This window comes from Azospirillum lipoferum 4B (genome assembly GCF_000283655.1).
GTDB lineage: Bacteria > Pseudomonadota > Alphaproteobacteria > Azospirillales > Azospirillaceae > Azospirillum > Azospirillum lipoferum_C.
Window position 1 is genome coordinate 2,841,983 of record NC_016622.1, and the last position, 100,518, is coordinate 2,942,500.

The following is a 100,518-nucleotide window of genomic DNA, read 5'->3' on the forward strand; positions in this document are numbered from 1 at the left end:
CAGCACCGGCTTGCCGTGCGACGGCGCTTCGGAGACCTTGACGTTGCGCGGGATCACGGTGTCGTACACCTTCTCCCCGAAGAAACCACGAACGTCCGCCGCCACCATGTCCGACAGGTTGTTGCGCTTGTCGAACATGGTCAGTACGACGCCGTGGATGTCGAGGTTCGGGTTGAAGGCGCGCTTCACCCGCTCGATGGTGCGGACCAGATGGCTGAGACCCTCCAGCGCGTAGAACTCGCACTGCAGGGGAACCATCACGGCATGAGAGGCGACCAGCGCGTTCAGCGTCAGCAGACCCAGCGCCGGCGGGCAGTCGATCAGGACATAGTCGTATTCCAGCGCGCTGTTGGCGACCGCCTCGCGCAGGCGGAACTCACGCCGCTCGGCGCCGACCAGCTCGATCTCCGCACCCGACAGGTCGACCGACGAGGTGATGATCGACAGGTTCGGCACTGAGGAAGGGGTAGCGGCATCCTCCAGCGACACGTCGTCGAACAGCACGTCATAGATGCCGACGCGGCGGTCGGAGCGCGAAATGCCGAGCCCGGTGGACGCATTGCCCTGCGGGTCGAGATCGATCACCAGCACCCGCTTGCCGATGACGGCGAGCGCGGTGGCAAGGTTGATCGTCGTCGTGGTCTTGCCCACGCCGCCCTTCTGGTTGGCAATCGCAACCACACGGGCAAGGGGACGGGTGACGGCAGACATGGCAGCCTCTCGGGAGTCCGGTTGGCGGGAAGAAGGCGGGGGAACAACAGTGTCAGGCACGGTCTTCATGCACGCTCAAGGTGACTCACACGCAGGATGGTTCCGCTCGGATCGGTGCGGCTGTCAAATCGCTCAGAGTTCATTGTCCAATATTGCGTGGTGGCGGTCAATTCGTCGTCCAGTGCCGCGCCCTTGAGAAACAGGCACTTGCCGCGCGATCCGATGAAGGGATGGGCCCAGGCGAACAGGTCGGCCAGCGGCGCCAATGCACGGGCTGTGACGACATCGGCCTCGATCCCGGTGACGGTCTCGATCCGCTTGGTGTGAACGGTGACCGGCGCTTCGCAGACGCGGGCGACCTCGCGGAGGAAGGCGCATTTGCGCACATCGCTCTCGATCAGATGCACCTGCGGCACACCGAGAATGGCGAGCACCAGACCGGGAAAGCCGGCGCCGCTGCCGAGATCGACCAGAACCCGCGTGCCCTCCGGCAACAGCGGATAGAGCTGGGCGGAATCGAGGAAGTGACGCTTCCAGGCATCGGGCAGGGTGGAGGGGCCGACCAGATTGATCTTCGGCTGCCACTTGCGCAGCAGCCCCTCATAGGCAATCAGGCGGTCGAGTGTTTCACGTGAAACACCGGTGGCCTCCTGAAATGCGACGGCATCGAACCCGCTCATTCCGCGGCCACCTCAGAGGAAATCGCATCGCGACGTTTCACATGACGGAGCAGGGCGACCAGAGCGGCCGGGGTCATGCCGGGAATGCGGGCCGCCGCACCCAATGTCGCCGGACGCGACTGGCGCAGCTTCTGGCGGATTTCGGCGGACAGGCTGCCGATGCCGTCGACATCGAGATCGTCTGGCAAGGCGAGGGACTCGTCCTTGCGGAAGGCGCGAATATCGGCCTCCTGCCGACCGAGATAGCCGGCATATTTGCCGTCGATCTCCAACTGCTCGGCGATCTCCGGTGCGATCTCGCCCAGTTCCGGCCACAGGCGGGTCAGCGCAGCGAGGTCGATGTCGGGATAGCGCAGCAGGTCGGCGGCACTGCGTCGCACGCCGTCCTGGTTCACCGCGACACCCTGGCGAGCGAGTTCCGCCGGCGTCGCTTGCAGCGAGGCGACCAGCGCGCGACCGGCCGACAGTGCGGCACTCTTGGCGGCGAAGACGTCACGACGCTCGGAGCCGACGCAGCCGATAACAACGCCCTTGTCGGTCAGACGCTGGTCGGCGTTGTCGGCGCGCAGCAGCAGCCGATATTCGGCGCGCGAGGTGAACATGCGGTAGGGCTCGTTGGTGCCCCGGCCGATCAGATCGTCGATCAGCACGCCGATATAGGCGTCGGCACGGTCGAGCACGAAGCCGTCCCGGTTGCCGCCTGCAGCCAAAGCCGCGTTGATCCCGGCCATCAGGCCCTGGGCCGCCGCCTCTTCATAGCCGGTGGTTCCGTTGATCTGGCCGGCCAGGAACAGACGCGGTGCCCGGCGGGTCTCCAGCGTCGGCTTCAGTTCGCGCGGATCGACATAGTCGTATTCGATGGCATAGCCGGGGCGGATCATCACCACCTTCTCCAGCCCCGGCATGCTGGCGAGAATGCCGAGCTGCACGTCGCGGGGCAGGGAGGTGGAGATGCCGTTCGGATAGACGGTAGGATCGTCCAGACCTTCCGGCTCGAGGAAGATCTGGTGCTTCTCCTTTTCGGCGAAGCGGACGACCTTATCCTCGATGGACGGGCAATAGCGCGGACCGGTTCCGGTGATCTGGCCGGAATACATCGGCGCGCGATGCAGGTTGGCACGGATCAGCGCATGGGCCTCCGGCGTCGTCCAGGTGATCGCGCAATCGATCTGCGGCGTGTCGATCCGCTCGGTCATATAGGAGAAGGGCGGGGGCGGGGTGTCGCCTGGCTGCTTCTCCAGCGCATCCCAATCGATGGTGCGGCCGTCGAGCCGCGGCGGCGTGCCGGTCTTCAGTCGGCCGAGCGGAAATCCGAGCCGGGCCAGCGTGTCGGACAAGCCGATGGACGGCGCCTCGCCGACGCGGCCGGCAGGAGTGCGCTCCTCCCCAATGTGGATCAGGCCGCGCAGGAAGGTGCCGGTGGTCAGCACCACGGCGCCGGCGCGGATGGACTCGCCGGCCCCGGTGACGACGCCGGTGATGCGCTGCCCAGAAATACTGGAATCCGCATCGACGATCAGGTCCTCGGCACCGCCGGCTTCGATGAACAGGTTCTCCTGTTCGGCCATCAGCGACTGCATCGCCTGACGATAGAGCTTGCGGTCGGCCTGGGCGCGCGGTCCACGCACGGCGGGACCCTTGCTGCGGTTCAGGATGCGGAACTGGATGCCACCGCGGTCGATGGCTTTCGCCATCACCCCGTCCAGCGCATCGATCTCCCGCACCAGATGGCCCTTGGCCAAGCCGCCGATGGCGGGGTTGCAGGACATCTCGCCGATGGTTTCGACCTTGTGGGTCAGCAGGAGCGTGCGCGCACCCATGCGCGCTGCCGCCGCAGCCGCCTCACAGCCGGCGTGACCGCCGCCGACAACGATGACATCATAGCTTCGCATGCGCGGGACCATAGCGGAATGGACGCTGGGATCCAAGAGGCGGGGCAGGGATATCGTGGGGTGGGGGAGTTACGGAAAGGTTGGGGGCAATCGCCTCAACACCCCACCCGCTGTTTCACGTGAAACACGCCCTCACTTCCCGATGCAGAAGTCCCGGAAGATCACGTCCAGCAGATCCTCCACATCCACCCGTCCGGTGATGCGCCCAAGCGCCCGGCTGGCGAGACGCACATCCTCCGCTGCCAGTTCGGGAAGTGGCGCATCCAATGCCCGCAGCAGCGACTCACGACACTCGGTCAGCGCCGCACGGTGACGGGCGCGGGTCAGGGAGGGCGCGCTGCCGATCGCAAGGCGGTCGGCGCTGAACTCCGTCAGCTTCTCCTCCAGAGCCTTCAGCCCAGCCCCGGTCCGGGCAGAGACCAGGATCGGGGACAGATCCGGCCGCAGGTCGGTGGCGGTCGCAAGGTCGGTCTTGTTGAACACCACCACCGTGTCGCGGTCGATCAGGTCCAGCGTCGCCGGATCCAGGTCGGGCAGGGTCGTTGCGTCGAACACCGCCACCTTCACGTCGGCCCGCGCCGCCCGGTCGCGGGCGCGGCGGATGCCTTCCTCCTCCACCTCGTCGGCGGCCGCCTCGCGCAGGCCGGCGGTATCGGCCAGCACGACCGGATAGCCGCCAAGATCGAGATGCACCTCGATGATGTCGCGGGTGGTTCCGGCGCGGGCAGAGACGATGGCGGCGTCACGCCGGGCGAGCGCGTTCAACAGGCTCGACTTGCCGGCATTCGGCGCACCGACGATGGCGATGTGCAGCCCCTCGCGCAGACGCTCACCGCGGCCGCCGTCGTCGAGATGGGCGGCAATCTCCCCGGCCAGACCGGCGATCACCGGTCGGACGGCGTCGGCGACACCGCCGGGCAGGTCATCTTCGGCGAAGTCGATGTCGGCTTCGATGTGGGCCAGCGCGCGGGTCAGCCGCTCCCGCCAGCCATCATAGAGCCGGCCGAGCGCACCCCCCATCTGCCGCAGAGCCTGACGGCGCTGGGCGTTGGTCTCGGCATCGATCAGGTCGGCGACCGCTTCGGCCTCCGTCAGGTCGAGCTTGCCGTTCTCGAAAGCGCGGCGGGTGAACTCGCCGGGTTCGGCCAGCCGCAAGCCCGGCAGGGTGGCAAGCGCCTCGATCACGCCGCTGACGACGGCACGGCCGCCATGCAGGTGCAGCTCCACCACATCCTCGCCGGTGAAGCTGGCGGGGGCGGTGAAGCGCAGAACCAGCGCATCGTCCAGCGCGTCGCCGCTCCGCGGATCGCGCAACTTGGTCAGCACGGCACGGCGTGGTGCAGGCAGGGGACGGCCGGTCAAGGCGGCGAGGGCGGATCCCGCCTCCGGTCCCGAAATGCGAACCACCGCCACACCGGATCGGCCGGGGGCAGTGGCGAGCGCGTAGATGGTGGTGAACATCGCTGTCAGATCAGCCACGCTGCTCGGGCCGCAGCTCCCGCTGCTCCGTCGTCAGCAGCAGCCGCTCGACGCGGCGACCTTCGACCAGATGGGTCTGCAGGATTTCGTCCACGTCGCCGGTGCTGCGATAGGTGTACCAGACGCCTTCGGGATAGATCACCAGCGTCGGGCCCAGTTCGCAGCGGTCGAGACAGCCGGCTGAGTTGATCCGCACCTTGCCGTCGAAGCCGAGTTCGCGGGCGCGGGCCTTCATATAGTCGCGCAGCTTCTCCGACCCGTGGGCGGCGCAGGATCCGCGCTTGTGCCCATCGGGACGGCGGTTGGTGCAGCAAAATACGTGGGCTTCGAAATACGGCTTTTGCGCTTCAATAGTTTGGTCGGTCACTTTCTTCCTTCCTGCCCCAGGGCAGACGCCATCTGGGACCAAAACATCTTCTGCATCTGCTCCATGCCCTGGATACCGGCGGGAAGCCAGGTTTTCAGCATGGTCTCCGGGTCCATGGCCTGGAGGTTCGCACGCATCCGCTCCTGGATCTCGTGCATCATGGCATCCTGCATCGGCTTCACGTCGGGCAGGCCCAGGAAGTGCCGGGCTTCATCCGGGGTGCAGTCGATATCGACGGTGATTTTCATGTGACCCCCTCCAGAACCCGGGACCTGGCGCCAAAGGAGGCACCGGTCCAGGCATTGGCCGTGTTGATTTTGGGGTTGAGCGCCGCGGCGGCTCATGCCCCACTATACAGATAGGATGCACTGGCGCAACGCCACCCCGGCGCCACCTATTGAGTCTCGACACACCAACAGATCGGACACCGCCATGCCCGCCACTCCGTTGGGCGCGAACCTGCTAGGCCGGGAGACGAGCCCCTATCTGCTGCAGCACAAGGACAACCCGGTGCATTGGATGCCCTGGGGACATGATGCCTTCGCCCGTGCCAAGGCGGAGAACAAGCCCGTGCTGCTGTCGGTCGGCTATGCCGCCTGCCACTGGTGCCACGTGATGGCGCACGAAAGCTTCGAGAATCCGGAGATCGCCGGGCTGATGAACGAGCTGTTCGTCAACATCAAGGTGGACCGGGAGGAGCGGCCGGACCTCGACACCATCTATCAGTCGGCACTTGCGCTGCTGGGGCAGCAGGGCGGCTGGCCCCTGACCATGTTCCTGACCCCGGATGCGGAGCCCTTCTGGGGCGGCACCTATTTCCCACCGGCTCCGCGCTATGGCCGCGCCGGCTTCCCCGACGTGCTGCGCGGCATCGCCGGCACCTATGCCAATGAGCAGGACAAGGTCGGCAAGAATGTCGATGCGCTGAAATCGGCGCTCTCCGGTATGGGAGAGAACCGGTCGGCCGGCGCCGTCGATGCCGGGGTACTGGATCAGGTGGCGCAACGGCTGCTGCGGGAGGTCGATCCCATCCATGGCGGCATCGGCACGGCGCCGAAGTTCCCGCAGGTGCCGCTGTTCGAACTGCTGTGGCGGGCCTGGCAGCGCACCGGCCGCGAGCCCTTCCGCGAGGCGGTGACCCACACGCTGGCCAACATGGCGCAGGGCGGCATCTACGATCATCTCGGCGGCGGCTTCGCCCGCTATTCGGTCGATGAACGCTGGCTGGTCCCGCATTTCGAGAAGATGCTCTACGACAACGCGGAGCTGCTCGACCTGATGACGCTGGTCTGGCAGGAGACGCGCGACCCGCTGCTGGAGACCCGCATCCGCGAGACGGTCGGCTGGCTGCTGCGCGAGATGATCGCCGACGGTGGCGGCTTCGCCGCGACGCTGGACGCCGACAGCGAAGGCGAAGAGGGACTCTTCTACATATGGAACGAGGAGGAGGTCGACCGGCTGCTGACCCCCGCCCTGGGCGCCGACGGGCTGGCGACGTTTAAGCACGTTTACGAGGTGCTGCCCCAGGGCAATTGGGAAGGCGTCACCATCCTGAACCGGCTGGGCGGCCTCTCGCTGGCCGACGACGCCACCGAGGCGACGCTCGCCAAGGGTCGGGAGATTCTGCTGCGGGCACGGGCCAAGCGGGTTCGGCCGGGATGGGACGACAAGGTGCTGGCCGACTGGAACGGCCTGATGATCGCGGCACTGACCCACGCCGCCCTGGCGCTGGACGAGCCGGAGTGGCTGGACGCCGCCGGCCGCGCCTTCGCCTTCGTCCGCGACCGGATGGATAAGAACGGGCGGCTCTGCCACAGCTGGCGGCACGGGCAGGGCAAGCACACGGGCATGCTGGACGACTATGCCCACATGGCGCGCGCCGCCCTGGCGCTGCATGAGGCGACCGGGGATCCGGCGGCGCTCGATCAGGCCAAGCTTTGGGTGGCGACGCTCGACGCCCATTTCTGGGACGGCGCCAACGGTGGCTATTTCTTCACCGCCGACGATGCGGAAGGGCTGATCGTCCGCACCAAGACCGCCTTTGACAACGCCACCCCCAGCGGCAACGGCACCATGCTGGCGGTGCTGGCCACCCTGTTCCAGCGCACCGGCGAGGATGCCTATCGCGAGCGGGCGGACGCGCTCGCCGCCGCCTTCTCCGGCGAGTTGACCCGCAACTTCTTCCCCCTGACCACCTTCCTGAACTCCGTGGAGCTGATGACGGCGCCGCTGCAGATCGTCGTCGTCGGCCCACCCAAGGCGGCGGAGACGGAGGCGTTGCGCCGCACCGTGCTCGACCATTCGCTGCCCAACCGTATCCTGACCGTGCTCGCACCGGGGGCGGATCTGCCCGCCAATCATCCGGCACAGGGGAAGGGAATGCGTGACGGGGCGGCCACCGCCTATGTCTGCCGCGGCATGACCTGTTCGGCTCCGGTGACGGCGCCGGCGGATCTGGCCGCTCTTCTGTCAACGAAGACCTGAACTTTGCGGGAGGAAACCATGGCGCGTCTTTCCATCGACAGCCCGCTCGGCCCCCTGATGCTGACCGGGGACGGATCCGCTCTGACCTCGGTCGGCTGGGGTCGTTTCGACCATGACGAACCCGATGCGGTGCTGATCGAGACGGCGCGCCAGTTGGAGGCTTATTTCGCCGGCCGGCTCCATCGTTTCGACCTGCCGCTGAAACCGGCCGGCACCCCGTTCCGGCAGAGCGTTTGGGACGCGATGCTGGCAATCCCCTATGGCGGCACCGCGACCTATGGCGGAATGGCGAAGCTGCTGAGCAGCGCGCCGCGCGCGGTCGGCGGGGCCTGCGGGGCCAACCCGATCCCGATCATCATTCCCTGCCACCGGGTGCTGGCCAGCGGCGGAGCGCCCGGCGGCTATTCCGGCCATGGCGGGCTCGACACCAAGGCGTGGCTGCTGGCGCTGGAACGCCGGCATGCCGGCCCAGCGAATTCCAGCAGGGGGCAGGGCAACGGCGCGGCGGCGGAGCAGTTCGCGCTGCTGTAAGGCTCACGCCAAATCAACGATCAACGTTAAGGGATACCAAACCACCATGGTTCACGCGATCCGCATCCACGAACACGGCGGGCCGGAGGTTCTGCGCTGGGACGAGATCGAGGTGGGAGAGCCCGGCTCCGGTCAGGTGCGAATCCGCCAGACCGCGGTCGGGCTGAACTACATCGACACCTATCACCGCTCCGGCGCCTACAAGCTGCCGGATCTGCCGGCGGTGATCGGCATGGCCGGTACCGGCGTGGTCGAGGCGCTGGGTCCGGACGTCACCACGCTGAAGGTCGGCGACCGCGTCGGCTACGCCATGTCCATCGGCGCCTATGCCGAGAGCCGCCTGATCGCCGCCGACCGGCTGGTGCCGCTGCCGAGCTGGCTCGACGAGCAAGCGACCGCCGCCACGCTGCTGCAGGGGTTGACCGCACAGTATCTGCTGCGCAGCACCCATGTGGTGCAGCCCGGCGACACCATCCTGGTGCAGGCCGCAGCCGGCGGGGTGGGACTGCTGCTGTGTTCCTGGGCGCGGCATCTCGGCGCCACGGTGATCGGCACGGTCGGATCGGCGGAGAAGGCCGAGTTGGCGAAGGCCCATGGCTGCCACCACACCATCGACTATACCCGCGAGAACTTCGTCACCCGGGTGAAGGACCTGACGGACGGGCAGGGCGTGCCGGTCGTCTATGACGGCGTCGGCAAGACGACCTTCCTGGACGGGTTGGACTGCCTTCGGCCGCGCGGCCTGATGGTGCTGTTCGGTGCCGCATCCGGCGCGCCGGCACCGCTGGATCTGGGGCTGCTGGCGGCGAAGGGGTCGCTGTATGTGACCCGGCCGACGCTGGCGACCTACACCGCCAAGCGGGAGGATTTGATGGCGTCTGCCGCGGATCTGTTCGACGCGGTGAAGAATGGCGGGGTGACGTTCACGGTGAACCAGCGCTTTGCGCTGAAGGACACCGCGGAGGCGCATCGGGCGCTCGAGGCGCGGGCGACGACGGGGTCGACGGTGCTGGTGCCGTAAGGTTTCGGCCGGCGATTGCCCCCACCCCAACCCTCCCCCTCTTCGAGGGAGAGGGTGCCTTATGCGAGGCGGCGGCAGTCCCCTCTCCCGCGCCAGCGGGGGAGGGTTAGGGAGGGGGTCGCGGACGTGCGCTACTCCACCGCCCAAAGCGGGTTCTTCATCTTCTTCAGCATCTCCGCATGCGCTGCGGCCTCCTCCTCGCTGACGGCGAAGACGCGGGCTTCGCGGAAGGGGCGGTCGATGCGGACCGGGCCGGCGGATCCGCCCTTCGATGCCGGACCGCCGGCGAAGGACAGGCCGGTCTGCCGCCCGCCCAGCAGCTCCAGATAAACCTCGGCCAGCAGCTGGGCGTCGAGCAACGCGCCGTGCAGAGTGCGGTTGGAGTTGTCGACGCCGAAACGCTTGCACAGCGCATCCAGCGTGGCGGGCGAGCCGGGGAACTTCTGTCGGGCCATCAGCAGCGTGTCGATGGCCCGATCCTTCGGCATCACCGGGTAGCCGGCAATCTTCAGCTCCCAGTTCAGGAAGTGCATGTCGAAGGCGGCGTTGTGGATCACCAGCGGGGAATCGCCGATGAAGGCGACGAAGTCGGCGGCGACGTCGTTGAACAGCGGCTTGTCGGCCAGAAATTCCGTGCTCAGCCCATGGACGGCGAAGGCCTCCGGCGGCATGTCGCGTTCGGGGTTGAGGTAGACGTGGAAGCGTTCACCGGTGGCGAGGTGGTTGACCAGCTCGATGCAGCCGATCTCGACCAGCCGGTGACCCTCCTCCGGCTTGAAGCCCGTGGTTTCGGTGTCGAGAACGATTTCACGCATGATGGATTTGCCCTGGTTGATAGCCGCGCGGCGGCCAATGTCTGCCCGGCCGCCGCATCACGTTCCGCACAATGCCCTGAAGTGCCCGCCGCGTCACCAGCCGACCGGCGCCGGTCGGTACGACATAGTCGGCACGCCGCCGCTTCTCCGCATCCGGCATCTGGCGGGCGAGGATGCCGGCGAACTTCTCCGCCGTCATTCCCGGCCGGGCCAGCACGCGGGCGCGCTGCACGGCGAAGGGAGCGGAGACCACGACGGTGGCGTCGACCCGCCGCTCGCCATGGGTCTCGAACAGCAGCGGGATGTCCAGCACGGCGATCTTCACACCACGGCGTGCCGCACGGGCGAGGAAGTCGCGCTGCGCCGCCTGGACCATCGGATGCAGGATCGCCTCCAGCCGCTTCAGCGCATCCGGATCACGGAACACCGCGGCGCCAAGCGCCGGCCGGCTGACCGCCCCGTCGATCACCACGCCGGGGAAGGCGGCATCGATGACCGGCACCGCCCGGCCGCCGCGGCCGAGCAGCCCATGCACCACCGCATCGGAATCGCAGACCGGGGCGCCCATCGCCTGCAGCATGCGGGCGGCGGTGCTCTTGCCCATGCCGATGGAACCGGTCAGGCCCAGCACGATCATGGCCGTGCCTCAGTCTTCCGAAACGGACGGGGCCAGAACGAAGCGGGTCAGTTCCGCCGTCACCTGCGGCTCGACGCCGAACCAAGCCTTGAAGCCGGGACGCGCCTGGTGCAGCAGCATGCCGATGCCGCCCGCCACCGGATTGCCGCGCGTCCTGGCCTCGGCCAGCAGCGGGGTTTCCAGCGGCACATAGACGATGTCGTTGACGACCGCCGCGAGGGGCAGGGCACGCAGGGACAGGTCCAGCGCCGGCTGGCCCGCCATGCCCTGGGTGGTGGTGTTGACCAGCAGCGCGGCACCGTCGAGCGCCGTTTCACGTGAAACCCAATCGACCACCGTCACGCCGCCGTTCAGCCCGACCGCGGCCAGATCCGCCGCCAGCTCTTCGGCACGGGCACGGGTGCGGTTGACCAGACGGACCTCCGGCGCACCGGCGTCGAGCAGGGCGACCACCACGGCACGGGCAGCACCGCCGGCGCCGATCACCACGGCCGGACCGCTCTCGGCCGTCCAGCCAGGCTGTTCGGCGCGCAAATTCTCGATGAAGCCGAAGCCGTCGGTGTTGCCACCCTCCAGCGCGCCGTCCTCTGCCACCACGATGGTGTTGACAGCACCCATGCGCCGCGCGGTCTCATCAAGCCGGTCGACGGTGCGATAGGCGATCTCCTTCAGCGGGACGGTGACGTTGCAGCCGCGAAAGCCCAGCGCGGGCAGGGCACGGATGGCCTGCTCGGCGCGCTCCGGCGCCACCGCCAGAGGGACATAGGCGCCGTCGATCCCATACTGCCGCAGCCAGAATCCGTGAAGCCGGGGAGACCGCGAATGGCCGATCGGCCAGCCCATGACGCCGGCGATCTTCGCCTTGCCGCTGATAGCCCCACCGCTGTTTGAAGGAACCGCCGTCATTCCTTGCCAACCCCATGCACGCGCAGAAACCCGAGCAGCGGCAGCAGCGGCAGCCCGAGGATGGTGAAGAAATCGCCTTCGACCCGCTGGAACAGCTGCGCTCCCAACCCTTCCAGCTGATAGGCACCGACCGAGTGCAGCACCTCGTCGCCGACGCGGTCGAGATAATCGTCGAGGAAGGATTCGGAAAAGTTGCGCATGGTCAGCCGGGCGCTGTCGACCTTGTGCCACATCCGCTCGCCGTCACGCACCACCACGGCACAGCTGACCAACCGATGGGTCTTGCCACGCAGGTCGAGCAGCTGCGCACGCGCCGCCGCCCGGTCGGCCGGCTTGTCGAACCAGCGCCCCTCGCATTCCAGCATCTGGTCGGCGCCGACCACCAGCGCGCCGGGATGGCGGCGGGTGATGCGCTGGGCCTTCAGTTCGGCCAGGGCCTCGGCGACCGCATCGGCCGGCACGCCTTCCGCCCGGCCGGCGGCCTTAACCTCGTCCTCGTCGACCAGCGGCTTGTCGAGGATGGCGCTGACGCCGGCCTGCTCCAGCATCGCCGCCCGCGTGCGCGAGCCGGACGCCAGCACCAGAACGGGCGCGCTCACGTCTTCTTTCCTTCGGGGCTGAAGTTGGCGCTTTGGCGCCGGGCCAGCAGCATCATGATCTCGGCCGCCGTCTCCTCGATGGACCGGCGGGAGACGTCGATCACCGGCCAGCCGCGCCGGCTGAACAGGCGCCGCGCTTCCTGCACCTCGGAGCGCACCACTTCGGGATCGGCGTAGCTGGAGCCTTCGCCCTGGTTGAGCAGCTTCAGCCGGTTGCGGCGGATCTGCACCAGCCGGTCGGGGTCCTTGGTCAGCCCGACGATCAGCGGCCGGGTCAGGAGATCGACCTCGGCGGGCAGCGGACTGCCGGGCACCAGCGGGATGTTGGCCGCCTTGATGCCGCGGTTGGCCAGATAGATGCAGGTCGGCGTCTTGGAACTGCGCGACACCCCGATCAGCACCACATCGGCCTCGTGCAGGTCCCAGTTCGACTGGCCGTCGTCGTGCGACAGGGCGAAGTCGACCGCGTCGATCCGGCTGAAATACTCGGCGTCCAGGACATGCTGGCGGCCGGGCTGGCGCTGCGATTCCACCCCCAGGAAGGCGGCGAGCGCGTTGATCAACGGATCGAGCACGGGGATGCAGGGCACCTGCATCTCGCGGCAGAAATCCTGCAGGCGGCGGCGCAGCGTCTCGTCGACCAGCGTGAACATCACCAGCCCGTGATTGTCCCGGATCCCTTCCAGGACAAGGTCGAGCTGGCGGTCTGTCCGCACCAGATTCCAGAAATGCTCGATCGGCCGGACGTCGTCGAACTGGATGACGCAGGCGCGCGCCACGCTGTTGATGGTCTCGCCCGTCGCATCGGACACGAGATGTAGGTGGAACTCTTTCATCCGTCCCCAACATTCTGTGGAGAACCCGGCCCAGATCTGTGGACAACCGGATCCGCCTGCGTTTCATCCCGACCGGGGGACTCCTCCTCCCCGATACGGCCAAGGGGAGAACAACTCCGCCGACCGCTTCGGAAGCTGGGAAGATCCGGCCCCGCCCGCGCTGTTATCCACGGGACTCCCGTTCGTCCAGCTATAGCATTTCCGCCGTTTCCCGCGGTAGTGCTCCGAATCGTCCACAGATCCGCGCACATGTCCGCACAAGCCCCCGGATCTGTGGATAGATTCGCGTGCCTCGGGGATCACCGTTATCCACAGCCATCCACCTCATCCTCTTCCTTTCTCCCTTTAAAAAATATAGTGAAGAAGAGGGGATAAACCCGTCCGAGATTCCGGGACCGATTCCGTGTTGGAATCGCGGAATCGAGATTCGCATTCAGGGGAACGCACCGCCTTGTCCGATTCCAGCTCCGCCGTCCAGAATCCGAAGTCCCCGCTGAAGCCGATGCTCGCCGCCCTGGCGGGAGAGGTGCGGTCGCGTCCGCCCTTCTGGCTGATGCGTCAGGCCGGACGCTACCTGCCGGAGTACCGGGAATTGCGGGCGAAGGCGGGCAGCTTCCTGGACCTCTGCTACAACCCCGACTTCGCGGTCGAGGTCACCCTGCAGCCGCTGCGCCGCTACGGCATGGACGCGGCGATTCTGTTCTCCGACATCCTGGTGGTGCCGCATGCCCTGGGCCAGCCGCTGGCCTATCTGGAAGGGGAGGGGCCGAAGCTGGATCCGGTCCGCAACGTCGAGGACCTGAAGCGCCTGTCGCGCGACCGCTTCCACGAGACGCTGGCGCCGGTCTACGAGACGGTGCGCCGGCTCTCCACCGCGATCCCCGAGGGCACGACGCTGATCGGCTTTGCCGGGGCTCCCTGGACCATCGCCTGCTACATGGTCGAAGGGGCCGGGTCGAAGGAGTATGCCCACGTGAAGCGCTGGGCCTATGGCGACCCGGTGGGATTCGGCCAGCTGATCGATCTGATCGTGGATGTCACCGCCGACTATCTCTGCCGCCAGATTGAGGCGGGGGCGGAAACGGTGCAGCTGTTCGACAGCTGGGCCGGCGTCCTGCCGGTCGGCGAGTTCCGCCGCTGGGTGATCGAGCCGACGCGGCGGATTGTCGCACTGGTGAAGGCCAAGCACCCGAACACGCCGATCATCGGCTTCCCGCGCGGGGCCGGCCACGCCTATGAGGATTACGTCGCCGACGCTGGCGTCGATGCCGTCGGGCTCGACACCACCGTCTCGCCGGTCTGGGCTGCCCGTACGCTGCAGCCCCGCCTGCCGGTGCAGGGAAACCTCGATCCGATCATGCTGGCCACCGGCGGCAAGGCGCTGGAGACGGCGACCCGCGACATCCTGGAGGCGTTGGCAGACCGCCCCTTCGTGTTCAACCTGGGCCATGGCGTGATCCAGTCCACCCCGCCCGATCATGTGGCGGCGCTGACCCGGATCCTGCGGGAGTGGCCGGACCGCGGCTGACCGCTTTTCCGACGGCGGGCTCCAAAGGGTTGAAAAAGCGACGGCAGGGGTCTGGACAGAGGGACGGCGACGCTCCAGTTTAGCGGTCACCATGAGCCAGCACCCCCCCCAGACCTCCGCCCCGCACTCCGTTCCCGGCGGCCGGCCGCGCCGTGTGGCCGTCGTGCTGTTCAACCTCGGCGGTCCCGACGCGCCGGAGTCGGTACGGCCCTTCCTGTTCAACCTGTTCGCGGACCCGGCCATCATCCGGCTGCCGAACCCGTTCCGCTACCTGATCGCCAGCCTGATCAGCGGGCGGCGGGCGAAGCCGGCGGCCGAGATTTACGCCCAGATCGGCGGCAAGTCGCCGCTGTTGGAGAACACGGAGGCCCAGGCCGCGGCACTGGAGGCGGCGCTGGGGGCGGATCCGGGAGCAGATCCGGCAGCCGATGGCGCGGAGACCAAGGTCTTCATCGCCATGCGCTACTGGCATCCGATGAGCGCCGAGACGGCGGCACGGGTGAAGGCCTATGACCCGGATCTGGTGGTGCTTCTGCCGCTCTACCCGCAATTCTCCACCACCACCACGGCCTCCAGTGCCAAGGTCTGGCACGAGACGGCGAAGACCGTCGGGCTGACGGCGCCGACCAGGCTGCTTTGCTGCTACCCGACCCAGGCCGGCTTCATCGACGCGTCGGCCGACCTGATCCGCCCGCTGTACGAGGTCGCCAAGGCCCATGGCACGCCGCGCGTCCTGTTCTCCGCCCACGGGCTGCCGAAGAAGGTGGTGGCCGGTGGCGATCCCTATCAGTGGCAGTGCGAGCGTACGGCCGAATCCATCGCCGCGGCGCTGGGCATCGATCATCTGGATTGGGTGAACTGCTACCAGAGCCGCGTCGGCCCGATGGAGTGGATCGGCCCCAGCACCGACGCCGAGATCCGCCGGGCCGGGCAGGACGGGGTGCCGATCCTGGTCGTGCCGATGGCCTTCGTTTCGGAGCATTCCGAAACGCTGGTGGAGATCGAGATCGAATACCGCCACCTGGCCAAGGAAGCCGGGGTGCCGCACTTCACCCGCGTGCCGACCGTTGGGGTGCATCCCGGCTTCATCGACGGGCTGGCCCGGCTGGTGCGGCAAACGGTCGCGGGCAAGGCGCCGATCTGCGCCCAGAACGGCGACCGGATTTGCCCGTCCAACTTCCCCGGCTGCCCGCAGGCGCGGCGCTGAACCGCAAAGGCCGAACCGCAAAGTAAAGAGGGAACACGCCCGGTGCTGTACGAATGGATCAAGGCGCTGCACGTCATCAGCATCATCGCCTGGATGGCGGGGCTGCTCTACCTGCCGCGCCTGTTCGTCTACCATTGCGAGGTGCCGGCCGGATCCGACACGTCGGAACGCTTCAAGGTGATGGAACGCCGCCTGCTGCGCGCCATCATGAACCCGGCGATGATCTCGGCGTACGTGTTCGGCATCGCCATGATCGTGCTGACGCCGGAATGGATGAAGCAGGGCTGGCTGCACGCCAAGCTGCTGTTCGTCCTGCTGCTGACCGTCAGCCACATGATGATGGCCAAGTGGCGCCGGGAGTTCGCCGAGGACCGCAACACGCGGCCGCAGCGCTTCTACCGCATCGCGAACGAGGTGCCGACCCTGCTGATGATCGGCATCGTCATCTTCGTCATCGTCAAGCCCTTCTGACCGGCGGCACGTGAACCACCGGTCTTCCACACCCCGGAAAAAGCGGAATCCGCGACCGGCGCGGGTTTCGCTTTCGTTTGACTTGCGCCCGCCGATCCGATAACCATGTCAGGACCACGGGGTTTTCGCCCCGCGGCCTCCCACGCCCACATCTGCCGATCCGACGCTCTGTTCTTGAGCCGGGCCTGGTGGCTGGCGATCCGCTCCCGTGCGACCATCTTACCGGACGCCCTGGCGCGCATTCGCCAAAGCGCCACCCGCTGCCCACCCGACGCGACCGCGTTGCGGCTCCCGCCGCCTACAATCGCCGTCGGCCGGAATTCCAGGCACCTCCCATCCCCAAGGCCACTCCCCCGCATGACGATTTCACAGGCAATCCGATGCATCTCCAAGAGCTGAAGTGCAAAAGCCCCGCCGAACTTCTGGCGTTCGCGGAGGAGCTGCAGATCGAGAACGCGAGCACGCTGCGCAAGCAGGACATGATGTTCGCGATCCTGAAGCAGCTGGCCGAGAACGACATTCCGATCTTCGGCGACGGCGTTTTGGAGGTGCTGCAGGACGGGTTCGGTTTCCTGCGCTCGCCGGAGGCCAACTATCTGCCGGGTCCCGACGACATTTACGTCAGTCCCAGCCAGGTGCGCCGCTTCGGCCTGCGCACCGGCGACACGGTGGAAGGGCAGATCCGCTCGCCCAAGGACGGTGAGCGTTATTTCGCCCTGCTGAAGGTCAACACCATCAATTTCGACGCGCCCGACAAGGTCCGTCACCGCATCAACTTCGACAACCTGACGCCGCTCTATCCGGAAGAACGCATCCGGATGGAGGTCGAGGACCCCACCAAGAAGAACCTCACCGGCCGCATCGTCGACCTGGTGGCGCCGCTCGGCAAGGGGCAGCGCGGGCTGATCGTGGCGCCGCCGCGCACCGGCAAGACGGTGATGCTGCAGAACATCGCCCACTCGGTCGCCACCAACCACCCCGAAGCCTATCTGATCGTCCTGCTGATCGACGAGCGTCCGGAAGAAGTGACGGACATGGCCCGCTCGGTCCGCGGCGAGGTCATCAGCTCCACCTTCGACGAGCCGGCCACCCGCCACGTCCAGGTCGCGGAAATGGTGATCGAGAAGGCCAAGCGTCTGGTCGAGCACAAGCGCGACGTGGTCATCCTGCTGGACAGCATCACCCGTCTTGCCCGCGCCTACAACACGGTGGTGCCGAGCTCCGGCAAGGTGCTGACCGGCGGTGTCGACGCCAACGCCCTGCAGCGGCCCAAGCGCTTCTTCGGCGCCGCCCGCAACGTGGAAGAGGGCGGCTCGCTCACCATCATCGCCACCGCGCTGATCGACACCGGCAGCCGCATGGACGAGGTGATCTTCGAAGAGTTCAAGGGCACCGGCAACTCGGAAATCGTGCTGGACCGCAAGCTCTCCGACAAGCGCACCTTCCCGGCCATCGACATCTCCAAGTCGGGCACCCGCAAGGAGGAGCTGCTGGTCGACAAGGGCACCATGTCGAAGATGTGGATCCTGCGCCGCATCCTGATGCCGATGGGCGTGACCGACGCGGTCGACTTCCTGGTCGACAAGCTGAAGCACACCAAGTCGAACAACGAGTTCTTCGAAAGCATGAACCAGTAAGGTGCCATGCCGGATCCGCCCTCTCCTTCGGGGGAGGGCGGCACGGAAAAAGGGCGGGGGCCTTTCGGCCACCCGCCCTTTTTCATGGTCTCTCTGTCAGATCGGCCGGATCAGAACGGGGGCTGCTGCGGCTGTTCGGCCTGCTCGGCCGACTGGCGGTGGTACAGCTCGGCGAAGTCGATCGGGTTGATCATCAGCGGCGGGAAGCCGCCTTCGCGGGTCGCGCTGGAGACGATGGCGCGGGCGAACGGGAAGATCATCCGGGCGCCTTCGATCATCAGGACCGGGCGGTGATGCTCTTCCGGCAGGCCGGGGAACTGGAACAGGGCGGCATAGGCCAGCTCGACCAGGAAGGCCACAGCCTCGCCCTGGCGGGCTTCGCAGCGCAGGTTCAGCGTCAGCTCGTAGATGTCTTCGCCGACCTTCTGACCCTGGACGTCGACGCCGATGTTCACCTGCGGCTGCGGCTGGTTGGGCAGCAGGCTCTGCGGGGCGTTGGGGTTCTCGAACGAGAGGTCCTTCACATACTGCGCGAGGACATGCATCGGCAGCGAGGACGCCTGCTGCTGCTCGGCGCCGTTGCTCATCTGATCGGACATAACGGACTCCTAATCGCCGGCCTTCCTCCCGGCCCGGGTCCCGGCTTGGAACAGGGCAGGGGCGGCGGGCCGGCCCGGATGTGAGGTGACAGGGTTTGGTTCGCGACGGTTGTGCCTTCGCCCAATGGGCTGGCTATCACGGATCGGCCGTCCTGCCAACGGAAACCGCCGCCGATCCTGCGGCTCAGCGCCGCTCATCCGGGCGGTGCTTCCCCCATTGGGAATCGGTCAGCCGCGGCGTGTCGGCATCCGCCTTTCCGCCGCCCGTTCCGCCCTCACCGGGGGTGACGTCCTGGTAATCGGCGTCGATCACGCCGGGCGCAGCGCGGAAGGGATCGTCGGCGCGGCGGACATCGCCCGGCCCGAATCCCGGCTCACCGAAACCACGGCCCGCCGTGCCGCCGAAACCGCCGCTTCCGAAGCCCGGCCGCCCGCCGCCGGCGGTCCCGCCCATGGTGAAGACCGGTATGCCGGCGCCCATGCGGCCGAGCAGCCAGCGTCCGATGCCCCGGCGCAGCGGTCCGATCAGCAGGACCAGCCCCAGTATGTCGGACAGGAAGCCGGGAATGATCAGCAGGATGCCGGCCAGAACGGCGCAGAAGCCGTCCAGCACCGTGCCGATGGGCGCCTCGCCGCGGGCCGCGGCGGCCTGCGCGCGTGACAGCGACGACAGGCCCCGGTGGCGGACCAGCAGCACGCCCACCACCGCCGACAGGGCGAGCAGCCCGATGGTCGGCCCGGCGCCGATCCAGTCGCCGACCTGGATGAATCCGACGATCTCCAGGATCGGCAGAAGAAGGATCAACAGCAGGGGATTCATGGTGTCCTTGCTCTTCGGGCTCGCTGCCCCTATCTAGGTTTGGATAGGTCGTCCGGTCGAAAGGCCGGCGGCTCCATCCGGGATGGCGGATTCTGACGGGCAAGCAACACGTAATGCCGCCCGTCCGCAAGGTCCAGGGGTGGGGCAGGCGGTGACGCCGCGGCCACCGCCGGATATGCCGTTCCAAGGCCGCTTCCGCAGGTCGAATAGCTCAAATCGTTGGCTCAAGTCGTTGGAAGGAACAGATGATGGGAGATGGGTTCGTGTTCATCGAGATCGTGATCTTCGCGATGATCGCGGCCTTCCTCGTTTATCGGCTGCGCAGCGTCCTGGGCCGACGGACGGGGGAGGAGCGTCAGCGCCCCAACCCGTTCACCCCGGCGCCCAGCACCGCGAAACCCGACAATGTCGTGCCCCTGCCGGAGCGCAACCGGCCGCGGCCTGATGTCGCAGTCTCCCCGGACGAGCCGCTGTCGCTGGCCGCCTCCATCGAGCAGATCCGGGCCGCCGACCCGACCTTCGAGGAGAAGCATTTCCTGGAGGGTGCCAAGGCTGCCTTCTCGATGATCGTCGATGCCTTCGCCCGCGGCGACACCGCGACGCTGCGGCCGCTGCTGGCCGACGACGTCTATGAGAGCTTCGCCCGTGTCATCCGCGACCGTCAGGCCGCCGGCGAGCAGCACGAGGCCCGCATCGAATTCGTGCGCGAGGCCGAGGTGGTGGAAGCCAAGCTGGATGCCGGCCGCACCGCCCTGGTCACCGTCCGTCTGGTCACCGATCAGGTCAATGTGGTGCGCGACCGCGACGGCACCGTCATCGACGGCGATCCCAAGGCGCTGGTGGAGAACGTCGATGTCTGGACCTTTGCCCGCAACATCCGCTCGCGCGACCCGAACTGGTCGCTGGTCGAGGTGCGGCCGGTTCAGTAATGACCCTCCGTCATCGTACCGCATTCAGCGCCATCGCCCTCTTCGGGGCGGTGGCGTTGCTGTTTTCGGCCTGCACGCCGAAGGATGAAGCGAAACGGGAAGAGGCCAAGCCGCCGCCCGATGCCCTGACGCTGGCACCGCTGACCTTCGCCGAGCTTCCGGGCTGGCGGACCGATCCGGTTGCCCAGGCGATCCCGGCGCTCGCCCGTTCCTGCGCCCGTTTCAGGACCCAGCCGGCGGACCGGCCGGTCGGGCCGAACGGGGTGGCCGGCACCATCGGCGACTGGCAGGGCCCTTGCACCCGGCTGGCCGATCTGCCGCCCGGCGACGATGCCGCCCGCGCCTTCTTCGAAACCAACTTCACCCCCTATGCCGCCGGCAACAACGGCACGCGGGAGGGGCTGTTCACCGGCTATTACGAAGCCGAGCTGGAGGGCAGCCGTCGGCCGGATCCGGCCTATCCCGTGCCGCTCTATCGCCGGCCGGCCGATCTGGTGATGGTCGATCTCGGCGACTTCTCCGACCGCTGGCGGGGGGAGCGCACCGCCGGCCGGGTGGTCGACGGGCGGCTGAAACCCTACGAGGACCGCGCCGCCATTGTCGCCGGCTCGCTCAAGGGCAAGGGGCTGGAACTGGTCTGGGTGAAGGATCCTATCGGCGCCTTCTTCCTGCAAATCCAGGGATCGGGCCGGATCCGTATGGTCAATGAAGGCAATGGCGGCAGCGAGATGCGCGTCGGCTACGCCGCCCAGAACGGCCACAGATACGTCGCCATCGGCAAGGAGCTGATCGACCGCGGCGCGCTGAAGCGGGAGGAGGTGTCGCTCCAGACCATCCGCGCCTGGCTGCTCGCCAATCCCGATCAGGCGTCGGCAGTGATGAACGTCAACCCGTCCTACGTCTTCTTCCAGCCGCTGACCGGCGACGGTCCCAACGGTGCCCAGGGCGTTGCGCTGACGCCGGGGCGCAGTCTGGCGGTGGACTCCAAGTTCATGCCCTACGGCGCACCAGTCTGGCTGGATGCCGAGGACCCGCTCGACGGACGGCAGCGGCTGCAGCGGCTGCTGATCGCGCAGGACACCGGCGGCGCCATCCGCGGGCCGGTGCGCGGCGACGTCTTCTGGGGCCATGGGGCGGAGGCCGAGCAGAAGGCCGGGGTGATGAAAAGCCGCGGCACCTACGCGCTGCTGCTGCCGAAGAGCGTGAAGGTGGCGGCAGGCGGGTAGGGGAATGTTTCACGTGAAGCGGGGCGCCCGACGCGGGCGCCCTCCTCACCCCCTCACAGGATGAACTTCGACAGATCCGCGTTCTTCGCCAGACCGCCGACCCGCTCGCGCACCAGGGCGGCGTCGATGGTGATGGTCTCGCCGGCGCGGTCGCTGGCGGCGAAGCTGATTTCCTCCAGCAGGCGTTCCAGCACCGTGTGCAGGCGCCGCGCGCCGATGTTCTCGACCGAGCTGTTGATCTCCGCCGCCAGACGGGCCAGCTCGTCGATGCTGTCGTCGGTGAAGACCAGATCGACCTCCTCCGTCTTCATCAGCGCCTTGTACTGGCGGATCAGGCTGGCTTCCGGCTCGGTCAGGATGCGCTTGAAATCGTCCTGGCTCAGCGCCTTCAGCTCGACGCGGATCGGCAGGCGGCCCTGCAGTTCGGGCAGCAGGTCCGACGGCTTGGCGATGTGGAAGGCGCCCGACGCGATGAACAAAATGTGGTCGGTCTTCACCGGGCCATGCTTGGTCGACACCGTCGTGCCTTCGATCAGCGGCAGCAGGTCGCGCTGAACGCCCTCGCGGCTGACGTCGGCGCCGCGCGCGTCCGAGCGGGCGGAGATCTTGTCGATCTCGTCGAGGAAGACGATGCCGTTCTGCTCGACCGCGCGGATCGCCTCGGCCACCACCTTTTCCTGGTCCAGCAGCTTGTCGGACTCCTCGGCCATCAGCACGCCATGGCTTTCGGCGACCGACATGCGGCGGGTCTTGGTGCGGCCGCCCATCATCTTGCCGAACATGTCGTTCAGGTTCAGCATGCCCATCTGGGCGCCCGGCATGCCGGGGATGTCGAAGGTCGGCATGGAGCCCGTCCCGGTATCGGCCACCTGGACCTCGATCTCCTTGTCGTTCAGCGTGCCTTCGCGCAGCATCTTGCGGAACTTGGCGCGGGTATCGGCACTGGCGCTGTCACCGCACAGCGCGTCGAGAACGCGTTCCTCGGCGCGCAACTCGGCCTTGGCGGCGACCTCCTTGCGCAGGCGCTCGCGGGTCAGGCCGATGGCGGCCTCCACCAGATCGCGGACGATCTGTTCCACATCGCGGCCGACATAGCCGACTTCCGTGAACTTGGTCGCCTCCACCTTCAGGAAGGGGGCCTGGGCCAGCTTGGCGAGGCGGCGGGCGATCTCGGTCTTGCCGACGCCGGTCGGGCCGATCATCAGGATGTTCTTCGGCAGCACCTCTTCCCGCAGGCCTTCCGGCAGCTGCTGCCGGCGCCAGCGGTTGCGCAGCGCGATGGCGACCGCACGCTTGGCGTCGTTCTGGCCGACGATGTAGCGGTCGAGCTCTGAGACGATCTCGCGCGGGCTGAAGGCGGCGGTGTCGGCGGACACGGAAGCGGTCTGAATCGTCATGGCGCTCACAGCTTTTCCAGGGTGACGTTTTCATTGGTGTAGACGCAGATGCCGGCGGCGATCTTCATTGCCTTGCGCGCCACGGCTTCCGCATCCATCCCGTCGATGTCGATCAGCGCGCGCGCCGCCGACAGGGCATAGGACCCGCCGGAGCCGATGCCGATCAGCCCGTCCTCCGGCTCCAGCACGTCGCCGTTGCCGGTCAGCACCAGGCTGACGGACTTGTCGGCCACCGCCATCATCGCTTCCAGCCGGCGCAGGTAGCGATCGGTGCGCCAATCCTTGGCCATCTCCACGCAGGCGCGGGTCAACTGGCCTGGATACTGCTCTAGCTTGCCTTCCAGCCGTTCGAACAGGGTCAGCGCGTCGGCGGTGGCACCGGCGAAGCCCGCCATCACCGTGCCGCCAGCCAGCCAGCGGACCTTGCGCGCATTGGCCTTCATCACCGTCTGGCCGACCGAGACCTGCCCGTCGCCGGCGATCACCACCTGACCGTTCTTGCGCACGGACAGGATGGTGGTGCCGTGCCATTGGATGGGATCGTGTGGATTGGACGCTGGGTAGGTCATGCGCAAACCATGCTGGAAAAGGGGAGCCGCCCGCCGCCCCGGAAAGACGCACCATAATGTGGGGCGCAAATCTCCTTGAGCCGCGGCGGCAAGGCATCCGGTCTATGTGGGAGGGGCGCGGTCCCCGTCAAGAACATCGCCGTCAAGCTCCCCATCCTCCGCCAATGGATCGGCCCAGGGGTCGGCCCTGAGATCGGACCGATTGCCGCGGCTCAGCCGGTTCTGTTGCGCTTTCCAAGCGGTGTTGCGGCCCATTCGATCCCGCTTGGACGCCGGGGAAGATGCGCTTGGCGCGGCCGGATCCGGGCCTGCCAGATCCGGGCCTGTTGGATCCGCCCCCAGCCGGTCGAGCAGCGGACCGATCGCCAGGAACTCGACCAGCCCGGCCGGCGTGGCGACCGAGCGGCCGGCGGCAGGCGCCACGCCGACCAGCATGCCGTCGCCATCCAGCAGCGGGTCGCCGGCCTCCGTCACCGCCGTGAACAGGGCGGCGGAGCCCAGATCCGCCTGGATCAGCGCGGCACCGCGGTTCTCCGCAGAATGCAGGCTGCCGACGATCCCCTCGATCTCCTTGCCCCGTCCGCCAGGGATCGCCCGCACCGGCTGGCTGACGCGCAAGCTCCCGGTGCGGACGGGAAGGGCCGTCAACCGCGCCGGTACCCTCACCAATGCGAAACCGCTCGCCGTATCGCGCCCGACCACCCAGCCGGTCAACTCCACCCCGCGCGCCGGCCGGACGGTGACGGTGGGGTCGGATCCGGGGAGGGGAGCCAGCAGCACGGCCTGCACCTCGCCCGCCACATCGGTCTCGCCGATGACGAACCCGTGAGAAACGCCCGACGATCCTCCGACCGCCACCCGCGCCGATGCGACCCGGCCAGACCCGGATCCGGTCCGCAGCACAAGCCGCCCCGCTGCCGGGGAAGGGAAGGCCGGACCCGGCACGGGAGCACCTACTGCGGGAGCCAGCGATATGGGCCCGAATCCGGCCGCTGTTGCCGCAGAAATCGTCGCTGCCGGCGCCGCTGCCGGAATGGACAGGGTGCCGCCGGACAGCAGGTTGCGAAACCCTGCATCGGCGGCAAGTGCTTCCACCGCTGCGGCGAATGCCTCCTCCATCAACATGGTATCGCCCTGGGGCACGCCGCGCTCCTGGGTCGTCACGCCGGTGGTGACAATGCGCTGGACCAGGCCGCCGCTGCGCGTGTCGTAGACCGTCCATTCCACCTTGACGCTGCCGGTGCCGGAACTGCCCTTGCTGCTGCCGGTCAGCCAGTTGACGCGGTTGCACAGCTCCAGCTGCACGTCGCGCAGGTCGCCCTGCACGGTGAAGCGGGCGCGGCTGCGGTTGCCGTCGGGGTTGTCGGGACCGCCGGGCCGACCGACCACGTCGAAACCGGCGGCGGTCATCACCTCTGCAAACCGCTCCTCGAAGGTCGACCCCCGGCGCATGTTGACGCCGCTGGTCCAATAGACGTCGTCATAGGGTGGGGCACAATCGATGCCCCAGACATAGCGTCCGATCTGCATCCCGCGCCGCATCGATCCGATGGCAAGCTCGCCGAAGCGGAAGGGTGCGGTGGTCCCGGCAGCAACCGGAGGGGCGGCTTTGCCGGCCTGTGGCGGCGGGAACATGCCGCCGCAGCCGGCCGGCAGCAGGCCGAGAAGCAGCAACAATGCTGCGGCGAAAGGGCGCGGGAGGATCGTCATAAGCGGATATGCACGCAGGAAGTGTATAGAACTGTACCCCGCACACCATCGTAGGACAATCGTCGGAATGGACAGGCCGCGCATCGATCGTGCCGGATGCTGGCGCGCAGGGATGCTTCCTGCTACAAAACCGCCATGGACCAGACCCCCATCAACGGCGGCCGCCGCGCCTCGATCGAGCGGAACACAACCGAGACCCGGATCCGGGTCGCGCTGAACCTTGACGGCACCGGCGTCTACGACGTCAAGACGGGGGTCGGCTTCCTCGACCATATGCTGGAACAGCTGTCGCGCCACAGCCTGATGGACCTGACGGTCCTGGCCGACGGCGACCTGCACATCGATTACCACCACACGACCGAGGACACCGGCATCGCCATCGGCATGGCGGTGGCGAAGGCGCTGGGCGACCGCAAGGGCATCCAGCGCTACGGCCATTCCTATGTCCCGATGGACGAGACGCTGACGCGGGTGGCGCTGGACTTCTCCAACCGGCCCTACCTGATCTGGAAAGTGAACTTCACCCGCGACAAGATCGGCGATTTCGACACCGAGCTGTTCCGCGAGTGGTTCCAGGCCTTCGCCATGGCCGCCGGCGTGACGCTGCACGTCGAGAACCTGTATGGCGAGAACAACCACCATATCGTGGAAAGCTGCTACAAGGCGCTTGCCCGCGCGCTGCGCGCCGGGGTGGAGATCGACCCGCGCAAGCGCGATGCGGTGCCCTCCACCAAGGGCACGCTCGGCGGATCGCTCTGACGGCGGGGACCCCGGTCCAACCAACAGCCCCCTCCGCCGTCCTACCGGAAGGTTTGTCACGTCCATGGAAACGGTCGCGCTGATCGATTACGGCTCCGGCAACCTGCGCTCCGCCGCCAAGGCGATCGAGCGCGCGGCCGGTGAAGCCGAAGCCTCCTACACTGTTCTCGTCACCTCCGATGCCGACGCGGTCCGCCACGCCGACCGCGTCGTGTTGCCCGGCGTCGGTGCCTTCGCCGACTGCAAGCGCGGCCTGTCGGAAGTGCCGGGCATGCTCGAGGCGCTGGAGGAGGTGGTGCACCGCCGCGGCCGGCCCTTCCTGGGCATCTGCGTCGGCATGCAGCTGATGGCCGAACGCGGGCGCGAATATGGCGTGACCGAAGGGCTGGGCTGGATCCGGGGCGAGGTGGTGAAGCTGGAGCCGGCCGATCCGACCCTGAAAATCCCCCATATGGGCTGGAACGAGCTGAACATCCGCCATCCGCACCCGGTCCTGGCCGGTCTGCCGGAGGGCAGCCATGCCTATTTCGTCCATTCCTACCAGTTCAAGCTGGCCGATCCCGATACGCTGATCGCGTCGGCCGACTATGGCGGCCCCTTTGCCGCGGTGGTCGGGCGCGACAATCTGGTCGGCACCCAGTTCCATCCGGAAAAGAGCCAGGCGACCGGGCTGGCGCTGATCGCCAACTTCCTGCGCTGGAAGGTCTGACCCGATGGCCGAGATCGCCGTCGACAAGGTCGATGCGCTGAAGACCGCCGACCTGCACGACCTGTGCGATGCGGCCGACGACGCCATCCGCGCCGGCGGCGGCTTCGGCTGGGTCGAGCCGCCGCCGCGCGACGTGATGGAGCGGTTCTGGAAAGGCGTGCTGGTGGTGCCGGAACGGGTGCTGTTCGTCGCCCGCCTCGACGGGGTGGTGGCCGGATCCGCCCAGCTGGTCAAGCCGCCGCGCAACAACGAGGCGCAGGCCCACGCCGCCCAGCTGACCACCAGCTTCGTCGCCCCCTGGGCGCGCGGCCACGGCCTTGCCCGCCGGCTGACCATGGCGGTGGTGGACGAAGCCTGCGCCGCCGGTTTCCAGGTTTTGAACCTGGACGTCCGCGTGACGCAGGAGGCGGCCATCGCGCTCTACGAGTCGCTCGGCTTCAGGCGCTGGGGAACCCATCCCTTCTATGCGCTGGTGCAGGGCAAGCCGCTCGCCGGCCATTTCTACTGCAAAGACCTCCAGCCTGCCCACCAGCCGCCAGCCCTTTAACCGCCAGCAACGCCATAGGACGACGCCCGCGATGATCATCTACCCCGCCATCGACCTCAAGGACGGTGCCTGCGTCCGCCTGCTGCGCGGCGAGATGAGCCAGGCCACTGTCTTCAACACCGATCCCGGCGAACAGGCCCGCCTGTTCCAGAGCCAGGGCTTCGAATGGCTGCATCTGGTCGACCTCAACGGCGCCTTCGAAGGCAAGCCGGTGAATGGCGCCGCGGTCGAAAGCATCCTGAAATCCGTCACCATCCCGGTGCAGCTCGGCGGCGGCATCCGCGATCTGACCACCATCGGGATGTGGCTGGAAAAGGGCGTCAGCCGCGTCATCCTGGGCACGGTGGCGCTGCGCGACCCGGATCTGGTCAAGGCCGCCTGCCGTGAGTTTCCGGGCAAGGTCGCCGTCGGCATCGACGCCCGCGAAGGCTATGTCGCCGTGGCCGGCTGGGCCGAGACCTCCGACATCAAGGCGCTGGATCTGGCGCTGAAGTTTGAGGATTGCGGCGTCGCCGCCATCATCTACACCGACATCAACCGCGACGGCGCCATGGGCGGCGTCAATGTGGAGTCGACCTCCGACCTCGCCTTCCACCTGACCACGCCGGTCATCGCGTCGGGCGGCGTCTCCTCCATCGAGGATCTGAAGGCGCTGAAGCTGGAGGAGGACACCGGGATCGAGGGCGTGATCTGCGGCCGGGCGCTGTACGATGGCCGGATCGATCCTAGGGAAGCGCTGGCCCTGCTCTCCGCCACCGCCGTCGAGGACGCCGACTGATGCTGAAGATGCGTGTCATCCCCTGCCTGGACGTCAAGGACGGCCGGGTGGTGAAGGGGGTCAACTTCGTCGATCTGGTCGATGCCGGCGATCCGGTGGAACAGGCCCGCGTCTATGACCGCGAGGGCGCCGACGAACTGACCTTCCTCGACATCACCGCCAGCCACGAGAACCGCGACACCATCTTCGACGTGGTGCGGCGGACGGCGGAGCAGGTCTTCATGCCGCTGACCGTCGGTGGCGGCGTGCGCACGGTGGACGACATCCGCAAGCTGCTGCTGGCCGGTGCCGACAAGGTGTCGATCAACACCGCGGCGATCCACCGCCCCGACTTCGTGCGCGAGGGCGCGGAGAAGTTCGGTGCGCAATGCATCGTCGTCGCCATCGACGCCAAGAAGGTCGCCCCCGGCAAATGGGAGGTCTTCACCCATGGCGGCCGCAACGCCACCGGCATCGACGCGGTGGAATGGGCCAAGCGGATGGAATCGCTGGGGGCCGGCGAAATCCTGCTGACCTCGATGGACCGCGACGGCACCAAGAGCGGCTTCGATCTGGAGCTGACGCGCACGGTGGCGGATTCGATCCGCATCCCGGTGATCGCGTCGGGCGGCGTCGGCACGCTCGACCATCTGGTGGAGGGCATCCGCGAGGGGCACGCCACCGCGGTGCTTGCCGCCTCGATCTTCCATTTCGGCACCTACACCATCGGTCAGGCCAAGGCGGCGCTGAGCGCCGCCGGCATCCCGGTGCGCCCGGCCCGGGCGGTGAATGCAGCGGTGGAGACGGCACATGGGTGACAAGAAGTCTGCCGATAAGGCGCCGGCTCCGCTGGGCGCCGAGGTACTCGACCGGCTGTTCGTCACCGTCCAGGCCCGCAAGGGCGCCGATCCGGAGACCTCCTACACCGCGAAGCTCTACAGCCGCGGCACCGCCAAGATCGCCCAGAAGGTGGGCGAGGAGGCTGTGGAGGCGATCCTGGAGGCGGTGCGCGGCGACAAGGCGGCGCTGGCCGCGGAATCCGCCGACCTGCTCTATCACCTGCTGGTGCTGTGGGCCGACCTGGGGCTGGATCCGGCGGAGGTCTGGAGCAAGCTTGCCCAGCGCGAGGGCACCAGCGGCATCGACGAGAAGAAGTCCCGCAAAGCCTGAGCGGGATTCCCCAGCAAGAGGACGCACGCGATGGCCAAGATCTATGACGACAGCAACGTGTTCGCCCGCATCCTGCGCGGCGAAATCCCGTGCAAGAGGGTGTACGAAACCGAGCACGCGCTCGCCTTCCACGACATCGACCCGCAGACGCCGACCCATGTGCTGGTGATCCCGAAGGGCGCCTACATCGACATGGACGACTTCACCGCCAAGGCGTCGGAGGCCGAGATCGCCGGCCTGTTCCGCGCGGTGGGCGAGGTCGCCCGCATGGTCGGCGCCGATGGCCCCGGCTACCGCATCCTGTCCAACTGCGGCGAGGCCGCGCATCAGGAAGTGCCCCATCTGCACATCCACCTGTTCGCCGGGCGCGACCTGGGGCGGATGATCGGGAAGGCTTGAGGGCGGCTGCGCTTTTGCGGAGTTAGACCCCCACCCCAACCCTCCCCCGCTGGGCGGCGGAGGGGGCAAGTGCTTGTTTGGAAAGGCGGCGGCAGTCCCTCCCCTGCGAAGCGGGGGAGGTTAGGTGGGGGCATCCGGTAGCCGACACCTCCACAACGCCATCACCTCCGCCGCACCCCCACCCGCCGCCGCCCGGCCTTCTTCGGCGGCACCGCGTCCAAAATCGCCAGGATCGCATCAATCCGCTCCTCGTCCAGGTCGCCGATGCGTTCCGACAGAAGATTGGCCAACTCCGTCGCTTTCGCGCTCAAACCCGCGGTGTCGACCGTCACGCGGGGATGGGACAGATCCGCCAGCCGTTCCAGTTCCTCCGCGTCGTCCCAGATGATGCCGAAATAGGCGCAGATCTGCCGGACCAGCTGCGGCGAGGGCTGGCCGCGCTTGCCGTGTTCCAGCGCCGACAGATAGGCGGACGAAATGGACAGGTCCGTCGCCATCTGCTTCAGCGTCACGCCCTTGGCGTCGCGCAGCGACCGGACCCGTTCGCCGAACGGAGTCATGAGCAATCCCTGAATGGAAGTCCCTGATTGTTTGGGACTCAGTCCTTACGGTCGCGCCGCCGTTTGATCAAGACATACAGCGCGCCGTCGCCGCCATCCTTGGGCCGGGCCGGCTGGATCGCCAGCACCATCGGGCGCAGGGCCGGATCCGCCAGCCAGCGGGGCGTCGCCTGACGCAGGACGCCCAGCCCGCCGAAACTGCCCTTGCCGGTGATGACCAGGACGCAGCGCCGCCCCTCGTTCCAGGCGCGGTGGACGAAGGAGGCGAGCGCGGTATGCGCCTGCGCCTGGGTCATGCCGTGCAGGTCGATCCGGCCATCGATCTCCAACTCGCCGCGGCGGAAGCGGTCGCCGGTCCGGCGGTCGATGTTGGCGGTGGATCCGGGCGTCAGCGGCGGATGGGGTGCGCGGACCGGCCGGGGCGGGGAGGGGAATTGCTTGGCGGTCGGCGGTGGGGCGAGGCTGGTCGCCACCGGTTCCTCCACCAGCTCCGCCATCGTCGCTAGGGGCTCCGGCTCGGTCTCGATCTGGCGGCCCGGCATCGGTTCGGCGTCGCGCATGGCGATCCGCCACAAGCGCCGCTCGTCGGGCGTGGGCAGTCGTCTGCGGGTCATCGGCGCGGAACCTTCTGCGGAAAGGAAAAAGGGGCTGCGCCGTGGGATAAAGCCCGCCGACGCGCCCCTGTCAATGTGTGTCGCCGCAACGCAAAAGAAAAGGCGTCGGGAGAAATGGAAGGGTGCAGGCGGAAAGCCTCAGCCGCCCGCCTTCAACGCGTCCAAACGCCCCTTCAACAGGGTGTATTCCGGATCGTTCGGCTTGAACTGGGCGATCAGCTTGCCCCAATGGGCGGCGGCCTCGTCCTTGCGGCCCGACATCATGGCGTCGAGGCCCAGCAGCCACAGCGCGTCCTTGTTCTCCGGCTCCGCCTTCAGCGCCAGCCGCAGGGCGGAGGTCGCTTCCTCCGGCAGGGGCTTGGGCGTTTCGTTGCGCGGCTGGGTCTGCAGCACGGCGTTGGCGTAGACCACCTGCACGTCGGCACGGTCCGGTGCCCGCTCGCGCGCCTTGCGGGCCGCTTCCAGCGCCTTGGCCGGTTCACCCAGCACACCATAGGAGCGGGCGAGCTTCAGCCAGCCTTCGACGTCCGACGGGTCGGCGTCCAGCTTGGCGGCGAGGCTGGCGACCATGCCGCGGATCATCTCGTCCTGGCTTTGGCCCTCGGCCGCCTGCCCGTTCTGGCCGGGCTGGCCGCTCTGCCCCTGGCTTGCCACGGGACCGGCGGGTTTCTGCTGCGCGGGCAGCGGCTGCGGCGTCACCTTGGCGGGATCGAGGTCCAGCGCAATCGCGGCTTCGCGGATCTGGTCGCGCAGAACCGGGACCCACGGCGCGTCGGCCGGCGATTCCGCCATCAGCGCGCTCCAGCGGTCCAGTGCGTCCTTGCGGTCGCCGGCCTGATAGCGGGCGAGCGCCGCGAAGAAACGGGCGCGCGGGTCCTTCGGCTCCTTCGCCAGCACGGCGTCGAAGGCCTTCACCGCCTCTTCAGGAACCATGCCGTCGTTGGCCGATACCAGAGTCTCGCCGAACAGACCCTGCAGCTCGACATCGTCCCCGTTCAGGGCGACGGCGTGGCGCAGGGCGTCCGCCGCGTCGGCGTTGCGGCCCATCTTGGCATAGGCTTGGCCCAGGATCAGCCAGCCCTGCAGGTCGTTCGGATTCTCCGCCAGCTGCGTCTTCAGCTTGTCCATCGCCGCCAGCACGGTCTTGGGCGGGCCGCCGCGTTCCTGTTCCAGGTTGCGCGACGCCAACGGCTGCGCCGGCAGATCCGGGCGGCCATACAGGCCATAGACGCTGAGTGCGCCCAGCGGCAGCAGCAGCGCCAGCAGCACCGCCAGCACACGCGCGCTGCGCGGGGTCGCGGGGGTCGCGGCGGAACCGCTTTTCTCCACAGTCGCCAGCATGCGCCGCGCGATCTCCGCCTTGGCGGCCTCGGCCTGGGCGTCGTTGATCAGGCCGCGCGCCCGGTCGCGCTCCAGCTCGTCGAGCTGGTCGCGGTAGACCTCGCGGTCGAAGTCCTCGCGGTCAGGGGCGGCGGCACCGGACCGCAGCAGCGGCGGCACGATCAGCAGCAGCACGGCCGCGGTCAGGACGGCGGCGAGAATCCAGAACAGCATCAGTCGTCTTTCCGCAGCAGGGCATCCAGCCGCCGCCGCTCATCCGCGCTCAGGGGAGCGGTGTCGGCGCCGGCGGCCACACCCCGCCGCCCGCGCAGGAACAGGAAGGTGCCGATAGCCCCCAGCAGCAGCACGGCGAAGGGGCCGATCCACAGCACCAGCGTGGTCGCCTTGAAGGGCGGGCGCAGCAGCACATAGTCGCCGTAACGGTCGGTGACGTACTCCATCACCTTGGCGTCGCTGTCGCCGGCCTGCAGCCGGTCGCGCACCAGAACCCGCAGGTCGCGGGCCAGCGGCGCGTTGCTGTCGTCGATGGACTGGTTCTGACAGACGAGGCAGCGCAGCTCCTGGCTGATGGCGCGGGCGCGCGATTCCAGCGCCGGGTCCGGCAGAACCTCCTCCGGCTGGACGGCCAGGGCGGGGGTCAGCGCCGGCAGGGTCAGCGACAGAGCCAGCAGGGCGGAAAGAAGAGCGCGCTTCATCAGCCCTGCCTCAGATGCTTGACCATGGGGAGAAGCTGCTGCTCCACCACCTGCGGGGTCAGCGGGCCGACATGCTTGAAGCGGATCCGGCCCTGCCGGTCGATCAGGTAGCTTTCCGGCACGCCGTAGACGCCCCAGTCGATCGACACCCGGCCGTCCTGGTCGGCGCCGATGGCGGCATAGGGGTTGCCGTTGCGCGCCAGCCAGGTCAGCGCGTCTTCCGGCTTGTCCTTGTAGTTGATGCCGAAGACCGTCACCCCCTGCTCGCGCGACAGGCGGGTGATGACGGGATGCTCCGCCTTGCAGGGGATGCACCAGGAAGCGAAGACGTTCACCAGCGTCACGTCGCCGGTCAGCTTGGCCGAGGACAGGCCGCCCGTCGCCGGCTGGCCCGGAATGGCCGGCAGGTCGAAGGTCGGCGCCGGCTTGTCGATCAGGGCCGACGGGATGTCGCGCGGGTCGCGCTGGAACCCCAGGTAGAAGGCGACACCCACCCCGATGAACAGCAGGAAGGGCAGCAGGTACAAAAGGCGGCGCATGATGTCTTGGTCCTCATTCGGCCGGAAGCGGAGCCGACTTGCCGCCGGCCTTGCCAACTCCACGGCGGCGTTCCGGCGCGCCGATGCGGAAGCGGCGGTCGGTCAGGCTCACCAGTCCACCCAGCATCATTCCCGCGCCGCCGATCCAGATCCATGGCACCAGCGGGTGGTGGTAGATGCGGACGATCCAGGCGGTGCCGTTCTGCGTCGGGTCGCCCAGCGCCACATACAGGTCGGAGAAGACCGTGGTGTGGATGGCCGATTCCGTGGTCGTCATCCGGGTGGTGCTGTAGCTGCGGCGTTCCGGCGTCAGGGTGGCGATGGGCCGGCCGTCCTGGGTGACGGTGAAGACGCCGCGCTCCGCCTTGAAGTTCGGGCCGTCGACCAGCCCGATGCTATCGAAGCGGAACTCGTAGCCTGCAACGGTGGCCTGGTCGCCCGGCTTCATCGCCGTGATCGATTCCGTCTGCCAGGCCGAGGTGCCGGTCATGCCGAGGATCGACAGGCCGACGCAGGCATGCGCGATGGTCATGCCCCAGGCGCTGCGCGGCAGATGCACCGCACGGTGCCAGCTGTTGCGGAAGGAGGTGCGGAACAGGGCGATGCGGTCGGCGAACTCCACCAGCGAGCCGACGAAGGCCCAGGCGGCGAGCGCGATGCCCACCAGCGCCAGCAGCGGCCCGCCGCCCGCCTTGACATAGGCGGTGATGGCGACGGCGATCACCACGGCGACGCCGGCGATCCACAGCCGGCTCAGCGCTGCCCCCAGATCCGCCCGTTTCCAGGACAGGAAGGGGCCGACCACCATGGCGACGATCATCGGGATGGCGACCGGGATGAAGGTGGCGTTGAAGAAGGGGGCGCCGACCGACACCTTGCCCAGGTTCAGGATGTCGAGGAACAGCGGATAGAGCGTGCCGATGAACACCGTCGCCGTCGCGGTGGACAGCAGCAGGTTGTTCATCACCAGCGCGCCCTCGCGGCTGATCGGCGCGAACAGGCCGCCGGCCTTCAGCGACGGCGCACGCAGGCTGTAGAGCAGCAGCGAGCCGCCGGTGGCGATGGCCAGCAGCACCAGGATGAAGACGCCGCGCTTGGGATCGACCGCGAAGGCATGGACCGAGGTCAGGATGCCGGAGCGCACCAGGAAGGTGCCCATCAGCGACAGCGAGAAGGTGACGATGGACAGCAGGATGGTCCAGCTCTTCAGCGCGTCGCGCTTCTCCACCACGATGGCGGAGTGCAGCAGCGCGGTGCCGGCCAGCCAGGGCATGAAGGACGCGTTCTCCACCGGGTCCCAGTACCACCAGCCGCCCCAGCCAAGCTCGTAATAGGCCCACCAGGAGCCCATGGCGATGCCCATGGTCAGGGTCGACCACGCCGCCAGCGTCCAGGGCCGCACCCAGCGCGCCCAGGCGGGATCGACCCGCCCCTCGATCAGCGCGGCCACGGCGAAGGAGAAGGCCATGGAGAAGCCGACATAGCCGGCATAGAGGAAGGGCGGGTGGAAGGCGAGGCCGGGGTCCTGCAGCAGCGGGTTCAGGTCGTTGCCGTCGATCGGCGCCGGGACCACGCGGATGAAGGGGTTGGACGTCGCCAGGATGAACAGCAGGAAACCGACCCCGATCAGCCCCTGGACCGCCAGAACGCGCGCTTTCAAGGTCGGCGGCAGGTTGCGCCCGAACATGGCCACGGCGGCGCCGAAGACCGTCAGCATGACGATCCACAGCATCATCGAGCCCTCGTGGTTGCCCCAGACGCCCGACACCTTGTAGAGCATCGGCTTGGCCGAGTGGCTGTTCTGCACCACGTTCAGCACGCTGAAATCGGACACCACATGCGCCCAGGTCAGGGCGGCATAGGCGACCAGCACCAGCAGCATCTGGGCGATGGCCGCGGGCACCGCGACGCTCATCCAGGCACCGTTGCGGGTGGCGGCGCCGACCAGCGGCGGCACCGACTGCACCAACGCCACGAGCAGCGCCAGCACCAGCGCGTAATGGCCAAGTTCGGGGATCACGGTCCCGCTACTCCTTCTTCGCGGTCTTCGTCGCGGACTCCGCCGGGTTCTTGTAGACGCCGGCCTGCTTCAGCGCCTCCGACACCTCGGGCGGCATGTAGTTCTCGTCATGCTTGGCCAGCACCTCGCGCGCGACGAAGACGCCGCCGGTCAGCTTGCCCTCGGCCACCACGCCCTGGCCCTCGCGGAACAGGTCGGGCAGCTGGCCGCGGTAACGGACGTCGATGGTGTGGGCGGTGTCGGTGACGCGGAAGGAGGTGGTGAGGCCGTCCGGCGTCTTCTGCACGCTGCCTTCCTCGACCAGCCCGCCCAGGCGGAAATTGCGGTCGCCGACCTGCTGCGTCTGCAGCTGGGTCGGGCTGTAGAAGAAGACGATGTTGTCCTGGAAGGCGGTCAGCGCCAGGGCGGTCGCCGAGCCCAGCCCCAGGAGGGCGAGGCCCAGCATGTAGAGGCGGCGTTTCTTGCGGGTCATCCTTCGCTCGCTTCCGCCGGTGCTCCGGCGTTCTGATCGGCCGGCTTGCGGCCGGCGTTGCGGGTGCGGCGGCGGGCCGGGCGGGCGCTTTCCAGCGCCTTCAGCGTCGCCTCGGCGTTGCGCAGCCCCTTCCAGGTGGCAACCAGCAGGCCCAGCAGGACGAGGGTGGCGATGCCGTAGGCCGGCCAGACGTAGGCGGCGTACCCGCCCATGTGGAGAAATTCGTTCATCGTCTTTCCCTGCGTCCCTTATCCCTGCATTCCGTCCGTCACGGCGCCGTCGCCGGCAACCGAAAGGCGCAGCGTCTGTATTTTGCGCTGGGCGATCTCCGTGCGCACGCGCAGCAGGACCACCGACAGGAAATAGGCGGTGAAGGCGCCGGCCATCACCAGAAGCGGCGTCAGCATGCTGGGGTCGATGCTGGGACCGCCCATGCGCACGACGCTGGCGGGCTGGTGCAGCGTGTTCCACCAGTCGACGGAGAACTTGATGATCGGCACGTTGACGATGCCGACCAGCAGCAGGATGTTGCCGGCCTTCATGCCGCGCTGCGGATCGTCGAAGGCGTTCACCAGGGCCATGTAGCCGAGATACAGGAAGAACAGGATCAGCACGCTGGTCAGCCGGGCGTCCCACACCCACCAGGTGCCCCACATGGGCGCCCCCCACAGCGACCCGGTCACCAGGCACACGAAGGTGAAGCCGGCGCCGATGGGGGCGGCGGCCTTGGCGAACAGGTCGGCCAGCGGGTGCTTCCACACCAGACCCACCGCCGCGGCGATGGCCATGTTGGTGTAGACGAACATGCTCATCCAGGCGGCGGGCACATGGATGTACATGATCCGCACCGTCTCGCCCTGCTGATAGTCGGGCGGCGAGCCGAACAGGCTGAACCACAGCCCGAGGATCGTCAGGATCACGGTCGCCCCGGCGCACCACGGCAGAAGCACGGCCGACAGGCGCAGGAAGCGGGCGGGATTGGCGAAGCGATGCATAGAACGATGGCCCCGGTACAGGTGACCTTGGTCAGGCTTGCGGACGATATAAGCGCATGTATGGCGGACTGCGAGGAGTTTCGCCTTGATCTCGGTCAGGAGGAACAGCCATTCATTCGTACTCTGACACCAAGGTATGAGAGGTCCCAAGCCCCTGGAGGCACTCGCTTCATTGGCAATATAGACGCCGGGGGAGGGGCTTTTCATCCCGTCCCGCCGGCGGATATTTTTCGGTCAGGCGGCCAACTCCTCCCGCATATCCACCTGTATGGCCGCCCGCATCGTCCGGGCGATCAGGTCGAAACCGCCGGGGCAGATCGGCAGCAGCCCGAAGCGGAAGGGATAGCCCCAGTTCCGCACCCCGGCGGTCAACTCCAGCCGGTCCAGCAGAGGCTGGATCGGCGCCTCCTCCGCCGGCCACCAGGAAACGTCGCGCCGGAAGGGGATGAAGCCGCCGCCCATGTCGAATTGGTAGGGCTCTCCCGGCAGCACCCTGCCGATGGCGGTGAAGGACTTCAGCCCGTCCGCCGCGCCGAACCGGTCGGTGGGGGAGTAGTAGACGATACGGTCGCCCGGCCGGATCCGCCTCAGCGGCGCCGCCTTGCCGTGGCAGACCTGCATGAAGCCGCCGGCCCTGCCGCGCCGGACATGCTCGGCGCTGGCCACTGCGATCCAGATGCCCGTCCGCGCGCCGCCGCTCACGACCGCACCTCTTCCGACTGGGCTTCTTCCCGGTGGGGGGCGAACACGCGCAGCCGGTGGCCGTCCGGGTCCCGTGCAACGAAGGTATGACCGAAATCCATCGCGGTCGGCGGCTGCAGGATGGTCAGGCCGCGGGCACTCCAATCGGCGTGCAGGTCGCGCACCGCCGCCTCGTCGGCAACGGTGAAGGCGATCTCGCTGCCGCCCGGTACGGTCGGCGCCGGCTCCACCGTGTGGCGCGACCACAGGCCCAGCATCAGCCCGTCGCCCGCCTTGAACATGGCAAAGGTGGGGGAGGCCTCCACCGGCGGTCGGCCCAGCAGGTCGGCATAGAAGGCTGCGCTGGCGGCCGGGCTGTCGACATGGAGCAGGACGAAATCGAGGGCGAGCTTGGCGGCAGCGGTCTTGGTGGCGGTCATGGTCGGCTCCGGTCTTGTAGGATTGGGGTGGGGCGGTTCCATTCGCCGCCCTCACCGGCACAGCCAAGACTAGGCCGACATGCTGACAGTTTCCGTCAGCATGGTTTCACCGCTGCGGGATGCCCTCCGCCGTGCGCCACTCCTTCAGCATCGCTTGTCGGCGGCGGGGATAGCGGGTGTCGCTGGCGGTCAGCGCCAGGATGCGGTCGGTGCGGAAATGGCGGAAGGACTGGCGCAGTTCGCACCACGCCACCATCACCCGCACGCGGTCGAAGAAGCCGAGCGCGAAGGGCCAGACCATGCGCCGGCTTTCCGAGCCGTCGCGGTCGCGATAGACGATCTCCAGCTTGCGTTCGGTCCGGATGGCGCTGCGGATGGCCGCCAGTTCGGCATCTCCTGCAGCGATCGATTCACCCGGCCCGACCAGCAGGGCGGAGCCGTCCAGCCCCTCCCGCTTGTCTGGCGGCAGCACCGCGGCGATCTTGGCGAGCGCATTGCGTGCCGCCCCGCCCAGCCGGCTGTCGCCGCGGTCCACCACCCAGCGCGACCCCAGCACGAGCGCCTCCAGCTCCTCCTCGGTGAACATCAGCGGCGGCAGCAGGAACCCCGCCCGCAGCAGGTAGCCCACCCCCGGCTCCCCCTCGATCATCGCGCCCTGCGCCTGCAGCGTGGCGATGTCGCGATAGAGTGTGCGCAGGCTGACCCCCAGCTCATCGGCGAGCGAGCGGCCGCTGACCGGCTGCCGATACCGCCGCAGAACCTGCATCAGATCGAGGAGACGTTCGGCGCGCGACATGAAACCGGAAGGCAAGGAATGGGAGCAGTGATGGAAGGCAGCGCTGGTTAAGCCTGTTCACCCACTTCAGGCAAGCATACTGTCGCGGTGGTTGAGGCTCAATCCAGAGGGACTCATGAAAACCATTCTCATCACCGGCGGCGGGCGCGGGATCGGGAAGGCCACCGCTCTGTTGGCCGGCAGCCGCGGCTGGTCGGTCGGCATCAATTATGTCGGCAACGAAGCCGCCGCCCGTGAGACGGCCGATGTGGTGCGGGCGGCGGGCGGGCGGGCAGTGACTCTCCGGGGCGACGTGGCGGTCGAGGCGGATGTCGTCACCATGTTCGAGGCGGCGGAGCAGCAGCTCGGGCCGCTCGACGGCGTGGTGGTGAACGCCGGCATCGTCGCACCATCCTGCCCCTTGACCGAAATGAGCGCTGAGCGGATGCGCCGGGTGTTCGAGGTGAACGTCTTCGGGGCCTATCTGTGTGCGCGCGAGAGTGCACGCCGTCTGGCACCGCGGGGGGCCGGGTCGATCGTTCTGATGTCCTCCGCGGCGGCCCGGCTCGGTTCGCCCTTCGAGTATGTGGACTATGCCGGATCGAAGGCGGCGCTGGACACGTTGACGGTCGGGCTGTCGAAAGAGTTGGGACCGCAGGGTGTCCGCGTCAACGCGATCCGCCCCGGTTTGATCGACACGGAGATCCACGCCAGCGGAGGCCAGCCCGGCCGCGCACAGCGCCTGGGCGTCAACGCTCCGCTCGGGCGGGCGGGGCGGGCAGAGGAGGTGGCCGAGGCCGCAGTCTGGCTGCTGAGCGATGCCGCGTCTTACACGACCGGCGCGATCCTTGACGTATCCGGCGGGCGCTGACGGCACCGCAGAAAGAAAAAAGCCCCAGCTCCTGCGAGCCGGGGCTTTTTCGTTATCCGAACCCTATCGACGGATCACTCCGCCTTTTTGGTAAGGTCTTCGCCGGTGGCCTGATCGACCTGCTTCATCGACAGCTTGACCTTGCCGCGGTCGTCGAAGCCGATGACCTTGACCTTCACCGAGTCGCCCTGCGACACGACGTCCGACACCTTGCCGACGCGCTGCTGCGCCAGTTCGGAGATGTGGACGAGGCCGTCGCGCGAGCCCAGGAAGTTCACGAAGGCGCCGAAATCGACGACCTTCACCACCTTACCGGTGTAGACGACGCCCATCTCCGGCTCGGCGACGATGCCCTTGATCCACTCGATGGCGGCGTCCGACTTCTTCTGGTCGACCGCCGACACCTTGACGGTGCCGTCGTCGTCGATGTCGATCTTGGCGCCGGTCTGCTCCACGATCTCGCGGATCACCTTACCGCCGGAGCCGATCACGTCGCGGATCTTCTCCTTCGGGATGTTGATCACGGTGATGCGCGGGGCGTTCTCGTTGACGCCTTCGCGGGCGCCGGTCAGCGCCTTCGACATCTCGCCCAGGATGTGCAGGCGGCCGTCCTTGGCCTGACCCAGCGCGATCTTCATGATCTCCTCGGTGATCGAGGTGATCTTGATGTCCATCTGCAGGGCGGTGACGCCGACCTCGGTGCCGGCAACCTTGAAGTCCATGTCGCCCAGGTGGTCTTCGTCACCCAGGATATCCGACAGGACGGCGAAGCCGTGGTCTTCCTTGATCAGGCCCATGGCGATGCCGGCGACCGGACGGGCCAGCGGCGCGCCGGCGTCCATCAGCGACAGCGAGGTGCCGCAGACGGTGGCCATCGAGGAGGAGCCGTTGGACTCCGTGACTTCCGACACGACGCGCAGCGTGTAGGGGAAGTCTTCCTTCTTCGGCAGCAGCGGGTGGATGGCGCGCCACGCCAGCTTGCCGTGGCCGATCTCGCGGCGGCCCGGCGAACCCATGCGGCCGGCTTCACCCACCGAATACGGGGGGAAGTTGTAGTGCAGCATGAAGTGCTCGCGGTACTCGCCCTCGAGCGCGTCGATGATCTGCTCGTCCTGGCTGGTGCCCAGCGTGGTCACGACCAGCGCCTGGGTCTCGCCGCGGGTGAACAGGGCCGAACCGTGGGCGCGCGGCAGCACGCCGACTTCCGACACGATCGGGCGCACGGTCTTGGTGTCGCGACCGTCGATGCGGCGGCCGGTCTTCAGGACTGCGCCGCGCAGGATGTCGGCCTCCAGCTCCTTGAACTCGAACCCGATCGACTGTGCGTCGAATTCCTCGGCCAGCGTCTCGAGCGCCTTCGCCTTGGCGGCGCCGACCTTCTCGTAGCGGCTCTGCTTGACCATCTCGGTGTAGGCAGCCTCGACGTCCGACCCGACGGTCTCGCGCAGGCGGGCCTTCAGGGCCTTGCGGTCATAGGCCGGCTCCGGCAGGTCCCACGGCTCTTTGGCGGCTTCCTCGGCCAGATCGATGATCATCTCGATCACCGGCTGGAAGTTGGTGTGGCCGAACATGACGGCGCCCAACATGACCTCTTCGGTCAGCTCCTTGGCTTCCGATTCGACCATCAGAACGCCTTCGGTGGTGCCGGCGACGACCAGATCCAGGTCGCTGTCCTCGACCTCGTCCATGGTCGGGTTCAGAACATACTGGCCGTTCTTGTAACCGACGCGGGCGGCGCCGATCGGACCCAGGAACGGGATGCCGGAAATCGTCAGGGCGGCCGAGGCGCCGACCATCGCCACGATGTCCGGATCGTTCTCCAGATCATGGCTCAGAACGGTGCAGACGACCTGCGTCTCGTTGCGGAAGCCATCGGCGAACAGCGGACGGATCGGACGGTCGATCAGGCGGCTGACCAGCGTTTCCTTCTCGGTCGGACGGCCTTCGCGCTTGAAGAAGCCGCCGGGGATCTTGCCGGCCGCGAACGCCTTTTCCTGGTAATTGACGGTCAGCGGGAAGAAATCGACGCCCGGCTTCGGCGCCTTGGCGGCGACGGCGGTGCACAGGACGGTGGTGTCACCATAGGTGACCATGACCGCGCCGTTGGCCTGACGGGCGATCTTGCCCGTTTCCAGGACCAGCTTGCGCCCGCCCCATTCGATTTCCTTACGATGAACAGTAAACATGGATTCTTTCCTTCCATCCGACACCCTGAAACGGCCGGATTGCCGCCCAAGGCCGGGGCCATCGGTCGTAGGACCCCGCGAGAAAACCGGAGATATGGTGTTCGACAACAGCACTGAACGAATCAAGATAGAGGCGCTGCGGATGCAAAAAAGGCCGGTCCCCGAATGATCGGGCCGGCCTGTCCGTTACGAAACGCTCAAGATCGAGTTTCTATTGCCAATAACCAATGAGGTGTTCCGAAACGATACAGGTGGATGACGGCTGTTGTATTCCCGCTTTACTGCCGGGGAAGCCCCCGGCCGGTGGCCGGCCAGGGGAACCCGAACCCGTCAGCGGGACGGCGTGCCTTATTAGCGACGCAGGCCCAGACGCTCGATCAGAGCGGCGTAGCGCGACTGATCCTTCTTCTTCAGGTAGTCGAGCAGACGGCGGCGCTGACCGACCATCACCAGCAGACCACGGCGGGAGTGGAAGTCCTTCTTGTGGCCCTTCAGGTGCTCCGTCAGGTTGCTGATGCGCTCCGTCAGGATCGACACCTGGACCTCGGGCGAACCGGTGTCGTTGGTGCCGCGGGAAAATTCCTTGATCAGCTCTTGCTTGCGCTCGGGCGTAATCGACATCGGGGTCTCCTAAATCACGTGAGGTTGAGCACGCGCACCGGACGGACCTCCGCCCCCTCGACACGGGCCAACGCCACCGGCGTTCCGCCGAAAAGCGCAATGACGGTGCCATCCCCACCGTCAGCACCCTGAACCGCCATCAGGCGGTCACGATCCTGCCGGGTGAGGAGAGCCACCGTCTGGCCGTGCCTCAGTCGGTGCGCTTCCGCTTCCGTCAGGGCCAGCGCCGGGATGTCGTCCAGCGCGGTCTCGATCGGCAACAGAAGTCGTTCGACGGCCGCACCTTGCTCCATGGCGGCCAGTTCGTCCAGGGAAATCGCGCGGTCCAGCGTGAAGGAGCCGACGCGCAGGCGGCGCAGAAGCCCGACATGGCCGACCGTGCCCAGCGCCTCCGCCAGGTCGCGGGCCAGCGAGCGGACATAGGTGCCCTTTCCGCAATCCACTTCGAACACCGCATGGTCGGCATCCGGTTCCTCGACCAGTTCGAAGCGGTCGATGCGCACGGTGCGGGCGGCCAGATCGACCGCATCGCCTTCGCGCGCGATGTCGTAGGCGCGCTCGCCGTCGATCTTGATGGCGCAGAACTGCGGCGGCACCTGCTGGATCTCGCCCAGGAAGGCGGGCAGGGCGGCACGGATCGCGTCCGTGCTCGGCCGGTGGTCGGAGCGGTCGATCACCGCGCCCTCGCGGTCGTCCGTGGTCGTCCGCTCACCCCAGCGGATGGAGAAGCGGTAGGTCTTGGCGCCGTCCATGGCGTAGGAGACGGTCTTGGTCGCTTCGCCCAGCGCGATCGGCAGGATGCCGGTCGCCAGCGGGTCGAGCGTGCCGCCATGCCCGGCCTTCTCGGCGTTCAGCAGGCGGCGCACCTTCGACAATGCCTGGGTGGAGGTCATGCCCTCGGGTTTGTCCAGCACGACCCAGCCATGGATCGGCGTACCCTTGCGCTTACGAGCCACGACGGCCGCCCCGGCTCTCGTCGTCGCTTTCGCCCTTATCTTCGTCGTCGAGCATGGCCCGGTCGTCGTCGAGGTCGTCGTCCTCATCCGCCTCGTCGGGGCCGAGATCGTCATCCTCGTCCCAGGAATCATCCTCATCCTCGTCATGGTCGTCGTCGCCATTGACGCGGCTCAGGGGATGGCCGCTCAGGTCGCGGGCGACCTCCGGGCTGTGCAGGATGCTGTCGATGCGGTGGGCGTAGTCGAAGGAGGTATCGCCTTCGAAGCTCAGCGTCGGGGCGTGGCGCAGGTTGACCATGCGCGCAACCTGTCCGCGCAGGAAGGCGGCGGCCCGGCGCAGGGCGACCTGCGCCTCCTCCATCCGCTCGCCGCCCAGCGTCGAATAGAAGACGGTGGCGTTGGACAGGTCGGGGCTGATCCGCACCTCGGTGACCGTGACGTTCAGCGAGGCCAGCTCCGGATCGTGGAAATCCCCGCGGCGGAACAGATCGGCAAGCGCGTGGCGCAACTCCTCGCCGACGCGCAGTTGCCGTTGGGACGGGGGCTTGCCGGCGGTGAACGCGCCGCGCTTCTTGCTGGCCATGATACGTGTCTTTCGTCGATGTCTGCTACCCGTGCGGTCCGACGGCGGTCAGGACCAGAGAACGGGCACGTCGTAAAGTCTTATGGTTCGGTCGGCACTCACCAGCGTCAAGCCATCCGCCTGCGCCTGTGCGATCAGCATCCGGTCGAAGGGATCGCCATGGTGCCGGGGCAGGCGGTCCAACCTCTCGATGTGACGGACATCTATGGCAAGGATCGTCAGTCCGTTTTCGACCAGAAGGCGATGGAACCCGGTGGGCAACGTCAACTTTCCGAGACCAACCTTGATGGTGAGTTCCCAGAGCGATGCGATGCTCGCCAGAACGGTGCTGGAGCCGTCGGCGATCACCGTCCGGACGGCAGGGCCGAGCTTCGGGTCGTCGGTGGCCAGCCACAGCAGCACATGGCTGTCGAGCAGCAGCTTCACCCCGGCATTCCTTTCCACTGGTCCGGCCACTCCTCATCCGGAGCGAGACCGTAGAAACTCTTCAACAGGTCGTCCGGCAGCGGAGCGTCGAAATCATCGGCGATCCGGATCTGGCCCTTGGCGAAGCCGAACCGTATCGGTGGCTTTCCGGTCGGAACGCCTTCGGACTGCGCGTATTCGGCGATGGGCACCAGCTTCACCGCCGGCTTTCCGTCGCGAAGGATGACGATCTCTTCGCCATTCTCCACACGGTCGATCAGTTCGGCCATGTGCCCGTCGGCTTCGGATAGCGGAATGCGATCCATAGCGTCACCTCCAGGTAGGCTTCACCACCTTCGTCCGGAAAATGTCCGGAAAACGAACCGCCCGGCCCGCTCCGGTGATCCATCGTAAGATGGGCCGGAATGGGCCGGGCGGGCCGTCGGACTTACAGCTCGCGGGCGATTTCCTCGATCTCGAAGGCTTCGATCTGATCGCCGGCCTGGATGTTGTCGTAGTTCTCGAAGGCCATGCCGCACTCGTAACCCTCGCGCACTTCCTTGACTTCGTCCTTGAAGCGCTTGAGCGTCTTGAGCGTGCCTTCGTGAATGACGACGTTGTCGCGCAGCAGGCGGACGCCGGCGCCACGCTTGACGACACCCTGCGTGACCATACAACCGGCGACCTTGCCGACCTTCGTGATGTTGAACACCTCGCGGATGGTCGCGTAGCCGATGAAGCGTTCCCGCAGCGTCGGAGACAACAGACCGGTCAGCGCCGCCTTCACGTCGTCGATCACGTTGTAGATGATCGAGTAGTAGCGGATTTCGACGCCGTCGCGCTTGGCGAGGTCGCGGGCCTGCGGGTTGGCGCGGACGTTGAAGCCGATGATCATCGCGTTGGACGCATTGGCCAGCGTGATGTCGGACTCGTTGATCGCACCGACCGAGTTGTGCAGGACGCGGACCTTGACCTCGGTGTTCTCGGCCGTGAGCTTCTCCAGCGAGCTGGCAATGGCTTCGATCGAGCCCTGCACGTCGCCCTTGATGACGACCGGCAGTTCCTTGGCCTCGCCGGCCTGGATGCGGCTGAACATGTCCTGCAGCGAACCGCGGGCCGACGCCGCCACCACCGCTTCGCGCTTCTTGCGCTGGCGGAACTCGGCGATCTCACGTGCACGGGCTTCGGACTCGACGACGGTGAAGTCGTCTCCGGCCATCGGCGTGCCGTTCAGGCCCAGGACCTCGACCGGGACGGCCGGGGCCGCCTCGTTGACGTTCTGGCCGCGGTCGTTGATCAGCGCACGGACGCGGCCCCATTCGGCACCGGTCACGAACACGTCACCGACCTTCAGCGTACCGCGCTGGACCAGCACGGTGGCGACCGAACCGCGGCCACGCTCCAGCTTCGCCTCGATGACGACGCCTTCGGCGGCGCGCTCGGGGTTGGCCCGCAGCTCCAGGATTTCGGCCTGGAGGAGGATGGCCTCTTCCAGCTTGTTCAGGTTGCGCTTGGCCTTGGCCGATACTTCGACGTCGAGAACGTCGCCGCCCATCTCCTCGACCACCAGCTCGTGCTGGAGCAGTTCCTGGCGGACGCGCTCCGGCTTGGCATCGGGCAGGTCGCACTTGTTGATGGCGACGATGATCGGAACCTTGGCCGCCTTGGCGTGGCGGATGGCCTCGATCGTCTGCGGCATGACGCCGTCGTTGGCGGCGACCACCAGCACGACCACGTCGGTGACGTTGGCGCCGCGGGCACGCATCTCGGTGAAGGCAGCGTGGCCCGGCGTGTCGATGAAGGTGATCTTCGCACCCGACTCCAGCTGCACCTGATAGGCGCCGATGTGCTGGGTGATGCCGCCGGCCTCGCCGGACACCACGTCGGTCTGGCGCAGCGCGTCGAGCAGCGAGGTCTTGCCGTGGTCGACGTGGCCCATGATCGTGACGACCGGCGGACGTGGGACCAGGATGGCACCCTCTTCCTCGGTGGCACGCAGGCCGATTTCGACGTCGGACTCCGACACGCGGCGGACGCGGTGGCCGAACTCGGTGATGACCAGCTCGGCGGTATCGGCGTCGATGGTCTGGTTGATGGTCGCCATCACGCCCATGCGCATCAGCGACTTGATCACGTCGGCGCCGCGCTCGGCCATGCGGTTGGCCAGTTCCTGGACGGTGATGACCTCCGGCAGGACGACGTCGCGGGTGACCTTCGCGGTCTCCTGACGGCTCATCTGGCGCAGGCGTTCACGCTCGCGGGCACGGCGCACCGCGGCCAGCGACCGGGTGCGGTCGCCGCCATCGTCGCTGAGCGCCTGAGAGACGGTCAGCTTGGTGCCCTTGCGGCGGTCGGCGCCGGCGGGAGCCTTGGCGGCCGGACGGGCCGGAGCGGCCTTGGCCGGGGCGCCACCGCGGCCACCCTTGCGGCGGTTGTCCTCCTCCTCCTCGACGGCGCGGGCCGGCGGGGCGCCGGCGCCCGGCGGGGTACGGCCGGGAGCGGCGTCGCCGGCAGGACGCGCCGAGGCACCGCCGGGGCGCTGATCGCCAGCCGGACGGGCACCGGCGGGACGGGCACCGTCGCGGGCGGCGCCATCGCGGCCACCGTCGCGGCCACCGTCACGGCGGACCGCCGGCTCGGCGTCGCGGCGCTTGGCCTCCTCGGCTTCCTTGCGCTTGGCCTCTTCTTCCTTGCGGCGGCGTTCGGCCTCCTCGGCGATCTTGCGCTCCTCTTCCTGGATGGCGCGCATCTCGTCCAGCTCGCGCTGGCGCAAGGTTTCGGCGTCCAGGATGATCGGCGGCATTTCCGGCTGGGCCGCAGCCGGAGCATCGGCGGGGGCAGGGGCTGCGGCGGCCGTATCGGCCGGAGCGGCTGCCTCTTCGGCGGCGCGTGCGGCGGCCTCGGCGGCGCGCGCTTCGGCGCGGGCCGCTTCTTCCTCGGCCTCGATCCGGCGCTGCTCTTCGAACGCCGCGGCGCCACGAAGTGCACGCAGGCGCGATTCCAGCTCCTCACGGGTCAACTGGCGCCCGGCAGGGGCACCGCCGCCGCGTGGCCGCTGGCCCTGTGCGCCGCGGATGGGCAGGCCCTGGGCAGCTTGACGCGCGGCGGCGCCGCCGTCGGCAACGCCGGGCACGGCGCCCTTTTCAACATGACGCTTGCGCTTGACCTCTACGGTCACCGCTTTTGACCGGCCATGGGAGAAGCTCTGCCGGACCTGGGTCTCGACCGGCTTCTTCGACTCCAGCTTTCCTTTGCTGGCGCCGGTTAGGTGCAAGACTTTCTTCTGGTCCTGGTCGTTGCTGTCGGTCATCGGTTCCCGAATGGTCAGACGTTACATCGCAGGCCGGCCGGCCGTATCGCCGACTCCCAAGCCCTTATCAGAATCCTGGTGCGCATCCCGGTCCCCTTGGGGACCTTTCAGGTCCAGGTGCTCCCGGGGACCTTTCAGCCCCCTCAGTCGTGCCGCATCGCGGGCCAGCCCAGCGGCCAGCCTGCCCCGCGCCACCACGGCATGCACCGCGTGATCGCGCCCGAGCGCCGCGGCCAAGGCCGGGGACTGGAACAGATCGATCACCGGCAGCGACGGCGCAAGCGCCGTCACCTTGCCGCGCTGGTCCAGCGAGCCGTCCGCGGCTTCGACCAGCAGAGCCGGCGGGGGACCCGCACGGCCGACCTGGTTGGCCCTCAACGCCTCGCGCACCTTCTCGTATCCTGCCAGAACGTGGCCGGCACGGCGGGCAAGGCCCAACGCGTGCAGACAACGCCGCTCCAGCAGCCGTTCCAGCCTCTCGGCCAGATCGGGCGGCACTTTCACCGCTCGACGGGCCGCCTTGGCGAAAACGGATTTACCCATGGCCTTCGCCAGGGCATCCCGGTCGGCCGTGACCCAAAGGCCGCGGCCGGGCAGACGTTCCTCCAGGTCGGGAACCACCTCGCCGTCGGGGCCGATCACGAAGCGGATCATGCTCTCCTTCGGCCCGACCGTGCCCGACGCGATGCAGCGGCGCAGAGGCCCCTTCTCGTCGTCGGCCGGCAGGCGGTCCGTCCCGGCACCTTCGTCCTGTGCCAATTCCTGTTCCGGCACCGCATCCGCGGCGGCGGTCGGTGTCCGTTCGTCGTTCCGTTCGGTCATCCGATCGTCATCCGCTCGCGCGGTCCCGAATAATCGTTCCTGTCGGGCGCAGTTCCAACCGGCATTGCTGCCGGTCAGGCCTGCGCGCCCTGACCACCGGCGCTGCCATCCGCCGCAGCAGGGGCCGCGGCGGCGCCGTCCTGTCCCTCACCCTCGAACCAGTGGGCGCGCGCGGCCATGATGATCGCGTTCGCCTCCTCTTCCGAAGGGGCGTCCTTGGCGCCGTCCTTGCTCAGGATCTCGACCAGCTCGTCACCGGCCAGATCGGCCAGATCGTCCAGCGTCTTCACGCCGTTCTCGCCCAGCTTCACCAGCTGCGTGGCGGTGAAACCCGTCAGCTCGGCGACGATGTCCTCGACGCCCAGCTCCAGACGGCGTTCGTTCGCCTGCTCGTCCTGCACTTCGAGGAAGGCGAGGGCGCGCTGCTTCAGCTCGTCGGCGACCGACTCGTCGAAGCCTTCGATCTCGGCCAGTTCTTCGGTCTCGACGAAGGCGATCTCCTCGACCGAGGTGAAGCCTTCGGCGACCAGCAGGTGGGCAATCACATCGTCGACGTCCAGTGCCTGCATGAACAGGGCGGAACGGCTGTGGATTTCCTCCGACCGGCGCTCCGACTCCTCCTGCTCGGTGAGGATGTCGATGTCCCAGCCGGTCAGCATCGAGGCGAGGCGCACATTCTGGCCGCGGCGGCCGATGGCCAGCGACAGCTGGTCGTCGGGCACCACCACCTCGATGCGGCGGTTGTCGTCGTCGAGCACGACCTTGGCGACCTCGGCCGGAGCGAGCGCGTTGACGACGAAGGTCGCCGCCTCGCCCGACCACGGGATGATGTCGATCTTCTCGCCCTGCAGCTCGCCGACGACGGCCTGGACGCGGCTGCCGCGCATGCCGACGCAGGCGCCGACCGGGTCGATGGAGCTGTCGTTGCTGTGGACGGCGATCTTGGCACGGCTTCCCGGATCGCGGGCGACCGCCCGGATCTCGATGATGCCGTCGTAGATCTCCGGCACTTCCTGGGCGAACAGCTTCGCCATGAACATGGGATGCGTGCGCGACAGGAAGATCTGGGGTCCGCGCGGTTCCTCGCGGACATCGTAGATATAGGCGCGCACACGGTCGCCGTTCTTGAAATGCTCGCGCGGCAGCAGCTCGTCCCGGCGCAGGATCGCTTCGGCGCGGCCCAGGTCGACGGTGACGTTGCCGTATTCGACGCGCTTGACCAGACCGTTGACGATCTCGCCGTTGCGGTCCTTGTACTCGTTGAACTGGCGCTTGCGCTCGGCGTCGCGCACCTTCTGCACGATCACCTGCTTGGCGGTCTGGGCGGCGATGCGGCCGAAATCGATCGGCGGCAGCGGGTCGACCAGGAAATCGCCGATCTTGGCGCCGGGCTTTCGGCGCTGGGCGTAGGGCAGGGTGACCTGCGTGGCCTCGTTCTCCACCGTCTCGACCACCTCCAGGTGGCGCGTCAGATGGATGTCGCCGGTCTTGCGGTCGATCCGGGCGCGGATGTCGTGCTCGTGGCCGTACTTGGAGCGGCCGGCCTTCTGAATCGCCTGCTCCATCGCCTCCAGGACTTCGTCCCGGTCGATGTTCTTTTCGCGGGCGACCGCGTCAGCGACTTGCAGCAATTCCATCCGTTACACTTCCTGGCTCGGTCTTGTGTGATGCCGGTCTTGCGTGATGTCCGGTCGGTTCGGCGGGATGTCGGTTCGGCTTCAGGGGGCGGGCATCCTGTCGGCGAGTCCTTGGCGGACCCCGGCCGTCAGTTCTGCGGGCCCTCCTGCTGCTCCTGGCTGGCGCGGATCAACTCGTCCGTCAGCACCAGCTTGGCGCGCAGGATGTTGTCGAACTCCAGCCGGGCCGGTCCCTGTTCGGTGTCGACGCATACAAGGCCGTGCTCGACGCCCTTCAGCATGCCTTTGAAACGCTTGCGGCCATCGATGGCCATGCGGCTCTCCAGCCGGGCTTCGAAGCCGGCGAAGCGCTCGAAATCCTTGAGGCGGGTCAGCGGCCGGTCGATGCCGGGCGAACTGACCTCCAGCGTGTAGGCTTCGCGGATCGGGTCTTCCACGTCCAGCAGGGCGGAGACGGAACGGCTGATGTCGGCGCAATCCTCGACGGTCATGGGCGCGCCGTCGGCGCGCTCCGCCATGATCTGGAGAACCGACCGCTGGCCGCCTGAGATCTGAACGCGCACGACCTCATAGCCCATGGCTTCGACCGACGGCGTGATGATCTGTTCGATGCGACCTGTAGCGTCCATTCCACCTGACCCAAAGCCTGCGGCCGGGATCGAACCGGACGAGGTTTCCACAACAGAAGGTTCAACAAGCGCGCGCTTCCACACGCTCATAAAAAAATAAGTGGGCAAAAGCCCACCCGCAAAGCGTCTCGCCGGCCCGGTTGCCCGGGCCGCCGATCCGTATGGGTTCTCAGAGGGTGAATATAGCCATTCCAACCGATGCCGCAAGCCTTTTCGGGATCGATGCGTTCCTTTACAAGCGGAACTGGTGTCGGCGACGTGCGAGAGGGCCGGAAGAATGATCCTGGAAGCAGCGATTCTCAGTGTCCGGCCGGGCGAACAGGGGGCCTTCGAGCGTGCGATGGCCGAAGCCCGCCCGCTGATCGGAGCCTCGCCCGGCTTCCGGGGCATGGAGGTCCGGCCCTGCCTGGAGGATGGCCGCCGTTACCTGCTGCTGGTGTGGTGGGAGCGTCTGGAGGACCATACCCAGGTTTTCCGAGGCTCCGACCGCTATGCGGAGTGGAAGAAGCGTTTGCATCACTTCTACGACCCGTTCCCGGTGGTGGAGCATTTCGCCGCTCCGCTCGTCGTGCAGCCGGATCCGATGCGGCCGGTCACGCCCGATTGAGGGACTGGCCTGCGGATCGGCCCGGCATCACCGCGGGCGGCGGACGAAGCGCATGAAGACCGGCTTGCGCCCGGCAGCGATGGCCTTCTCCTCATAGCGGGTCGCCGGCCAGTCATCGGGGCGGATGCGCCAGTCCGACGGGCGGCGCGCCGTCCATTCGAAATCGGGATGCTTCACCGTGTGTTCGAGCATCCAGCGCACCAGTCCCATGTCGTCGCTGGCCAGACGCAACTCTGCCCCGTCCTTCAGCACGCGGGCCAGCCGCGGCAGATTCTCCGGCCCGATGAAGCGGCGGTCGGCATGGCGCTTCTTCGGCCACGGGTCGGCGAACAGAACGAAGGCGCGGCCGATGGAGGCGTCGGGCAGGGCATCCAGCAGCGGCCGGGCGTCGTCGGGCTGGATGCGGACGTTGTTCAAGCCCTCGTCCTCGACCATGCCCAGCAGGCCGGCGATGCCGTTGAGGAAGGGTTCGGCGCCGATGATGCCGACATCCGGATGGTGCCCGGCCTGCCAGGCGAGATGATGTCCCATGCCGAACCCGATCTCCAGCCAGACCTCCCGCTTCGGGCCGTCGAACAGGCCGGCCGGGTCCAGCCGGTCGCCGGGCTTCGGCAGCGCGATCTGAAGCTGCGGCAGCAGGGTGTCGATCAGCTCCGTCCGGCGTTTGCGCAGCGGCCGGCCCTTGCGGCGCCCGAACAGGCGGTTGGAGCTTTCGGAAAGGGATCCGGAGGTGCTGTCGTCGGTCATGTCGGAACGCTGCGTGAAAATGAGGAAAGCGCAAAAGAAAGCAGGGGCCGTTTCCAGCCCCTGCCGTCTTTTCCGCATCGGCTGCGGATATTATGCCGCGGAGGCGCCTTAGAGGAAGGCGTTCCGCAGGTCGCCGACCAGATCGGTCTTCTCCCACGAGAAGCCGCCGTCGACCTCCGGCTCGCGGCCGAAATGGCCGTAGGCGGCGGTGCGGGCGTAGATCGGCTTGTTCAGGCCCAGATGCGTGCGGATGCCGCGCGGCGACAGGTCCACCAGCTGCTGCAGCACATCGGACAGACGGTCCTCGTCGACGTTGCCGGTGCCGTGGGTGTCGACATAGACCGACAGAGGCTTCGACACGCCGATGGCGTAGGAGACCTGGATCGTGCACTTCTCCGCCAGTTCCGCCGCGACGACGTTCTTGGCGAGATAGCGGGCGGCGTAGGCGGCCGAGCGGTCGACCTTCGTCGGGTCCTTGCCGGAGAAGGCGCCGCCGCCATGCGGGGCCGCGCCGCCGTAGGTGTCGACGATGATCTTGCGGCCGGTCAGGCCGGCGTCACCGTCCGGTCCGCCGATGACGAAACGGCCGGTCGGGTTGACGTACAGGTTCTTATCGTCGCACATCCAGCCTTCCGGCAGGCAGTTGACGATGTGCGGCAGGACGATCTCGCGCACAGCGTCCTGCTCCAGCCCCTCGGCATGCTGGGTCGACAGCACGATCGCGGTGGCCCGCATCGGCTTGCCGTCGATGTACTGCAGTGTGACCTGGCTCTTGGCATCCGGACCCAGCTGCGGGGCGGCGCCGGAATGGCGCGCCTCGGCCAGCGACTTCAGGATGGCGTGGCTGTAGTAGATCGGCGCCGGCATCAGGGCCGGGGTCTCGCGGCAGGCATAGCCGAACATGATGCCCTGGTCGCCGGCACCCTCGTCCTTGTTGCCGGCGGCGTCGACGCCGACGGCGATGTCGGCGGACTGGGAGTGGACGAAGCACTTGACGTCCATCTTCTCCCAATGGAAGCCGTCCTGCTCGTAACCGATGTCCTTCACCGCGGCGCGGGCGACCTCGACCAGCTGGTCGGCCTTGATGCTGTCGGGGCCGCGGACTTCGCCGGCCAGAACGACCTGATTGGTGGTCGCGAGCGTCTCGACGGCCACACGGGCCTGCGGGTCGTGCGAAAGATAGAGATCGACGATGGCGTCGGAAATGCGGTCGCAGACCTTGTCGGGATGACCTTCCGACACGGACTCGCTGGTGAAGACGTAGTTGAGCTTTGCCACGGGAAACCTCGGCATTCGGCGGCACGCTATTTCATGAGCCGAAACGGCAGACCGGTACAGCGGCCGCAGACACCGGTCCAAAACCGGTTTTGACAAGGAATTCACCCGCGGTCAAGAAGACTACCAGCGGTAAAGCACCGGACCGATCAGCGCACACGCCACACGAAGGGGGAGCGCGGGCGTGCCGCACCATCCCCGTTCGGTGGGTATCGCATGCCGTGCGTCAACCGGCAGGAGTTACTCCGCGGCTTCCGCGACGGCGGCGCTGGCGACCGCTTTCGTCAACTCGAACAGGCGCTTGCGCACCGACGGGTCGCTGATCTTGTAATAGGCGCGAACCAGTTCCAGCGTCTCGCGCTTGGCCATCGGATCGGGCTCGTAGGCGCTGGCGGAGCGTTCGTCCGACGCGCCCGCCTCATCGTCATCCTCGACGCGGGCGGCGGCGGCATCGGCCGGCATGTCGTCGAAGAAGAAGGATACCGGCACGTCGAGCACGCGGCTGAGATCGAACAGACGCGACGCGCCGATGCGGTTGGCGCCGCGCTCGTACTTCTGCACCTGCTGGAAGGTCAGGCCGATGGCCTCGCCCAGCTTCTCCTGGCTCATGCCGAGAAGCGTGCGGCGGAGACGGACGCGGGAGCCGACATGGACGTCGATGGGATTCGGCTTTCCGGTCTTCGGACGGCCAGCACCCGCACGGCGCCCGCGCGGCGCCCCAGTTTCAGTCTGCATCTCGTTTATCCCTGTAACGGTTGTGCAACCTAGTTAAGACATATCCACGTATGCAGTCAAGCCCGCTCCGGTCAAGCCGGTTACACGAAATTGTTCTGCCTGTGGTGGGCTTCTTGCCCGTAATGCTGCGTTACCGGTGATATCGCGAGGCCAAGGCCGCAAGAAAACAGCCCAGAAGCCCTATGCCGAAAATCCAGTCGCCCATGCGGGCATAGGCTGTGACCCCATCCGGAGCTTTCGGCAACGTGGTATCGATGAAACCCCGCTCACCCAGTCCGAGCAAGTGTCTCACACGTCCGTAGGCGTCCACCACCCCGGATATTCCCGTATTCGCCACCCGGACCAGCGGCAGTCCTTCTTCCACGGCGCGGACCCGATTGATGGCGAAATGCTGGTGGGGGCCGGCGGTGCGGCCGTACCAGGCATCGTTGGTCAGGTTCAGCAGCCATTGCGGCCGGTCGGCCGTGTCGACCACCGCGGCGGGGAAGATGCTCTCGTAACAGATCAACGGGCTGAAGGGCGGCAGGCCGGCCGATTGGGCACCGAGATGGAGGGTGCGCGGCCCCGGCCCGGCGGAGAATTCCGCCCCGTTGCCGGCGATGGCGCCGACCGGCAGCCATTGCCGCAGCGGCATGTATTCGCCGAAGGGGACCAGGTGGAACTTGTCGTAGCTGGCGACCGCGGCACCGCTGCCGTCCACCGCGACCATGCCGTTGTAGTAGCGCCGCTCGCCGTCCTCGCCGACGGTGGTGCGCGGCGCACCGGTGATCAGCAGCCCGCCGGGCGGGGTGACGGAGGCCATCGCCTGCCGCACGCGGGCGTCGTCCTCGATGTAGAAGGGGACGGCGGTCTCCGGCCAGATGACGACGGTGGGCGGCGGAGTGGCGGGATCGGCGGGCGGGGCGGCCGACAGGGCGAGGTGACTCTGGAAATTCTGCACCCGCTCGCCGGGCGCCCATTTCAGCCGCTGGTCGATGGCCGCCTGGACCAGCCGCAGCCTGACGCCGGGCACCGGTTCGTCCACCGCGCCCGCCATCCTCCAGGCTCCCCAGCCGCCGAGCGCAGCCAGCAGCGCCAGACCGGCGGCGACTCCGGCCCAGGCGCGGCGCTGCGTGGTGTCGCGGTCGGGCAGGGCGGCGGGCAGCGAGGCCACCAGCACCGTCACCAGCGTCAGGCCATAGATGCCGAACAGCGACACGCTCTGCAGCACCGGCAGCATCCCGACCCAGCCATAGCCGATCAGGTTCCACGGAAAACCGGTGAAGACATGGCCGCGCAGCCACTCCCACAGGCACCAGCAGGCGGCGAACAGCAGCGCGCGCCCCAGCCCGGCGCCGAAGCCGCGGCGGCGCAGCAGGTGGAAGGACAGGGTGGCGCCGCCGCTGAACATCGCCAGCAGGATCGGCAGACCGGCCGCCGACAGCGGCAGGGCCCACCAGAAGCGCTCGATGTCGGTGAACAGCGCGGCGCTGATCCAGTAGAGCCCGAGCAGATGATGGCCGTAGCCGAAGAACCAGCCGACCGCGAAGGCGCCCTTCTTCGTTTCCACCCCGTCCAGCAGCCAGATCAGCCCGGGGAAGGCCAGCAGCAGCACCGGCAGCAGATCGACCGGCGGCAAGGCCAGCGTGGCGAGCCCGCCCAGCGCCATCGCGGCGGCTGCCCGGCGCCATCCGGTCAATGCGGACAGCCGTGCGGAGACACGGCCCAGCCGGGCCGGGACGGGCAGGGTGTCGGTGACGGTCAATGCGGAAACTCCGGCGGCGGCAAGGGCAAGCGGCGCCATAGGTAATATCGCCCGGCGGGAGCGCCAAGGTTCTTATGGGCGGGGCTGGGTTGTGGAAGAGGGGACAGTGCAGAGCGTCCCCTTTCCGTCTTTCAGGCCATCGACTTTCAGGCTGTCGTCTTTCAGGCCGTCGCCGCCAGTTTGGAGCTGTTGGCCGGAACGTTGTGGACGCGCAGGCGCTTCAGGCGGCGGGAGTCGGCATCCACGATCTCGAACTCCAGGCCCGAGGGGTGGACCAGCCGCTCGCCCAGGCCGGGCACGCGGCCGGCGATGGAGACGACCAGACCGCCGAGCGTGTCGATGTCCTCGCGCTCCTCCTCGGACAGGACCGGGCCGACGCGGTGCTCGAAATCCTCGATGGGCAGGCGGGCGTCGGCGATCAGGCTGCCGTCGGGACGCTCGACCAGCCGCGGCGCCGCGGTCTCGTCATGCTCGTCCTCGATCTCGCCGACGATCTCCTCCACCAGATCCTCGATGGTGACGAGGCCGTCGATGCCGCCGAACTCGTCCACCACCAGCGCCATGTGCTGGCGGGTCTGGCGCATCTGCACCAGCAGGTCGAGCACATGCATGGAGGGGGCGACGATCTTCGCCTCGCGGATGATGCCGGTCAGGTCCGGCCGGTGGGGCAGGCCCTCCGGCGAGATCGCCTGCTTCGCCAGCAGGGTCAGCACGTCCTTGATGTGGATGATGCCGACCACGTCGTCCAACGTCTCGCGGAACACCGGCAGGCGGGAATGGCCTTCCTCGGCGACGCGCTGGACCAGGGTGGGGAAGGGCGTTTCGATCTCGACCGCGATGATGTCGGCGCGCGGCACCATCACGTCGGCGACGGTGCGGTCGCGCAGCTTCAGGATGTTGGTCAGCAGCGCACGCTCGCCGGATCCCAGCGAATCTTCGCCGTCCTCGCCGGCGGGATCGTCCAGGCCTGCGATCAGTTCCTCGATCGTGCCGCGCAGGGAATTGTCCTCGCGGCCGCCCCAGACTGTGCGGAGCCACCCCTTGAACAGGTGGCCCAGGGAATGGTCTTCGGCCCCGTGGTCATCACGGGGCGTGCGACTGTCGGATATTTCGCTCATCGGTCCGGCGGTTGGTGGTTGGCGGCATAGGGGTCGGCGATTCCGAAGCTGGCGAGCAACCGGGTTTCCAGCGCCTCCATCTCCTCGGCCTCGTCGTCGGTCTCGTGATCATAGCCCAGCAGATGCAGAACACCATGCATCACAAGGTGAGTCATGTGGTCTTTGAAGTTTTTCCGCTGTTCGGAGGCCTCGCGGGCGACCGTTTCATAGGCCAGTATGACGTCGCCCAGCATGACGGGCATGCCGTCTTGCGCTTCCGGCTCCTCCGCTTCGGTCAGGGCGAAGGACAGCACGTTGGTCGGCTTGTCCTTGCCGCGATACTCGCGGTTCAGCCTGTGGACCAGCGCGTCGTCGGCCAGGACGACCGACAGTTCGGCCGGTCCTTCCTCGTCGTCATAGGCGGCGCCCAGGGCGGCAAGCGCCGCGCGCTCGGCCAGCCACTCGGCGTCCTCGGCCCAATCGCCAGCTTCACGTGAAACAGTGATATCGACCGCGCTGGTCATTCCGGATCTCCAACGATGCCAGCCTCGCGGTCGGTCGTTTCGGGTGCGGAATACTCGGATGTGGGGTTGGCGCGGCGAGCCTGCTTGCGCGCCGCCTCGCGGGCATCGGCCTGATCGTAGGCGCGGATGATGCGGGCCACCATCGGATGGCGGACGACGTCGGCATCGGTGAAGCGGACGAAGCGCACGCCCTCCACCCCGCGCAGGATGTCCAGCGCGTCGCGCAGGCCCGACCGGGTGCCCGACGGCAGGTCGATCTGCGAGATATCGCCGGTGATGACCATCCGCCCGCCTTCGCCGAGACGGGTCAGGAACATCTTCATCTGCATCGGCGTGGTGTTCTGCGCCTCGTCCAGGATGACGAAGGCGTTGCCCAGCGTCCGGCCGCGCATGAAGGCCAGCGGCGCGATCTCGATCTCGCCGGACTCCAGCCGCTTCTTCACCTGTTCCGCCGGCAGCATGTCGTGCAGCGCGTCGTAGAGCGGACGCAGGTAAGGATCGACCTTCTCCTTCAGGTCGCCGGGCAGGAAGCCCAGCCGTTCGCCGGCCTCGACCGCCGGGCGCGACAGCACGATGCGGTCGACCTGACCGGTCGTCAGCAGCGCCACCGCCTGCGCCACCGCCAGGTAGGTCTTGCCGGTGCCGGCCGGGCCGAGACCGAAGACCAGCTCGCTTTCCGCCAAGGCTTGCAGATAGGCGGCCTGGGTGGGAGACCGCGGGGTGATCGGGCCGCGCCGGCGGGTGCGCAGCGCGATCTCGGCACGGGTGATCGTCGCCTGCTGGCCGGAAGCGCGCGGTTCCTCACCGGGGGCGAGCCCGGAAATGACGGGATCGGCCGTCGCCATGCGGACGGCGCCGTCGACCTCGCCGCCGTCGATGGTCTGGCCGCGGGTCAGCCGGCCATACAGGCCGTTCAGCGCCGTCCGCGCCGTCTCGGCGGCATCGGGCGGGCCGGAGATGGTCAGGGTGTTGCCGCGGGAGATCAGCGACACGCCGAGAAGGGATTCGATGCGGGCGAGGTGGCGGTCATGCTCCCCGTACAGCATCGGCAGCAGCCGGTTGTCATCGAATTGAACGTCGATACGCCGTTCGGGCAGACCGTTCAAGCGCTTGCCTCCAAGGTTACGGCAGGCTGGAAGGGAGAGGCGGTGATGTATTCGCCGGTCACGACGGTGCCGGCGAGGCTGTTGGCCAGCGCGGCATCCACGCGCACCTCGACGATGCGGCCGAGCAGCCGCTCGTTCGCCTCGGCATGGACCGACTGCATCCACGGGCTGCGGCCCAGCAGCTGGCCGCCGCGGCGGCCGACGCGGTCGAACAGCACCGGGACGCTGCGCCCGACGAAGCTGTGGTTGAAGGCGACCTGCTGGGCGTTCAGCAGCTGGTGCAGCGCCGCCAGCCGGGACTCCTTCACCTCTTCCGGTACCTGGGCGCCGTCGACAGAGGCCGGGGTGCCGGGGCGCGGGCTGTATTTGAAGGAATAGGCCTGGGCATAGCCGATCTCGGTGACCAGCTTCAGCGTCGCGGCGAAATCGGCGTCGCTCTCGCCGGGGAAACCGACGATGAAGTCGCCGGACATCGCCAGATCGGGCTTGGCGGTGCGCAGCCGGTCGACCAGACGGCGGTAATCGTCGGCGGTGTGCTTGCGGTTCATCGCCGCCAGGATGCGGTCCGATCCCGCCTGCACCGGCAGATGCAGGTAGGGCATCAGCTGCGGCACCTCGGCATGGGCGCGGATCAGGTCGTCGGCCATGTCGCGGGGATGCGAGGTGGTGTAGCGGATGCGCTCCAGCCCGTCGATCTCCGCCAGTTCGCGGATCAGCCGGCCGAGGCCCCAGGTGCTTCCGTCCGGCCCGTCGCCATGCCAGGCGTTGACGTTCTGGCCCAGCAGGTTGATCTCGCGCGTGCCGCCGGCGACAAGCCGTTTCGCTTCGCCCAGGATCTGGTCGGCGGGGCGGGAGAACTCGGCGCCGCGGGTGTAGGGCACGACGCAGAAGGTGCAGAACTTGTCGCAGCCCTCCTGCACGGCCAGGAAGGCGGACACGCCCTGGCTGGCGGCTTCCTCCGGCAGGAAGTCGAACTTGGATTCGGCCGGGAAATCGGTGTTCAGCACGCTGCCGGCGGCGCGGCTGGCCTTCGCCACCATCTCCGGCAGGGTGTGGTAGGTCTGCGGGCCGAAGACCATGTCGACGAAGGGGGCGCGGGCGACGATCTCCTCGCCTTCGGCCTGGGCGACGCAGCCGGCGACCGCCAGGATCATCCGGCCGTCCTCGGCCTCCGCCTTGCGGTCCTTCAGCTGGCGCAGCCGGCCAAGCTCGGAGAAGACCTTCTCGGCCGCCTTCTCGCGGATGTGGCAGGTGTTCAGGATCACCATGTCGGCGCCGTCCGGCTCATCGACCGGTTGGTAGCCCAGCGGTGCCAGGACGTCCGCCATCCGGGCGGAGTCGTACACGTTCATCTGGCAGCCCCAGGTCTTGATGAACAGCTTCTTGGTCAACCCGCACCCTTCCGCTCAGAACAAAAACGAATAGCGCGCTCACGATGCTGCGTGGCGCGCGGCACGCCGTCCGTCCGGCGTCGCTCCTGGAAAGATGGTATCGCGTGTGGGGCGAATCGAGTCAATCCCGCTTCGCCCCACCCCTATTTGCAAACAGGGTCTTTCCGCAATCCGGACCAAGGGTCGGAATCGTCACGCCGCCCCGGCCTGCAGCCCGCCGCGCCAGAACCAGTCGGTCCGCCGGACGCGGTCAGTCCAGATTCGCTCCGCCGTGGTCCGGCTGAACAGGGCGCTGAAAGGGACGGGGGAGTCTCCCGTCTGGATACCGGCCGGCATGTCGAGGGCCTGCATCATCACCGGAGTGGCGCCGGGGGCGATGTCCTGCGCGTCGGCCGGTTCCGGCTTGCCGATCATGCCGGCGGCACCCGACAGAGCACCCTCGACCAGCTCCAGGCCCAGCAGGCGGTTCATGTCGACCGGACCCGGCATCTCCATGCCCAGCGTCAGGGCGCGGGAGAAGCCGAACCGCTCGTAATAGGGAGCGTCGCCGACCAGGATCACCGACTTGTGGCCCAGCGCCACCGCCTTGTTCAGGCTCATCCGGATCATCTTGCTGCCCAGCCCGCTGCCCTGCAGGTGGGCGGCGACCGCGATGGGGCCGAGCAGGATGGACTGGGTGGTTCCGCCGACCAGGATCGGCCAGTAGCGGATGGTGCCCACCACCACCTCGCGCCCATGCTCGTCATGCTCGATGGCGACGAGGTTCAGGGCGGGGATCGGGTCGACGCCGTCGCGCAGCCGGTAGGCGGTCTTGGTGAAGCGGTCGGGACCGAAGGAGGCGTCCAGCAGGGCTTCGATGGCGGCGGCGTGCTTCGGCTCTTCGACGGTGATGATCATGCGTGGGGCTCCCGGCGGGAAGAAGGTCTTCTCAGAAGGCTTCTGAAGTGCGGATCGCGCCGCCGCCGGAAGGCCGGGGTGTCAGGTCCCCGTTGTGCCTTTGGCGTTCGCACGCGACCCAAGGACGGCCGCAACCGCGATGCGCGGTGCGAGGCTCCGTCGTCGGATGCGAAGGGCGTGCGAACGAGACATGGACAAGGCTCTTCGGCCGTTGCTGGGACTTCGGCATATATCATCGTCGCCCCCCCGTCGCAAGACCGTGGAGACCCCGATGCAGTGCATGACTGTATCCATCGCGCTGCGGGCCGGGGGCAGGCGGAAGGCAGGATTGCCGGGCCGGGTTCTGGACAGTGGGAAGGGCGGACTTTATTGTGCACCGAACCGCCGCCCAGCCACCCGGACTCCCAGCCGCCGGCCCTTTTCCGGCCGGCGCCGTCTTCGGATCGTCTGCCAGGATCGCCAGACATGTACACCGCCGTAACCAACGACATCCGCGTCACCGTCCAGCCCGTGTTCCTGGAGGACCAGTCGGCCCCGGCCGAGAGCCGCTTCGTCTGGGCCTATCATGTCCGCATCGAGAACGAGGGCAGCGAGACGGTGCAGCTGCGCACCCGCCACTGGCGCATCACCGACGCCATGGGCCGCGTGCAGGAGGTGCGGGGTCCCGGCGTGGTCGGCGAGCAGCCGGTCCTGGAGCCGGGCGACCATTTCGAATACACCAGCGGCACGCCGCTCGGCACGCCGTCCGGCATCATGGCCGGCACCTACGGCATGGAAGGGGCGGACGGCCGCGCCTTCGACGTGACCATCCCGGCCTTCTCGCTGGACAGCCCGCACCAGCCGATGCAGCTGAACTGATCGGACGACCCGACCGATCGGCAAATCCGGACGCGGGCTGAATCCGGACGCAGACGAATAATACAATAGAATGTGTGTGGATATTGGAAGAAATTAACACGCGGCTTTGACAATCCGCGTGGCTGTCCGTACTTTGTCCATCGCTTGACGGCAATAGGCCGGACCCTATCTACGAACTTCCGAATGGCGCCCGGAGACGGAAACCGGGCGGAAACGGGAAGGCGGGCGCCGCCACTCCGTCCATAGATGATTACTTTTCGTCTTACGAGCCGTTCGGTTGATCCGCCGAGGCATCGGCTCCGTACTGACGCCAGACACGATGGGAGTGTTGCGCGACAGCCGTCGGTTCGCGGCCATCGGCTTCGCGCAGGGCGCTACCCAGTAACGGAAAGGATGTTCCCGTGACGGCTACCAAGACCCCGCACGTCAACCCCCCGGCGGTCGACAATGTGCTTCGCGGCCCCGGCCTGTCCCGGCCCGGCGCCATCGTCCGTCCGTCCCGCGCCGAGGCGGAGGAAGCCGTGCGGACCCTGATCCGTTGGGCCGGGGACGATCCGGCGCGCGAAGGTCTGGTCGGCACGCCCGACCGCGTCGTCCGCTCCTATGAGGAATTCTTCGCCGGCTACGGCATCGACCCGGTGGAGATCCTGTCGCGCACCTTCGAGGAGACCGACGGCTACGACGAGATGGTCATTCTGCGCGATATCCGGGTGGAGTCCTATTGCGAGCACCACATGGTGCCGATCATCGGCAAGGCCCATGTCGCCTATCTGCCGCGCCGCCGCGTCGTCGGCATCTCCAAGCTGGCGCGTCTGGTCGAGGCCTATGGCAAGCGCCTGCAGATCCAGGAGAAGATGACCGCCCAGATCGCCAACACCATCGACGAGGTCCTGCAGCCCGAGGGCGTCGCCGTCGTGGTCGAGGCGCAGCACCAGTGCATGACCACCCGCGGCGTGCACAAGACCGGCGTGACCATGGTGACCAGCCGCATGCTGGGCGCCTTCCGCACCGACCCCTCGACCCGCCGCGAATTCCTGACGATGATCGGCAACCCGACCTCTCGCGGGATGGACTGAGGTCTGGAGACCTTTACACCCCTTGCGCCGCCTGCCAAGCTCCCGCCGTTATCCGTCAGCGAGCGGTGCTGTATACGGGGTGTTCGGGCATGGCGGCGAAGGTGACACCGGCGGTCAATGCGGCCAAGGCGGCGGGCGTCGCCTTCCGGCTCATGGAGTACGACTACGACCCGTCGGCCGACGCCATCGGCCTGCACGCCGCCGAATCGCTCGGGCTCGACCCCGCCATCGTCTACAAGACCCTGATCGTCCAGCTGGAGCCCAAGGCGCTGGCCTGTGCCGTCATCCCGGTCGCGGCCAAGCTGGACTTGAAGGCCATCGCCGCGGCTGCCAGGGCGAAGAAGGCCGATCTCGCCGACCCGGCGCTGGCGGAAAAGACCACCGGCTTCCTGGTCGGCGGCATCAGCCCTCTGGGCCAGAAGAAGGCGCTGCCGACCTTCATCGACGCGAGCGCCGAAGCGCTGCCGGAAATGGTGGTGAATGGCGGCAGGCGCGGCCTGCAGATCGTGCTGGCGCCCGCCGATCTGGCGAAGGCGACGAAGGCGACGGTTTGCGCCATCGTGGCACATTGATCGTCGCGCATCGAAGGTCGCGCGCTGAAAGCGGAATGGCGGTGGTGACCCCGGCAGGACTCGAACCTGCTGCCTCAAGTTTAGGAAACTCGCGCTCTATCCTGATGAGCTACGGGGCCACTTGCGCCGCACCTTAACGGTTTCGCCGCCAAGGTGAAAGTGGCTTTTGGGGGAAGAGCCGCTTCACGGCGTCAATCGGAATAGCGTTCCTCAAGCCACGGGTCGGCGTGGTTGTTGTAGCCGCGGACCTCCCAATAGCCCTTGCGGTCGCCGGCCAGCAGCTCGATCCGCTTCACCCACTTGGCGCTCTTCCAGAAATACAGCTTGGGCAGCACGATGCGCACCGGCCCGCCATGGTCGCGGCCGATCGGCTGGCCTTCCCATGTCGTGGCGAGCAGCACGCCGTCGTCGTCGAAATCGGACAGGGCGACGTTGGTGGTGTAGCCGTCGAAGGAATGGAAGACGACGAAGCGCGCCTCCGGCTTCGGCCGGGTCAGTTCCAGCAGGCGGCGGGCGCTGACGCCCTCCCACCGGTTGTCGTAGCGCGACCAGGTGGTGACGCAATGGATGTCGGAAACGAAGCTCTCCTGCGGCTGGGCCTGGAAATCCTCCCAGGTCCAGGACAGCGGGTTCTCCACCAGCCCATCCACCGCCAGCGTCCAGTTGGCGGTCGTCACCTTCGGCGTGATGCCGAGGTCCAGAACCGGCCAGTCGGTCACCAGCCGCTGGCCGGGCGGCAGCCGGTCGCGCGCCGGGTCGGCGGCATGGCCGGTCAGGGCGCGGCCGTCGCGGGCCCACTGCTCCTTGGTGGCGACCAGCTTGTCGCGGACGGCACCCTCCTGCTCGACCTCCCGGCCCGGTTCCGATCCGGTGGTCATGTCCGGTTTGGGGGGTGTATCGCTCATGGCTCGTCCTCTTCTGCGTTTCCGGGGCGTCCGGCAGGGGTCCCGCTTAAAAAAGGAACAGACAGTCGGGTTGGCAAGCGGAAGCTGGAGACCTAATTTCCCGAAACCCGGCATATTGGAGCCACAGTTCCAGGCCAGGGTTCCGGCCGGCTGCTTTCCGCCTGCTCCGTTTTCCGCCGCCATCTCCGAGACCACCCGAGTGAATTGCCGATGATCCGGTCCGCAACGCCCGCCGCACCCTCCCCTGCACATGTATGGGCACGCGCCTGGCGTTTGTTCCTGTCCGGCGGCCTTGCCGTCCTGCTGCTAGCGGCCCTGCTCGCCGGGGCGGGGCCTGCCGCTCTGGCGGCCTCGCCCGCGCCGGCCGCCGCACCCGTGGCACCCGCTGCCGGCGCTGCCGCACCTGCGGCTGCGGCCCCGGTGGTGGTGGACGAGGCGACCGTGCAGCAGCTGGAGGCGCTGGTCGGCACGCTGGAGAACCAGGACGCCCGGTCGCAACTTGTCACGCAGCTGCGCAACCTGATCACCGCCCAGCGCGGGCTGGCCCAGGCCAAGGAGGCGGAAGGCGAATCGGCGCTGCCGCAGACCATCGGCGCCCGGGCGCTGGCCTTCCTGGCGGCGCGCATGGACGTGGTCAGCCGCCAGCTGGTGCAGGTCGCCAACGTCTTTTCCGACCTGCCGGGGGCCCTGTCCTGGGTGCAGCGGCAGGTGCAGGACGACATGGCACGCGAGCGCTGGGTGCAGATCGCCGTCCAGCTGGCGATGATCCTCGGCATCGGCGTCGTGGCCGCCCGCGGCATCTCCTGGCTGCTCGCCCGGCCGCGCCAGGCGCTGGCCGCCCGCCATGTCGGTTCCACCCTGCTGCGCATCCCCATGCTGCTCGGCCGTGCGGTGCTGGAACTGGCGCCGATCGTCGGCTTCATCGTCGTCGCCTACACCATCCTGTCGGTGACCGAACCGGCGCCGCGCGTGCGGCTGGTGGCGCTGGCGGTGGTGAACGCAACGGTCATCACCCAGGCGCTGCTGATCCTGGTGCGGATGACCTTCGCTCCCGATGCCCCCAACCTGCGGATCGTCCAGACCAGCGACGTCGGGGCGCGCCGCTGTTACGTCTGGTCGCGCCGCCTGATCGCCGTCGCCGTCTACGGCTATTTCCTGGCGGAGGGCGCCTATGTGCTCGGCCTGCCGCTGGGCGCCTACGGCGCGCTGTTGAAGCTGTTGGGCGTGGTGCTGGCCGCCATGACGATCGCGCTGATCCTGCAGAACCGCGTTGCCGTGGCCGACTGGATGCGCGGCAACCCGCTGTCGGGCGACGGCGACCCGCTGGCCACCGCCCGGCGCGAGGCGGAAGGGCAGGGGGCGGTCCTGCGCACCGCACGCCGCCGCTTCGCCGAGATCTGGCATGTCCTGGCCATCCTCTATGTCGTGGTGACGCTGGGCGTCTGGGTGCTGAACGTCTATGGCGGCTTCGAGTATCTGGCCCGCGGCACCACGGTGACGGTGGTGGCGGTGGTGGTGGCCCGGCTGCTGGTGGGCGGGCTGAACCGGGCGCTGCGCCGCGGCCTGACCATGAACCGCGAACTGGCCGGCAACCTGCCGCAGCTGCACATGCGCGCCTTCCATTATCTCCCCATCGTCCAGCGCATCGGCAAGGCGGCGATCTGGCTGGTCGCGCTGGGTGTCGCGCTGAACGGCTGGGGCATCGACACGCTGGGTCTGGTCGAATCCGCCTTGGGCCGCCGCATCGTCGGCAGCGTCATCTCCATCGGCCTGCTGCTGGCCGGCGCCATCGTCGCCTGGGAGGTGGTGAGCGCCATGATCGAGCATTTCCTGACCAGCACCGACAGGAACGGCGCGAAGATCGAGCGCAGCGCCCGCATGCGCACCCTGCTGCCGCTGCTGCGCAACGCCTTCCTGATCCTGCTGGTGACGATGGTGTCGCTGATCACCCTGTCGGAACTGGGCGTGAACATCGCCCCGCTGCTGGCCGGTGCCGGTGTCGTCGGTCTGGCCATCGGTTTCGGATCGCAGACCCTGGTCAAGGACATCATCACCGGCCTGTTCATCCTGTTCGAGGATTCCATCTCGGTCGGCGACGTGGTCGATGTCGGCGGCGGCCATTCCGGGGTGTGCGAGGCGATCTCCATTCGGTCGATCCGGCTGCGCGACACCACGGGTGCGGTGCATTCCATCCCCTTCAGCTCGGTGACGACGGTGAAGAACCTGACCAAGGACTTCTCCTTCGCCGTCTTCAACGTCAGCGTCGCCTATCACGAGGACCCCGACCATGTGATCGACACGCTGGTGGAACTCGGCAAGGAGATGCAGGTCGATCCGGAATTCGCCGCCGACATCCTGGCCCCGCTGGAGGTGATGGGCGTCGACAAGTTCGCCGACTCCGCCATCGTCATCCTCGCCCGCTTCAAGACGCGGCCGATCAAGCAGTGGGGAGTCCAGCGCGCCTTCAACAAGAAGATGAAGAAGCGCTTCGACGAGCTTGGCATCGAGATCCCGTTCCCGCACATGCAGGTGGTGGCCGGCAGCCGGCCGCAGGACCGCGCGCTGGCGGAGGCGCTCAGCCAGGGATCGTGACGCGGGTGCCCGCCCCGGCCGGCCTTACCCGGCCGGGGCCGGCGGGCAGGGCGGGCGGCGCCAGCGGCGCAATGCGTCGTCCAGCGCGCGGGCGAAACTGGAGCGTTCGTCCGGCGTCAGGAAGCTGCCGACGCCGACCGACTGGCCGTGCGAGGTCAGCGTCACCTGACCCGCCGGACCGCTGCGGTCGTGGTCGGCGTGCTCGGTGTGGGTGATCCGCAGCCAGTGGGGATGGAAGGACCAGCGACGCTCCGGCGCCTTCCAGTGGACCCGCTGCACCGTCAGGGAGGTTTCGGTCAGCCGCACCCGCTCATACTGGCGGGCGGAGCGGTAGCTGACGCGGAAGGCCAGCCACAGCGCCAGCACGTCCAAACCGCAGAAGGGCACCACCGGCCAGGCGCCATTGGCGACGAAGATGCCGGCGACGACCAGATTCAGCAGGATCACCACCGCCATCAGCACCCGGTAGCCGCTACGGCCCAGGCTGCGGTGGGGATGGAGGATGGCATCGAAGAACACGCGCACGGAACCGCTGCCGGCGTGGTCCCCCCGGGGAGCGTCGCCGGCCTGACCGTCCGGCTGGCCATGGGGCTGGTCGCCGGGCCGGGAATCGGAGATGTCGATGGGCATGGCGGCAATGGTAGACGACCCAGGGGCTGCTGGAAAGCGCCCTGCCGAGCAAGCGCTGGAATGGCGGGGTTATGCCGCCTTCGACACCATCGGCACCACGCCGCCGTGCAGCACCCAGGCCATGGCGCTGTCCATCCTGGCGAGACGGTCGGTCGGCATCCCGCCGGCGGGATCCTCTTCCAGCGCATCTGCGGCATCGCCTGCCGCCTGAACGAAGATCCGCGCCTGATCGTTGATGTCGGCGGCGATCATCGCATCGGCCATCACCGAGGCCCAGTGCCAGTCGGTCATCACCACCGCGCAGCGCAGCTGACCGCAGCGCCGGGCCAGCTTCATCAAGGCGACAACGATCTCGGGCCGGAAGTCAGCGATTTCGAAACGGTCGAATTCGATCAGGCTACTCCATGGCGTGCCGCGGTTGCCCAGATTTGCGCACTGCACCTCCACCTGCCGGGCGACGTCATCGCGCTGGTCGATGGACAGCGAGCCCTGCAACCGGACATGCAGTCCCCAGTCCTTGATTTCAACAAGATAAGCAGTGGTCATATCACTATACCCTTATCCGGACCGAGCGTTACAACCAAAAAGGATAATGGTTCAATCGTAGGCATTCGGCCGGTGTCTTGCCGACGAGCAAATCATATGCCACCACCGGATATGGAGAGAAGCGCCATTTCTGCGACGAATTCTGTTGGATTGGTGTGAATTTTCTCCAGTTCTGTCGCAATCTGCGATGCAGTGCTGCAGTTTGAATCGGCTGACCGATCCCGCCGCGGCCCAACTCCGCCCACCGCCGGCGGCGCTGGCGCAACCCCGGCCGTTGCGGCTATGGTGGCGGCCATGAAGCCCGCCGCCGTCCAGGAATTCTTCCGCCGTCTGTCCGCCGCCAACCCGGAACCCCGGAGCGAGCTGGAATACGTCAATCCTTACACGCTGCTGGTCGCCGTCGTGCTGTCGGCCCAGGCGACCGACGTCGGCGTGAACAAGGCCACCGGCCCGCTGTTCAAGGTCGTCACCACGCCCGAACAGATGGTGGCGCTCGGCGAGGAAGGCCTGCGCCGGTACATCAAGACCATCGGCCTGTTCAACACCAAGGCCAAGAACGTCATCCGCCTGTCGGAACTGCTGATCGAACGCCATGGCGGCGAGGTGCCGCGCGACCGCGAGGCGCTGGAACAGCTTCCCGGCGTCGGCCGCAAGACTGCCAACGTCGTCCTGAACGTCGCCTTCGGGGAGGAGACCATCGCGGTCGACACCCACATCTTCCGCGTCGGCAACCGTACCGGGCTCGCTCCCGGCAAGACGCCGGACGCGGTGGAGGCCAAGCTGCTGAAGGCGGTGCCGAAGCTCTACCGCCGCCATGCCCACCATTGGCTGATCCTGCACGGCCGCTATGTCTGCAAGGCCCGCAAGCCCGACTGCCCGATCTGCCCGGTGGCCGACCTCTGCGCCTTCAAGGACAAGGTCATCGCCTGAAGGCTGCCCCACGGGCGAAATCGGGACAGGAAAAAGCCCGGCATGGCGGGAGCCAGCCGGGCGTTTTCGCGTTCGCTGCGGTTCAGACCGCTTCGGCCGTCGGAGCCTGCTCGACCTGCGCCGGGGCGATGACCGGCGCGGCGGCCGGCCTGGTGCCCGTGCTGTAGAGCTGGATGTCGCCGATCAGCTGGCCGCCGGCATCGACCGACAGCTCGCCGAAGCGGATCGAGCCGGTGATCTTGCCGGTGGAGCGCACGGTCAGACGGCCGCGGACGGCGATGTCGCCCTCGAACCGGCCGGCGATGTCGGCTTCCTCGATGTCGACCGAGCCCTTGAACAGCCCGGTCTCCGCGATCTCGACCAGACGGCCTTCGCGCAGCTTGGCCTCCACCGTGCCCTCGACCACCAGAACGTCGCAGGACCCGATCTCGCCGGTCAGGGAGATGTCGCGGCCGACGGTCAGGCGGCGCTGTTCCGGCATGGCCGGGGCGACCGGGGCGGGCGGAACCGGAGCGGCGGCGGCCGGGGCGGCCGGGGTGGCGATGGGCATCGACGGCTGGCGCGGGGCGGCGCCCGGCATGTCGACGACGCGGCGCGGAACATCGGTCTTGAAACCGGCGCCGGGCACGGACGGCGCGGTCGGAGGCTTGGGAATGCTGTTCATGTCGGGTCCCTTCGAGGCGGAAGGCATATCGGGATAAGCCGGTGCGGCGTGCTGCGCGTCGGTCAGGGCATGGGCCATGCTGGGTGCGGCGGCGCCTGCCGCGACGGCGGAGGTCGGGTCGCCGCCCTGCATGTTGCCTGGAACCTGATTGTTCAGCGAGGCGAGCGGCGACGAGACGGCGCCGGCCTCGCCCGGTGCGTAGGGACGGGCACCCGGCTGCGGTGGGGCGGGGCTGTCGGCCTTGGGAGCGGCGGGCGGAGTCTTTCGTCCGAACAGCATGAGCGGTTCCCCCAATCTGGACATACGGGTGACGGGATGGGCCGGAGGGCTGGAGGCCCGGTGCCGGAAGGGCGCCGCCGGGTGGGCGACCAAGGCGGGCGACCCCAGGCGGGCGACGATGTGCGGCCGTGCCGCCTAGCGGCGTATCACGGTCGTCCGGCCCGCCGCAAGGGGAGCCGACATGGACTGTAGGACATGAACCATGAAGGCGCTGGCGACGACCGGGACAAGCAAATTGACGAAGGGGATTGTCGAAAGAAAGGCGATGGCGACCCCGGCCAAAAAAGGTTTCAGCGGCCGGGCCCGCCGCAGCATCCGCGCCGACATCCGGTCCAGCCGCCGGTGGGCGACCATCTCGAAATACTCCCGCCCCAGCAGATAGCCGTTGACGGTGTAGAAGACGATCAGGTTCAGGCCCGGCGCGAAGATGTAGATCGGCAGCGCCACCAGGTTGATCGCCAGAACCAGCAGCAGGAAGCGCAGCGCCGTCCCCAGCTCCTCCATCAGGCCGGCCTGGCGCGGGGCGGGCAGGGCGGGATAGTGGCGCGCCTCCACCCGTTCGACCACTTCGTCCAGGAAGAAGCTCGACACCATGCCGACGGTGGCCGGGAACAGCAGCCACGCCACCACCAGAACCCCCAGCCCGCCCAGCAGGTCGATGATGGTGTCGAGCCAGACATAGCCGCTGAGCGGCGTCACCGACAGCGCCCACCATGCCCCGCCGGCCAGCAGCGCATAGGCAAGCGCCGAAACGAACACCCCGGTCCACACCACCCGGCGCACGCGGGGATCGGACAGCTGGGAGAAGGCGAGCAGAAGGGCGCGGATCATCGACGGTCCCTGACACTGGTGTGGGAAAGAGCGGTTGGCAGCCGCCCGCATATCTACGGTGGCCGGGGTCCGGCTTCCAGATCCGGGCGCGGTAATTCGCCTCTCCGGCTGCCCTATGCGGGGCTGCGCTTGTGATGCGGGCGGCGGCGGCTATACTCGCGCCGCAACATCGCCTTCATCGCCAGACCTGTCAGGAGAGCCCATGGCCACGTCTGCCTACGACGTCACCGGCATCGGCAACGCCATCGTGGACGTGATCGCCCACGCCGACGACGCCTTTCTCGCCGCCAACACCATCGAGAAGGGGGCGATGACGCTGATCGACGCCGCCCGTGCCGAGGAGCTGTACGGCCGCATGGGTCCGGGCGTCGAGGTCTCCGGCGGCTCGGCGGGCAACACCATGGCGGGCATCGCCATGCTGGGCGGCCGCGGCGCCTATATCGGCAAGGTCGCCAAGGACCAGCTGGGCGACGTGTTCCGCCACGACATCCGTGCCTCGGGCGTCGCCTTCGACAGCGCGCCGCTGGTGGCCGGGGCGCCGACCGCGCGCTGCCTGATCCTGGTCACGCCCGACGCCCAGCGCTCGATGAACACCTATCTCGGCGCCTGCGTGGAGCTGGGTCCGGAGGACATCGACGAGGCGCTGATCGCCGGCTCGCAGGTGACCTATCTGGAAGGCTATCTCTGGGATCCGCCCCGTGCCAAGGAGGCCTTCCGCAAGGCGGCGGAGATCGCCCATGCCGCCGGCCGAAAGGTGTCGCTGTCGCTGTCCGACAGTTTCTGCGTCCACCGTCACCATGCCGAGTTCGTCGATCTGGTGGAACGCCACGTCGACATCCTGTTCGCCAACGAGCACGAGATCGGCGCCCTCTATGGCACCGACCGCTTCGAGGACGCGCTGGCCGCGGTGAAGCGGCTGGGCAAGACCGCGGCGCTGACCCGCAGCGAGAAGGGCGCCGTCATCGTCTCCGGCGGCGAGGTGGTCGAAGTCGCGGCGGAGCCGGTCGAGCGTGTGGTCGACACCACCGGCGCCGGCGACCTCTATGCCTCCGGCTTCCTGTTCGGCTACACCCGCGGCCTGTCGCCTGCGGTCTGCGGCCGTCTGGGCGCAATCGCCGCGGCGGAGATCATCAGCCATGTCGGCGCCCGGCCGGAGGTGAACCTGCGAGACCTCGTCGCTTCGAAGGGCGTCCTGTAAGCGCGAATTGCGCGTCAATTCGCAACCACGTTGCCGGCCGCGTTGCATTCTGCGACTGCGGCCGGTTCCGTTTTCCGGCTAATTGAGCTGGTCGTCCACCACCGGGCGTTCCGGCACGGTGATCCTGGCGCACAGCAGCGCCATCGCCGTCCCGCTGTCCGGAGCGGCCACCGCCCAGCGTTCCGGCCGGTCCTGCCGCGGGACGGTGAGCAGCCACAGCCGGTCCTTGTCGCCGAACCGCTCGTTCAGCAGCGTGTATTCCCTGGGGCCGTGGCGGCGAAGATCGTTCAGCCTGCTCTGCAGTTCCGCCGCCTGCGTGGCGCGCACGGCGATGGCCTCTTCCGTCTGGCGCAGTTCGGCCTCATGGCGGCGCATGTCGCGTCGCAGCGCCTCGGTGGTCTGGGTCAGCTCCGTCCGGCCCTGGCGCAGCTGCGCCTTGCGGCGCTGGACGGCGGCGATCCGGTGGCCGATCCGGATGATCGACACGGTGATCCAGCTGAGGCAGGCCAGCAGGATCACCATCTCCAGGACAAGCAGCAGCGGCGCATCCGATGTCATTCCCGCCTCTCCAGTCCGGTGCGGCCCTCGCGTAACCTTTCGTCCATCCGTTCCTCCGGCACGCTCCTTGCTGCGAGCTTCTCTATCGGCGCTTCAGCAATGGACGTGCCAAGGGCAAGCATGAAGGCACAGGAATGGTGCGGTGATGGAGGCGGTGCGGACGATCCTCGACTCGGTGGTCCCGCTGGTGGCGGCGCTGGCGGTGCTGTGCCACCTGTGCTGGGTCGGGTTCCGCCGCGGCTGGGAACGGGCGGCCGGGCTGGAGCGGATGCGACGCACGGTTATGCCGTTGAAGGAGCGCCAGCGCGTGGAGGCCGAGGCACTGGCCGACCTGGCCTGCCGGCTGGAAGAGGCGAAGGGCCGCCTGTCCGCTGCCGAACAGCGGGTCAACCATCTCCAGCGCCAGATCGACGCGCTGGACAAGGAGCCGCCGGTCTTCCTGCACATCCTCGGCACCCCCGCCGGCAACCGGCGCGCATTCCGGGCGGAGGTGCAGTACGACACCACCGTCGCCGCCACCGCCCGCGCCGCCGGGAAGCCGGTGAACCCGGTCTGGCGCTATGGCAACCGGATCATGGTGCATGCTTTGGACATGCAGTCCGCCCGGCGGGAGGCGGAGCATGTCTTCCCCCACAAGGCCGGCTATCAGGTCTTCTTCCATGCGGCGGTGTCCTGACGCCTTCCCTGCGTCCTGGCTCCAAAGGCCGGTGCTGCGGACTTCCGCCGCCGCGCCGGCTCGGGTAAGCTGCCGCTCCCGCCGCCCGTCCCGAACATCTCCGACAGACACGCCCATCCATGCAAGTCTACCTGCCGATTGCCGAGATGTCGGTCAACGCGCTACTGGTGCTCGGCATGGGCTGGCTCGTGGGTTTCCTGTCGGGCATGTTCGGGGTGGGCGGCGGCTTCCTGATGACGCCGCTGCTGATCTTCATCGGCGTTCCCCCCGCCATCGCCGTCGGCACCCAGGCCAACCAGCTGGTGGCCGCCAGCGTGTCGGGCGTGCTCGCCCACTGGCGGCGCGGCAATGTCGATGTGAAGCTGGGCGTCGTGATGCTGGGCGGCGGCGTGGTCGGCACCGCGGTGGGGGTGTGGATCTTCGGCATCCTGCAGCGGCTGGGCCAGATCGACATCGCGATCACCCTGTCCTACGTCTTCTTCCTGGGCACCATCGGCGGGATGATGCTGGTGGAAAGCAGCCGCGCCATCCTGCGCCGCCGCGCCCCCACGGCCAGGCGCGGCAAGCTGCACCGCCACATCTGGCTGCACGGCCTGCCGTTCAAGATGCGGTTCCAGCGGTCGAAGCTCTACATCTCCGCCCTGCTGCCGGCGGGGATCGGGGCGGTCGGCGGCATGCTGGTGGCGATCATGGGCATCGGCGGCGGCTTCCTGCTGGTGCCGGCGATGATCTATCTGCTGAACATGCCCGCCGGTCTCGTCGCCGGAACCTCGCTGTTCCAGATCATCTTCACCACCGCGGCGGCGACGCTGCTGCAGGCCGCCACCAACCAGACGGTGGACGCCATGCTGGCGCTTCTTCTGCTGATCGGCGGCGTGGTCGGCGCGCAGTTCGGCACCAAGGCCGGCAGCCGCCTTCGCGGCGAGACCGCCCGGCTGGCGCTGGCGACGATCGTGGTGGCGGTGGCGCTGAAGCTGGCCTTCGACCTGTTCTCGCGCCCCGACGACCTGTTCACCCTGACCATGGGGGTACGGTGATGGGGACCAAGCTCCGTCCAACCAAACGCCTGCTCGTGCAGGGCGTGGCGGCGCTGGCCGGGCTGCTGCTGGGCGGCACGGTTGCGGCGACGGTGTGGGCTCAGCAGCTGGTCGCCGACCTGTCCAGCCACCTGATCGCCATCACCACCGGCTTCACCGGCACGGAGGTCGTGCTGTTCGGCACCACCGACGGGGCGGGCGACGTCGCCATCGTCGTCACCGGCCCGCGGGCGCCCGCCACCGTCCGCCGGAAGGAGCGGGTGGCCGGCATGTGGATGAACACCGACAGCCTGCGCTTCGATCAGGTGCCCAGCTTCTACACGGTGGCGGTCAGCCGCCCGCTCGACCAGCTGGTCGGCCGCCCGGTGCTGGAGCGCCACCAGCTGGGCCTGCCGCAGCTGCAGCTGCCGGCCGACGCCACCCTGCCGCCGGAGGAGCTTGCCGCCTACCGCAGCGCGCTGATCCGCAACAAGCAGCGCCAGGGGCTGTACGCCATCTCCATGGGGCAGGTCGCCTTCCTGGGCGAACGGCTGTTCCGCACCAACATCTATTTTCCGGCCAATGTCCCGACCGGGCTGTACAATGTCGAAGCCCTGCTGATTCGTGACGGCGACGTGGTCAGCGCCCAGACCACGCCGCTGGTGGTGTCCAAGATCGGGTTCAGCGCCGAAGTGTCGGACTTCGCCCGCAACCGCCCGGTCATCTACGGGGTGGCCGCCGTCATCGGCGCCATCGCGGCCGGCTGGGCGGCCGGCGCAGCATTCCGCCGGGTCTAAGCCGAGAGGGGTATCCAGATGACCGACGCGACGCAGACTCCCACGCCCGAAAACCCCCAATCCCAGCCGGAGGCGCAGGCGGCCAAGCCTTTGCGCATCTTCCTGGTGGTCGTCGACGACAGCCCCGAGCTGAAGGTGGCGCTGCGCTATGCCTGCCTGCGCGCCCGCAAGTCGGGCGGCAAGGTCGCCCTGCTGACCGTGCTGGAAAAGGGCGAGATGCAACACTGGCTGGCGGTGGAGAACCTGATCCGTGAGGAACAGCGCGCCGAGGCGGAACAGAAGCTGCAGAAGCTGGCGCGCGAGGTCAACCGGCTGACCGGCACCCTGCCTGCGCTCTATGTCCGCGAAGGCAACCGGCTGGAGGAGGTGCTGGCCCTGATCGCGGAGGAGCCCAGCATCTCCATCCTCGTCCTGGCCGCCGGCACCGACCCGGAAGGCCCCGGACCGCTGATCTCCTACTACACCGGCCGCGGGCTCGGGCGCCTGCGCATCCCGCTGACCATCGTGCCCGGCGGCCTCAGCAACGAGGCGCTCGACGCGATCACATAAGCATGCGCACTCAGGCGGGGACATCCAGGTAAGGATAGCGGCGCATGCCGGATGCCGAATACCCACACATCCCGGGTCCTTGATCCGCCCTGCGTTTCGGCCCAGATTTCCTCCAATCGTGCCGCGGCCCAATCCCGGGCGCGCCGGCGGTTCCATTCCGCCGCGATGGAGGACCAGACCATGTTCATTCAGACCGAGCAGACGCCCAACCCGGCGACTCTCAAGTTCCTGCCGGGGCGTGACGTGCTCGGACGCGGCACCGCCGACTTCACCAGCCGCGAGGATGCCGCCCGTTCACCGCTCGCCCAGCGCCTGTTCGAGATCGAGGGGATCGTCGGCGTGTTCCTGGGTGCCGACTTCATCACCATCACCAAGACCGACGCGCGCGACTGGTTCCTGCTGAAGCCGTCGATCCTCGGCGTCATCATGGAGCATTTCACCGCCGACCGCCCGGTCCTGCTGGATGACGGCGGCGACGGCCATGCCGCGGCGTCGAATGCCGACGACGAGGAGATCGTCGAGCAGATCAAGGAACTGCTGGACACCCGCGTTCGCCCGTCGGTCGCCCAGGACGGCGGCGACATCACCTTCCAGGGCTTCGAGAAGGGCGTGGTCTATCTGGCGATGAAGGGGGCCTGCTCCGGCTGCCCCAGCTCCACCGCCACGCTGAAGCACGGCATCGAGAACATGCTGCGCCACTACATCCCCGAAGTGGTCGAAGTCCGCGCCGTTCAGTAAGGCAATCGGGTGAAGCCCCTCTCCCTTGATGGGAGAGGGGTTGGGGTGAGGGTGGCACCGGCAGAATTGCCGGGCGGAAGTTTGCCTCCGCCGCTTTTGCTGGCCAAGCCGCACCCCTCACCCCAACCCCTCTCCCGCAAGGGGAGAGGGGCTTCTTCTTGTCCAGTGAACTTTAGGCAACCAGCCGTTGATGCCGGTCTGCCCTTGATGCGGCGGGCCGGCATTCCCATGCTGGCACCATGATCGTCTCCGCCAGCTACAAGACCGACATTCCCGCCTTCTACGGGCGCTGGTTCCTGAACCGCCTGGACGCCGGTTACTGCCGGATGGTCAATCCCTATGGCGGCCAGACCTACCGCATCGACCTGACCCGGCCGGCGGTCGACGGCTTCATCTTCTGGACCAAGAATCTGGGACCGTTCCTCGGCGCGCTCGACAGCGTGGCGGAGCGCGGCTTCCCCTTCGTCGTGCAGTACAGCATCACCGGCCTGCCGACGGCGCTGGAGCGTTCGGTTCCCGCCTGGGAGACGGCAGTCGGCCATATGGCGCTTGTGCGCGAGCGCTGGGGGGCGCGGGCTGCGGTCTGGCGCTACGACCCCATCGTGCTGACCGAGGCCACGCCGCCGGACCGGCACCGCGAAACCTTCGCCGCCATCGCCCGCTCGCTGCGCGGGGTGACCGACGAGGTGGTGGTGTCCTTCCTGCAGCCCTACCGCAAGACCGCCCGCAACCTCGCCGCTGCCGGCATCGGCTGGCGCGACCCGGAGGCGGAGGAGAAACGCGCGCTGCTGACGGATTTGGCCGGCATCGCGGCGGGGGAGGGGATGGCGCTGACGCTTTGCACCCAGCCGGAACTGGCGGACACGCCCGGCACGGCGCCGGCCCGCTGCGTCGATGCGGTGCGGTTGTCGGACGTGGCCGGCTATGCCGTGCCCGCGCGGGAGAAGGGCAACCGCCCCGGCTGCCTGTGCGCCGAAAGCCGCGACATCGGCGATTATGACAGCTGTCCGCACGGTTGCGTCTACTGCTATGCCGTTGCCGACCGTGGAACGGCGCAGCGGCGGTTCGCCGCGCATGACCCGGAGGGGGAGTTTCTGGTGGCGCGGCGGATGCCCCCTCCCTAACCCTCCCCCGCTTCGCGGGAGAGGGGACTGCCGCCGCACTTTTGCAAAGTTTCTGCCCCCTCCACCGCGAAGCGGGGGAGGGATGGGGAGGGGGCAATGTGCTCGAGGACTTACGGACAAACCTTCCGCACCGTCTCCACCAGCTTTTCCGGATTGAAGGGCTTCACCAGCCAGCCGGTGGCGCCGGCTTCGCGGCCGGCGGTCTTCTTGGCGGGGTCGGCTTCGGTGGTCAGCAGCAGCACCGGGGTGGCGCGATTGAGGGCCGAGGCACGGATGGCGCGGGTCAGGGCCAGCCCGTCAAGGCCCGGCATGTTCAGGTCGGTGATGATGCAGTCGAACTTGCGCTGGCTGATCAGCGCCAGTCCGGCAGTGCCGTCCGATGCCTCCGCCACCTCATAGCCGGCGCCTTTCAGCGTGAAGCCGACCATGTCGCGGATGGTCTTGGAATCGTCGACGGTCAGGACGCTCTTGGGCATGGAATGCGGCTCCGGTTGCTCGGCCGAATGGATCGTCCGGAAGGCCTAGGCAATTTCCCGTCGACCGTCAACCGCTGCTGTCCCCTATTCCGAACAACGCCGAATCCCCGGCCCGGCGGCATCGCCGCTGAACCGGAGATTTGGCAAAGACACTATGATTACGCCTTCGTATCGACGTGCTGCCCGCCGGCGTCACCGCCCTTGGCGACGCCGACCATCGCCTCGCGCAGCAGGCGGCCATGGATGGTGTAGCCGGGCTGCAGCACCTGGACGACGGTGCCGGCGGCCTTGCCGGTGTTCTCGATCTCGAACATCACCTGATGGAAGTTCGGGTCGAAAGGCTCGCCGGCCGGGTCCAGCTTCTTGATGCCGGCGCGGTCGAAGGCGGCGAACAGCTGGCGCTCGGTCGCCTCGACGCCGACGGCGAGGCCCTTCAGCATCTCGTCCTGCTCGCGGCCCTCGGCCGGGACGGCGTCCAGCGCGCGGCGCAGGTTGTCGGCGACCGACACCAGTTCCTTGGCGAAGCTGGACACGGCGAACTTGCTGGCGTCCTCGCGGTCGCGCTGGGCACGGCGGCGGGTGTTCTCCGTCTCCGCCATGGCGCGCAGAAGCTGATCCTTCAGGCTGGCGACCTCCGCCTCCAGCTTGGCGACGCGGTCCTCGGGCGAACCGGCATCGGCACCATTGGTGCCACCGTTTGCGGCGGCCGTGTTGGCGGTCTCGGCGGTGGCCTCGGTCGGCTCCACGGTGGCGTCGGCGGGCTTGTTCTGCTCTTCGCTCATGGTTTTCTCAATTCTTGCTTGGTCAGTATGGCGGGGAGTGAGGCGAGGTGAAAGCGGTCAGCCGATCAGCCGGCTGACCACCTTGGCGGTGTAATCCACCAGCGGAATGATGCGGGCGTAGTTGATGCGGGTCGGGCCGATGACGCCGATGGCGCCGATCACCTGCTCGCGGCTGTTCTGGAAGGGGGAGATGATCATCGAACAGCCGGAGTGGTTGAACAGCACGTTCTCCGCCCCGATGAAGATCTGCACGCCGTCGCCGCGGCCGGTGGCGTCCAGCATGCGCAGCATGGTCTCCTTGGTCTCCAGCGCCTCGAACAGGGCGCGCACGCGCTCCAGGTCCGACAGGGCGGTGACGTCCTCCAGCAGGCGGGACTGGCCGCGGACGATCAGCTGGCCGGCATTCGACCCGCCGCTGCCGGCCCAGGTGGCCAGCCCTGCGGAAACCACCTTGCGCGACAGCTCGTCCAGCTGGGTCTTCTGCTGTTCGATCTCCTGCAGCACCTCCTGCCGGGCTTCGTCCAACGTGCGGCCGGCGAGCTTGGCGCTGAGGAAGTTCGACACCGTCTGCAGGGTGGAGGTCGGGACCCCCATCGGCACCTCGATCACCCGGTTCTCGACCAGACCGTCCTCGTTGACCAGGACGACCAGGGCGCGGCCGGGGCCGAGCGACACGAATTCGATGTGCTTCAACGGCCGGTCGGTCTTGGGCGCCACCACCAGCCCGGCGCAGTGCGACAGGCCGGACAGCATGGTCGACGCCTCGCCCAGCACGTCGGCGAAGGCCCGGCCGGAGGCGGCGCATTTCGCTTCGATCGAGGCACGCTCGTCCTCGGTCAGCGACCCGATCTCCAGCAGGCCGTCGACGAACATGCGCAGGCCGGCGTCGGTCGGGATGCGGCCGGCGGAGGTGTGCGGGGCGTAGAGCAGCCCCTGCTCCTCCAGGTCGGCCATCACGTTGCGGATGGTCGCGGGCGACAAGGCCATGCCAAGCCGCCGCGAGATGGTGCGCGAGCCGACCGGCTCGCCGGACGCCACATAGGCGTCGACGATCAGTCGGAAGACTTCGCGTGATCGCTGGTTCAGCTCGTTGATCATGGACGTCTGGCGGTCTTTATCTGGGCCGTCGTTTCGCATTCGGTCGACGTGGATCGGAAATCCCGCCGACCGGTCCGAATTTAGGCAGGTCCAACCGCCGAATCAACGTGCGGGGCGAAGAAGCCCCGCTCACCTGCGACCGTAGGCCGCCGTCACTGTTCCGTCAGGAAGGCATGGTACTGGGCGCTGATGGCGCCGACCGCCGCCTCGTACAGCTGGCGGCCGTGCTCGGGGCGGGCAAGGCCGGGGGCGGAGCCGATACGGCCGTCCGGGTAGCGGCGGCGGAAGTCGCGGGCGTCGTGGAACCCGCCGGCCGGCGCCTGTTCCGGCTCCAGCGCCACGGTCTTGATCGAGTCGGGATAGGCGTATTGGGTGACCGACACCTCGCTGGGGGTGGCGTGCGAGCCTTCCTTGCCCTGGTACAGCTCGCGCGATAGCCGGCCGACCTCGCCATTCTCCCACCAGTTCACCAGGGCGCAGCGCAGGTCCGGCGCGTCGCGGCCGCGCAGCGCCCGGTTCTCCGCATGGATCTCGTAGAAGGCGGCGCGGACGGTGGCGATGTTGCCGCCATGGCCGTTGACGAAGAAGAAGCGCTCGAACCCGTGTTCGACCAGCGAGCCGACATAGTCGCGCAGCACCGCGATCAGCGTCGACGGCTTCAGCGTCATCGAGCCGGGGAATTCCATGTGGTGGACGGCCATGCCGACCGGGATCGTCGGGCCTACAAGTGCGCCGGTGGCGTCGCCGACCCCCTTCGCGATGAACTCGGCGCAGATGGCGTCGGTGCCGACCAGCCCGTTCGGCCCGTGCTGCTCGGTCGAGCCGATCGGCATGATGATGCCCTTGGAGGTCTTCAGATAGGCCTCGACCTCGGCCCAGGTGCTCAGGTGAAGCTGCACGGTGGCGGATCCTTTTCGACGATGCGTGCCGGGAATGGGTTTGCCCTCATGTTAGGCGGCCGGCCGGCCGCGACAACCGTTCCCTGCGCCGGGCGGGCATGCCCGGACCACGCCGGCCGGCCGAACTCATCCCGCGCTGGCGCAATGATGTTGCGGTGACTACAATCGCGTGCATTCTGCCCGAACGGGCGTCTCTTCCGGGGTGTGGTGGTGGTAGCGCGCGTCAACACGGTGGCGTTCCAGGGCATCGAGGTGCTGGGGATCGACGTCCAGGTCCAGATGTCCGGCGGCCTCGTCGCCTTCACCGTCGTCGGCCTGCCCGACAAGGCGGTGGGCGAAAGCCGGGAGCGGGTGCGCGCCGCCCTGCACGCGCTGGGGCTGGCACTGCCGGCGAAGCGCATCACCGTCAACCTCGCCCCCGCCGACGTGCTGAAGGAGGGCAGCCATTTCGACCTGCCCATCGCGCTCGGCCTGCTGACGGTGATGGGGGTGCTGCCGGATGCAGAGATCGCCCGCTATGTCGCGCTGGGCGAGCTGGCGCTGGACGGCGCCCTGACCCCGGTGGCCGGCGTTCTGCCCGCCGCCATCGACGCGCTGGCCAACGACCGCGGGCTGATCTGCCCGGCGGCGTCCGGCGGGGAGGCGGCCTGGGCCGGTCCCGATCTTGACGTGCTGGCGCCGGCCAACCTGCTGGCCCTCATCAACCATTTCAAGGGCACCCAGGTGCTGACCCCGCCCAAGCCGCGCATGCAGGAACAGGACGCGCCGCCGCCCGACCTGCGCGACGTGAAGGGCAACGAGACCGCCAAGCGCGCGCTGGAGGTTGCCGCCGCCGGCTCGCACAACCTGCTGATGGTCGGTCCGCCCGGTTCCGGCAAGTCGATGCTGGCCGCCCGCCTGCCCGGCCTGCTGCCGCCGCTCGACCCGGCGGAGGCGCTGGAGGTGTCGATGATCCACAGCGTCGGCGGGCTGCTGGAGGAGGGGCGGCTGCTGCGCCAGCGCCCCTACCGCGCGCCGCACCAGTCGGCCAGCCTGCCGGCGCTGGTCGGCGGCGGCACGCGGGCCAAGCCGGGGGAGATTTCGCTGGCGCACCAGGGCGTTCTGTTCCTCGACGAATTGCCGGAGTTCCCGCGTGCGCTGCTGGAGGCGTTGCGTCAACCGCTGGAGACCGGCAAGGCGGTGGTCAGCCGTGCCAACCACCATGTGACCTATCCGGCGCGCGTGCAGCTTGTGGCGGCGATGAACCCCTGCCGCTGCGGCCATCTCGACGATGCCTCGCTCGCCTGCGCCCGCGCGCCGAAATGCGCCGCCGATTATCAGTCGAAGATCAGCGGGCCGCTGTTCGACCGCATCGACCTGCATATCGACGTGCCGGCGGTCAGCCCCGCCGACCTCAGCCTGCCGCCCCCGGCGGAGGGCAGCGCCGACATCGCCGCCCGCGTCGCCGTCGCCCGCGCCATCCAGGCGGAACGCTATGGCGGCTTCGGTCCTTACCCGGCCGGACGGGCGGTGCGCACGAACGCCGAGGCTGACGGGGAGCTGCTGGAGAAGGTCGCCTCCCCCGACGCCCCCGGCCGCGCCCTGCTGACCGAGGCGGCGGAGCGGCTGAAGCTGTCGGCCCGCGGCTATCACCGGGTGATGCGGGTGGGGCGGACGCTGGCCGACCTGGACGGGGTGGAGGGGGTGAGGCGCCGCCACATCGCCGAGGCGCTGAGCTACCGGCGGATCGCGCCGGGGCGGTGAGGTCCTGGCACTGATGCCCCCTCCCTAACCCTCCCCCACCTTCGGTGGGAGAGGGAACTGCCGCTTGCTGTCCCTCCACCGCCAAAGGCGGGGGAGGGAGGGACCCGCGAAGCGGGAGGGAGGGGGCATCTGTCGCGCGCCCTTCACGGCCGTTCGAACACCGGCGGCTTGGTCGCTCCCGGACAGACGGTGGCAGGCACCGCCTCCTGCTCGATGAAGGTCACGGCGGCGGCCATGGCGCAATCCTCGCTGGAGGTCACGATGTGGCTGGCGGCGCGGAAGACCAGATGGCGGCTCTTGGGCAGGGTGGCGGCGGCGCGGTCGCCCCATTCCGGCGGGGTGACCGGATCATAGGCGCCGGACAGCAGCAGGACCGGCACCGGGCTGGCGACCGGCAGCCGTTCGGCCGGTTCCTGGTGGCCGGCGGGCCACAGGCGGCAGACGCGCTGGCCGGGATCGTCGGCGGCGACGAGGCCATAGGGCGCATAGCGGCGGGCGCCGTCGGCGCGCTTCAGCGGATCGGCGCTGTTGACCGACTCGCGGCATTCGGTGGAGAAGGCCAGCCCGTCCGCCACTTCGGGATCGCCCAGCCAGTTGATCGGCGCCCATTCCGCCAGAGCCGCATAGTGGCCGCGGGCGGCGCGGTCGATGATGGTCGGCACGAGGGGGACCGCCTCGCTGATCGCCACTGCTTCCAGCCCGGCGGCAATCGCCACCCCGCCGGTCAGCCGCAGGGCGCGGCGCGTCTCGTGGTCGCCGACGACGATGTCGACCGGGTTGCGGTCCAGCCGCTCCACCAGGTCGAGGAAGCGCTTTTCCAGATCGGGGAAGGCCGACCGGCAGCTGCGGTTGGCGGCGCAATCGTCGAACAGCCGGCGGTAGGTCCGCTGGGCCAGCCAGGCGGCGTCCTCCTGCGCGTTGACGTCGGGCGGATAGACGCTGTCGAAGACGGCGGCGCGCACGCGGCTTCCCTGCCGCCGCAGGATCTCCAGCCCGACACGCGTGCCGTAGGACACCGCGAACAGGTTGACCCGCTGGGCGCCCAGCGCGGTGGCGATGTCCAGCGCATCCTCTGCCGCGACGGGGGTGGAGAACTGGGTGCCGTCCAGTCCGGCCGCTTCCAGCCGGGCGGCGCAGGCGCTCACCGCCGCCCGTTCCGCCGTGGCCCGCTGTTCGCGCGTCTGCGGCCGGGTGCCGCGGGTGGGAGCGACGCCGTCCAGTTCGGGGCAGTCGGTGTCCGGTTCCGCCCGGCCGACGCCGCGCGGATCGAACAGAATCAGGTTGCGGGTGCGGCGGAAGGGGGCCGACAGCTCCCACCAAACCTCCATCCGCTCTTCCGTCGCCTCGCTGCTGCCGAAGGGGGAAGCGCCGGGGCCGCCCTCCAGGAACAGCACGGGGTCGGGGGCGGGCTGGCGCGCGGTGCTGAGCAGGACGGCGACCGGCAGGCGCAGGCTGCGGCTGTTGGGGCGGTCGCGCCGTTCCGGAACGGCCACCGTTCCGCACAAGGCCGCCTCGCCGTCCGGCACGGTGAACCAGCAGGGACCTGGGGTGAAGCGCGCCTCCGCCGCCGCCGGCCCGCTCCACAGCGCCGCCATCGTCGCGACGGCCATCGCCAGAACCGCCCGCAGCGTCAGGGCGGAGCGCACCGCTGTCGGCCATACGGGGTGGAGGGCGGTCAACACGAATGGACGATCCGGAACCGATGGATAGGGAGCCGATGGACGGAGTACCGCCGAAGGCGATTGCAGACGGCATTTGTTTGACCGACCAGCCCCCCGCTTGTCCAGCGGCGCCCGCCGCCATCGCGCCCGCCGGTGAAACCGCGCGCGGGCGGTGCCGATTTGCCACAGGCTTGCGGCAATGGTCACGCCGCTCCCGGACGAACGGGCCGGTTGGCCGACGGACAGGTTGACGGAACACATCCGACTACGGAACTATTTCGCCTTCAGAGGCCGCCGGTGTTCGGGGCCTCCCAGGCAAAGGAGCAGTTCATGCCGACCTTGTGGACGGCGATGCGCAGCCGCTGGCTCGATTCCGGAGCATCTTCCGGACCGGGCCGACTGTGCGATCACCTGCGGCGCGACATCGGATTGACGGACGGCGGGGAGCCCCCGTCCGGCGGCCGGCCTCCGCCTTTTCACATCCGCGATCGGAACCTATCGGACGCGCGGACATTTTTGACCTTGCAACCGTATCGCTGAGCGGCGATACCGGATCCGCCGGTCTCTCACGCCGGCATCACTCAACCTCTGGAGAGCATCGATGAAAGCCATCGTAACCACCGCCTGGACTCGCCGATCGGGCGATCCGGCCGCCACCGCCGCCAATTGGGCCGCCAATCATGCCCAGCCGGCCCGACTTCTTCCCGCAGCCTTCGAACGTGAATTCCGGATATCGAGAGGATCCCATGTGTGTCTTTCTGGGTTTTTGCGGTCACCGTCTCTTCGTTGAACACGCCCGCTGGGCATCGCCGGCCGGGTCCTTCGACCTGCGGCGTGAAAACGGGGAAGTCATCCTATGGCTTGGACGCCTGAACATCATCTACACACCGGCCCGTTGGGGACCACCCTCCCGCGCTGCATAGCGCGCGGCGCCGCGGAGACCTGCTGAATGCCGGCCCGCGTTCGTCATGACGAGGTCCTTACCGTCGTCCAGGTGCTTGAGGCGTTCCGCAAGCTCGACCCCGACCTGCCCATCCAGTATGCGCTGAGTTTCATGACCATCGCGCAGAGCGAAGGCATCTCCATCGGCGAACTGGCGGAACGCCTGGGCATCGCCCAATCCTCCGCGTCGCGCAACGTCGCGGCGCTCAGCCGCTGGCACAGCTTCGGCAAGGCCGGCCTCGATCTGGTGCAGGCGCAGGAAGACCCGCGCGAGCGCCGCCGCAAGATCGTCACCCTGACCGACAAGGGCCGAGAGTTCCTGGACGCGCTGCGCGCCATCGTGAACCCGCCCGACCAGCGCCGCCCCGCCAGAACGGCCTGATTACCGCCTTCAGGCGATCCCGTTCAGCGCCGTGCGCAGCATCCCCACCAGCGTGCGCACCGCCAGTTCCTGCCGCTCCAGGCTCAGGCCGCCGAAGCGGCGCAGCGTTGCCGCGCGTTCAGGCAGCGGCGGCATGTGGAAGAAGCCATAGGGGATATCCAGGCCGGCGCTCTCAATGACGTGGCGCGCCCGGTAGAACAGATGGTTGCCGAGGAAGCCGCCGGAGAAATCGCCGAAGGTCACCGGCAGCCCGGCCATCGACAATTCCCGCATCACCCGCGGCACTGGCAGGGTGCTGCCATAGGCGGTCGGCCCGTCGTGCACGATGTCGGCGTGTTCGCGCACCGTGCCGGCGGCGTCCGGCAGCGGGCTTTCGTCGCGGTTCCAGGCCAGACGTTCCAGCCGGATGTAATCGCTCGTTTCCAGATAGGCGAAGCCGAGCGCCGCCAGCGGCCGGTGTTCGGCCAGCAGCTCGGCGAAGGCTTCGCCGCAGGCGTCATAGAGAGGGGGCAGGGTGGCGGTGACGACCCCAGGTTCCCCCGCCAGCCGCTCCATCAGCAGGCCGGTCGGATCGGCGGCCCAGGGATGGTCTGAATCCGGGGCCGGCTCGCCGTCCGGGGATGTCCCGAACGGCGCGAAGCCGGTGAGCAGGATGGGGGCCGTCACAGGCAGGACATCCTTACGGTCGCATCCTTACGGCCGCAGCAGGCCGATGATGTCCTTCACGTCGTTCAGGTTCTTCTCCGCGATGGCGGCGGCGCGCTCGCCGCCCTTCTTCAGCAGCCGGTCGATCTCCGCCTTGTCGGCCAGCAGTTCCTTCATGCGGGTGGTGATCGGCGCCAGCTTGTCCACCGACAGGTCGACCAGCGACTTCTTGAAGTCGGAGAACTGGGATCCTGCGAACTGCGCCAGAACCTGTTCGCGCGACTGGCTGGCCAGCGCGCCATAGATGGTGACGAGGTTGTCGGCCTCGGGACGGGCTTCAAGCTCGGTCACGGTTTCCGGCAGCGGCTCCGGATCGGTCTTGGCCTTGCGGATCTTCTGCGCGATGGTGTCGGCGTCGTCGGTCATGTTGATGCGCGAATATTCGGACTCGTCCGACTTCGACATCTTCTTCTTGCCGTCGCGCAGGCTCATCACCCGCGTCGCCTCGCCCAGGATCTGCGGCTCGGGCAGCGGGAAGAACTCGGTCTCATAACGGCGGTTGAAGGCGCCGGCGATGTCGCGCGCCAGTTCCAGATGCTGCTTCTGGTCCTCGCCCACCGGCACATGGGTGGCCTTGTACAGCAGGATGTCGGCGGCCATCAGGGTGGGGTAGGCGTACAGGCCCAGATTGGCCATGTCCTTCTGCTTGCCGGCCTTTTCCTTGAACTGCGTCATGCGGTTCAGCCAGCCCAGCGGCGTGTGGCAGGACAGGATCCAGCCAAGCTCGGCATGGCCCGGCACGACCGACTGGTTGAACAGGATGTTCTTGTCCGGGTCGATGCCGGCGGCGATGTAGGCCGCGGCGACCTCGCGGATGTTGTTGCGCAGGACCTCCGGGTCCTGGTCGATGGTCAGCGCGTGCAGGTCGACGACGCAGAAGATGCACTCGTAGCTGTTCTGCAGTTCCACCCAGTTGCGCAGCGCCCCCAGATAGTTGCCGAGGTGAAGCTGCCGGGTCGGCTGCATGCCGGAGAAAATGCGGTTCACGGGTGGTCTCGCTCGAAAACTCTGGGAGGCGGCAGTTATCGCCCCCTGAAGTCCGCCGGTCAAGGCGCGGCGAGCCACAGACGCGCCACACGCGCGGCGGCTTGACCCGGCTCAAGCGGGCTGGCCGGACCAGCGTCTTGCCCGGCTGCACCGCCCGCCTGATGTCTATCCTTACTTGGTCGCGCGGCGGCGCTCGATCGCATCCCACAGCAGGGCTTCCAGCTGCACGCCGTCCAGGCGGTTGATCTCCTGGATGCCGGTGGGGGAGGTGACGTTGATCTCGGTCATGTAGTCGCCGATCACGTCGATGCCGACGAAGACCAGACCCTTCTCGCGCAGCACCGGGCCGATGGCGGCGCACATCTCGCGTTCGCGCGCGGTCAGTTCGGTCTTCCGGGCGCTGCCGCCGGCATGGAAGTTGGCGCGGGCCTCGCCTTCCTGCGGCATGCGGCTGACCGCGCCCACCGGCTCGCCGTCGACCAGGATGATGCGCTTGTCGCCCTGGCGGATTTCCGGCAGGTAACGCTGCACGATCACCGGCTCGCGATAGAGCTGGGTGAACATCTCAAGCAGCGATCCGAGATTCTCGTCGTCCGGCTTCAGGTGGAAGACGCCGGCGCCGCCGTTGCCGAACAGCGGCTTGACGATGATGTCCTTGTGCTCCGCCCGGAAGTCCAGGATGGCCTGCTTGTCGCTGGTGATCAGCGTCGGCGGCATCAGGTCGGGGAACTTGGTGATGAACAGCTTTTCCGGGGCATTGCGCACCTCAGCCGGGTCATTGACCACCAGAACCTTGGGCTGCACATGCTCCAGCAAATGGGTGGAGGTGATGTAGGCCATGTCGAAGGGCGGGTCCTGCCGCAGCAGGATGACGTCCATCGTCGACAAGTCGGTCGCCACCGGCTCGCCCAGCGTGTAGTGGGCGCCGCGCTGGCGCACCACCGTCATCTCGCGCACGCGGGCGGTCAGGCGGTTGCCGGTCAGGATCAGGTCGCGCGGGTGGTAGTGGTACAGGCGATGGCCGCGCTTCTGCGCCTCCAGCGCCATCATGAAGCTGGAATCGGTGTCGATGTTGATCGACTCGATGGGGTCCATCTGGAAGGCGACGGCGAGGCTCATGACGGGTCTCCGGACCTCTGCGAACGGGGTCAGTTCAGGCGGTTCTTCAACTGCTGGATCAACGAGGCGGTCTGGTGGCGGTGATGGTCGTCGCCGGTCAGCGCCATGAAGGTCTCCAGCGCGGTGATGGCGTCCTTCAGGTTGCCGGCATGGGCCTCCAGAAGGCCGGTCTCGCGCCACAGGGCCGGCTCGTGCGGGGCGAACAGGCGCATCGCCTCCAGCACCTCCAGCGCCTTCGGCACGTCGTGCGCCGACAGGTGGCGCAGCTTGATGTTGTTCTGCAGGCGCAGCAGCACGTCGCGGTTCGACACCGGCTGGTAATGGCCGGGCTCCAGCTCGGCGGCGCTGCCGGCGGTGGCCTTCAGCAGGTCGCGCAGATCGACGACGCTGCGGGTCTGCCCCTCGTTGAAGGGGTCGATGATGGCGCGCGCCCCGTCCTTCTCGATGCGGACCAGGAAATGGCCGGGGAAGTTCAGCCCGACCATCGGCCAGCCCTGCGAGCGGGCGGCATGCATATAGAGGATGCCCAGCGCCACCGGCAGGCCGCGCCTGCGGTCGATCACCCGCAGCAGGTTGGCGTTCTGCAGGTCGTCGTAGGTGTCGTGGTCGCCGGAATAGCCGTGGCGCCCGCCGATCACCGCATGCAGATGGGCGATGCGCGCCTCCAGGCTGTCATTCCCCTGGTCTTCGGCCGCGACGCGGGCAGCCAGATCCTCGACGATGGCGCGGATATGGGCGCGGTAGAGGGCGAGGTCGGCGTTCGGCAGCTCCAGCGCGCCAAGCGCCAGGGCGGCTTCGGCCAGATCGATCTCGTCGTCCGGCTGGTCGCCGATGCGGCGCAGGATTTCGCGGGCTTCCGCGCGGTTGCTCAAGACTGTCGCCCCCTCAAATTCGTCCCCTCACGATCTCCAGGCATCGACCAGATGACGGGGCCAGGCCCAAGGGGTAACCAGCATCACGTCGAAGCGCAAGACATAGCCGGCATAGCGCGGATTGGCACCCAGGAAGGCATGGGCGGCACGGACCAGCCGGCCGCGCTGGCGGGCGTTCAGCGCCTCGTTGGCGGTGTCCCAGTCGCCTCTGGCCTTCACCTCGACGATGGCGATGGTCTTGCCGCGTTTGGCGACGATGTCGATTTCGCCCATCGGCGTGCGCAGGCGGCTTGCCAGGATGCGGTAGCCGCGCAGCCGAAGCGACAGGCGGCACAGCGCCTCCGCCCGGCGGCCCAGGCTTTCGGCACGCAGGCGCCGCGCATCCAGGTCGGTCATTTCGTCTTCTCCTCCCGCTGCAACTCCAGCGCGCGGGCGTAGACGGTGCGCTTGTGCTGGCCGGTGCGGGCGGCGACGTCGGCGGCGGCGTCGCGCACCGACAGGCGGGTCAGCGCCTCGCGCAGCAGGGCGTCGACGTCGGCCTCGCCGGGCGTCGCCTCCTCTCCCGGCGGGCCGATCACCAGCACGACCTCGCCGCGCGGCGGGCCGGCCTCGGCGTAATGGGCGGCCAGTTCCGGCAGGGTGCCGCGCCGCACCTCCTCGTACAGCTTGGTCAGTTCGCGGGCGACGGCGGCCTCGCGCGGGCCCAGGATGTCGGCGAGGTCTGCCAGCGACTCCGGCAGGCGCTGCGGCGATTCGAAGAAGACCAGCGTGGCCGGCACGCCCTTCAGCTCGCCTGCGGTGGCGCGGCGCGCGCTGCTCTTGTTCGGCAGGAAGCCGGCGAACAGGAAACGGTCGGTCGGCAGGCCGGACAGCACCAGCGCCACCAGCGGGGCCGAGGCGCCGGGCAGGGTGGTCACCGCCACGCCTTCCGCCACGCATTCCCGCACCAGCTTGTAGCCGGGGTCGGAGACCAGCGGCGTGCCGGCATCGGTGACCAGCGCGATGGCCTCGCCCTTTTTCATGCGCTCGATCAGGACCGGACGCATCTTTACGGCGTTGTGCTCGTGATAGGAGACGAAGGGGGTGTGGATGCCGTGGATGCCCATCAGCTTGGCGGTGACGCGCGTGTCCTCGCAGGCGATGGCGTCGGCCCGCTTCAGCGTGTCGAGCGCCCGCAGCGTGATGTCGGCGGCGTTTCCGATGGGGGTAGCGACGACATGGAGTCCGCCCGCGAGTTTACTTGGCGCGGCGAGGGGGCTACCTTGAGCGCCGCTTTGAACCATGCCTTGGGTCCCGCCTTCGGTATCGGCGGCCGTTTCAGCAGATGTGGAGATGATCGGTGGCACGCTTGGCAACAGCTTTCTCACAGGGTCTGAAACGTCACGGCGTGGCAGCCTTGCTGGTCGCCGGCCTGTTGTCGGCCTGTTCGACTGTAAGCGCGCCGCCGCGGGTGGCACAAGCGCCGCAACCGGTTCCGGCTCCGGTGGCTCCCCTGCCCGACGCGCAGAGCCCCATCAAGGTGGCGGTCCTGGTGCCGCTCAGCGGCCAGAGCGCGGCCATCGGACAGGCCATGCTGGACGCGGCGCAAATGGCGCTGTTCGACATGGCCGGCGACCAGCTGCAGCTTCTGCCGCGCGACACCAAGGGCACGCCGAGCGGTGCGGCCGACGCCGCGCGCCAGGCGCTGGCCGAAGGCGCCCGCCTGATCATCGGCCCGCTGTTCGCCGCCGATGTCGCGGCGGTGCGTCCCATTGCCCAGAATGCCGGCGTCGACGTTCTGGCCTTCACCAACGACGCTACCCAGGCCGGCAACGGCACCTATGTGCTGGGCTTCGTCCCGGCCGATCAGGTCGGCCGCGTCGCCGGCTATGCCCGCTCGCGCGGGGTGACGCGCTTCACCGTGCTGGCGCCGCGCTCCCCCTATGGCGACGCGGTGGTCAACGCCCTGCAGGCCATCGGCCCGCGGCTGGGCACCATGACCACGCAGGTCGAGCGCTATGATCCGGCCGTCACCGACCTGTCGGTCCCGGCCAAGCAGGTGGCACAGGTGACGCCGCAGCCGCAGGCGGTGATGCTGGCCGAAGGCGGGCAGCGCGCCCAGGGCATCGCCCAGGCGCTGGCGGCGAACGGTGTGCAGCCGCAGCAGGTCAAGCTGCTGGGCACCGGCCTGTGGGACGACAGTTCGCAGGGCGCTCTGGGCCAGGAGCCGGCGCTGGTCGGCGCCTGGTACGCCGCCCCGGCGCCGCAGACCCGCGCCCGCTTCGAGTCGCAGTTCGAGCAGGTCTATGGCCGCAAGCCGCCGCGCATCGCGACGCTGGCCTATGACGCGACCTCCATCGCCGCGGTGCTGACCCGCAGCGGCGGCCCGGTGCCCTTCGACCGCATGGCGATGACCAACCCGAACGGCTTCGAAGGTCTGGACGGCCTGTTCCGCCTGCGCGCCGACGGCATGGTCGAACGCGGGCTGGCGGTGATGGAGATCACGCCCACCGGATCGCGCGTGGTCGACCCGGCCCCGCCGTCGTTCGAGTTCCTGGGGCAGTGAATGACAATCCCTCTACCCGCTGGGGAGAGGGGTGGGTGAGAGTTTGTGAGTCCCGATGAGCCTCCTTCGGCCGTCATTCCCGCGAAGGCGGGAATCCAGACGCTCCAAAGGCCTAGGCTCCGATCAGCCTGGATCCCCGCCTTCGCGGGGATGACGGCCGAGAAAAGCCGATAAGAACTCACAAGCTCTGAAGGCTGAAGCGCCGCGGTCGTCTCGGGACGAGCCGCGGCGTTTTCGTATCTCAGGTAAGGATACTTGGGGATCGTCGCTGTGCGTCCCCCTCACCCTGACCCTCTCCCGGGGCGGGAGAGGGCGTTCAACGCGCTATCCTTACTTACGCCCGTGCCCGCAGGTAGGGGGTCAGGCGCCATTCGGCGAACTTGATCAGGCGGGTGGCGACGAAGTTCAGCACCAGATAGATCGCGCCGGCGACGATGAACAGCTCGAAGACCGCGAAGGTCTGGGCGATCATCCGGCGGGCGATGCCGGTGACCTCCATCAGCGTGATGGTGCTGGCGAGCGAGGTCGCCTTGACCATCAGGATCACCTCGTTGCCGTAGGCCGGCAGCATCTGGCGGATCGCCACCGGCAGGACGATGCGGCGGAAGGCCAGTGCCCGCGACATGCCGCAGGCCCGCGCCGCCTCCACCTGCCCCTGCGGCACCGACAGGATGGCGCCGCGCAGGACCTCGCTGGTGTAGGCGCCGGTGTTCAGCGTCAGCGCCAGGATGGCGCACCAGTAGGGCTCGCGCAGGAAGGGCCAGAGGATGCTCTCGCGGATGAACTCGAACTGGCCGAGCCCGTAATAGACCAGGAAGATCTGCACCAGCAGCGGCGTGCCGCGGAAGAGGAAGACATAGGCCGCGGCCAGCGTCTCCACCACGCGGTTGCCGGACAGCCGCAGCAGCGCGACGCCGAAGGCGACCAGCGCGCCCAGCGCCAGCGATCCGACGATCAGCTGCAGCGTCAGCGACAGCCCGCCGAGCATGCGGGGCAGGCTGTCCCACATCAGTTGCCAGTTCATGGCCTCAGGCCCTCCGGACGCCGCGGTTGGCGGAGATTTCGGCGCGGTTGAACAGCGCCGTCGAAACGGTGGTCAGCAGCAGGTACAGCACGGCGGCGGTCCCATAGAACAGGAAGGGCTGGCGCGTGGCGCCGGCCGCCAGATGGGTCACGCGCATCAGTTCCGCCAAGGCCGTCACCGACACCAGCGCCGTGTCCTTCAGCGTCAGCTGCCAGACATTGCCGAGGCCGGGCAGGGCGAAGCGCAGCGTCTGCGGCACCAGCACCCGGCGCAGGATCAGCCAGCGGCTCATCCCGCAGGCACGCGCCGCCTCGATCTGGCCGAAGGGGACCGACTGCACCGCACCGCGGATCACCTCCGTCGAATAGGCGCCGGAGATCAGCCCGACCGCCAGCACGCCGATGGTGAAGGCGTTCAGGTCGACCCGCCCGTCATAGCCGAAGGCGGCGGCGATGGAGGTGGCGACGCTGCTGCCACCGAAGAACAGCAGATAGATGACCAGCAGCTCGGGGATGCCGCGGACGACCGTGGTGTAGATGTCGGCCACCACGTTCAGCGCCAGGGAATGGCTGAGCTTGGCCGAGGCGCCGAGCGACCCGACGAGGATGCCGAAGGCAAAGGCCGACACGGCGACCGCGACCGTCATCGCGGTTCCCATCAGAAGCTGTCCGCCCCAGCCGTTGGGACCGAAGGAAAGGAGTTCCAGCATTGGCACGCCCGGTAAGGCCCGCCGGGCGCGGCGCGGAAGGCCGGCCGTACGGGGTCAGCTAACGGCGATCGGGGAACGAACGGCGCCCGGTTGCCGCAAAGGCCGCCGGGCGCCGTTCCGATCGGATGGACGGACCGAAGATCCGCCTTTCCTGGTCGCCTTACTTGGGGGAGATGTCGTAGCCGAAATGCTGCGTGCTCAGCTTCTTGACGGTGCCGTCCTTCAGAGCCTCGCCGATGGCCTTGTCGAACATCGCCTTCAGGTCGGCGGTGTCCTTGCGCAGGCCGACGCCCATGCCCTCGCCGATCACGCCGCCGATGAAGTTCGGACCGACGACGACCATCTTGCCCGGCGTGGCCTTCAGCACCGCCTCGACCACCGAACGGTCGCCGAACATGGCGTCGACGCGGCCGGAGTTCAGGTCGATGCCGGCATTGTCGATCTTGTCGTAGGTGCGCATGGTCACCTTCGACAGATGCTTGTCCATGAAGTCGGCCTGGATGGTCGACACCTGGACGCCGACGGACTTGCCCTTCAGCGCCTCGGCCAGCTTGTCCAGCACTGGCTTGGCCTTGGCCTGGTCGTTCAGATCGATGCGGTCGGCGCCGAGATTCAGCGACTTGGCCAGCGGCGAGCCGGTCGGCACGGCGAAGACCGACGGCTCGGTGCCGTAGGGGGCCGAGAAGTCGATGACCTTCCTGCGCTCGTCGGTGATGGTCATCGCCGACATGATGGCGTCGTACTTGCCCTGCTGCAGGGCCGGGATGATGCCGTCCCAATCCTGGGCGACGAACTCGCAAGTCACTTTCATGCGCTTGCACAGGTCGTTGGCGAGGTCGACCTCGAAGCCGATCAGCTTGCCCGAGGTATCGGTGGCGTTCCACGGAGGATAGGCGCCCTCGCTGCCGATGCGGACCGTCTTCCACTCCTTGGCGCCGGCGGCGCCCGCCGCGGCCACAGCCATCATGGCGCCCAGCGCCAGGGCCGAAACGATCTTCTTCAACGCACACACTCCTCTGTTCGGTTCGCCCGTTCTTCCGCCCTTGTCGGGGGCCGGGCTGTTTCTGACGGTCCGGTCCTGCCCTCTGCCTCTTCCCCTCACGCCGCGCCGGACAGATGGCGCGAGAGGAATTGCCGCACCCGGTCCGAGTCGGGATCGGTCAGCACCTTGTCGGGTGACCCTTCCTCCTCGATCCGCCCCTGATGCAGGAAAACCACCTTGGACGCCACTTCGCGGGCGAAGCCCATCTCGTGCGTCACCAGGATCATCGTGTTGCCTTCGTCCGCCAGCTGGCGGATGACGCGCAGCACCTCGCCCACCAGCTCGGGGTCGAGCGCCGAGGTCGGCTCGTCGAACAGCATCACCTTCGGCTGCATGGCGAGCGCCCGCGCGATGGCCGCGCGCTGCTGCTGCCCGCCGGAGAGCTGGACCGGGTAGCTGTCGGCCTTGGCCAGGATGCCGACCTTGTCCAGGAGCCCGCGGGCGCGGTCGACGGCTTCCGCCTTCGGCACGCCCAGCACATGCACCGGCGCCTCGATCACATTTTCCAGGATCGTCATGTGGGTCCAGAGGTTGAAGCTCTGGAACACCATGCCCAGGCTGGTGCGGATGCGCTCCACCTGACGGGTGTCGGCGGGGATTGTGGCGCCGCCGCGCGTCTTCTTCAGCGCGATGGCCTCGCCGCCGATGACGACGCGCCCGTCATCCGGGATCTCCAGCATGTTGATGCAGCGCAGAAGCGTGCTCTTGCCCGAGCCGGAGGAGCCGATCAGCGTGATGACGTCGCCTTCGCGCGCGGTCAGCGACACGCCCTTCAGCACCTCCAGCTCGCCGAACCGCTTGTGCAAATCCTCCACGACGACGGCGGCGGGTGCGGAGTCGCTGACAGGCGGATGGCGATGCATGCGTGGGAACCGGCAGGGTTGTGGGGGCAGGTTATGGTCTGACCATTGCGGCATAGGCTAGACCGGCGTGCAGGCGTTCCGCAACGCGGATTTCACACGCCGCGCACGTTGTGCCGCTTGTGTCCGAAAATGATGCGTCACCACAACAAAAGTACCAGGATCTGCGGCCCCAGGATGCGCAGGCACATCGCCAGCGGGTAGACCGTGGCATAGGCCAGCGCCGGAGCCTCCGACGCGACCAGCGCGTTGGCGTAGGCCAGCCCCGGCGGGTTGGTCTGGGCGCCGGCCAGCACGCCGCAGATGGTCAGGAAGTTCAGCTTCATCAGCCCGCGCGCGATCAGCCCGGTCAGCAGCAGCGGCACCAGCGTCACCAGCACGCCCCATATCATCCAGGGCCATCCGGCGCCGCTGGCCAGCGTGGCGACGAAGCGGTCGCCCGACGCGATGCCCAGCACGGCCAGGAACAGGACGATGCCGATCTCGCGCAGAGCCAGGTTGGCCGCCGGCGGCATGAACCACACCAGCGGCCCGACATGGCCGACGCGGCCCAGGATCAGCGCCACGATCAGCGGCCCGCCGGCAAGGCCCAGCCGCAGCGGCGCCGGCATCCCCGGCAGGAAGATCGGGATGGCGCCCAGCGCCGCGCCCAGCGCGATGCCCAGGAACAGTGGGATCATCTCCACCTGCTGCAGCTTGCGGGCGGAGTTGCCGAAGACCTGCCCGACGGCGGCGAGGCTTGCGGGCCGGCCGATCACCGTCAGGATGTCGCCGAACTGCAGCTTCAGCGCCTGGGTCGGCACCAGCTCCACGCCCGACCGGTTGACGCGGCTGACCACCACGTCATGGGCCTCCTGCAGGTTCAGGGCGGCGATCGACTTGCCCAGCACGCCGTTGTTGGTGACGACGATGCGCTCCCATTTCAGGTCGGTGCCCTTGGTGGTCAGCGGCCGTTCGAACTCCTGCCCCAGCAGAGCCCGTACCTGCTCCAGCTTCTGCCTCGGCCCGACCACATGCAGCACGTCGCCGAGCTTCAGGCGGGTGTCGTCATGCGGGACGCAGAGCTTGCCGTCGCACAGCAGGCGCGAGGCGACCACCCCCTGGCCGCACAGCAGGTCGATGGAGCCGAGCGCCTTGCCCGCCAGTTCCGGGTTGCGGACGGCCAGATCCATCGTCTCCAGCTTGGACACCTCGGCACGGCGGCATTCCTCGAAGCGGGCGGCCTCCGCCTCCGGGTCGATGCGGAACAGGATACGGACGGCGGCCATCGCCAGCAGGTTGCCGGCGATGCCGAACGGGTAGGTGACGGCGAAGGCAAGGCCGGGCAGGGCCATCACCGCCGCGTCGGCCCCGACTTCCGTCAGGACCTGCTGGGTGGCGGCGAGCGCCGGGGCGTTGGTCACCGCACCGGCGAACACCCCCAGCGAGGACCCCAGCGACAGCGACCCCGAGGAGACCAGCGCCGCGGTCAGCAGGATGCTGGACCCCACCATCAGCAGCGCCAGCCCGTTCAGCGCCAGCCCGGTGCGGCGCAACGCCGCAAAGAAGCCGGGGCCGACCTGGACACCGATGGTGTAGACGAACAGGATCAACCCGAAGTCGCGGATGAAGTCCATCATCTCCGGATTGAAGGCGATGCCCGCCTGCTTGGCGATGTGGCCGCCGGCGATGCCGGAGAACAGCACGCCGCCGATGCCGAGCCCGACCCCCCGGATCTTGATGTGGCCGAGCGCCACGCCGGCCGCGGACACGAGGCCGAGCATGAGGACCACCCGCGCGATCGGCGGCATGGCCTGGAGAATGTCTGCGAAGGCCGACGTGAAGGCCGACATGGGAGGACTCGCTTGCTGAACACAATCGGGCAGGGTTCCGGCAGGCCCCGGATTGGCTCCGGGTGAGCCGGGACGCTCCCCGCGGACGGGAGGCGACGGTGCCACGATGCGGTAGAACGGCGGAGTAAGGCGTTGATTCAGAACAAGCGGACGGGCTTTAGCCCTGCCGTTGCCGGAAGCCCCGCACTGCATCCCGTGCATGGGAGCGCAGCGCTGCGATGCCGCCTATCCGCTGCAGGACAACGTCCGATTGCTCGAACTCCATCCAAATTTTGCCACTTTTTCCCTATAGACCTTATCTCAAGCAACCGGCGACGCATGTCGCGCGCATCGGCGTCCCCCCTAGCGCCACCGCCGCGATGAACGGACGCAGTTCCACCGAGCATCGTCCGGCCGGACCCGGCCGGGCGCGCGGCCATCGCGAGAACCCCCTCGCGGTGGCCTTTTTCTTTGCGTGGCTCATGCCGCGGCGACGCCATTCTTGCTCCGGCTTTTCTCCCGCCCTGTGCTATAGCAGCGCCTCCCTCAACCGGAGGCGCGACCCGTCCCATGCCCGTTTTTTCCGGAACCGAGCTGACCTGCCTGCGTGGCGACCGGCTGGTCTTCACCGGGCTGGAGTTCCGCATCGCCCCCGGCGGCGCGCTGGTGCTGCTCGGCCCCAACGGCAGCGGCAAGTCCAGCCTGTTGCGGGTGATGGCCGGCCTGTTGAAGCCGCTGCGCGGCACGCTCGGCTGGGACGGTGTGTCGGTTGCCGATGATCCCGACGGCCACCGGGCGCGGGTGCAGTATGTCGGCCATCTGGACGCGGTGAAGCCGGTGCTGACGGCGGCGGAGAACCTTGCCTTCTGGGCGGCGCTGGCGGGAGCCGCCGATCCGGCCGCCAATGCGCGGGCGGCGCTCGACCGGCTGGGGGTGCCGCACATCGCCGGGGTGCCGGGCCGCTACCTGTCGGCTGGGCAGAAGCGCCGGCTCAATCTGGCGCGGCTGTTGGCCGCACCGGCGACCCTGTGGCTGCTGGACGAGCCGACCGTGGCGCTCGACCGTGCCGCCATCGCCCTGTTCGAGGGGCTGATCGCCGAACACCGCGCCGAGGGCGGCATGGTGGTGCTGTCCACCCACACCGACATCGCCACCCCCGGCGGCGAGGAACTGCATCTGGACGACTTCACCCCCTATGCCGACGATGAAGAAGGCGGCGAGGATGAGTTTCAGGAAGAGGGGGCCGCGCGATGAGCCGTTTCCTGCGCCTTGTGGCGCGCGACCTGCGGCTGGCCTTGCGCCAGGGGTCGGATGCCACCATCGCCGTCATGTTCTTTGTTTTGTGCGTGGTGCTGTTCCCTTTCGGCGTCGGGCCGGAGCCGAACATCCTCGCCCGCATCGCCGCCGGCGTGATCTGGGTGGCGGCGCTGCTCGCTTCGCTGCTGTCGCTTGAGCGGCTGTTCCAGACCGATTACGAGGACGGCTCGCTGGAGCTTCTGTCGCTGTCCTCCCTGCCGCTGGAGGCCGCGGTGCTGGCGAAGACGCTGGCCCACTGGCTGGTGACCGGCGTGCCGCTGATCGTCGCCGCCCCGCTGCTGGCCGTCCTGCTGAACATGGATGCGCAAGGCTTCGGCGTGCTGGTGCTGACCCTGACGCTGGGCACGCCGATCCTCAGCCTGATCGGCTCCATCGGCGCCGCGCTGACCCTGGGGGCGCGGCGCGGTGGCGTGCTGTTGTCTTTGCTGATCCTGCCGCTCTACATCCCGGTGCTGATCTTCGGTGCCGGCGCCATCGACGCCGCCATCAACAGCCTGACTCCGCGCCCGCACCTGCTGCTGCTTGCCGGCATCCTCGCCGCCGCCCTGCCGCTCGCTCCCTGGGCGGGTGCCGCAGCCCTGCGACAGGCCGTGGAGTAGGGGAGGGGGCCTGCGTCGACTCCCCTTAAGACTTCGGCGCCTTCTCCGGCAGCAGCTTCTCGATCGCTTCGCGCACCTTGTCCGATTCGGGGTCGGTCATGGTGGAGAACCAGGACACCAGCTTGCCGTCGGGACCGACCAGATATTTGTGGAAGTTCCAGCGCGGCTTGGCGAGGAAGCCCATCTCGTCCGACGCCCAGCGGTAGAAGGGGTGGGCGCCGTCGCCCGACACCACCGTCTTGTCCGCCATCGGGAAGTCGATCCGATAGTTGACCTCGCAAAAATCCTTGATCTGGGTCGCGCTCCCCGGCTCCTGCCCGCCGAAGTCGTCGGACGGCACGCCGACCACCACCAGCCCACGGTCGCGGTAGCTCTGCCAAAGCGCCTGCAGTCCCTTGTATTGCGGGGTGAAACCGCATTGCGACGCGGTGTTGACCACCAGGATCGCCTTGCCCGCGAACTGCGACAGCGGCAGCGGCTGCCCGTCGATGCCCTGGAAGGTGAAGCTGTAGGCGTTGGTTGCGCTGCTGGCGGCCATGGCGCTGGTGGCTCCCGTCACGGAGAAGACAGCCGCCAGGGCGGCAGGGATGGCGGCCAAGGCCACGGTGCGAAAGCGGGTTCGGACGGTCATCGGTGCGGCTCGGCGGCTGGGGGATATCGGCACTGTCGTCATCACGGTGGACGGCGACATCCTTACCTACGATGCCTTATACGTTCCCCGGCGCCTATCGGATCAAGCGGACGGCGGAAAGCATCCGTCATCCACCCATTGCATCCGGCCTGCCCCCACCGGATGGGTAGCGACACCTCCCCCCCCGAACACCAGCTTCATAGGTAAGGATGCGCGGCGGCCGGGGCGTTCCTGTCTTCCGGCTGTGACCATCCTGTACCCTTGCTGCCGTTCCGGTCACCACTCCGGTCACCTCTGGCGCCTTGCCGGGGCCCGGCCACCGGTCCGCGGGGCCTGAAAAACCTGCACCGCCAGTCCTTTCGTGACAGGACCCATCCGCACCGGTAGGATCGCCCGGCCTGTCGCGAAGGCGGTAGACCGTTCGGGTGGTTTACGGAAAGTCAATCGATCTCCGGCCTTCTGTGGGTCGGATGCATCCTGCGGTCCGTGGCGGGTAAGGGGTAGGGAGAAGACCGGATGTTCGTGATCATCGGTTTGGTCATCGTGGTGGTCAGCGTGTTCGGCGGCTACATCCTCGGCGGCGGCCACATGGGCGTGCTGTGGATGCCGTTCGAATTCATGATCATTCTCGGATCGGCCGCCGGGGCGTTCTTCATCGCCAACCCCAAATCCGTGGTCACCCACACCGGCAAGGAGCTGGGCCACCTCTTCAAGGGTCCGAAATACAAGAAGGAGGACTTCCTGGAGGTCCTCACCATGATGTACCAGGTCTTCAAGATCGCGAAGACCAAGGGCTTGCTGGCGCTGGAACAGCACATCGAAAAGCCGGAGGATTCCCCGCTTTTCCAGCAGTTTCCCAAATTCTACGGCGATCACCATGCCATCGCCTTTCTCTGCACCTATCTCCGTCTGATGTCGCTGGGCGCCGACAACCCGCACGAACTTGTCGACCTGATGGACGAGGACATCGAGACGATGCACCACGAACACCAGCGCATCGCCGACGCCATCCAGGCGGTGGCCGACGCCGTGCCGGCGCTGGGCATCGTCGCCGCGGTGCTGGGCGTGATTCACACCATGGGCTCGATCACCGAACCGCCGGAGGTGC

The 100,518-nt window shown here is 68.1% G+C and carries 106 protein-coding genes and 1 tRNA gene (2 of these 107 only partly in view); 36 read left to right on the forward strand and 71 right to left on the reverse strand.

The annotated features are described in order from the left end of the window. The 6 genes from AZOLI_RS13200 to AZOLI_RS13225 form a co-directional block, all read right to left on the reverse strand. Nucleotides 1-711 carry the 5' portion of a ParA family protein gene (locus AZOLI_RS13200; protein ID WP_014249162.1) on the reverse strand. 87 nt of this gene lie to the left of the window's left edge, so only the first 711 of its 798 coding nucleotides appear in the window; its start codon is at nt 709-711; the stop codon falls past the left edge of the window. A gap of 65 nt (nt 712-776) precedes the next feature. Further along, on the reverse strand, nt 777-1,391 hold the full coding sequence (rsmG, locus tag AZOLI_RS13205; RefSeq protein WP_014249163.1) for a 16S rRNA (guanine(527)-N(7))-methyltransferase RsmG: 615 nt from the start codon (nt 1,389-1,391) through the stop codon (nt 777-779). Then, nucleotides 1,388-3,283: a tRNA uridine-5-carboxymethylaminomethyl(34) synthesis enzyme MnmG gene (mnmG, locus tag AZOLI_RS13210; protein WP_044550947.1), complete on the reverse strand. Its 1,896-nt coding sequence runs from the start codon at nt 3,281-3,283 to the stop codon at nt 1,388-1,390. The genes rsmG and mnmG overlap by 4 nt, the downstream gene beginning before the upstream one ends. A gap of 132 nt (nt 3,284-3,415) precedes the next feature. Then, nucleotides 3,416-4,744 carry a tRNA uridine-5-carboxymethylaminomethyl(34) synthesis GTPase MnmE gene (gene mnmE, locus AZOLI_RS13215; protein WP_014249165.1) on the reverse strand — a complete coding sequence of 443 codons (1,329 nt, stop codon included), beginning with the start codon at nt 4,742-4,744 and terminating at the stop codon, nt 3,416-3,418. 10 nt (nt 4,745-4,754) lie between these two features. Next, nucleotides 4,755-5,129 (reverse strand): (2Fe-2S) ferredoxin domain-containing protein, encoded by a 375-nt coding sequence (locus AZOLI_RS13220; protein ID WP_044550181.1) that lies wholly within the window; start codon nt 5,127-5,129, stop codon nt 4,755-4,757. Further along, nucleotides 5,126-5,377 (reverse strand): DUF6489 family protein, encoded by a 252-nt coding sequence (locus tag AZOLI_RS13225; RefSeq protein ID WP_014249167.1) that lies wholly within the window; start codon nt 5,375-5,377, stop codon nt 5,126-5,128. Before AZOLI_RS13225 ends, AZOLI_RS13220 begins: the two co-directional genes overlap by 4 nt. Nucleotides 5,378-5,561: 184 nt before the next feature. Here AZOLI_RS13225 and AZOLI_RS13230 point away from each other — a divergent pair, with 184 nt between their 5' ends. From AZOLI_RS13230 to AZOLI_RS13240, 3 genes are read left to right on the forward strand one after another with little or no spacing between them, the layout of a single operon-like run. Then, the gene (locus AZOLI_RS13230; protein ID WP_014249168.1) at nt 5,562-7,613 is read left to right on the forward strand and encodes a thioredoxin domain-containing protein; all 2,052 of its coding nucleotides are present in this window, start codon (nt 5,562-5,564) and stop codon (nt 7,611-7,613) included. A gap of 18 nt (nt 7,614-7,631) precedes the next feature. Continuing rightward, nucleotides 7,632-8,144, forward strand: coding sequence for a methylated-DNA--[protein]-cysteine S-methyltransferase (locus AZOLI_RS13235; RefSeq protein WP_014249169.1), 513 nt, complete (start codon nt 7,632-7,634; stop codon nt 8,142-8,144). A gap of 46 nt (nt 8,145-8,190) precedes the next feature. Next, nucleotides 8,191-9,165, forward strand: a complete 975-nt coding sequence (locus AZOLI_RS13240) for a quinone oxidoreductase family protein (RefSeq protein ID WP_014249170.1) — start codon at nt 8,191-8,193, stop codon at nt 9,163-9,165. Between the two features lie 131 nt (nt 9,166-9,296). On the opposite strand, the gene dnaQ is transcribed toward AZOLI_RS13240, so the two are convergent. Genes dnaQ through AZOLI_RS13265 form a run of 5 tightly spaced genes read right to left on the reverse strand, consistent with a single transcriptional unit; the run spans nt 9,297 to nt 12,958 of the window. After that, nucleotides 9,297-9,980 carry a DNA polymerase III subunit epsilon gene (dnaQ, locus tag AZOLI_RS13245; protein WP_014249171.1) on the reverse strand — a complete coding sequence of 228 codons (684 nt, stop codon included), beginning with the start codon at nt 9,978-9,980 and terminating at the stop codon, nt 9,297-9,299. Continuing rightward, nucleotides 9,973-10,617 (reverse strand): dephospho-CoA kinase, encoded by a 645-nt coding sequence (gene coaE / locus AZOLI_RS13250; RefSeq protein WP_014249172.1) that lies wholly within the window; start codon nt 10,615-10,617, stop codon nt 9,973-9,975. Before coaE ends, dnaQ begins: the two co-directional genes overlap by 8 nt. Nucleotides 10,618-10,626: 9 nt before the next feature. After that, nucleotides 10,627-11,523 (reverse strand): shikimate dehydrogenase, encoded by an 897-nt coding sequence (locus tag AZOLI_RS13255; protein ID WP_014249173.1) that lies wholly within the window; start codon nt 11,521-11,523, stop codon nt 10,627-10,629. Next, entirely contained in the window at nt 11,520-12,071 is a 552-nt protein-coding gene (locus AZOLI_RS13260) for a Maf family protein (RefSeq protein ID WP_429725901.1), read from the reverse strand. The genes AZOLI_RS13255 and AZOLI_RS13260 overlap by 4 nt, the downstream gene beginning before the upstream one ends. 47 nt (nt 12,072-12,118) lie before the next feature. After that, nucleotides 12,119-12,958, reverse strand: a complete 840-nt coding sequence (locus AZOLI_RS13265; RefSeq protein ID WP_014249175.1) for a pyruvate, water dikinase regulatory protein — start codon at nt 12,956-12,958, stop codon at nt 12,119-12,121. 502 nt (nt 12,959-13,460) lie between these two features. Between AZOLI_RS13265 and hemE the strand changes: the two genes are divergently transcribed. From hemE to rho, 4 genes are all read left to right on the forward strand, one after another. Beyond that, nucleotides 13,461-14,486 carry a uroporphyrinogen decarboxylase gene (hemE, locus tag AZOLI_RS13270; protein WP_044550950.1) on the forward strand — a complete coding sequence of 342 codons (1,026 nt, stop codon included), beginning with the start codon at nt 13,461-13,463 and terminating at the stop codon, nt 14,484-14,486. Between the two features lie 91 nt (nt 14,487-14,577). Beyond that, entirely contained in the window at nt 14,578-15,693 is a 1,116-nt protein-coding gene (hemH, locus tag AZOLI_RS13275) for a ferrochelatase (protein WP_014249177.1), read from the forward strand. Between the two features lie 42 nt (nt 15,694-15,735). Then, the gene (gene hemJ, locus AZOLI_RS13280) at nt 15,736-16,164 is read left to right on the forward strand and encodes a protoporphyrinogen oxidase HemJ (protein ID WP_014249178.1); all 429 of its coding nucleotides are present in this window, start codon (nt 15,736-15,738) and stop codon (nt 16,162-16,164) included. A 380-nt stretch (nt 16,165-16,544) separates the two neighbouring features. Then, nucleotides 16,545-17,801, forward strand: coding sequence for a transcription termination factor Rho (rho, locus tag AZOLI_RS13285; protein WP_014249179.1), 1,257 nt, complete (start codon nt 16,545-16,547; stop codon nt 17,799-17,801). Between the two features lie 110 nt (nt 17,802-17,911). Here rho and secB read toward each other — a convergent pair whose 3' ends face one another. Both secB and AZOLI_RS13295 read right to left on the reverse strand, forming a co-directional pair. After that, on the reverse strand, nt 17,912-18,400 hold the full coding sequence (secB, locus tag AZOLI_RS13290) for a protein-export chaperone SecB (RefSeq protein ID WP_014249180.1): 489 nt from the start codon (nt 18,398-18,400) through the stop codon (nt 17,912-17,914). Nucleotides 18,401-18,584: 184 nt separating this feature from the next. Further along, nucleotides 18,585-19,220 (reverse strand): FxsA family protein, encoded by a 636-nt coding sequence (locus AZOLI_RS13295; protein ID WP_014249181.1) that lies wholly within the window; start codon nt 19,218-19,220, stop codon nt 18,585-18,587. A gap of 248 nt (nt 19,221-19,468) precedes the next feature. Between AZOLI_RS13295 and AZOLI_RS13300 the strand changes: the two genes are divergently transcribed. After that, on the forward strand, nt 19,469-20,149 hold the full coding sequence (locus tag AZOLI_RS13300; RefSeq protein ID WP_044550956.1) for a Tim44/TimA family putative adaptor protein: 681 nt from the start codon (nt 19,469-19,471) through the stop codon (nt 20,147-20,149). Then, nucleotides 20,149-21,375: a murein transglycosylase A gene (gene mltA / locus AZOLI_RS13305; protein ID WP_014249184.1), complete on the forward strand. Its 1,227-nt coding sequence runs from the start codon at nt 20,149-20,151 to the stop codon at nt 21,373-21,375. Before AZOLI_RS13300 ends, mltA begins: the two co-directional genes overlap by 1 nt. A 53-nt stretch (nt 21,376-21,428) precedes the next feature. On the opposite strand, the gene hslU is transcribed toward mltA, so the two are convergent. From hslU to AZOLI_RS13320, 3 genes are all read right to left on the reverse strand, one after another. After that, nucleotides 21,429-22,772 carry an ATP-dependent protease ATPase subunit HslU gene (gene hslU / locus AZOLI_RS13310; protein WP_014249185.1) on the reverse strand — a complete coding sequence of 448 codons (1,344 nt, stop codon included), beginning with the start codon at nt 22,770-22,772 and terminating at the stop codon, nt 21,429-21,431. 5 nt (nt 22,773-22,777) lie between these two features. Further along, nucleotides 22,778-23,341 (reverse strand): ATP-dependent protease subunit HslV, encoded by a 564-nt coding sequence (gene hslV / locus AZOLI_RS13315; protein WP_014249186.1) that lies wholly within the window; start codon nt 23,339-23,341, stop codon nt 22,778-22,780. Between the two features lie 102 nt (nt 23,342-23,443). Then, nucleotides 23,444-25,051 carry a S1C family serine protease gene (locus AZOLI_RS13320; RefSeq protein ID WP_014249187.1) on the reverse strand — a complete coding sequence of 536 codons (1,608 nt, stop codon included), beginning with the start codon at nt 25,049-25,051 and terminating at the stop codon, nt 23,444-23,446. A gap of 135 nt (nt 25,052-25,186) precedes the next feature. Here AZOLI_RS13320 and hisB point away from each other — a divergent pair, with 135 nt between their 5' ends. From hisB to AZOLI_RS13355, 7 genes are all read left to right on the forward strand, one after another. After that, nucleotides 25,187-25,810, forward strand: coding sequence for an imidazoleglycerol-phosphate dehydratase HisB (hisB, locus tag AZOLI_RS13325; RefSeq protein WP_044550958.1), 624 nt, complete (start codon nt 25,187-25,189; stop codon nt 25,808-25,810). Between the two features lie 64 nt (nt 25,811-25,874). Beyond that, a complete protein-coding gene (gene hisH, locus AZOLI_RS13330; protein ID WP_014249189.1) occupies nt 25,875-26,519 on the forward strand; it encodes an imidazole glycerol phosphate synthase subunit HisH in 645 nt (214 codons plus the stop codon). A gap of 4 nt (nt 26,520-26,523) precedes the next feature. Next, the gene (locus AZOLI_RS13335) at nt 26,524-27,066 is read left to right on the forward strand and encodes a GNAT family N-acetyltransferase (protein ID WP_014249190.1); all 543 of its coding nucleotides are present in this window, start codon (nt 26,524-26,526) and stop codon (nt 27,064-27,066) included. 31 nt (nt 27,067-27,097) lie between these two features. Next, nucleotides 27,098-27,844 (forward strand): 1-(5-phosphoribosyl)-5-[(5-phosphoribosylamino)methylideneamino]imidazole-4-carboxamide isomerase, encoded by a 747-nt coding sequence (hisA, locus tag AZOLI_RS13340; protein WP_014249191.1) that lies wholly within the window; start codon nt 27,098-27,100, stop codon nt 27,842-27,844. Continuing rightward, a complete protein-coding gene (gene hisF / locus AZOLI_RS13345; RefSeq protein WP_014249192.1) occupies nt 27,844-28,641 on the forward strand; it encodes an imidazole glycerol phosphate synthase subunit HisF in 798 nt (265 codons plus the stop codon). Before hisA ends, hisF begins: the two co-directional genes overlap by 1 nt. Next, nucleotides 28,634-28,993 (forward strand): phosphoribosyl-ATP diphosphatase, encoded by a 360-nt coding sequence (locus AZOLI_RS13350; RefSeq protein WP_014249193.1) that lies wholly within the window; start codon nt 28,634-28,636, stop codon nt 28,991-28,993. Before hisF ends, AZOLI_RS13350 begins: the two co-directional genes overlap by 8 nt. Nucleotides 28,994-29,023: 30 nt before the next feature. After that, nucleotides 29,024-29,392 carry a histidine triad nucleotide-binding protein gene (locus AZOLI_RS13355; protein WP_014249194.1) on the forward strand — a complete coding sequence of 123 codons (369 nt, stop codon included), beginning with the start codon at nt 29,024-29,026 and terminating at the stop codon, nt 29,390-29,392. A 161-nt stretch (nt 29,393-29,553) separates the two neighbouring features. On the opposite strand, the gene AZOLI_RS13360 is transcribed toward AZOLI_RS13355, so the two are convergent. The 12 genes from AZOLI_RS13360 to AZOLI_RS13415 form a co-directional block, all read right to left on the reverse strand. Continuing rightward, nucleotides 29,554-29,952, reverse strand: a complete 399-nt coding sequence (locus AZOLI_RS13360) for a helix-turn-helix domain-containing protein (RefSeq protein WP_014249195.1) — start codon at nt 29,950-29,952, stop codon at nt 29,554-29,556. A gap of 38 nt (nt 29,953-29,990) precedes the next feature. Next, nucleotides 29,991-30,566, reverse strand: a complete 576-nt coding sequence (locus tag AZOLI_RS13365) for a Smr/MutS family protein (RefSeq protein ID WP_014249196.1) — start codon at nt 30,564-30,566, stop codon at nt 29,991-29,993. 138 nt (nt 30,567-30,704) lie between these two features. Further along, complete coding sequence (ccmI, locus tag AZOLI_RS13370) at nt 30,705-32,120, reverse strand: c-type cytochrome biogenesis protein CcmI (protein WP_014249197.1); 1,416 nt, start codon at nt 32,118-32,120, stop codon at nt 30,705-30,707. Further along, entirely contained in the window at nt 32,120-32,602 is a 483-nt protein-coding gene (locus tag AZOLI_RS13375; RefSeq protein ID WP_014249198.1) for a cytochrome c-type biogenesis protein, read from the reverse strand. Before AZOLI_RS13375 ends, ccmI begins: the two co-directional genes overlap by 1 nt. Next, nucleotides 32,602-33,141: a DsbE family thiol:disulfide interchange protein gene (locus tag AZOLI_RS13380; RefSeq protein ID WP_014249199.1), complete on the reverse strand. Its 540-nt coding sequence runs from the start codon at nt 33,139-33,141 to the stop codon at nt 32,602-32,604. The genes AZOLI_RS13375 and AZOLI_RS13380 overlap by 1 nt, the downstream gene beginning before the upstream one ends. Nucleotides 33,142-33,154: 13 nt before the next feature. After that, nucleotides 33,155-35,161 carry a heme lyase CcmF/NrfE family subunit gene (locus AZOLI_RS13385; protein WP_014249200.1) on the reverse strand — a complete coding sequence of 669 codons (2,007 nt, stop codon included), beginning with the start codon at nt 35,159-35,161 and terminating at the stop codon, nt 33,155-33,157. Between the two features lie 7 nt (nt 35,162-35,168). Beyond that, a complete protein-coding gene (ccmE, locus tag AZOLI_RS13390) occupies nt 35,169-35,633 on the reverse strand; it encodes a cytochrome c maturation protein CcmE (protein WP_014249201.1) in 465 nt (154 codons plus the stop codon). Continuing rightward, nucleotides 35,630-35,863 (reverse strand): heme exporter protein CcmD, encoded by a 234-nt coding sequence (ccmD, locus tag AZOLI_RS13395; RefSeq protein WP_014249202.1) that lies wholly within the window; start codon nt 35,861-35,863, stop codon nt 35,630-35,632. Before ccmD ends, ccmE begins: the two co-directional genes overlap by 4 nt. An 18-nt stretch (nt 35,864-35,881) precedes the next feature. Continuing rightward, complete coding sequence (locus AZOLI_RS13400; protein ID WP_014249203.1) at nt 35,882-36,628, reverse strand: heme ABC transporter permease; 747 nt, start codon at nt 36,626-36,628, stop codon at nt 35,882-35,884. Nucleotides 36,629-36,862: 234 nt separating this feature from the next. Beyond that, nucleotides 36,863-37,330, reverse strand: a complete 468-nt coding sequence (locus AZOLI_RS13405) for an EVE domain-containing protein (RefSeq protein ID WP_014249204.1) — start codon at nt 37,328-37,330, stop codon at nt 36,863-36,865. Further along, complete coding sequence (locus tag AZOLI_RS13410; RefSeq protein WP_014249205.1) at nt 37,327-37,749, reverse strand: VOC family protein; 423 nt, start codon at nt 37,747-37,749, stop codon at nt 37,327-37,329. Before AZOLI_RS13410 ends, AZOLI_RS13405 begins: the two co-directional genes overlap by 4 nt. Nucleotides 37,750-37,855: 106 nt before the next feature. Further along, nucleotides 37,856-38,545 (reverse strand): helix-turn-helix transcriptional regulator, encoded by a 690-nt coding sequence (locus AZOLI_RS13415; protein ID WP_014249206.1) that lies wholly within the window; start codon nt 38,543-38,545, stop codon nt 37,856-37,858. Between the two features lie 115 nt (nt 38,546-38,660). On the opposite strand from AZOLI_RS13415, the gene AZOLI_RS13420 reads away from it, so the two are divergent. After that, the gene (locus AZOLI_RS13420) at nt 38,661-39,395 is read left to right on the forward strand and encodes an SDR family oxidoreductase (protein WP_014249207.1); all 735 of its coding nucleotides are present in this window, start codon (nt 38,661-38,663) and stop codon (nt 39,393-39,395) included. Nucleotides 39,396-39,469: 74 nt separating this feature from the next. On the opposite strand, the gene pnp is transcribed toward AZOLI_RS13420, so the two are convergent. The 10 genes from pnp to rimP form a co-directional block, all read right to left on the reverse strand. Further along, nucleotides 39,470-41,581: a polyribonucleotide nucleotidyltransferase gene (gene pnp / locus AZOLI_RS13425; protein ID WP_014249208.1), complete on the reverse strand. Its 2,112-nt coding sequence runs from the start codon at nt 41,579-41,581 to the stop codon at nt 39,470-39,472. 351 nt (nt 41,582-41,932) lie between these two features. Next, a complete protein-coding gene (gene rpsO / locus AZOLI_RS13430) occupies nt 41,933-42,202 on the reverse strand; it encodes a 30S ribosomal protein S15 (protein ID WP_014249210.1) in 270 nt (89 codons plus the stop codon). Between the two features lie 14 nt (nt 42,203-42,216). Next, nucleotides 42,217-43,158, reverse strand: coding sequence for a tRNA pseudouridine(55) synthase TruB (gene truB / locus AZOLI_RS13435; RefSeq protein WP_014249211.1), 942 nt, complete (start codon nt 43,156-43,158; stop codon nt 42,217-42,219). Beyond that, nucleotides 43,148-43,741 carry a 30S ribosome-binding factor RbfA gene (rbfA, locus tag AZOLI_RS13440; RefSeq protein ID WP_014249212.1) on the reverse strand — a complete coding sequence of 198 codons (594 nt, stop codon included), beginning with the start codon at nt 43,739-43,741 and terminating at the stop codon, nt 43,148-43,150. Before rbfA ends, truB begins: the two co-directional genes overlap by 11 nt. 48 nt (nt 43,742-43,789) lie before the next feature. After that, complete coding sequence (locus AZOLI_RS13445) at nt 43,790-44,167, reverse strand: type II toxin-antitoxin system VapC family toxin (RefSeq protein WP_014249213.1); 378 nt, start codon at nt 44,165-44,167, stop codon at nt 43,790-43,792. After that, nucleotides 44,164-44,472 carry a type II toxin-antitoxin system Phd/YefM family antitoxin gene (locus AZOLI_RS13450; RefSeq protein ID WP_014249214.1) on the reverse strand — a complete coding sequence of 103 codons (309 nt, stop codon included), beginning with the start codon at nt 44,470-44,472 and terminating at the stop codon, nt 44,164-44,166. The genes AZOLI_RS13445 and AZOLI_RS13450 overlap by 4 nt, the downstream gene beginning before the upstream one ends. A 122-nt stretch (nt 44,473-44,594) precedes the next feature. Next, a complete protein-coding gene (infB, locus tag AZOLI_RS13455) occupies nt 44,595-47,456 on the reverse strand; it encodes a translation initiation factor IF-2 (protein WP_014249215.1) in 2,862 nt (953 codons plus the stop codon). Between the two features lie 21 nt (nt 47,457-47,477). Next, nucleotides 47,478-48,278 carry an RNA-binding protein gene (locus tag AZOLI_RS13460; RefSeq protein WP_014249216.1) on the reverse strand — a complete coding sequence of 267 codons (801 nt, stop codon included), beginning with the start codon at nt 48,276-48,278 and terminating at the stop codon, nt 47,478-47,480. A 74-nt stretch (nt 48,279-48,352) separates the two neighbouring features. Next, on the reverse strand, nt 48,353-49,915 hold the full coding sequence (nusA, locus tag AZOLI_RS13465; RefSeq protein WP_014249217.1) for a transcription termination factor NusA: 1,563 nt from the start codon (nt 49,913-49,915) through the stop codon (nt 48,353-48,355). A 128-nt stretch (nt 49,916-50,043) separates the two neighbouring features. Continuing rightward, nucleotides 50,044-50,544 carry a ribosome maturation factor RimP gene (gene rimP / locus AZOLI_RS13470; protein WP_014249218.1) on the reverse strand — a complete coding sequence of 167 codons (501 nt, stop codon included), beginning with the start codon at nt 50,542-50,544 and terminating at the stop codon, nt 50,044-50,046. Nucleotides 50,545-50,821: 277 nt separating this feature from the next. On the opposite strand from rimP, the gene AZOLI_RS13475 reads away from it, so the two are divergent. Beyond that, nucleotides 50,822-51,151 carry an antibiotic biosynthesis monooxygenase family protein gene (locus AZOLI_RS13475; protein ID WP_014249219.1) on the forward strand — a complete coding sequence of 110 codons (330 nt, stop codon included), beginning with the start codon at nt 50,822-50,824 and terminating at the stop codon, nt 51,149-51,151. A gap of 27 nt (nt 51,152-51,178) precedes the next feature. Here the strand turns inward: AZOLI_RS13475 and trmB are convergent, their stop codons facing one another. The 9 genes from trmB to AZOLI_RS13520 all read right to left on the reverse strand — a co-directional run bounded on the left by trmB (nt 51,179) and on the right by AZOLI_RS13520 (nt 60,667). Then, complete coding sequence (trmB, locus tag AZOLI_RS13480; protein ID WP_014249220.1) at nt 51,179-51,898, reverse strand: tRNA (guanine(46)-N(7))-methyltransferase TrmB; 720 nt, start codon at nt 51,896-51,898, stop codon at nt 51,179-51,181. Nucleotides 51,899-52,006: 108 nt separating this feature from the next. After that, entirely contained in the window at nt 52,007-53,176 is a 1,170-nt protein-coding gene (gene metK, locus AZOLI_RS13485) for a methionine adenosyltransferase (protein WP_014249221.1), read from the reverse strand. Between the two features lie 237 nt (nt 53,177-53,413). Next, a complete protein-coding gene (locus tag AZOLI_RS13490) occupies nt 53,414-53,908 on the reverse strand; it encodes a helix-turn-helix domain-containing protein (RefSeq protein ID WP_014249222.1) in 495 nt (164 codons plus the stop codon). A 130-nt stretch (nt 53,909-54,038) separates the two neighbouring features. After that, on the reverse strand, nt 54,039-55,691 hold the full coding sequence (lnt, locus tag AZOLI_RS13495) for an apolipoprotein N-acyltransferase (RefSeq protein WP_014249223.1): 1,653 nt from the start codon (nt 55,689-55,691) through the stop codon (nt 54,039-54,041). 122 nt (nt 55,692-55,813) lie between these two features. Further along, the gene (locus AZOLI_RS13500; RefSeq protein WP_014249224.1) at nt 55,814-56,770 is read right to left on the reverse strand and encodes a hemolysin family protein; all 957 of its coding nucleotides are present in this window, start codon (nt 56,768-56,770) and stop codon (nt 55,814-55,816) included. Further along, the gene (gene ybeY, locus AZOLI_RS13505) at nt 56,767-57,273 is read right to left on the reverse strand and encodes an rRNA maturation RNase YbeY (protein ID WP_014249225.1); all 507 of its coding nucleotides are present in this window, start codon (nt 57,271-57,273) and stop codon (nt 56,767-56,769) included. The genes AZOLI_RS13500 and ybeY overlap by 4 nt, the downstream gene beginning before the upstream one ends. Beyond that, entirely contained in the window at nt 57,270-58,379 is a 1,110-nt protein-coding gene (locus AZOLI_RS13510) for a PhoH family protein (protein ID WP_014249226.1), read from the reverse strand. Before AZOLI_RS13510 ends, ybeY begins: the two co-directional genes overlap by 4 nt. After that, a complete protein-coding gene (gene miaB, locus AZOLI_RS13515; RefSeq protein ID WP_014249227.1) occupies nt 58,376-59,770 on the reverse strand; it encodes a tRNA (N6-isopentenyl adenosine(37)-C2)-methylthiotransferase MiaB in 1,395 nt (464 codons plus the stop codon). The genes AZOLI_RS13510 and miaB overlap by 4 nt, the downstream gene beginning before the upstream one ends. Before the next feature lie 192 nt (nt 59,771-59,962). Then, nucleotides 59,963-60,667 carry a GNAT family N-acetyltransferase gene (locus AZOLI_RS13520; RefSeq protein ID WP_014249228.1) on the reverse strand — a complete coding sequence of 235 codons (705 nt, stop codon included), beginning with the start codon at nt 60,665-60,667 and terminating at the stop codon, nt 59,963-59,965. Nucleotides 60,668-61,132: 465 nt separating this feature from the next. On the opposite strand from AZOLI_RS13520, the gene apaG reads away from it, so the two are divergent. The 3 genes from apaG (at nt 61,133) to ybaK (ending at nt 63,173) form a co-directional block, all read left to right on the forward strand. After that, on the forward strand, nt 61,133-61,525 hold the full coding sequence (gene apaG / locus AZOLI_RS13525; protein WP_014249229.1) for a Co2+/Mg2+ efflux protein ApaG: 393 nt from the start codon (nt 61,133-61,135) through the stop codon (nt 61,523-61,525). A 449-nt stretch (nt 61,526-61,974) separates the two neighbouring features. Then, nucleotides 61,975-62,601, forward strand: a complete 627-nt coding sequence (gene folE, locus AZOLI_RS13530; protein ID WP_193353749.1) for a GTP cyclohydrolase I FolE — start codon at nt 61,975-61,977, stop codon at nt 62,599-62,601. Between the two features lie 89 nt (nt 62,602-62,690). Beyond that, entirely contained in the window at nt 62,691-63,173 is a 483-nt protein-coding gene (ybaK, locus tag AZOLI_RS13535) for a Cys-tRNA(Pro) deacylase (protein WP_014249232.1), read from the forward strand. A gap of 42 nt (nt 63,174-63,215) precedes the next feature. Here the strand turns inward: ybaK and AZOLI_RS13540 are convergent. Together AZOLI_RS13540 and AZOLI_RS13545 are read right to left on the reverse strand one after the other, a co-directional pair. After that, nucleotides 63,216-63,292: transfer RNA gene (locus AZOLI_RS13540), tRNA-Arg, on the reverse strand. A gap of 72 nt (nt 63,293-63,364) precedes the next feature. After that, nucleotides 63,365-64,078 (reverse strand): sulfite oxidase-like oxidoreductase, encoded by a 714-nt coding sequence (locus AZOLI_RS13545; protein WP_014249233.1) that lies wholly within the window; start codon nt 64,076-64,078, stop codon nt 63,365-63,367. Between the two features lie 210 nt (nt 64,079-64,288). Here AZOLI_RS13545 and AZOLI_RS13550 point away from each other — a divergent pair, with 210 nt between their 5' ends. After that, the gene (locus AZOLI_RS13550; RefSeq protein ID WP_081505941.1) at nt 64,289-66,670 is read left to right on the forward strand and encodes a mechanosensitive ion channel domain-containing protein; all 2,382 of its coding nucleotides are present in this window, start codon (nt 64,289-64,291) and stop codon (nt 66,668-66,670) included. Between the two features lie 24 nt (nt 66,671-66,694). Here AZOLI_RS13550 and AZOLI_RS13555 read toward each other — a convergent pair whose 3' ends face one another. Continuing rightward, entirely contained in the window at nt 66,695-67,300 is a 606-nt protein-coding gene (locus AZOLI_RS13555) for a DUF2244 domain-containing protein (RefSeq protein WP_014249235.1), read from the reverse strand. A gap of 69 nt (nt 67,301-67,369) precedes the next feature. Continuing rightward, a complete protein-coding gene (locus AZOLI_RS13560; RefSeq protein ID WP_014249236.1) occupies nt 67,370-67,846 on the reverse strand; it encodes a hypothetical protein in 477 nt (158 codons plus the stop codon). A gap of 294 nt (nt 67,847-68,140) precedes the next feature. Here AZOLI_RS13560 and nth point away from each other — a divergent pair, with 294 nt between their 5' ends. Beyond that, nucleotides 68,141-68,776, forward strand: coding sequence for an endonuclease III (gene nth, locus AZOLI_RS13565; RefSeq protein WP_014249238.1), 636 nt, complete (start codon nt 68,141-68,143; stop codon nt 68,774-68,776). An 82-nt stretch (nt 68,777-68,858) separates the two neighbouring features. On the opposite strand, the gene AZOLI_RS33625 is transcribed toward nth, so the two are convergent. Both AZOLI_RS33625 and AZOLI_RS13575 read right to left on the reverse strand, forming a co-directional pair. After that, nucleotides 68,859-69,719: a bactofilin family protein gene (locus AZOLI_RS33625; protein WP_014249239.1), complete on the reverse strand. Its 861-nt coding sequence runs from the start codon at nt 69,717-69,719 to the stop codon at nt 68,859-68,861. Between the two features lie 135 nt (nt 69,720-69,854). Further along, nucleotides 69,855-70,550 carry an EI24 domain-containing protein gene (locus tag AZOLI_RS13575; RefSeq protein WP_014249240.1) on the reverse strand — a complete coding sequence of 232 codons (696 nt, stop codon included), beginning with the start codon at nt 70,548-70,550 and terminating at the stop codon, nt 69,855-69,857. Between the two features lie 202 nt (nt 70,551-70,752). Here AZOLI_RS13575 and AZOLI_RS13580 point away from each other — a divergent pair, with 202 nt between their 5' ends. After that, nucleotides 70,753-71,748: an adenosine kinase gene (locus AZOLI_RS13580; protein WP_014249241.1), complete on the forward strand. Its 996-nt coding sequence runs from the start codon at nt 70,753-70,755 to the stop codon at nt 71,746-71,748. A gap of 78 nt (nt 71,749-71,826) precedes the next feature. Here AZOLI_RS13580 and AZOLI_RS13585 read toward each other — a convergent pair whose 3' ends face one another. Then, nucleotides 71,827-72,306 carry a hypothetical protein gene (locus AZOLI_RS13585; RefSeq protein ID WP_014249242.1) on the reverse strand — a complete coding sequence of 160 codons (480 nt, stop codon included), beginning with the start codon at nt 72,304-72,306 and terminating at the stop codon, nt 71,827-71,829. Between the two features lie 145 nt (nt 72,307-72,451). Here AZOLI_RS13585 and AZOLI_RS13590 point away from each other — a divergent pair, with 145 nt between their 5' ends. From AZOLI_RS13590 to AZOLI_RS13615, 6 genes are all read left to right on the forward strand, one after another. Next, complete coding sequence (locus AZOLI_RS13590) at nt 72,452-72,982, forward strand: hypothetical protein (protein ID WP_014249243.1); 531 nt, start codon at nt 72,452-72,454, stop codon at nt 72,980-72,982. Nucleotides 72,983-73,101: 119 nt separating this feature from the next. After that, complete coding sequence (locus tag AZOLI_RS13595) at nt 73,102-74,019, forward strand: sulfite exporter TauE/SafE family protein (protein ID WP_014249244.1); 918 nt, start codon at nt 73,102-73,104, stop codon at nt 74,017-74,019. Further along, nucleotides 74,019-74,795: a TIGR02186 family protein gene (locus tag AZOLI_RS13600; RefSeq protein ID WP_014249245.1), complete on the forward strand. Its 777-nt coding sequence runs from the start codon at nt 74,019-74,021 to the stop codon at nt 74,793-74,795. Before AZOLI_RS13595 ends, AZOLI_RS13600 begins: the two co-directional genes overlap by 1 nt. 18 nt (nt 74,796-74,813) lie before the next feature. Then, nucleotides 74,814-75,344 carry a universal stress protein gene (locus AZOLI_RS13605; protein ID WP_014249246.1) on the forward strand — a complete coding sequence of 177 codons (531 nt, stop codon included), beginning with the start codon at nt 74,814-74,816 and terminating at the stop codon, nt 75,342-75,344. Nucleotides 75,345-75,524: 180 nt separating this feature from the next. Beyond that, nucleotides 75,525-76,082 carry a NifU family protein gene (locus tag AZOLI_RS13610; RefSeq protein ID WP_044550979.1) on the forward strand — a complete coding sequence of 186 codons (558 nt, stop codon included), beginning with the start codon at nt 75,525-75,527 and terminating at the stop codon, nt 76,080-76,082. A 239-nt stretch (nt 76,083-76,321) separates the two neighbouring features. Further along, nucleotides 76,322-77,206 carry a DUF1848 domain-containing protein gene (locus AZOLI_RS13615; RefSeq protein ID WP_014249248.1) on the forward strand — a complete coding sequence of 295 codons (885 nt, stop codon included), beginning with the start codon at nt 76,322-76,324 and terminating at the stop codon, nt 77,204-77,206. 110 nt (nt 77,207-77,316) lie between these two features. On the opposite strand, the gene AZOLI_RS13620 is transcribed toward AZOLI_RS13615, so the two are convergent. From AZOLI_RS13620 to AZOLI_RS13635, 4 genes are all read right to left on the reverse strand, one after another. After that, complete coding sequence (locus AZOLI_RS13620) at nt 77,317-77,682, reverse strand: response regulator (RefSeq protein ID WP_014249249.1); 366 nt, start codon at nt 77,680-77,682, stop codon at nt 77,317-77,319. Nucleotides 77,683-77,840: 158 nt separating this feature from the next. Next, complete coding sequence (gene grpE / locus AZOLI_RS13625) at nt 77,841-78,464, reverse strand: nucleotide exchange factor GrpE (RefSeq protein WP_014249250.1); 624 nt, start codon at nt 78,462-78,464, stop codon at nt 77,841-77,843. 57 nt (nt 78,465-78,521) lie between these two features. After that, nucleotides 78,522-79,562, reverse strand: a complete 1,041-nt coding sequence (gene hrcA / locus AZOLI_RS13630) for a heat-inducible transcriptional repressor HrcA (protein WP_014249251.1) — start codon at nt 79,560-79,562, stop codon at nt 78,522-78,524. Between the two features lie 152 nt (nt 79,563-79,714). Further along, complete coding sequence (locus AZOLI_RS13635; RefSeq protein ID WP_014249252.1) at nt 79,715-80,461, reverse strand: creatininase family protein; 747 nt, start codon at nt 80,459-80,461, stop codon at nt 79,715-79,717. Nucleotides 80,462-80,671: 210 nt separating this feature from the next. Between AZOLI_RS13635 and AZOLI_RS13640 the strand changes: the two genes are divergently transcribed. Next, nucleotides 80,672-82,204, forward strand: a complete 1,533-nt coding sequence (locus tag AZOLI_RS13640; RefSeq protein ID WP_044550982.1) for a YifB family Mg chelatase-like AAA ATPase — start codon at nt 80,672-80,674, stop codon at nt 82,202-82,204. Between the two features lie 143 nt (nt 82,205-82,347). Here AZOLI_RS13640 and AZOLI_RS13645 read toward each other — a convergent pair whose 3' ends face one another. Next, nucleotides 82,348-83,886, reverse strand: coding sequence for an alpha/beta fold hydrolase (locus AZOLI_RS13645; RefSeq protein ID WP_244442490.1), 1,539 nt, complete (start codon nt 83,884-83,886; stop codon nt 82,348-82,350). 928 nt (nt 83,887-84,814) lie between these two features. Between AZOLI_RS13645 and AZOLI_RS13650 the strand changes: the two genes are divergently transcribed. Continuing rightward, nucleotides 84,815-85,189: a MarR family winged helix-turn-helix transcriptional regulator gene (locus tag AZOLI_RS13650; protein WP_014249257.1), complete on the forward strand. Its 375-nt coding sequence runs from the start codon at nt 84,815-84,817 to the stop codon at nt 85,187-85,189. A gap of 9 nt (nt 85,190-85,198) precedes the next feature. Here the strand turns inward: AZOLI_RS13650 and AZOLI_RS13655 are convergent, their stop codons facing one another. From AZOLI_RS13655 to rsmI, 6 genes are all read right to left on the reverse strand, one after another. Further along, complete coding sequence (locus AZOLI_RS13655) at nt 85,199-85,855, reverse strand: pyrrolidone-carboxylate peptidase (RefSeq protein WP_014249258.1); 657 nt, start codon at nt 85,853-85,855, stop codon at nt 85,199-85,201. Between the two features lie 27 nt (nt 85,856-85,882). Beyond that, complete coding sequence (gene trpS / locus AZOLI_RS13660; protein WP_014249259.1) at nt 85,883-86,881, reverse strand: tryptophan--tRNA ligase; 999 nt, start codon at nt 86,879-86,881, stop codon at nt 85,883-85,885. 171 nt (nt 86,882-87,052) lie between these two features. Beyond that, nucleotides 87,053-88,000 (reverse strand): glutathione synthase, encoded by a 948-nt coding sequence (gene gshB / locus AZOLI_RS13665; protein ID WP_014249260.1) that lies wholly within the window; start codon nt 87,998-88,000, stop codon nt 87,053-87,055. Nucleotides 88,001-88,029: 29 nt separating this feature from the next. After that, a complete protein-coding gene (locus tag AZOLI_RS13670) occupies nt 88,030-88,872 on the reverse strand; it encodes a SirB1 family protein (RefSeq protein ID WP_014249261.1) in 843 nt (280 codons plus the stop codon). Nucleotides 88,873-88,899: 27 nt separating this feature from the next. Next, nucleotides 88,900-89,268, reverse strand: a complete 369-nt coding sequence (locus tag AZOLI_RS13675; RefSeq protein ID WP_014249262.1) for a YraN family protein — start codon at nt 89,266-89,268, stop codon at nt 88,900-88,902. Then, nucleotides 89,265-90,155 carry a 16S rRNA (cytidine(1402)-2'-O)-methyltransferase gene (gene rsmI, locus AZOLI_RS13680; protein ID WP_014249263.1) on the reverse strand — a complete coding sequence of 297 codons (891 nt, stop codon included), beginning with the start codon at nt 90,153-90,155 and terminating at the stop codon, nt 89,265-89,267. Before rsmI ends, AZOLI_RS13675 begins: the two co-directional genes overlap by 4 nt. Before the next feature lie 104 nt (nt 90,156-90,259). On the opposite strand from rsmI, the gene AZOLI_RS13685 reads away from it, so the two are divergent. Further along, complete coding sequence (locus AZOLI_RS13685; protein ID WP_014249264.1) at nt 90,260-91,417, forward strand: penicillin-binding protein activator; 1,158 nt, start codon at nt 90,260-90,262, stop codon at nt 91,415-91,417. A gap of 334 nt (nt 91,418-91,751) precedes the next feature. On the opposite strand, the gene AZOLI_RS13690 is transcribed toward AZOLI_RS13685, so the two are convergent. The 5 genes from AZOLI_RS13690 to AZOLI_RS13710 all read right to left on the reverse strand — a co-directional run bounded on the left by AZOLI_RS13690 (nt 91,752) and on the right by AZOLI_RS13710 (nt 96,884). Beyond that, the gene (locus tag AZOLI_RS13690) at nt 91,752-92,441 is read right to left on the reverse strand and encodes an ABC transporter permease (RefSeq protein WP_014249265.1); all 690 of its coding nucleotides are present in this window, start codon (nt 92,439-92,441) and stop codon (nt 91,752-91,754) included. A 4-nt stretch (nt 92,442-92,445) separates the two neighbouring features. Further along, complete coding sequence (locus tag AZOLI_RS13695; RefSeq protein WP_014249266.1) at nt 92,446-93,150, reverse strand: ABC transporter permease; 705 nt, start codon at nt 93,148-93,150, stop codon at nt 92,446-92,448. Between the two features lie 160 nt (nt 93,151-93,310). Then, nucleotides 93,311-94,162 (reverse strand): lysine/arginine/ornithine ABC transporter substrate-binding protein, encoded by an 852-nt coding sequence (locus AZOLI_RS13700; RefSeq protein ID WP_162488082.1) that lies wholly within the window; start codon nt 94,160-94,162, stop codon nt 93,311-93,313. An 86-nt stretch (nt 94,163-94,248) separates the two neighbouring features. Further along, the gene (locus AZOLI_RS13705) at nt 94,249-95,055 is read right to left on the reverse strand and encodes an ABC transporter ATP-binding protein (protein ID WP_014249268.1); all 807 of its coding nucleotides are present in this window, start codon (nt 95,053-95,055) and stop codon (nt 94,249-94,251) included. A 137-nt stretch (nt 95,056-95,192) separates the two neighbouring features. Further along, entirely contained in the window at nt 95,193-96,884 is a 1,692-nt protein-coding gene (locus AZOLI_RS13710; RefSeq protein ID WP_014249270.1) for a putative transporter, read from the reverse strand. 510 nt (nt 96,885-97,394) lie between these two features. Here AZOLI_RS13710 and ccmA point away from each other — a divergent pair. Both ccmA and ccmB read left to right on the forward strand, forming a co-directional pair. Then, complete coding sequence (gene ccmA / locus AZOLI_RS13715) at nt 97,395-98,117, forward strand: heme ABC exporter ATP-binding protein CcmA (RefSeq protein ID WP_429725902.1); 723 nt, start codon at nt 97,395-97,397, stop codon at nt 98,115-98,117. Further along, entirely contained in the window at nt 98,114-98,779 is a 666-nt protein-coding gene (gene ccmB, locus AZOLI_RS13720) for a heme exporter protein CcmB (protein ID WP_014249273.1), read from the forward strand. Before ccmA ends, ccmB begins: the two co-directional genes overlap by 4 nt. Nucleotides 98,780-98,804: 25 nt before the next feature. Here the strand turns inward: ccmB and AZOLI_RS13725 are convergent, their stop codons facing one another. Then, a complete protein-coding gene (locus tag AZOLI_RS13725) occupies nt 98,805-99,410 on the reverse strand; it encodes a glutathione peroxidase (RefSeq protein WP_014249274.1) in 606 nt (201 codons plus the stop codon). Between the two features lie 516 nt (nt 99,411-99,926). On the opposite strand from AZOLI_RS13725, the gene motA reads away from it, so the two are divergent. Further along, nucleotides 99,927-100,518: the 5' portion of a flagellar motor stator protein MotA gene (gene motA, locus AZOLI_RS13730; RefSeq protein WP_014249276.1), read on the forward strand. Its footprint extends 269 nt past the window's final position; 592 of the gene's 861 nt are visible here — the first part of the coding sequence; the start codon lies at nt 99,927-99,929; its stop codon lies beyond the right edge, outside the window.

Excerpts from the sequence above, each read along its gene's own strand:
- rsmG (WP_014249163.1), bottom strand. The coding sequence starts at position 1,391 with ATGAGCGGGTTCGATGCCGTCGCATTTCAGGAGGCCACCGGTGTTTCA.
- mnmG (WP_044550947.1), bottom strand. The coding sequence starts at position 3,283 with ATGCGAAGCTATGATGTCATCGTTGTCGGCGGCGGTCACGCCGGCTGT.
- mnmE (WP_014249165.1), bottom strand. The coding sequence starts at position 4,744 with ATGTTCACCACCATCTACGCGCTCGCCACTGCCCCCGGCCGATCCGGT.
- AZOLI_RS13225 (WP_014249167.1), bottom strand. The coding sequence starts at position 5,377 with ATGAAAATCACCGTCGATATCGACTGCACCCCGGATGAAGCCCGGCAC.
- AZOLI_RS13230 (WP_014249168.1), top strand. The coding sequence starts at position 5,562 with ATGCCCGCCACTCCGTTGGGCGCGAACCTGCTAGGCCGGGAGACGAGC.
- AZOLI_RS13235 (WP_014249169.1), top strand. The coding sequence starts at position 7,632 with ATGGCGCGTCTTTCCATCGACAGCCCGCTCGGCCCCCTGATGCTGACC.
- AZOLI_RS13240 (WP_014249170.1), top strand. The coding sequence starts at position 8,191 with ATGGTTCACGCGATCCGCATCCACGAACACGGCGGGCCGGAGGTTCTG.
- dnaQ (WP_014249171.1), bottom strand. The coding sequence starts at position 9,980 with ATGCGTGAAATCGTTCTCGACACCGAAACCACGGGCTTCAAGCCGGAG.
- coaE (WP_014249172.1), bottom strand. The coding sequence starts at position 10,617 with ATGATCGTGCTGGGCCTGACCGGTTCCATCGGCATGGGCAAGAGCACC.
- AZOLI_RS13255 (WP_014249173.1), bottom strand. The coding sequence starts at position 11,523 with ATGACGGCGGTTCCTTCAAACAGCGGTGGGGCTATCAGCGGCAAGGCG.
- AZOLI_RS13260 (WP_429725901.1), bottom strand. The coding sequence starts at position 12,071 with ATGCTGGAGCAGGCCGGCGTCAGCGCCATCCTCGACAAGCCGCTGGTC.
- AZOLI_RS13265 (WP_014249175.1), bottom strand. The coding sequence starts at position 12,958 with ATGAAAGAGTTCCACCTACATCTCGTGTCCGATGCGACGGGCGAGACC.
- hemE (WP_044550950.1), top strand. The coding sequence starts at position 13,461 with ATGCTCGCCGCCCTGGCGGGAGAGGTGCGGTCGCGTCCGCCCTTCTGG.
- hemH (WP_014249177.1), top strand. The coding sequence starts at position 14,578 with ATGAGCCAGCACCCCCCCCAGACCTCCGCCCCGCACTCCGTTCCCGGC.
- rho (WP_014249179.1), top strand. The coding sequence starts at position 16,545 with ATGCATCTCCAAGAGCTGAAGTGCAAAAGCCCCGCCGAACTTCTGGCG.
- secB (WP_014249180.1), bottom strand. The coding sequence starts at position 18,400 with ATGTCCGATCAGATGAGCAACGGCGCCGAGCAGCAGCAGGCGTCCTCG.
- AZOLI_RS13295 (WP_014249181.1), bottom strand. The coding sequence starts at position 19,220 with ATGAATCCCCTGCTGTTGATCCTTCTTCTGCCGATCCTGGAGATCGTC.
- AZOLI_RS13300 (WP_044550956.1), top strand. The coding sequence starts at position 19,469 with ATGGGAGATGGGTTCGTGTTCATCGAGATCGTGATCTTCGCGATGATC.
- mltA (WP_014249184.1), top strand. The coding sequence starts at position 20,149 with ATGACCCTCCGTCATCGTACCGCATTCAGCGCCATCGCCCTCTTCGGG.
- hslU (WP_014249185.1), bottom strand. The coding sequence starts at position 22,772 with ATGACGATTCAGACCGCTTCCGTGTCCGCCGACACCGCCGCCTTCAGC.
- hslV (WP_014249186.1), bottom strand. The coding sequence starts at position 23,341 with ATGACCTACCCAGCGTCCAATCCACACGATCCCATCCAATGGCACGGC.
- AZOLI_RS13320 (WP_014249187.1), bottom strand. The coding sequence starts at position 25,051 with ATGACGATCCTCCCGCGCCCTTTCGCCGCAGCATTGTTGCTGCTTCTC.
- hisB (WP_044550958.1), top strand. The coding sequence starts at position 25,187 with ATGGACCAGACCCCCATCAACGGCGGCCGCCGCGCCTCGATCGAGCGG.
- hisH (WP_014249189.1), top strand. The coding sequence starts at position 25,875 with ATGGAAACGGTCGCGCTGATCGATTACGGCTCCGGCAACCTGCGCTCC.
- AZOLI_RS13335 (WP_014249190.1), top strand. The coding sequence starts at position 26,524 with ATGGCCGAGATCGCCGTCGACAAGGTCGATGCGCTGAAGACCGCCGAC.
- hisA (WP_014249191.1), top strand. The coding sequence starts at position 27,098 with ATGATCATCTACCCCGCCATCGACCTCAAGGACGGTGCCTGCGTCCGC.
- hisF (WP_014249192.1), top strand. The coding sequence starts at position 27,844 with ATGCTGAAGATGCGTGTCATCCCCTGCCTGGACGTCAAGGACGGCCGG.
- AZOLI_RS13350 (WP_014249193.1), top strand. The coding sequence starts at position 28,634 with ATGGGTGACAAGAAGTCTGCCGATAAGGCGCCGGCTCCGCTGGGCGCC.
- AZOLI_RS13355 (WP_014249194.1), top strand. The coding sequence starts at position 29,024 with ATGGCCAAGATCTATGACGACAGCAACGTGTTCGCCCGCATCCTGCGC.
- AZOLI_RS13360 (WP_014249195.1), bottom strand. The coding sequence starts at position 29,952 with ATGACTCCGTTCGGCGAACGGGTCCGGTCGCTGCGCGACGCCAAGGGC.
- AZOLI_RS13365 (WP_014249196.1), bottom strand. The coding sequence starts at position 30,566 with ATGACCCGCAGACGACTGCCCACGCCCGACGAGCGGCGCTTGTGGCGG.
- ccmI (WP_014249197.1), bottom strand. The coding sequence starts at position 32,120 with ATGCTGTTCTGGATTCTCGCCGCCGTCCTGACCGCGGCCGTGCTGCTG.
- AZOLI_RS13375 (WP_014249198.1), bottom strand. The coding sequence starts at position 32,602 with ATGAAGCGCGCTCTTCTTTCCGCCCTGCTGGCTCTGTCGCTGACCCTG.
- AZOLI_RS13380 (WP_014249199.1), bottom strand. The coding sequence starts at position 33,141 with ATGCGCCGCCTTTTGTACCTGCTGCCCTTCCTGCTGTTCATCGGGGTG.
- ccmE (WP_014249201.1), bottom strand. The coding sequence starts at position 35,633 with ATGACCCGCAAGAAACGCCGCCTCTACATGCTGGGCCTCGCCCTCCTG.
- ccmD (WP_014249202.1), bottom strand. The coding sequence starts at position 35,863 with ATGAACGAATTTCTCCACATGGGCGGGTACGCCGCCTACGTCTGGCCG.
- AZOLI_RS13400 (WP_014249203.1), bottom strand. The coding sequence starts at position 36,628 with ATGCATCGCTTCGCCAATCCCGCCCGCTTCCTGCGCCTGTCGGCCGTG.
- AZOLI_RS13410 (WP_014249205.1), bottom strand. The coding sequence starts at position 37,749 with ATGACCGCCACCAAGACCGCTGCCGCCAAGCTCGCCCTCGATTTCGTC.
- AZOLI_RS13415 (WP_014249206.1), bottom strand. The coding sequence starts at position 38,545 with ATGTCGCGCGCCGAACGTCTCCTCGATCTGATGCAGGTTCTGCGGCGG.
- AZOLI_RS13420 (WP_014249207.1), top strand. The coding sequence starts at position 38,661 with ATGAAAACCATTCTCATCACCGGCGGCGGGCGCGGGATCGGGAAGGCC.
- pnp (WP_014249208.1), bottom strand. The coding sequence starts at position 41,581 with ATGTTTACTGTTCATCGTAAGGAAATCGAATGGGGCGGGCGCAAGCTG.
- rpsO (WP_014249210.1), bottom strand. The coding sequence starts at position 42,202 with ATGTCGATTACGCCCGAGCGCAAGCAAGAGCTGATCAAGGAATTTTCC.
- rbfA (WP_014249212.1), bottom strand. The coding sequence starts at position 43,741 with ATGGCCAGCAAGAAGCGCGGCGCGTTCACCGCCGGCAAGCCCCCGTCC.
- AZOLI_RS13450 (WP_014249214.1), bottom strand. The coding sequence starts at position 44,472 with ATGGATCGCATTCCGCTATCCGAAGCCGACGGGCACATGGCCGAACTG.
- infB (WP_014249215.1), bottom strand. The coding sequence starts at position 47,456 with ATGACCGACAGCAACGACCAGGACCAGAAGAAAGTCTTGCACCTAACC.
- AZOLI_RS13460 (WP_014249216.1), bottom strand. The coding sequence starts at position 48,278 with ATGACCGAACGGAACGACGAACGGACACCGACCGCCGCCGCGGATGCG.
- nusA (WP_014249217.1), bottom strand. The coding sequence starts at position 49,915 with ATGGAATTGCTGCAAGTCGCTGACGCGGTCGCCCGCGAAAAGAACATC.
- rimP (WP_014249218.1), bottom strand. The coding sequence starts at position 50,544 with ATGGACGCTACAGGTCGCATCGAACAGATCATCACGCCGTCGGTCGAA.
- AZOLI_RS13475 (WP_014249219.1), top strand. The coding sequence starts at position 50,822 with ATGATCCTGGAAGCAGCGATTCTCAGTGTCCGGCCGGGCGAACAGGGG.
- trmB (WP_014249220.1), bottom strand. The coding sequence starts at position 51,898 with ATGACCGACGACAGCACCTCCGGATCCCTTTCCGAAAGCTCCAACCGC.
- AZOLI_RS13490 (WP_014249222.1), bottom strand. The coding sequence starts at position 53,908 with ATGCAGACTGAAACTGGGGCGCCGCGCGGGCGCCGTGCGGGTGCTGGC.
- lnt (WP_014249223.1), bottom strand. The coding sequence starts at position 55,691 with ATGGCGCCGCTTGCCCTTGCCGCCGCCGGAGTTTCCGCATTGACCGTC.
- AZOLI_RS13500 (WP_014249224.1), bottom strand. The coding sequence starts at position 56,770 with ATGAGCGAAATATCCGACAGTCGCACGCCCCGTGATGACCACGGGGCC.
- ybeY (WP_014249225.1), bottom strand. The coding sequence starts at position 57,273 with ATGACCAGCGCGGTCGATATCACTGTTTCACGTGAAGCTGGCGATTGG.
- AZOLI_RS13520 (WP_014249228.1), bottom strand. The coding sequence starts at position 60,667 with ATGATCATCACCGTCGAAGAGCCGAAGCACGCCGCCGCCATCGAAGCC.
- apaG (WP_014249229.1), top strand. The coding sequence starts at position 61,133 with ATGTACACCGCCGTAACCAACGACATCCGCGTCACCGTCCAGCCCGTG.
- ybaK (WP_014249232.1), top strand. The coding sequence starts at position 62,691 with ATGGCGGCGAAGGTGACACCGGCGGTCAATGCGGCCAAGGCGGCGGGC.
- AZOLI_RS13545 (WP_014249233.1), bottom strand. The coding sequence starts at position 64,078 with ATGAGCGATACACCCCCCAAACCGGACATGACCACCGGATCGGAACCG.
- AZOLI_RS13550 (WP_081505941.1), top strand. The coding sequence starts at position 64,289 with ATGATCCGGTCCGCAACGCCCGCCGCACCCTCCCCTGCACATGTATGG.
- AZOLI_RS13555 (WP_014249235.1), bottom strand. The coding sequence starts at position 67,300 with ATGCCCATCGACATCTCCGATTCCCGGCCCGGCGACCAGCCCCATGGC.
- AZOLI_RS13560 (WP_014249236.1), bottom strand. The coding sequence starts at position 67,846 with ATGACCACTGCTTATCTTGTTGAAATCAAGGACTGGGGACTGCATGTC.
- nth (WP_014249238.1), top strand. The coding sequence starts at position 68,141 with ATGAAGCCCGCCGCCGTCCAGGAATTCTTCCGCCGTCTGTCCGCCGCC.
- AZOLI_RS33625 (WP_014249239.1), bottom strand. The coding sequence starts at position 69,719 with ATGCTGTTCGGACGAAAGACTCCGCCCGCCGCTCCCAAGGCCGACAGC.
- AZOLI_RS13575 (WP_014249240.1), bottom strand. The coding sequence starts at position 70,550 with ATGATCCGCGCCCTTCTGCTCGCCTTCTCCCAGCTGTCCGATCCCCGC.
- AZOLI_RS13580 (WP_014249241.1), top strand. The coding sequence starts at position 70,753 with ATGGCCACGTCTGCCTACGACGTCACCGGCATCGGCAACGCCATCGTG.
- AZOLI_RS13585 (WP_014249242.1), bottom strand. The coding sequence starts at position 72,306 with ATGACATCGGATGCGCCGCTGCTGCTTGTCCTGGAGATGGTGATCCTG.
- AZOLI_RS13590 (WP_014249243.1), top strand. The coding sequence starts at position 72,452 with ATGGAGGCGGTGCGGACGATCCTCGACTCGGTGGTCCCGCTGGTGGCG.
- AZOLI_RS13595 (WP_014249244.1), top strand. The coding sequence starts at position 73,102 with ATGCAAGTCTACCTGCCGATTGCCGAGATGTCGGTCAACGCGCTACTG.
- AZOLI_RS13600 (WP_014249245.1), top strand. The coding sequence starts at position 74,019 with ATGGGGACCAAGCTCCGTCCAACCAAACGCCTGCTCGTGCAGGGCGTG.
- AZOLI_RS13605 (WP_014249246.1), top strand. The coding sequence starts at position 74,814 with ATGACCGACGCGACGCAGACTCCCACGCCCGAAAACCCCCAATCCCAG.
- AZOLI_RS13610 (WP_044550979.1), top strand. The coding sequence starts at position 75,525 with ATGTTCATTCAGACCGAGCAGACGCCCAACCCGGCGACTCTCAAGTTC.
- AZOLI_RS13615 (WP_014249248.1), top strand. The coding sequence starts at position 76,322 with ATGATCGTCTCCGCCAGCTACAAGACCGACATTCCCGCCTTCTACGGG.
- AZOLI_RS13620 (WP_014249249.1), bottom strand. The coding sequence starts at position 77,682 with ATGCCCAAGAGCGTCCTGACCGTCGACGATTCCAAGACCATCCGCGAC.
- grpE (WP_014249250.1), bottom strand. The coding sequence starts at position 78,464 with ATGAGCGAAGAGCAGAACAAGCCCGCCGACGCCACCGTGGAGCCGACC.
- hrcA (WP_014249251.1), bottom strand. The coding sequence starts at position 79,562 with ATGATCAACGAGCTGAACCAGCGATCACGCGAAGTCTTCCGACTGATC.
- AZOLI_RS13650 (WP_014249257.1), top strand. The coding sequence starts at position 84,815 with ATGCCGGCCCGCGTTCGTCATGACGAGGTCCTTACCGTCGTCCAGGTG.
- gshB (WP_014249260.1), bottom strand. The coding sequence starts at position 88,000 with ATGAGCCTCGCCGTCGCCTTCCAGATGGACCCCATCGAGTCGATCAAC.
- AZOLI_RS13675 (WP_014249262.1), bottom strand. The coding sequence starts at position 89,268 with ATGACCGACCTGGATGCGCGGCGCCTGCGTGCCGAAAGCCTGGGCCGC.
- rsmI (WP_014249263.1), bottom strand. The coding sequence starts at position 90,155 with ATGGTTCAAAGCGGCGCTCAAGGTAGCCCCCTCGCCGCGCCAAGTAAA.
- AZOLI_RS13690 (WP_014249265.1), bottom strand. The coding sequence starts at position 92,441 with ATGAACTGGCAACTGATGTGGGACAGCCTGCCCCGCATGCTCGGCGGG.
- AZOLI_RS13695 (WP_014249266.1), bottom strand. The coding sequence starts at position 93,150 with ATGCTGGAACTCCTTTCCTTCGGTCCCAACGGCTGGGGCGGACAGCTT.
- AZOLI_RS13705 (WP_014249268.1), bottom strand. The coding sequence starts at position 95,055 with ATGCATCGCCATCCGCCTGTCAGCGACTCCGCACCCGCCGCCGTCGTC.
- AZOLI_RS13710 (WP_014249270.1), bottom strand. The coding sequence starts at position 96,884 with ATGTCGGCCTTCACGTCGGCCTTCGCAGACATTCTCCAGGCCATGCCG.
- ccmB (WP_014249273.1), top strand. The coding sequence starts at position 98,114 with ATGAGCCGTTTCCTGCGCCTTGTGGCGCGCGACCTGCGGCTGGCCTTG.
- AZOLI_RS13725 (WP_014249274.1), bottom strand. The coding sequence starts at position 99,410 with ATGACCGTCCGAACCCGCTTTCGCACCGTGGCCTTGGCCGCCATCCCT.